This is a genomic window from Lysobacter niastensis (genome assembly GCF_015453285.1).
GTDB lineage: Bacteria > Pseudomonadota > Gammaproteobacteria > Xanthomonadales > Xanthomonadaceae > Lysobacter_J > Lysobacter_J niastensis.
Genome location: NZ_JADLZT010000006.1, coordinates 280452 through 390394, shown reverse-complemented (window position 1 = coordinate 390394; position 109943 = coordinate 280452). Strand labels below are relative to the sequence as shown.

Annotated in this window: 96 protein-coding genes, 1 tRNA gene and 1 pseudogene; 51 read left to right on the top strand and 47 right to left on the bottom strand. The window is 63.1% G+C overall.

What is annotated here, in order from left to right; all coding sequences use genetic code 11:
• From IU514_RS12900 to IU514_RS19280, 6 genes are all read left to right on the top strand, one after another.
• Nucleotides 1-856: alpha/beta fold hydrolase (locus tag IU514_RS12900; RefSeq protein WP_425492008.1), on the top strand; the 856-nt coding region annotated here is incomplete at its 5' end.
• Between the two features lie 16 nt (nucleotides 857-872).
• A complete protein-coding gene (locus IU514_RS12895; RefSeq protein ID WP_194931501.1) occupies nucleotides 873-1826 on the top strand; it encodes an MBL fold metallo-hydrolase in 954 nt (317 codons plus the stop codon).
• Between the two features lie 114 nt (nucleotides 1827-1940).
• Entirely contained in the window at nucleotides 1941-2819 is an 879-nt protein-coding gene (locus IU514_RS12890; protein ID WP_194931500.1) for a patatin-like phospholipase family protein, read from the top strand.
• A gap of 311 nt (nucleotides 2820-3130) precedes the next feature.
• Nucleotides 3131-3871, top strand: coding sequence for a helix-turn-helix transcriptional regulator (locus IU514_RS12885; RefSeq protein ID WP_194931499.1), 741 nt, complete (start codon nucleotides 3131-3133; stop codon nucleotides 3869-3871).
• 131 nt (nucleotides 3872-4002) lie between these two features.
• Entirely contained in the window at nucleotides 4003-4887 is an 885-nt protein-coding gene (locus IU514_RS12880) for a helix-turn-helix domain-containing protein (RefSeq protein ID WP_194931498.1), read from the top strand.
• 14 nt (nucleotides 4888-4901) lie between these two features.
• Nucleotides 4902-5177 carry a DUF3322 domain-containing protein gene (locus IU514_RS19280; RefSeq protein ID WP_386761076.1) on the top strand — a complete coding sequence of 92 codons (276 nt, stop codon included), beginning with the start codon at nucleotides 4902-4904 and terminating at the stop codon, nucleotides 5175-5177.
• On the opposite strand, the gene IU514_RS12870 is transcribed toward IU514_RS19280, so the two are convergent.
• Nucleotides 5174-5956, bottom strand: a complete 783-nt coding sequence (locus IU514_RS12870; RefSeq protein ID WP_194931496.1) for a hypothetical protein — start codon at nucleotides 5954-5956, stop codon at nucleotides 5174-5176. The genes IU514_RS19280 and IU514_RS12870 overlap by 4 nt on opposite strands.
• Nucleotides 5957-7045: 1089 nt before the next feature.
• Between IU514_RS12870 and IU514_RS12865 the strand changes: the two genes are divergently transcribed.
• Nucleotides 7046-9052, top strand: coding sequence for a sensor histidine kinase (locus IU514_RS12865; protein WP_194931495.1), 2007 nt, complete (start codon nucleotides 7046-7048; stop codon nucleotides 9050-9052).
• The gene (locus tag IU514_RS12860) at nucleotides 9030-9716 is read left to right on the top strand and encodes a response regulator transcription factor (protein WP_194931494.1); all 687 of its coding nucleotides are present in this window, start codon (nucleotides 9030-9032) and stop codon (nucleotides 9714-9716) included. The genes IU514_RS12865 and IU514_RS12860 overlap by 23 nt, the downstream gene beginning before the upstream one ends.
• On the opposite strand, the gene IU514_RS12855 is transcribed toward IU514_RS12860, so the two are convergent.
• The 6 genes from IU514_RS12855 to IU514_RS12830 all read right to left on the bottom strand — a co-directional run bounded on the left by IU514_RS12855 (nucleotide 9686) and on the right by IU514_RS12830 (nucleotide 17295).
• Entirely contained in the window at nucleotides 9686-10930 is a 1245-nt protein-coding gene (locus tag IU514_RS12855) for a carboxylate-amine ligase (RefSeq protein ID WP_194931493.1), read from the bottom strand. The two genes, IU514_RS12860 and IU514_RS12855, sit on opposite strands and share 31 nt — an antisense overlap.
• Nucleotides 10931-11060: 130 nt before the next feature.
• Nucleotides 11061-12317, bottom strand: coding sequence for a putative Na+/H+ antiporter (locus IU514_RS12850; RefSeq protein WP_194931492.1), 1257 nt, complete (start codon nucleotides 12315-12317; stop codon nucleotides 11061-11063).
• A gap of 795 nt (nucleotides 12318-13112) precedes the next feature.
• Nucleotides 13113-13595: a GGDEF domain-containing protein gene (locus tag IU514_RS12845; protein WP_194931491.1), complete on the bottom strand. Its 483-nt coding sequence runs from the start codon at nucleotides 13593-13595 to the stop codon at nucleotides 13113-13115.
• Nucleotides 13596-13599: 4 nt separating this feature from the next.
• Nucleotides 13600-13965 (bottom strand): hypothetical protein, encoded by a 366-nt coding sequence (locus IU514_RS12840; RefSeq protein WP_194931490.1) that lies wholly within the window; start codon nucleotides 13963-13965, stop codon nucleotides 13600-13602.
• Between the two features lie 244 nt (nucleotides 13966-14209).
• The gene (otsB, locus tag IU514_RS12835; RefSeq protein WP_194931489.1) at nucleotides 14210-14992 is read right to left on the bottom strand and encodes a trehalose-phosphatase; all 783 of its coding nucleotides are present in this window, start codon (nucleotides 14990-14992) and stop codon (nucleotides 14210-14212) included.
• Between the two features lie 5 nt (nucleotides 14993-14997).
• The gene (locus tag IU514_RS12830) at nucleotides 14998-17295 is read right to left on the bottom strand and encodes an alpha,alpha-trehalose-phosphate synthase (UDP-forming) (protein ID WP_194931488.1); all 2298 of its coding nucleotides are present in this window, start codon (nucleotides 17293-17295) and stop codon (nucleotides 14998-15000) included.
• 510 nt (nucleotides 17296-17805) lie between these two features.
• Between IU514_RS12830 and IU514_RS12825 the strand changes: the two genes are divergently transcribed.
• The 4 genes and pseudogenes from IU514_RS12825 to IU514_RS12810 form a co-directional block, all read left to right on the top strand.
• The gene (locus tag IU514_RS12825; protein ID WP_194931487.1) at nucleotides 17806-19572 is read left to right on the top strand and encodes an SLC13 family permease; all 1767 of its coding nucleotides are present in this window, start codon (nucleotides 17806-17808) and stop codon (nucleotides 19570-19572) included.
• A 155-nt stretch (nucleotides 19573-19727) separates the two neighbouring features.
• A complete protein-coding gene (locus tag IU514_RS12820; protein ID WP_194931486.1) occupies nucleotides 19728-20048 on the top strand; it encodes a DUF190 domain-containing protein in 321 nt (106 codons plus the stop codon).
• Nucleotides 20045-21247, top strand: coding sequence for an MFS transporter (locus IU514_RS12815; protein WP_194931485.1), 1203 nt, complete (start codon nucleotides 20045-20047; stop codon nucleotides 21245-21247). Before IU514_RS12820 ends, IU514_RS12815 begins: the two co-directional genes overlap by 4 nt.
• A gap of 134 nt (nucleotides 21248-21381) precedes the next feature.
• Nucleotides 21382-21808: pseudogene (locus tag IU514_RS12810) on the top strand (transposase); the annotation flags it as partial.
• A 111-nt stretch (nucleotides 21809-21919) separates the two neighbouring features.
• Here the strand turns inward: IU514_RS12810 and IU514_RS12805 are convergent.
• Entirely contained in the window at nucleotides 21920-22111 is a 192-nt protein-coding gene (locus IU514_RS12805) for a rubredoxin (protein ID WP_194931484.1), read from the bottom strand.
• A 1475-nt stretch (nucleotides 22112-23586) separates the two neighbouring features.
• Between IU514_RS12805 and IU514_RS12800 the strand changes: the two genes are divergently transcribed.
• Both IU514_RS12800 and IU514_RS12795 read left to right on the top strand, forming a co-directional pair.
• Entirely contained in the window at nucleotides 23587-24954 is a 1368-nt protein-coding gene (locus IU514_RS12800; RefSeq protein ID WP_324187839.1) for a DUF4236 domain-containing protein, read from the top strand.
• The gene (locus IU514_RS12795; RefSeq protein WP_228760693.1) at nucleotides 24951-25811 is read left to right on the top strand and encodes an ion transporter; all 861 of its coding nucleotides are present in this window, start codon (nucleotides 24951-24953) and stop codon (nucleotides 25809-25811) included. Before IU514_RS12800 ends, IU514_RS12795 begins: the two co-directional genes overlap by 4 nt.
• Nucleotides 25812-25933: 122 nt before the next feature.
• On the opposite strand, the gene IU514_RS12790 is transcribed toward IU514_RS12795, so the two are convergent.
• The 8 genes from IU514_RS12790 to IU514_RS12755 form a co-directional block, all read right to left on the bottom strand.
• The gene (locus tag IU514_RS12790) at nucleotides 25934-26383 is read right to left on the bottom strand and encodes a hypothetical protein (protein WP_194931483.1); all 450 of its coding nucleotides are present in this window, start codon (nucleotides 26381-26383) and stop codon (nucleotides 25934-25936) included.
• Between the two features lie 165 nt (nucleotides 26384-26548).
• Nucleotides 26549-27142 (bottom strand): His-Xaa-Ser repeat protein HxsA, encoded by a 594-nt coding sequence (hxsA, locus tag IU514_RS12785; protein WP_194931482.1) that lies wholly within the window; start codon nucleotides 27140-27142, stop codon nucleotides 26549-26551.
• On the bottom strand, nucleotides 27135-28325 hold the full coding sequence (hxsC, locus tag IU514_RS12780; RefSeq protein WP_194931481.1) for a His-Xaa-Ser system radical SAM maturase HxsC: 1191 nt from the start codon (nucleotides 28323-28325) through the stop codon (nucleotides 27135-27137). Before hxsC ends, hxsA begins: the two co-directional genes overlap by 8 nt.
• Nucleotides 28325-29818, bottom strand: a complete 1494-nt coding sequence (gene hxsB / locus IU514_RS12775) for a His-Xaa-Ser system radical SAM maturase HxsB (protein WP_324187837.1) — start codon at nucleotides 29816-29818, stop codon at nucleotides 28325-28327. The genes hxsC and hxsB overlap by 1 nt, the downstream gene beginning before the upstream one ends.
• Nucleotides 29815-30111: a hypothetical protein gene (locus IU514_RS12770; protein WP_194931480.1), complete on the bottom strand. Its 297-nt coding sequence runs from the start codon at nucleotides 30109-30111 to the stop codon at nucleotides 29815-29817. The genes hxsB and IU514_RS12770 overlap by 4 nt, the downstream gene beginning before the upstream one ends.
• Before the next feature lie 132 nt (nucleotides 30112-30243).
• Nucleotides 30244-30411, bottom strand: coding sequence for a protein NO VEIN domain-containing protein (locus IU514_RS19275; RefSeq protein WP_386761164.1), 168 nt, complete (start codon nucleotides 30409-30411; stop codon nucleotides 30244-30246).
• Between the two features lie 585 nt (nucleotides 30412-30996).
• A complete protein-coding gene (locus IU514_RS12760) occupies nucleotides 30997-31512 on the bottom strand; it encodes a nucleotide pyrophosphohydrolase (RefSeq protein WP_194931478.1) in 516 nt (171 codons plus the stop codon).
• Between the two features lie 179 nt (nucleotides 31513-31691).
• Nucleotides 31692-31766, bottom strand: a tRNA-Glu gene (locus IU514_RS12755).
• A gap of 122 nt (nucleotides 31767-31888) precedes the next feature.
• Between IU514_RS12755 and IU514_RS12750 the strand changes: the two genes are divergently transcribed.
• From IU514_RS12750 to IU514_RS12735, 4 genes are all read left to right on the top strand, one after another.
• Nucleotides 31889-33121 carry a tyrosine-type recombinase/integrase gene (locus IU514_RS12750; RefSeq protein ID WP_194931477.1) on the top strand — a complete coding sequence of 411 codons (1233 nt, stop codon included), beginning with the start codon at nucleotides 31889-31891 and terminating at the stop codon, nucleotides 33119-33121.
• Between the two features lie 84 nt (nucleotides 33122-33205).
• A complete protein-coding gene (locus IU514_RS12745) occupies nucleotides 33206-33868 on the top strand; it encodes a hypothetical protein (RefSeq protein ID WP_194931476.1) in 663 nt (220 codons plus the stop codon).
• 194 nt (nucleotides 33869-34062) lie between these two features.
• The gene (locus IU514_RS12740) at nucleotides 34063-34650 is read left to right on the top strand and encodes a hypothetical protein (protein WP_194931475.1); all 588 of its coding nucleotides are present in this window, start codon (nucleotides 34063-34065) and stop codon (nucleotides 34648-34650) included.
• Between the two features lie 317 nt (nucleotides 34651-34967).
• Nucleotides 34968-35492, top strand: coding sequence for a hypothetical protein (locus tag IU514_RS12735; RefSeq protein WP_194931474.1), 525 nt, complete (start codon nucleotides 34968-34970; stop codon nucleotides 35490-35492).
• Nucleotides 35493-35653: 161 nt separating this feature from the next.
• Here the strand turns inward: IU514_RS12735 and IU514_RS12730 are convergent, their stop codons facing one another.
• The 5 genes from IU514_RS12730 to IU514_RS12710 form a co-directional block, all read right to left on the bottom strand.
• On the bottom strand, nucleotides 35654-35944 hold the full coding sequence (locus IU514_RS12730) for a hypothetical protein (RefSeq protein WP_194931473.1): 291 nt from the start codon (nucleotides 35942-35944) through the stop codon (nucleotides 35654-35656).
• Nucleotides 35945-36459: 515 nt separating this feature from the next.
• Nucleotides 36460-37350: a PhzF family phenazine biosynthesis protein gene (locus IU514_RS12725; protein ID WP_194931537.1), complete on the bottom strand. Its 891-nt coding sequence runs from the start codon at nucleotides 37348-37350 to the stop codon at nucleotides 36460-36462.
• A gap of 5 nt (nucleotides 37351-37355) precedes the next feature.
• Complete coding sequence (locus IU514_RS12720) at nucleotides 37356-38690, bottom strand: pyridoxal phosphate-dependent decarboxylase family protein (RefSeq protein ID WP_194931472.1); 1335 nt, start codon at nucleotides 38688-38690, stop codon at nucleotides 37356-37358.
• A gap of 43 nt (nucleotides 38691-38733) precedes the next feature.
• Nucleotides 38734-39420, bottom strand: a complete 687-nt coding sequence (locus IU514_RS12715) for a glutathione S-transferase family protein (RefSeq protein ID WP_194931471.1) — start codon at nucleotides 39418-39420, stop codon at nucleotides 38734-38736.
• A 10-nt stretch (nucleotides 39421-39430) separates the two neighbouring features.
• Nucleotides 39431-39865 (bottom strand): DoxX family protein, encoded by a 435-nt coding sequence (locus IU514_RS12710; RefSeq protein WP_194931470.1) that lies wholly within the window; start codon nucleotides 39863-39865, stop codon nucleotides 39431-39433.
• Between the two features lie 67 nt (nucleotides 39866-39932).
• On the opposite strand from IU514_RS12710, the gene IU514_RS12705 reads away from it, so the two are divergent.
• From IU514_RS12705 to IU514_RS12690, 4 genes are all read left to right on the top strand, one after another.
• On the top strand, nucleotides 39933-40826 hold the full coding sequence (locus IU514_RS12705; RefSeq protein WP_194931469.1) for a LysR family transcriptional regulator: 894 nt from the start codon (nucleotides 39933-39935) through the stop codon (nucleotides 40824-40826).
• Between the two features lie 702 nt (nucleotides 40827-41528).
• Nucleotides 41529-42836, top strand: a complete 1308-nt coding sequence (locus tag IU514_RS12700) for a TolC family protein (RefSeq protein ID WP_194931468.1) — start codon at nucleotides 41529-41531, stop codon at nucleotides 42834-42836.
• Nucleotides 42833-44326: an efflux RND transporter periplasmic adaptor subunit gene (locus IU514_RS12695; protein ID WP_194931467.1), complete on the top strand. Its 1494-nt coding sequence runs from the start codon at nucleotides 42833-42835 to the stop codon at nucleotides 44324-44326. The genes IU514_RS12700 and IU514_RS12695 overlap by 4 nt, the downstream gene beginning before the upstream one ends.
• Nucleotides 44323-47484, top strand: coding sequence for an efflux RND transporter permease subunit (locus IU514_RS12690; RefSeq protein ID WP_194931466.1), 3162 nt, complete (start codon nucleotides 44323-44325; stop codon nucleotides 47482-47484). The genes IU514_RS12695 and IU514_RS12690 overlap by 4 nt, the downstream gene beginning before the upstream one ends.
• A 136-nt stretch (nucleotides 47485-47620) precedes the next feature.
• On the opposite strand, the gene IU514_RS19270 is transcribed toward IU514_RS12690, so the two are convergent.
• The 4 genes from IU514_RS19270 to IU514_RS19265 form a co-directional block, all read right to left on the bottom strand.
• The gene (locus IU514_RS19270) at nucleotides 47621-47893 is read right to left on the bottom strand and encodes a DUF5676 family membrane protein (protein WP_386761060.1); all 273 of its coding nucleotides are present in this window, start codon (nucleotides 47891-47893) and stop codon (nucleotides 47621-47623) included.
• Nucleotides 47894-48000: 107 nt separating this feature from the next.
• Nucleotides 48001-49245, bottom strand: a complete 1245-nt coding sequence (locus tag IU514_RS12685) for a hypothetical protein (RefSeq protein ID WP_228760692.1) — start codon at nucleotides 49243-49245, stop codon at nucleotides 48001-48003.
• Nucleotides 49246-49371: 126 nt separating this feature from the next.
• Entirely contained in the window at nucleotides 49372-49668 is a 297-nt protein-coding gene (locus tag IU514_RS12680; RefSeq protein WP_194931464.1) for a hypothetical protein, read from the bottom strand.
• Nucleotides 49669-49879: 211 nt separating this feature from the next.
• On the bottom strand, nucleotides 49880-50086 hold the full coding sequence (locus IU514_RS19265) for a hypothetical protein (protein WP_386761170.1): 207 nt from the start codon (nucleotides 50084-50086) through the stop codon (nucleotides 49880-49882).
• Here IU514_RS19265 and IU514_RS19260 point away from each other — a divergent pair.
• The 10 genes from IU514_RS19260 (at nucleotide 50006) to IU514_RS12630 (ending at nucleotide 62599) form a co-directional block, all read left to right on the top strand.
• A complete protein-coding gene (locus IU514_RS19260; protein ID WP_386761162.1) occupies nucleotides 50006-50191 on the top strand; it encodes a DUF2933 domain-containing protein in 186 nt (61 codons plus the stop codon). The two genes, IU514_RS19265 and IU514_RS19260, sit on opposite strands and share 81 nt — an antisense overlap.
• A complete protein-coding gene (locus IU514_RS12670; protein WP_194931462.1) occupies nucleotides 50188-50850 on the top strand; it encodes a methyltransferase family protein in 663 nt (220 codons plus the stop codon). The genes IU514_RS19260 and IU514_RS12670 overlap by 4 nt, the downstream gene beginning before the upstream one ends.
• A complete protein-coding gene (locus IU514_RS12665) occupies nucleotides 50847-53279 on the top strand; it encodes a heavy metal translocating P-type ATPase (RefSeq protein ID WP_228760691.1) in 2433 nt (810 codons plus the stop codon). The genes IU514_RS12670 and IU514_RS12665 overlap by 4 nt, the downstream gene beginning before the upstream one ends.
• A 78-nt stretch (nucleotides 53280-53357) precedes the next feature.
• Nucleotides 53358-54740 carry an MBL fold metallo-hydrolase gene (locus IU514_RS12660; RefSeq protein WP_324187836.1) on the top strand — a complete coding sequence of 461 codons (1383 nt, stop codon included), beginning with the start codon at nucleotides 53358-53360 and terminating at the stop codon, nucleotides 54738-54740.
• Complete coding sequence (locus tag IU514_RS12655) at nucleotides 54737-56248, top strand: thymidine phosphorylase family protein (protein ID WP_194931461.1); 1512 nt, start codon at nucleotides 54737-54739, stop codon at nucleotides 56246-56248. Before IU514_RS12660 ends, IU514_RS12655 begins: the two co-directional genes overlap by 4 nt.
• The gene (locus IU514_RS12650) at nucleotides 56245-57168 is read left to right on the top strand and encodes a ribose-phosphate pyrophosphokinase (protein ID WP_194931460.1); all 924 of its coding nucleotides are present in this window, start codon (nucleotides 56245-56247) and stop codon (nucleotides 57166-57168) included. Before IU514_RS12655 ends, IU514_RS12650 begins: the two co-directional genes overlap by 4 nt.
• The gene (locus IU514_RS12645; RefSeq protein ID WP_324187835.1) at nucleotides 57152-59596 is read left to right on the top strand and encodes a phosphoketolase family protein; all 2445 of its coding nucleotides are present in this window, start codon (nucleotides 57152-57154) and stop codon (nucleotides 59594-59596) included. The genes IU514_RS12650 and IU514_RS12645 overlap by 17 nt, the downstream gene beginning before the upstream one ends.
• 3 nt (nucleotides 59597-59599) lie before the next feature.
• A complete protein-coding gene (locus IU514_RS12640; protein WP_194931459.1) occupies nucleotides 59600-59881 on the top strand; it encodes a hypothetical protein in 282 nt (93 codons plus the stop codon).
• Nucleotides 59882-59900: 19 nt separating this feature from the next.
• Nucleotides 59901-61493: an ABC1 kinase family protein gene (locus IU514_RS12635; protein WP_194931458.1), complete on the top strand. Its 1593-nt coding sequence runs from the start codon at nucleotides 59901-59903 to the stop codon at nucleotides 61491-61493.
• A complete protein-coding gene (locus IU514_RS12630) occupies nucleotides 61490-62599 on the top strand; it encodes an acetate/propionate family kinase (protein ID WP_194931457.1) in 1110 nt (369 codons plus the stop codon). The genes IU514_RS12635 and IU514_RS12630 overlap by 4 nt, the downstream gene beginning before the upstream one ends.
• Nucleotides 62600-62833: 234 nt before the next feature.
• On the opposite strand, the gene IU514_RS12625 is transcribed toward IU514_RS12630, so the two are convergent.
• The 10 genes from IU514_RS12625 to IU514_RS12580 form a co-directional block, all read right to left on the bottom strand.
• A complete protein-coding gene (locus IU514_RS12625; RefSeq protein ID WP_194931456.1) occupies nucleotides 62834-63154 on the bottom strand; it encodes a DUF6122 family protein in 321 nt (106 codons plus the stop codon).
• A 101-nt stretch (nucleotides 63155-63255) separates the two neighbouring features.
• Nucleotides 63256-63549 carry an EF-hand domain-containing protein gene (locus IU514_RS12620; protein ID WP_194931455.1) on the bottom strand — a complete coding sequence of 98 codons (294 nt, stop codon included), beginning with the start codon at nucleotides 63547-63549 and terminating at the stop codon, nucleotides 63256-63258.
• A gap of 115 nt (nucleotides 63550-63664) precedes the next feature.
• Nucleotides 63665-64063, bottom strand: coding sequence for a heavy metal-responsive transcriptional regulator (locus tag IU514_RS12615; protein ID WP_194931454.1), 399 nt, complete (start codon nucleotides 64061-64063; stop codon nucleotides 63665-63667).
• Between the two features lie 80 nt (nucleotides 64064-64143).
• The gene (locus tag IU514_RS12610) at nucleotides 64144-64566 is read right to left on the bottom strand and encodes a DUF411 domain-containing protein (RefSeq protein ID WP_386761161.1); all 423 of its coding nucleotides are present in this window, start codon (nucleotides 64564-64566) and stop codon (nucleotides 64144-64146) included.
• Between the two features lie 133 nt (nucleotides 64567-64699).
• Nucleotides 64700-65227 carry a YybH family protein gene (locus tag IU514_RS12605; RefSeq protein WP_194931452.1) on the bottom strand — a complete coding sequence of 176 codons (528 nt, stop codon included), beginning with the start codon at nucleotides 65225-65227 and terminating at the stop codon, nucleotides 64700-64702.
• Nucleotides 65228-65246: 19 nt separating this feature from the next.
• Nucleotides 65247-66152: a c-type cytochrome gene (locus IU514_RS12600; RefSeq protein WP_194931451.1), complete on the bottom strand. Its 906-nt coding sequence runs from the start codon at nucleotides 66150-66152 to the stop codon at nucleotides 65247-65249.
• 13 nt (nucleotides 66153-66165) lie between these two features.
• Nucleotides 66166-67275: a copper resistance protein B gene (locus IU514_RS12595; protein WP_194931450.1), complete on the bottom strand. Its 1110-nt coding sequence runs from the start codon at nucleotides 67273-67275 to the stop codon at nucleotides 66166-66168.
• A complete protein-coding gene (locus IU514_RS12590; protein ID WP_194931449.1) occupies nucleotides 67272-69164 on the bottom strand; it encodes a copper resistance system multicopper oxidase in 1893 nt (630 codons plus the stop codon). Before IU514_RS12590 ends, IU514_RS12595 begins: the two co-directional genes overlap by 4 nt.
• 113 nt (nucleotides 69165-69277) lie before the next feature.
• Entirely contained in the window at nucleotides 69278-69703 is a 426-nt protein-coding gene (locus IU514_RS19255; RefSeq protein WP_194931448.1) for a CopL family metal-binding regulatory protein, read from the bottom strand.
• Nucleotides 69704-69877: 174 nt separating this feature from the next.
• Nucleotides 69878-70693, bottom strand: coding sequence for a methyltransferase, TIGR04325 family (locus IU514_RS12580; protein ID WP_194931447.1), 816 nt, complete (start codon nucleotides 70691-70693; stop codon nucleotides 69878-69880).
• Between the two features lie 240 nt (nucleotides 70694-70933).
• On the opposite strand from IU514_RS12580, the gene IU514_RS12575 reads away from it, so the two are divergent.
• Nucleotides 70934-71905, top strand: coding sequence for a CheR family methyltransferase (locus IU514_RS12575; protein ID WP_194931446.1), 972 nt, complete (start codon nucleotides 70934-70936; stop codon nucleotides 71903-71905).
• 45 nt (nucleotides 71906-71950) lie between these two features.
• On the opposite strand, the gene IU514_RS12570 is transcribed toward IU514_RS12575, so the two are convergent.
• The 4 genes from IU514_RS12570 to IU514_RS19250 form a co-directional block, all read right to left on the bottom strand.
• Nucleotides 71951-73786 carry a 2Fe-2S iron-sulfur cluster-binding protein gene (locus IU514_RS12570; protein WP_194931445.1) on the bottom strand — a complete coding sequence of 612 codons (1836 nt, stop codon included), beginning with the start codon at nucleotides 73784-73786 and terminating at the stop codon, nucleotides 71951-71953.
• Nucleotides 73783-74475, bottom strand: coding sequence for a PepSY domain-containing protein (locus IU514_RS12565; protein ID WP_194931444.1), 693 nt, complete (start codon nucleotides 74473-74475; stop codon nucleotides 73783-73785). The genes IU514_RS12570 and IU514_RS12565 overlap by 4 nt, the downstream gene beginning before the upstream one ends.
• Before the next feature lie 81 nt (nucleotides 74476-74556).
• Entirely contained in the window at nucleotides 74557-77271 is a 2715-nt protein-coding gene (locus IU514_RS12560; RefSeq protein ID WP_194931443.1) for a TonB-dependent receptor plug domain-containing protein, read from the bottom strand.
• Between the two features lie 124 nt (nucleotides 77272-77395).
• A complete protein-coding gene (locus IU514_RS19250; protein ID WP_194931442.1) occupies nucleotides 77396-77779 on the bottom strand; it encodes a CopL family metal-binding regulatory protein in 384 nt (127 codons plus the stop codon).
• Nucleotides 77780-77945: 166 nt separating this feature from the next.
• Between IU514_RS19250 and hutC the strand changes: the two genes are divergently transcribed.
• The 5 genes from hutC to IU514_RS12530 all read left to right on the top strand — a co-directional run bounded on the left by hutC (nucleotide 77946) and on the right by IU514_RS12530 (nucleotide 85524).
• Nucleotides 77946-78668, top strand: a complete 723-nt coding sequence (hutC, locus tag IU514_RS12550; protein ID WP_194931441.1) for a histidine utilization transcriptional repressor HutC — start codon at nucleotides 77946-77948, stop codon at nucleotides 78666-78668.
• A 9-nt stretch (nucleotides 78669-78677) separates the two neighbouring features.
• On the top strand, nucleotides 78678-80372 hold the full coding sequence (hutU, locus tag IU514_RS12545) for a urocanate hydratase (protein WP_194931440.1): 1695 nt from the start codon (nucleotides 78678-78680) through the stop codon (nucleotides 80370-80372).
• Between the two features lie 6 nt (nucleotides 80373-80378).
• Nucleotides 80379-81908, top strand: a complete 1530-nt coding sequence (gene hutH, locus IU514_RS12540) for a histidine ammonia-lyase (RefSeq protein ID WP_194931439.1) — start codon at nucleotides 80379-80381, stop codon at nucleotides 81906-81908.
• A complete protein-coding gene (hutG, locus tag IU514_RS12535; protein WP_194931438.1) occupies nucleotides 81908-82840 on the top strand; it encodes a formimidoylglutamase in 933 nt (310 codons plus the stop codon). Before hutH ends, hutG begins: the two co-directional genes overlap by 1 nt.
• Before the next feature lie 326 nt (nucleotides 82841-83166).
• The gene (locus tag IU514_RS12530; protein WP_194931437.1) at nucleotides 83167-85524 is read left to right on the top strand and encodes a heavy metal translocating P-type ATPase; all 2358 of its coding nucleotides are present in this window, start codon (nucleotides 83167-83169) and stop codon (nucleotides 85522-85524) included.
• Between the two features lie 16 nt (nucleotides 85525-85540).
• Here IU514_RS12530 and IU514_RS12525 read toward each other — a convergent pair whose 3' ends face one another.
• Nucleotides 85541-85852 (bottom strand): cupin domain-containing protein, encoded by a 312-nt coding sequence (locus IU514_RS12525; protein ID WP_194931436.1) that lies wholly within the window; start codon nucleotides 85850-85852, stop codon nucleotides 85541-85543.
• 116 nt (nucleotides 85853-85968) lie between these two features.
• A complete protein-coding gene (locus tag IU514_RS12520) occupies nucleotides 85969-86982 on the bottom strand; it encodes a zinc-dependent alcohol dehydrogenase family protein (protein ID WP_194931435.1) in 1014 nt (337 codons plus the stop codon).
• Between the two features lie 513 nt (nucleotides 86983-87495).
• Here IU514_RS12520 and IU514_RS12515 point away from each other — a divergent pair.
• The 5 genes from IU514_RS12515 to IU514_RS12495 all read left to right on the top strand — a co-directional run bounded on the left by IU514_RS12515 (nucleotide 87496) and on the right by IU514_RS12495 (nucleotide 92429).
• A complete protein-coding gene (locus tag IU514_RS12515; protein ID WP_194931434.1) occupies nucleotides 87496-87759 on the top strand; it encodes a heavy-metal-associated domain-containing protein in 264 nt (87 codons plus the stop codon).
• Nucleotides 87760-88541: 782 nt separating this feature from the next.
• Nucleotides 88542-89810: a tyrosine-type recombinase/integrase gene (locus tag IU514_RS12510; RefSeq protein WP_194931433.1), complete on the top strand. Its 1269-nt coding sequence runs from the start codon at nucleotides 88542-88544 to the stop codon at nucleotides 89808-89810.
• Between the two features lie 125 nt (nucleotides 89811-89935).
• Nucleotides 89936-90139 carry a helix-turn-helix transcriptional regulator gene (locus IU514_RS12505; RefSeq protein WP_324187834.1) on the top strand — a complete coding sequence of 68 codons (204 nt, stop codon included), beginning with the start codon at nucleotides 89936-89938 and terminating at the stop codon, nucleotides 90137-90139.
• On the top strand, nucleotides 90136-90432 hold the full coding sequence (locus IU514_RS12500; RefSeq protein WP_194931432.1) for a hypothetical protein: 297 nt from the start codon (nucleotides 90136-90138) through the stop codon (nucleotides 90430-90432). Before IU514_RS12505 ends, IU514_RS12500 begins: the two co-directional genes overlap by 4 nt.
• Nucleotides 90432-92429, top strand: coding sequence for an AAA family ATPase (locus IU514_RS12495; RefSeq protein WP_194931431.1), 1998 nt, complete (start codon nucleotides 90432-90434; stop codon nucleotides 92427-92429). The genes IU514_RS12500 and IU514_RS12495 overlap by 1 nt, the downstream gene beginning before the upstream one ends.
• Nucleotides 92430-92692: 263 nt before the next feature.
• Here IU514_RS12495 and IU514_RS12490 read toward each other — a convergent pair whose 3' ends face one another.
• Entirely contained in the window at nucleotides 92693-93322 is a 630-nt protein-coding gene (locus tag IU514_RS12490) for a hypothetical protein (RefSeq protein ID WP_194931430.1), read from the bottom strand.
• Between the two features lie 531 nt (nucleotides 93323-93853).
• Between IU514_RS12490 and IU514_RS12485 the strand changes: the two genes are divergently transcribed.
• Together IU514_RS12485 and fdhF are read left to right on the top strand one after the other, a co-directional pair.
• Nucleotides 93854-95212, top strand: a complete 1359-nt coding sequence (locus tag IU514_RS12485) for an NRAMP family divalent metal transporter (RefSeq protein WP_194931429.1) — start codon at nucleotides 93854-93856, stop codon at nucleotides 95210-95212.
• A 104-nt stretch (nucleotides 95213-95316) separates the two neighbouring features.
• The gene (gene fdhF, locus IU514_RS12480; protein WP_228760690.1) at nucleotides 95317-98019 is read left to right on the top strand and encodes a formate dehydrogenase subunit alpha; all 2703 of its coding nucleotides are present in this window, start codon (nucleotides 95317-95319) and stop codon (nucleotides 98017-98019) included.
• A gap of 49 nt (nucleotides 98020-98068) precedes the next feature.
• Here fdhF and IU514_RS12475 read toward each other — a convergent pair whose 3' ends face one another.
• Nucleotides 98069-98887 (bottom strand): universal stress protein, encoded by an 819-nt coding sequence (locus IU514_RS12475; protein ID WP_194931428.1) that lies wholly within the window; start codon nucleotides 98885-98887, stop codon nucleotides 98069-98071.
• A 138-nt stretch (nucleotides 98888-99025) separates the two neighbouring features.
• Between IU514_RS12475 and IU514_RS12470 the strand changes: the two genes are divergently transcribed.
• Both IU514_RS12470 and IU514_RS12465 read left to right on the top strand, forming a co-directional pair.
• Complete coding sequence (locus IU514_RS12470; protein WP_194931427.1) at nucleotides 99026-99757, top strand: response regulator; 732 nt, start codon at nucleotides 99026-99028, stop codon at nucleotides 99755-99757.
• A 10-nt stretch (nucleotides 99758-99767) separates the two neighbouring features.
• Entirely contained in the window at nucleotides 99768-101765 is a 1998-nt protein-coding gene (locus IU514_RS12465) for a PAS domain S-box protein (protein ID WP_194931426.1), read from the top strand.
• A gap of 18 nt (nucleotides 101766-101783) precedes the next feature.
• Here the strand turns inward: IU514_RS12465 and IU514_RS12460 are convergent, their stop codons facing one another.
• Nucleotides 101784-103139 carry a phosphoribosyltransferase family protein gene (locus tag IU514_RS12460; RefSeq protein ID WP_194931425.1) on the bottom strand — a complete coding sequence of 452 codons (1356 nt, stop codon included), beginning with the start codon at nucleotides 103137-103139 and terminating at the stop codon, nucleotides 101784-101786.
• Between the two features lie 96 nt (nucleotides 103140-103235).
• Between IU514_RS12460 and IU514_RS12455 the strand changes: the two genes are divergently transcribed.
• The 3 genes from IU514_RS12455 (at nucleotide 103236) to IU514_RS12445 (ending at nucleotide 105082) form a co-directional block, all read left to right on the top strand.
• Complete coding sequence (locus tag IU514_RS12455) at nucleotides 103236-104237, top strand: zinc-dependent alcohol dehydrogenase family protein (protein ID WP_324187833.1); 1002 nt, start codon at nucleotides 103236-103238, stop codon at nucleotides 104235-104237.
• A gap of 29 nt (nucleotides 104238-104266) precedes the next feature.
• Nucleotides 104267-104752 carry a CDP-archaeol synthase gene (locus IU514_RS12450; protein ID WP_194931424.1) on the top strand — a complete coding sequence of 162 codons (486 nt, stop codon included), beginning with the start codon at nucleotides 104267-104269 and terminating at the stop codon, nucleotides 104750-104752.
• Nucleotides 104753-104848: 96 nt separating this feature from the next.
• Complete coding sequence (locus IU514_RS12445) at nucleotides 104849-105082, top strand: hypothetical protein (protein WP_194931423.1); 234 nt, start codon at nucleotides 104849-104851, stop codon at nucleotides 105080-105082.
• Between the two features lie 5 nt (nucleotides 105083-105087).
• On the opposite strand, the gene IU514_RS12440 is transcribed toward IU514_RS12445, so the two are convergent.
• The 3 genes from IU514_RS12440 to IU514_RS12430 all read right to left on the bottom strand — a co-directional run bounded on the left by IU514_RS12440 (nucleotide 105088) and on the right by IU514_RS12430 (nucleotide 108342).
• Nucleotides 105088-105810, bottom strand: coding sequence for a helix-turn-helix domain-containing protein (locus IU514_RS12440; RefSeq protein ID WP_194931422.1), 723 nt, complete (start codon nucleotides 105808-105810; stop codon nucleotides 105088-105090).
• 184 nt (nucleotides 105811-105994) lie between these two features.
• On the bottom strand, nucleotides 105995-106441 hold the full coding sequence (locus tag IU514_RS12435; RefSeq protein ID WP_194931421.1) for an Hsp20/alpha crystallin family protein: 447 nt from the start codon (nucleotides 106439-106441) through the stop codon (nucleotides 105995-105997).
• A 221-nt stretch (nucleotides 106442-106662) separates the two neighbouring features.
• Nucleotides 106663-108342: an ABC1 kinase family protein gene (locus tag IU514_RS12430; protein ID WP_194931420.1), complete on the bottom strand. Its 1680-nt coding sequence runs from the start codon at nucleotides 108340-108342 to the stop codon at nucleotides 106663-106665.
• Between the two features lie 99 nt (nucleotides 108343-108441).
• Between IU514_RS12430 and IU514_RS12425 the strand changes: the two genes are divergently transcribed.
• On the top strand, nucleotides 108442-109929 hold the full coding sequence (locus IU514_RS12425) for an MBL fold metallo-hydrolase RNA specificity domain-containing protein (RefSeq protein ID WP_228760688.1): 1488 nt from the start codon (nucleotides 108442-108444) through the stop codon (nucleotides 109927-109929).
• Nucleotides 109930-109943: the final 14 nt, after the last annotated feature.

The following is a 109943-nucleotide window of genomic DNA, read 5'->3' as shown; positions in this document are numbered from 1 at the left end:
CCCCACCCCCCTCCTCCCCCGGAGCACAACTATGGGCACTTTTACCACCAAAGACGGCACCGAGATCTACTACAAGGACTGGGGCACCGGTCCGGTCGTCACCTTCAGTCACGGTTGGCCGTTGTCGTCGGACAGCTGGGAAGCCCAGATGTTCTTCATGGCCTCCAATGGCTATCGCGCGATCGCGCACGATCGTCGTGGGCACGGTCGTTCCGCCCAGCCGTCGGAAGGCAACGACATGGACACCTATGCCGACGACCTCGCACAGCTGCTGGATCATCTTGACGTCAAAGACGCCACGATGATCGGCTTCTCCACCGGCGGAGGCGAAGTCGCTCGCTACATCGGCCGCCACGGCACGAAACGGCTCAAGAAGGCCGCGCTGGTTTCGGCAATTCCGCCGTTGATGCTGAAGACCGAAGGCAATCCGCTCGGAACGCCCATTGAAGTGTTCGACGGTTTGCGCAAAGCCTTCCTGGAAAATCGCTCGCAGTTCTTCATCGACATTCCGAGTGGGCCGTTCTATGGATTCAACCGGCCCGGTGCCAAGCCGGTCCAGGGCCTGATCGATTTCTGGTGGCTGCAGGGCATGATGGGGGGCTACAAGGGCACATACGAATGCATCAAGGTCTTCTCTGAGACCGATCTGACAGAGGACCTGAAGAAGTTTGACATTCCCACCTTGATCGTTCACGGCGACGCCGACCAGGTCGTGCCGATCGCAGCGGCGGCTCTCCAGTCGACGAAGCTGATCAAGGACAACAAGCTGCTGGTGTACGAGGGTGCGCCACACGGGCTGACCGACACCCACCGTGATCGCCTGAACGCGGATCTGCTCGCGTTCATCCGCTCCTGACTACTGGAGAGCAGACATGTATCGCGCGCACTTCAACAATATCGCTGCTCGCATCGGCAGAGCAATCCGCATTGCATTGATCGCGTCGACGCTCGCCTGGCCCACGCTCGGTGCCGCTCAGGACAGCCCGGTGATCAAGATCAACGCCGAGGCGGCACGCTCGGACATCAAGATCACCCCGCTGCGTGGGGGCGTATCCATGCTGGAAGGATCCGGTGGAAATATTGGCGTGTTGGTTGCGCCCGGCGAAAAATTCATGGTCGATGCCGGCATCGCGATCTCCAAGGACAAGCTGACCAAAGCGCTCGCCTCGCTCAGCCCCGACCGGGTTACGAACGTCGTCAATACGCATTGGCACTGGGACCACACGGATGGAAACGCCTGGTTGCACGACGCCGGCGCGGAGATCGTCGCCCACCCGCGCACCGCGCAGTACGTCGCCCAGGTCGAGCGCGTGGACGACTGGAGCTACACCTTCCAGCCGTTAACGACCTCCGGCCAGCCGCGCGTTCTGGTAAAGGATCGAAAGCAGTACGCGGTCGGAGGTGAGCAGGTGGATGTCGTCGCAATTCCACCGGCGCACACCGACGGCGATCTGTACGTCCACTTCAAGAATGCAGATGTGCTCTTCGTTGGTGATACGTACTGGAATGGCATCTATCCGTTCATCGACAACGAGCACGGCGGCAGCATCGACGGCATGATTCGCGCAGCGGATCTGAGCCTGAAGATGGCCGGATCTCGCACGATCGTGATTCCAGGACACGGCCCGCCCGCAACACGCGCCGATCTGGAGGAGTATCGGACGATGTTGCAGACGATCCGGGATAACGTGGCCAAGCTGAAGAAGCAAGGCAAGAATCGCGATGCCGTGATTGCAGCCAAGCCGTCTTCGCAGTTCGATGCGAAGTGGGGCCAGTTCCTCATCGACCCGGCATTCTTCACGCGCCTCGTCTACGACGGACTGTAGGGCGCTCTTCGCTGCCGCTGCGTCATCGCGACGCGGCGGCACGCGTTGATACGAGTGTGGGTGCCGTTCGAGGCTTTCTCACACAGCCAGCAAAAAGAACGCGGGGCCAGAGCCATGGAAGCTCCACAGATTTCCCGGCCATTCCCAACCGCCTTCGTGCTTGCGGGCGGCGGTAGTCTGGGTGCGGTGGAAGTGGGAATGCTCTCCGCGCTACTGGAATGGAATGAAACCCCCGCGTTCCTCGTCGGGACCTCTGCCGGCGCGATCAATGCGGCGTACTTCGCCGGTAACCCGACGTCTGGCGGCGTGCAGGAACTTCGACAACTGTGGTGTTCTGTGCGTCGCAGGGAAGTCATGCCCATTCAATTGCGCAGCGTGGTCACCGGTCTGTTTGGAAGTCGAGGGTACCTGGTGGAGTCGCGAGGGCTGCGTGCGCTGCTTGAACGGCATCTGCGGTACGCGCGCCTCGAAGATGCAGCCATGCCGGTCCATATCGTGGCGTCGAACATAACGAATGGCCGCGAGGTGATTCTGTCAAGCGGTCCGGTCGTCGACGCGGTCCTGGCCAGCACCGCAATTCCCGGTATCTTTCCGCCGGTCAAGATCGGTCCCTACATGCTGGTAGATGGAGGCGTCGCCAACAATGCACCCATCTCTGTCGCAGTAGCCCTTGGCGCAAAACGCGTGATTGTGCTTCCAACGGGATACACCTGCGCCCCAAGGCAGGTACCACGAGGCGCCGTCGGCCGGGCCATGCACTCCGTGGCGAAGCTCGTCGCGGGGCAACTCACCCGTGACGCCGAGCATTGGCTCGGAAGCCACATCGAACTACGTATTGTTCCCAGTCTGTGTCCGCTGGCGACTTCGCCATACGACTACTCAGCCGCCCAAAGCTTAATCGTGCGTGCCTATGAATCCACGCGGATATGGCTGGAGGCCGGCGGTTTGGAGGACCCCCTGATCCCAGGGCAACTCTACGAGCATGCGCATTAGCCGTGCCTTGGCGAGAGCGGCGTCGTACGCAGTTGGCACAATTTTTGACGCGTCCACAGTGTATTGACCCCGGTATGGGCTGCTCGTAACTTAGGTATTCCGGCAAACGGATGCGCTGGCCACGTAGGTTTTTGGCATGCTTAGATCAGGGCCGCATCCCTATGGCTACGCGCGAACTCCGCGAGACGAATGAAGAAGTAACCCGGATCGCGGGAGGGGTTGGACCACCCGTTCTCGACTCCGTCCTGCACGGCCGGACACGCGTCACAGGGGCATGGACGCATCGTGCGTACGAGATGGAAGTTGAGCCGATGCAGGACCACGTCATTGCCGCGGTCCATTCGGGTAAGCGCAACGCGATAGCCCTCTTCGATGGAAAGCGCGTGATTGCCCCCAACCGTTGCGGCGGGGTCCATATCGTGGCGCGCGGCCACGGTGGAGAGTGGACCATCGAGGAGCCCGCCAACGTATCCAACGTGTTCCTAGGGCACGACCGCCTGCAGGGGGCCGCCGACCTATTGGCGGAGGGGCGAGCGTTCGAGCTGGTGGATCGGGTCAGCAGCACGGATCCCAGGCTGTACTCCATCATGAGGATTATTCGCGACGAGGTGGCGGCGCCCGGCCCACACGGGGTGATGTTTCTTGAACATGCACTTGACCTCTTGTGTATCGTGTTGCTCCGCGGACATTCCACTCTCGCGTACCCCTTCGCACAACAGCACCACGGACTCGCGCCCTGGCAGGTCAAGCGCGTCACCGCCTACATGCGAGATCGTTTGGGCGACGAGATCACGCTGCAAGAGCTCGCCAATGTCGTGAGCCAGAGTCGCTTCCATTTCTGCACCGCCTTTCGTACTGCGACGGGCATTGCGCCGTATGAGTATCTGACGCGCCTACGAATGCGCACCGCATGCACGCTGCTTCGAACAACCCCGATATCGATTGGAGATGTTGGTCTAGCCGTTGGCTACAACTCCTTGTCCGCGTTCTCCACGGCATTCCGCCGGTATGCAGGAAGCTCGCCTCGAGCTTATCGCAACGCCACTCAGTAGCTAACGCCATGGGCAAGAGGTCGAAGTGGCACGGAACGCCATCTGCCCGGGCTTCAAAAAGACACAGTACTCGGCAGCAGCAGCACTGGTAGCAAAGCGCTGCCGTCCGCTCGACAACGTGAGCGTTCCCCATGGATCCGAGCCGTCTTAATTGCTCTGTGGAGGAGGTGGCGCGGATCGCGGGGGTACGACCTGCAGTTCTCGATGACGTCTTGAATGGTGAGACCCGCGTTACCGGTCACTGGACTCACGGCGCCTTTAACGCGGTCGTAAAGCCCATGCAAGATCATGTCCTATGGGCGACGTATGCAGGCAGTGGGAAAGCCGCTTCGACGATCGATGGGAAAAAGAAGGAAGCAGAAGCCTGCAGTCATACGATCACCTACCTGCCACGCGGGTACGAGGGCGAGTTCAGTTGCACGCCTAACACAGCCTCCAACATCTACTTGGGCCACAAACGCCTACTCTACTGTGCCGACTCTTTGGCGGAGGGGCGCGCATTTGACCTTCTCGATTGCATCCATGCACCGGACGATCGGCTTTTCATGATTATGGAGGTAATCGCGGATGAGGCTGATTCGCCCGGAACTCACTCCCGGCTCCTTCTGGAGCAAGCGATCGACTTGCTCTGCATACAACTCCTCCGCGCTCATTCGACGCTGGTAAAGCCACTTGCCAGCGGATCGCGCGGACTTGAGCCGTGGCAGGTCAAACGAGTTGCGCAGTACATGCACGATAATCTAGCCCAGGATATCAGCCTGCAGGAGCTTGCAAACATAATCGGGATTAGTCGTTTCCATTTCTGCGCAGCCTTTAAACGCGCGACGGGCGTGAGCCCGCATGAATATCTCACGCGCATGCGCATGGATGTAGCATGCACACTCCTGAAAGGCACTCCTCTCCTAATTGGCGACATCGCCTTGGCAGTTGGGTACAGCTCGGTTGCTTCATTCTCGACGGCGTTCCGGAAGCGCACGGGCATCGCTCCCAGAGAGTACCGAAGCGGCTGCGATTGACGACTCTCCCGGCCGTGGAGCACCGTCGAGACTCTGCTTGCCTCGGAGTGGCCTGGCCTGAACTGGCGGAACCGCTGAGAGGGTATGCTGAGTGGCTCGCGGGGCTACCGGATGAGGACTACTGGCGAGTTGTGAACGTAGTTGATTGGCTGATCGAGCTCCCGGCATCCGGTCTGTACATGAGGCAATTGCCCATCGCGGGGCTGACGGCCGCTGCGGATCCACTGGTGCGCAAGGCCGATGAAGTAGCGCCTCACGCCTGGGCTCCGCGCGGCCCGCCCGTGCCCTAGAAGTTCCACCGCAACGCCAGCGTTACCGGAGCGGAAATGCGCCGGCCCGTGTCGTTGATCCGCGACAGACCCAGCGGCCCGATCGCGCTGTCGTCGCCTTCCAGGTCGTCGACGTAGCGCACGCCGGTTTCGGCGATGAGGCTTGCGCGTTCGGACAGCGGGATGTTCACGCCCACGTCGAGCCCAGCGCTGAGCGCCCACTTCTTCTCGTAGAACGGCGCGTCGGGGATGAGGATGTTGGCGGCGGGAATCTCGAAGGTTGCGTCTATGTCGTCCGTCTCCGTGCCGCCGAGACGCGCTGCCACGTACGGACGAGCAGAGCCGGGCTCCATGAAGAACCAGCGCACACCCAGTTCCGCGCTCCACGCCTGGTAGCTCGAGAACCGTCCATAGACCGGCAGCGCGACATCGAGCGCGGGCACATAGGCCTCGCCGACTTGCAAGCTCCCCACCGACGCATGCGTCTCCCGGAGTTCGCCAAATACTTCCATGCGGTCGCTCAGGCCCCACGCCATGCGCAGCCCGTACGTGGTGGCCGTGTCGTAGACGCGTTCGTGCGTGCGCGAACCGATGCGCAGCTGCGCGTCGACGCCGGCCAGCGCCGGGTTGAGCGGCCCGAGATCGGGGACGTCGACCGTCGCACCGTCGTGCACGTCGCCGCTGACGGGGACGTCACCGCCGCCGAGCAGGGTGAGTGAGAACCGGCCGGGTTCAGGGCCGGCGGCATGCGCCGATGCGCTGGCCAAGAACGCGATTGCCGCGACCATCATCGCTTTCATGAGCATCTCCATCGAGGGAAGGAATGGTCGTGGGCGCAGCGTGCCCGCAAAGCACGCTGCGCCGTGCCACTTCGACGTTAACGCCGCCGCGATGGCATGCCTTCGGTAAAACTACGCAACTTCATGCGAACTGCGCCGGTATTTCCCGAATGGACCGGCGTGTCTACGCAAATCTACGGATGTGGCCGTCGCACCGTGCATGCCATGAAGCGTCCCGGATCCTTCGTGCCGACCCGATGCCCGCCGCCGCCTTCACCGCGGAGGCGCCATCGCCAGGCATTTCTGCCCGCAGTTTGCCTGACCAGCGCCGCGATCCGGGCTTCTTCGGCGGTGCCCAGCGACCTCAACGCGGAAAGCTGTAGGCGACATGGCGCCCTCAGGGTGGACGGCGTCATTCGAACGGCTCCAGCAGCCGATCAGTTCACCGATCTCCTACATCTGATAAGGCCCGGTTATCGCCGCTACGCCCGCCGTGACCGTCACCGATCCGCGCCCATGTGTTTAGGGCAACCCGCCACCGGCGCCACCGCCGACGTCTATGCCCAGGTCAAGAAGACCGCGGGTGGGATTGCCAACCTGTTGCCACTGAAGTCTGTGGGCGGCTGCAACGCCCAACCGCCTGCATCCGAGCGATGACCAACCAGCGGTCGGCCAGATCCTCGTCGACCTCCTGCCCTATGATCGCCCCCTTTTGCTTCTAGATCAGCAAGCGCATTGACCAAGGAACAGAACGAGGGTAAAGAATGCGTTCGTCGTTAGTTCTACTTACCGCAGGCCTCGAGTGCGCCCACCGCCTCGAGGCCTTTTTTTGTCGCCACGTTGATCGCCATTGGATCGGGGCTCAACTGAAAGGTCGCGGAACTCCGCGGTACGGGTTTTTGAGCCTTAGGAGGCCCCACGGGCCTCGCATGGACACCAGGAGTATGGGGATGCGCCGGAGCGCCATAACGGGGACGTAACTGACCGGCATTAGCGGTCTACCTATATTGTGTAGTCGGGTGCTCCGCCGTCACAGACACCCTTTGCTTTGTGCCAAACCGCCGCACTCCTTGAAGGAGAGGCCTGTTCATCGGAGGTCTTCCGCGCTCCATGTCGACCCCGCGTCGTCTTTCGCAGCTGCTCGTAACCAGTCACATCGGGCTGATACTGCTGTTCGCCCTGCTGTTGCTCGCAACCGGCGTCGGCACGATCCGGGCGGCCGTCGTAGGCCAGGCGCGCACCGAGGCCGAGCGCGCCGTGTCGGAAGCCCGCACGCGGTTGCAGGAATGGCGGCGGGAACTGACGGTGGCGGCAGACCTGTTGGCGGAACATCCCACGCTCATCTTCTATCTGGAGCGTGGACAAGTAACCAAGACACGCGAACTGGTGGCTGACTTCCATTCCAACAGCGACGTCGATTACCTCCGCGTTGAATGGGACGGCCGAACGCTTGCCGTTGCCGGGCCGGAACCGCCGGCGGTGCAGACCGGGTTGGCTTTCGACGAAAACGGAACCGCTTGGCAAGTTCTGCGAAGGGGCATTGCGAGCCAGCCGCGCGCTTCTCTCGTGCTCGCCGAACAACTCGGAACCCGGCTCATGGCGCCTTCGGGGGGCGAACTACTCGACGTGCGTCTCCAGCCGCCGATGTCATCGCCCAATCCAGCCGATGATCCCTGGAGCTCAGCGCTCTACCGGGTCTCCGAGTCCGGCGAACCCGCAACAGTCGAGAACATGGGGGGAGCCGCAGCGGCGCGCATCGTGAGCCTGCGCGACAGCTCCGGGACGACGCGCGCGTTGCTCAGTGCGCGCGTCCGGATGGATTGGGTACAGCGCCGCATCCTGGAGTGGCTGGCCGCTTTCGGAGGTTCGGTACTGGCAACCTTTGGATTTGCGCTGGTGCTGGCGACGTTCATTGCAAAACGGATCGCGCGTCCTTTTGCCCAGCTGGCAGGGGAAGCCGAACGCCTGGGTGGCGGAGACCTGCTCACGCCCATTCCGCGTCCAGAGACATTCCTTGCTGAGCCCGCGGCCCTGGCGGCAAGTCTGGAGCAGATGCGGGAACAGCTAGCGGAACTCACAGCCGCCGAGCGCCGCCAGCGCGACGAACTTGACGCGATCCTCGACGGTGTGGACGAGGGCATTGCCGGACTGGGCGCCGACGATCGCATCCACTATGCGAACCGCCAGTTCCTCCAGCTGACCGGGCGTACCCGCGATCAGGTCCTTGGGCATCGATTGGATGAGATCCTCTTCCCGATCAATTCCACGGCAGCTACCGACGGGCTTCCGCCGGCCGAGCGTTATCGGGCCGCGAGTGCGAAATGGCCGCTGATCGTGCGCAGGCTGGGTGGCGGAGCGCACCGTGTGATCGTGGTGCGCGAGGAAAACGCGTACGAAGTGGCGCGAGCTATGCGCGACCGGATCCTGGCGAACTTGTCACACGAATTCCAGACACCGCTGTCTGCACAGATGGCCTCTATCGAACTGCTGCGTGATCATCTCAAACAAGGCAGCGACCGCGTGGCGCTGCGGTTGGCCGATGCGCAGTTCCGCGGCACCATTCGGCTCTCGCAGCTGGTCGAGAACCTGCTGGAAAGCGTTCGCATCGAGAGCGGCGAGATGCGATTGCGGCAACAGCCGGTAGACCTGGCCTCCGTCGTAGAGGAAGCCATCGAACTGATGCAGCCATTGGTCGACCAGCGCGATCAGCGTGTTGTCGCGGACATCCAACCCGGCCCGTCCGTCACCGGCGACGCGCAGCGATTGCTGTCGGTGGTGGTCAACCTGCTATCAAACGCCAACAAGTTCGCCCCGGACCAGACGGTAATCCGCGTCCGCACCCAATGGGGCGCGAAGTGGGTGACGGTCTGGGTGGAAGACGAGGGGCCTGGCCTGCCCCCGTCGCTCACCGCGCACGACCTCTTCGCGCCGTTCCGCCGCGCACCGCATGAGGAACCGAGCCAACGTGGCACCGGCTTGGGCCTCGCCATCGTGCATGCCATCGTCGCCGCGCATGGCGGCAAGGTACGAGTGGAATCGTCCGGGCAGCGCGGCGGCGTGCGGATCGGTATCGTACTGCCTCATGGAGAGACGGATGCGCATTCTGATCGTCGATGACGATGTCGAACTGGTCGGCCTGCTGTGTTTTGCGCTCGATGCCGCCGGCTACGACGTCGTGACCGCCTACGACGGGAACCAGGCGATTCAACGCATGCACGAGCGGCGACCGGAGCTGGTCATCTTGGACGTCAACCTGCCGATGCGCGATGGTTTCGAAGTCCTGGCCGAGATCCGCCGTACGAGTCAGGTGCCGGTGATGATGCTCACGGTCCGGACCACGGAAGAGGACGAAGTCAGGGGCTTGGATCTGGGCGCGGACGACTACCTGCGCAAGCCCTTCAGTCCCCGCGCACTGCTGGCCCGGGTGCGATCCCTGTTGCGACGAGGCACAGATTCGACCGGCGATACGATTCTGACATGGGGCCCTTTGTCTATCGACATGGATAGAAGCCAGGCGACCCTGAAGCAGGGGCAGGTCGTGAGTCTGTCGCCACTCGAGTTGCGCCTGCTGCGCCATCTGCTGGAGCACCGGGGACGCCCAGTGGACGCCGACCGGTTGATCGGACTGGTGTGGGGAGATCGCGACTCAGCGGATCGCGAGTCGCTCAAACAAGTGGTCCACCGGCTGCGCCGCAAGCTCACCCACGCTGGCGGCGAACCGACGTGGATCGAATACATCCCTAATGCGGGCTATGCGTTCACCGCGCCGACCAATTCCTGAGAGCCCTCGCCAGGCGTCGGTGCCCCGCTCGCCTGCGGCATGGCAAGCGTGGTCTCGTGCAACCAGTCCACGACCGCCTGCAACGCCCGTTGCCGAGGCATGAACCGATCGCGCTCGGCGTGGTAGATCGCCAACTGCTGGTGTGCACTCGTCCCGTCGCGCAGGATCGTACGCAGGTGCGCGACTTCGCGTTCGCACTCGAGCGCCTGCGCGTCCGGTCCGATCAGCGCCAGCATCCGCTCCAGGACCTCGGTGAAGCCAACGGCCGCCTGCGCCTCCTCGTCGATGAACGAGGCGGCCGTGCCATAGCGCTTTGCACGCCACCGGTTCTCATCGGCCACGCGCCGCGACATCGAAGTGCGCCGCACGCCTAGCCCTTCCTGGCGTAAGTGTGCGCGAACAAGGCAGCGAAAAGCTGCGGCCAAGGCCAAGGCGTCATCCAGCCGAGTACAGGCGTCGGCGATGCGAAGCTCCAACGTCGGATAACGTGTCGATGGCCGAATGTTCCACCACAGGAAGCTTCCGTCGCCAATCGCCCCGCATCGCGCGAGCAACTCGACGAAAGCCGCATACGCCGCTTCGTCCTCGAAAGCATCGGGGATTCCCGAACGCGGATGTTCGTCGTAGGCAGCTTGGCGATAGCTGTAGAGTCCCGTCCGCCGCCCATTCCAGAACGGCGACGAAGTCGACAGCGACAGAAAAACCGGGAGCCAGGGCACCAGTCGATTCATCAGCGCTACCCGGTCGACACCGTCGGGAATGCCGACATGGACGTGCAGGCCGTTGACGAGATTGCGGCGACCCACGATTTGATAATCGTCGACTAAACGGTCATACCGAGGCTTGTCGGTATGCTGGTGCGCTTCCCAGTTTGCCAAGGGATGAGTGCCGGACGCCACGAGAGCCAGCCCGTGCCGTTGCGCTACCTGCCCCAATTCTTGACGCAAACCGGCCAGCGACTCGAGCGCCTGAGCCGAGGAGTGGAGGATCGGCGTGGTCAGCTCAACCTGCGCCCGCAGCATCTCCTCGCCAACCCTTTCGGCCAGCTTCAGTCGGCATTCGCGCAGGAAACCGGAAGGCGGCGCAGTCACCAGGTCACGCGACGCCGGGTCGACCAAAAAGAACTCTTCCTCGATCCCGTAGGTCAGATCGAGCGGATGCCGCTGGGCGGCTCGGAAGCCCCGAGCAGGCTGGCGGGCAGCTATGGTAATCATGGCCACAGCGTGGCACGCCAGGCCGGTGCAGCGCAGTTGTCGATGGGTTACGACCCGGTGTCGATCGGGCCTGCGTTCACTCGACAGAGCCATGACGCGAACATGCTTGTCGTGACGCGGGTCTCTCCGGTCAAAGCGCGACGAAGGCCAAGGCCGCGATTGCCGTTGGCAACAAAGCTCCGGCCAGTAGTCCCAACGCGCTGATCGTCTCGTCGGAAAAGCCCTTCTTCAAGAGTGAAATGCCCGCTGGGTTGGGAGCATTTGCAATGACCGTGAGCCCGCCGCCGGCCACGGCGCCGGCCACGAGCCAGTACTTCGACTCATCCGAAATGCTCCCGGAAAGCGATCCTAGGTAGGTCAACGCAGCGTTGTCGGTAACCGCGGTCAACCCTAGCGCAGCAAGAAACAGTGTGCCTTCGTCCAGCGCGGCGATGGCCGGCTGTATCCACCAGCGCTGAAAGCCGCCAAGCACGACGAGGCCTGCCAGAAAGAAACCGACAAGCAGCGCCTCGCGTAGAAGGAGGGGATTCTGAAAGCGCTCATACGCCTGGGCAAACCCGAGGAACATCAATAGCAGCCCAATGAATATCACCGGATGGTGCGCACTCAAGACGATTCCCGCGAGCAGCGCCAAATGGACAAGAACGACTGGGACCGGCATGTCATTCTCTTGGTCACCAGTGACCGGAGGGGCTACGGCGAGATGGCTTCGCAGCCACACTGCCGCCATCGTCGCGTTGCATAGGACCGCCAATGCTGCCTTCCATCCAAAGGTCGACAGCATGAAAAACGTGTCCCAGGACCAGGTCTTCGCAACCATCAGAATTGGCGGCGCCGCATACGAACTGAGGGTCCCTCCGATCGAGATATTGACGAACAGCGCGCCCAGCGCGAAGTACTTGGGCATCTCCGGGATCTCTGTGCGAAACGCAACGGGCGCCAGCATGAGCGCGGCTATGGTCATCGCCGCCGGCTCAGTGATCAGGGACCCCAAGAGAGGCACTGCTGCCAGCCCCAGCCACACGGTCGCAAGGGTCGCGCGCATCGGTAGGCGGGTCGCGATCACATGCATCAATCGTTCCGCGGCATGCAAGACCGGTTTTGAGGCGGAGACCACCATGATCGCGAATACGAACAATGGCTCCGCGAAATCCCGGGACTCGACGTAGTCCGTGGCCTCGTCAAAGCCTCTGAACGACGCCATGACCGCCATGAGCACGAAGGCCCAAAAGCCAAAAATTACCTCCACCTCGCCTAGGAGGTGCAGGACACCGGCATGCTTCGTCGATTTGTGCGCATAGCGTTCAAACTGCTTGGCCGCGAACGTATGAAGTATGGCCAAGCCAAAGATCGATGTGGCGAGAAGCTCAAAGGGTGTTGGCTGCATTGGCGTATGGCACGTGCAAGGCCGCGTGGCGGCCCGACCGACGCTGACCCTGTCCACGGCTGCGGACACCCTTCCAAAAAAGGATAGCAGCTACCGGCCAGTCCGGCGCGCTCGACGCGGACTCCGGAAACTTATCGTCCGAGGACTAGGGATAGTGATGCACATCGTTGCTTGACTGGATCGCGCCACACACATAGCGTTCACTTCGCCAACGCTGCCGCACTGTCTATAACCGGGCTGTAACCGATCGCTTATCAAGGAGCTTTTTTCTTATGGGCGGTTCAACCACGTCCATCCTCAGTGCCCTTGTCGGCGGAGGTATCGCAGGCGTCTTTTGCCTTATGTGGTCACGCTGGATTTCATCGGCACGCAACGGAGCAAGTGAAGCGGTACTCTTGCGCCAGAACGGACTCGCCATACTCGCCTCGCACCTTTGTTTCCTTGGCGGGTTTCTCATTGGTCTCTCGCTGTGCGTGTTCGGATGCTTCGAGGGAAATGATTGGGGTGGACTCGCCCTGGGCATCGGCGCTGGGTGCATCGCCCCGGTTTTCATCTTGCCCTTGTGCGCTTTGGCGGGACGCCGGAGCACGAAGGAGGCGTTTGTTGCCTACGCGATATCCATTAGGATGCCCGCTCCCGTCCTCTACGCCGTACTGATCTGCGGTTCCTCGGCGCTTTTCTGGAGTTTGACGAGCACACCATGTCGATAAGAACTGGTACCGCTCGGCTTCTTCCGGGAGCAAAGATTCGAATTGCAACTCCAGACCGCGACGCGGGACGCGGATCTGGTTCGGATCAGCCTCCGACCACCTGATTTCGCCCGCGGTCCTTGGCCAGATAGAGCGCCGCATCGGCGGCCGCAATAACCTGCTCAACCTCACTGTCAGCCGACGCCAAGTGAACACCCCACCCCACGCTCGCGGCAACTACCCCGAAAGAGGAGTCGCTGTGCGGAATCCCCAGCGCCACAGCGGCCAATCGCATGCGCTCGGCAACCACTTGCGTAGCCTTGGCTGGAAGCCGCGGCAGTAGCGCCACGAATTCTTCGCCCCCCGCGCGAGCCAGTACGTCGCCAGCACTGAAGAGCGCCCCTCGCAGCGCGCTCGCCACCCGCTGGAGGCAGACATCACCTGCTGGGTGGCCATAACGATCGTTGAACTGTTTGAACAGATCGATGTCACACGTAATGACGCCCAAAGGCGCATCCTCGTCCTTGCACTGACGACTCACTCGCGCAGTATCCTCGGTTAATCCTCGGTAGTTCCTGCACCCTGTCAATGCATCAGTAAGGCTCGCATAGCGTAGCTCGTCGTTGGCTCGCCGCAGCTCCGCGGTACGCGCAGCAATGGTTTCGTTTCGCTACTTCCTCGACTTCCACTATCGACGCCGGCTGCACGACGGCAACAGTCCAGCCAAATGGCGTTGTGGCCTTCGCCACATAGGCCGACGCACCGTTCGCCAGCAGACCATCTACTACAGGCGCCGGCTCGCCCGCTTCTGGCAGTGGATGCCGCAACTTTTCCAAGGGGGTGGGTGTCAGCGCCTTACTCGCATACGCGACACGCTCATCACTGTCGAGGACCAGGAACAGGATGCCACGTTCCTTCAGTGGGCTCCCGCGGACCCTGGCTAACTCGGTCGTCGCCATCGAGCCCTCCACAACTCCGTCAAGAACGCCCTTCTCGTCGAACAGAGGAGCACTTGGTGCTACTGCTGTGAAGTCCCAGCTGCACTGATGCCGGAACAAATGTCTACCAAACTGACCTCTGTGGCATTCACAGGGTCGTCAGCACCCGACTTCCAGGCCGATAATAGCGAGCGCTTTGGCCATCGACCTGTCCAGATCCTGGGTTGACTGCCTCTCCTATGCGATCAGCGCGCCCAGTAATACATCATGCTGGTCGTCGGCCCCGCACGAGCAACTCGAGCAGCCGTTCAAGGCATACTGCCAAAACGTCTGGATCGACGACGGCGGCGCGCGCGCGCGTACTCATGGTCGGACCAACTCTGATGGTGAGCCAGTCGCTCGGCGCCGAAGCAAACACGGGCTCATCATTCACATCATCTCCCGCGTAGATGACGGTCCCGGCGCCACTGCGATCGAGGAGGGTCCTCACAGCCTTGGCTTTGTCGGGCGCATCCATCGGCACGAAGTTCACTACGCACTTGCCACCCATGACCCCGACGCCGGCATTGCGCCCGAACTCGACACATTCCTTCACGGCCGCCACTGCAAGAACGCGATTGGTCGCGCCCCTGTAGTGCAAGGAGATCGATTGCTGCTTGTCTTCAACAAAGACGCCCACCGACTCCAGACGACCCTTACGGTCCGACAGCGCTGCCCTTAAGCCGTCGAGCGACCGCTTCAATTCCGCGGACTTTTCAGGCTGGAAAGGACATTCTCCGCCATGGTTGCCGATGATCCGCCAGGGCACGAACCCCAAGCGTTCACGGACATCGGCGACAGCGCGTCCCGTCACGATTGCCACCAGGCACTCCCTGGACAACTTGGCCAGCGTGCTGGCGGTGGAGGGCGGGATCCTGGCATCTCCTGGACGACTCACTATCGGCGCCAACGTTCCATCAAAGTCGAGCGCAAGCAGCGGGTTGCGCCCGACGGCATCCTGAAGCATGGCATCGATCAGCGGCAGCGAGGCTGCGGGATCATTCGTCACGGGCATCACTCTTCGCTATAGCGACGAACGCGCGCCTCAACTCTCGTTCGTAAGCGCAGTCGTGCCGCATCCGAAAGCATTCTCCCCGCCCATCGGAACACATTGAACTCGCTGACCGTATGGCGCAGGCTCGACATTCGTTCCCGCTGCTCCTCTGAGGACATGGTCGCTGCCTGATGCAAGGCATCGGCGGTTTCCTCGACATGGTACGGATTCACGATGAGCGCTTCTCTCATCTCGCGGGAGGCCCCGGCGAATCGACTGAGAACCAGCACGCCTTGGTCGTCATCTCTCGCGGCGACGAACTCCTTGCACACCAGGTTCATCCCGTCATGCAGGCTGGTGACAACACATATGTTCGCAGCTCGATACAGCTCGATCAGCTCTCGATGCTCGTGATGTGCAGCAAGTAAGCGGATGGGAATATATTCCAACGTGCCGAATCGGGCATTGATCCGATCCACGAGTCGACCGACGAGCCCCTGAAAGTCTCTGTATTCATCGAGCATGCTGCGCGTGGGGGACGCTACCTGGACAAACACGAAGCGTCCGATCCACTCCGGTCGCTTCTCGAGCAAGCGCTCCACCGCGTGTAGGCGTTCGACGATGCCCTTGGTGTAATCGAAGCGATCGACCCCAACGGCCAGGCAGGTTTCGCCAGCAAGGCCGAGGAGTTCGGCGATCCGGCGGCGACAATCCGAGATCGAAGGCCATCCACTGGATTCGAGAGGATGTGGCCACTCGATCGATATCGGATAGCTCTCGACAAGCGTCTCCTTGTCCCCGTGCGAAATGATTGCGTGCTCGTGCTCGATGCGGGCCTCCAGGAACCGGTCCACTGTCTCGATGAAGTTCTTGCAGTGGAACCGCGTATGGAACCCGAGGATCGTGCTACCCAGGAGTCCCTGCAGGATCTCGCGCCGCCACGGGCATATACCAAAGGACTCCGGGTTCGGCCAAGGGATGTGCCAGAAGGTCAGGATCGTGGCTTGTGGCAGCTTCTCGCGAATCATGGCCGGCAGAAGGGCGAAGTGATAGTCCTGTACGAGCACTACTGGATCATCGCTGCGTGCCTCTGCTATGACCGCGTCTGCGAATCGACGGTTCACCGCTTTGTATGCCTCCCAATCCGACTCCCGGAATATTGGGCGGACGTGGGCGACATGGCATAGCGGCCACATTCCTTCGTTCGCGAAGCCATAGTAGTACCCTCGCTCTTCTTCCTGGGACAACCATATGCGACGCAGCGAATAGTCGTGGTGTCCGGGCGGCACGGCGATGCGATCACCGGAGTCGACAACCTCGCGATCCGCGCTTCCGCTTCCATGGGCAATCCATGTGCCTGAGCACGCACGCATGATCGGCTCGACCGCTGTGACGAGACCGCTCGCCGGACGCCTGATGACGATACGATCCTCATCGCGGTCGTGGATGTACGGCTCTCGATTCGAAACAACGACAACCTGATCGCCCCGAAGCTGCGTGTGCAGCAAAGCGCGCAAACGATCAGACGTCCAGGCTACTTCCGGACCCTGCGAGCGCCGGTACTCGTCCTCTAGGTCGCGCAGCCTCGCGCGCAACTCGTCCGCGAGCGGAGCCAACTCCGGCGACGGCGACAAGGGACTGATCACTTCGCCGCGCAACAAGGCGCGCGCCCCCTGCACCCAACCGCGCCAACTGAGCTGCGCGATGACCATCGTAATCAGCGCAATCACCAGCCCAAGCCCTGAGATGAGCGCGACCAGATAATGGCGAGTGTCCTGGCTTCGACGCGCTATGAAGCTCAGATCGTGGACCAGGACCAGGCGTCCCGAAGCTTGGTCGCCACTAGCAATGATCGTCGATGCCGTCTGCCCGACACTTGTCAGTGATGTTGGCGTTTCACTGCCGGACGCCGCAATCGCGTGCACGCTGACCAACACTGGCCCGCCCGCAAGCTCCAGTCGAGGCTCCGCATTGCGAGCCAGCTCGCTCGCGAGATCACAGCCAAGCGATTCAGGATAGCCGTCAGTGCTCTGCGCAAGGCGGCCGTCAGCGGTGCATAGACCGATCGCCAACAGACGCTCGTCCTGGGAGGTGCGCTTGAACAGGCCACGGAGTCTCTCGTCGTGGCCGGAGAGAAGCGCGGAACTGACGGAATCCGATAGCGCGTTTGCAACCAGAACGCCCCGCGCAGTGATATCCCTGCTGAACCACTTCAGCGTCACCCTATCCATGAGCGGTAACGCCACAAATGCGGCCATCGCCATTGCCGCCGCCAGGGGAAGCAGGAAGCGCAGTTGCAAGCGGATTGTCCTGAACATGGACTAGCCATCCTCCGGAATTGTTGACAGCAGCTCCAGCATCGAGTGCACAAGATGCTGCGCAATTAGGTGATGTCCGCTCCCACCATCAAGTAGCTCACCCTAACGGTGCAACCGCAGGAAACAAACCTCACTCATCAGGTACGCACGAGATATACGCACAAAATATGCCAACTTTGCAAGAATGCTGGACGATTATGCGGGCGTAGTTTCCCGGCATGTCCGTTGTGGGTCAGCAAGTCCGACGGTAGCGGCAAGCAGGAAATCGCTCAATCGCTCGTCAGCCCGGCCCGGCCCGCCACCAAACAGGTGTCGATCGGCCGTGCCCGCTTCTTGCAGTTGCTCGGTGTCCGAGAAGCATTCACACTCCTCTGCAGAACCGCTTGTTGGCGCGACGGTCGTTTTGTTGGGCTGCAGATCCGGCGGTAGCGGCTCGACTGGCAATGTGCGTGCATGGGGGAGTTCCCTGCTTCGTGCCCGCGTGCTCGGCTCGGAACACGGAGTGAGCTGATGGGCATTGAGTTCTGGCTGACGCTGGCCATCCTGGTGGGAGCGACCGTCCTTTTCGTCAGCGAAAAGCTTCAGCCCGACGTCGTCGCCATCCTGGTGCTAATCAGTTTGCTTGGCACTGGAGTCTTGAGTCCGAACGAGGCTTTGTCCGGGTTCAGCAGTCCGGCAACCATCACCGTCGCAGCAATGTTCGTGCTCAGCGCTGGACTGAAACAGAGCGGAGCGCTACGAGGAATTGGCGACGCACTGGCGGGTATCCGCTGGACTTGGCTTCTCGCGTTGACGATGATGCTGCTGGTCGCCACGATCTCGGCCTTCGTCAACAACACGGCGGCGGTTGCCGTGTTTCTGCCTATCGTGGCCACTGCCGCCGTTGCACACCGTCAATCACCGTCAAAGTTCCTGATACCTCTTTCGTTCGCTGCACAGTTTGGCGGCGTCTGCACGCTGGTTGGAACGTCGACGAACCTGGTAGTGGATTCACTGGCGAGGCAATCTGGCGCGCAGGGATTTTCCCTATTTGAGTTCACTCAACTGGGCGTGGTGTTTGCAGTAGTTGGCGTTACTTACTTGATGCTGGCACGCCATTTTCTGCTTCCTGATCTCGGCGTACCCGCGCATGAAGGCGACGAACATCGAGGTCACTTTCTGGTCGAACTCCGAGTGGGCGCTCAGTCGCCAGCGGTAGGTCGTCACGGAGCACAGCTATTACCATCGACCGATTGGGGAGAGCTGCTGGATATCATCCGAGACAGTGAACCTGTGCGCGAACCTCAAATGACACCAGTGCGGTCTGGTGATCACTTGATTCTCCGCGCCACGTGGCCGGAGATCGAACGCCTTCGCAGCCGCCTGAGGCTTGAGCACATCGAGATTCCACCCGACCTCCCAAGCGACGCCAGATCCCCAAGCCTCCTGGTGGAGGTAATGGTCGCTCCCGGCTCCCCGTGGATCGGGCACAGCCTTTCTAGCGGCCGCTTCGGCCATGTTTACCTCAGTCGTGTGCAGGGCATGCAGCGCTCACAGCGCCATGGGCGGATCTCCCGACAACCGTTGGATCGGGTTCCGCTTATGGCGGGCGACATACTGATGCTGGATGCACCACTATCGGCGTTGCAGATCCTGCGCGCCGACCCTGGCTTGGTGGTAATGAGCCAACGCGCGCAGCCCAAGGTCGACCGGCGACGCGCGGCAATTGCACTGGGAATTCTGGCCGCAGTCATCCTCGTTGCTGGATTTGGTTGGCTACCAATCGTGACTTCGGCACTGCTAGGTTGCGTTGCCCTCATTGTTACACGCTGCCTGACCACTGAGGAGGCATATGCCGCCATCGACTGGCGCGTGGTCATTCTGCTGGCGGGCTTGTTGCCGCTCGGGCTGGCGATGCAGGCGTCAGGCGGAGCCGACTGGTTGGCTCAGCATGTCAACGCACTAAGCTACCTAGGTCCTCATGCCGTCCTGGCCGCGCTGTATTTATTCACGGCCATCCTAACGGAACTCATGAGCAACAATGCAGCGGCCGCATTGGTGGTTCCGGTCGCCCTGTCATGCGCTGAAGCGCTGGGCGTTGACGCGAAGCCGATGTTGGTGGCGGTGGCTTTCGCTGCTTCCACCAGTTTCGCCACTCCGGTGGGCTACCAAACTAATACTATGGTCTATACGGCGGGTGGCTATCGCTTCGTCGACTTCCTGAAGATTGGTGTTCCGCTGAATCTGATCTTCTGGTGCTTGGCCACCATTCTGATTCCGCATTATTTTCCATTTTGAGCTCCGGCCATGACAATGGTGGCAACACTACTGCTGCGCGGCGAACTGCGTTGGGCCTGCCTGCACACCGCAACCCATGTCGGCGCCTCGCTGCTTGCCACCTTGGCCGGCATAGCTGCGAAGCGTGGGATCTTCAAACTCGTGGGAGGTTCGGCATGAACGGCCTCCACCTGCGGCTCTACACCTATGAGAACCGCAAGCATCATGGCCTGCCCCTGTATGAGTGGCTGCTCGACCGCGCACAGAAGCTGGGCATCCACGGCGGCTCCGCGTTCAAGGCCATGGCTGGCTACGGTCGGCACGGCAAGCTCCACGAACAGCATTTCTTCGAGCTGGCCGGCGAGGAGCCGGTGCTGGTCGAGTTCATCGCCAGCGAGGAGCAGGCTGCGCTATTGCTCGAGTTGCTCGCTGCCGAGGAACTGAATCTGTTCTATGCCCGCCTGCCGACGGAGTTCGGCGTATCCGGCCGGACATGACAGCACCTTCGACGCTGCAAGCGCGCCCGGCTATCCCGCGCACCATCTGGGCGCTGGGCTTTGTCAGCCTGTTTACCGACATGAGCTCGGAGATGGTGCACGGCCTGCTTCCCGTCCTGCTGGCTGGCAGCCTGGGCGCGAGCGCGCTGGTCATCGGCCTCATCGAAGGTGCGGCCGAGGCGCTCGTGCTCATCGTCAAGGTGTTCTCTGGCTACATCAGCGACGCGATCGGCCGGCGCAAGCCGCTGGTGCTGCTGGGTTACGGCCTGGCCACTGTGGTAAAGCCGCTGTTTCCGCTGGCCGAGTCAGTCGCAACGGTGACGACCGCGCGCCTGCTTGATCGCTTTGGCAAGGGTATTCGTGGCGCCCCACGCGACGCCTTAGTGGGTGACTTGGCGCCACCAGAAGTGCGCGGCGCGGCGTTCGGCCTGCGTCAATCGATGGACACGGTTGGCGCGGTGCTCGGGCCGCTACTCGCGATCGGATTGATGTGGCTGTTAGCCGACGATATCCGCGCAGTGCTGTGGTGGGCGGTAGTGCCGGGCATCGTGGCGGTTTTGCTGTTGATTCGGCTGCCGGAGCCCGACCACGAACGCAAGCCGGCACGTCTGCCGCTCACCCGTGCCGGCCTTGTGAGGCTCGGGCCGGCGTTCGCGCGCTTGACGGCCTTGGGCGCATTTCTCTCGCTGGCGCGCTTCAGCGAAGCGTTCCTGGTATTGCGTGCCGCCGATGTGGGCGTGGCGGTGACCTACGTGCCGTTGGTTCTGGTGGTGATGAGCGCCGTCTATGCGTTGACGGCATATCCGGCGGGCCATCTGTCCGACCACCGGCCGCGGGCGGCGTTGCTGGCTGCGGGCATGGCGATGCTGGTCACGGCCGATGTTGCGCTGGCGCTGGCCCACACGCCAGCCGGGCTGTTCGTTGGCGTCGCCCTGTGGGGGCTGCATATGGGCCTGAACCAGGGCATCGTTGCAAGCATGATCGCGGACGTGGCGCCGGCCGAGCACCGAGGCACAGCGTTCGGCGTATTCAACCTGGTGTCTGGACTGGCACTGCTTGCAGCCAGCGTCCTGGCTGGCTGGCTGTGGGATCGGCATGGTCCGGCCTGGACGTTCTGGACAGGTGCCGGATGCTCGGCGCTGACGCTTATCCTGATTCCTGTGCTGAGTAGCACCTCAGCGAAACGGATCGCGCGTTAGCGATCGTGCCTCGCGCTCCCGTTGATGAAGTCTTGGCTGCCTAGGCGTCCGCTTTGGGTCTATTCCGTTGAAAAACTCGGTTGAATCGGTCATCTGATGCTGATTCACTGACGTCATGGAAGGAACTCGACGTGATGATGGGACGTCAGGAAGTCGGCCAAGCGCCGCTGTTCTACGCCTTCAACCTGGAAGAGCACGTTCCAGCGAACCATCTGCTCCGCGGCATCGACCAGTTCCTGGATCTGAGCGAGCTGCACCGGCATCTCGCGCCGCACTACAGCCACACCGGCCGCCCTTCCGTCGATCCGGCATTGCTGATTCGCATGCTGATCGTCGGCTACTGCTTCGGCATCCGCTCCGAGCATCGGCTTTGTGAAGAGGTGCATCTGAACCTCGCTTGCCGCTGGTTCTGCCGCCTGGGGCTGGAAGACGCGGTGCCGGACCACTCGACGTTCTCGAAGAACCGGCATGGCCGGTTCCGCGACAACGACACCCTGCGGTTCGTGTTCGAGAAGGGTATTGGAGCGCTGCCTAGCCGAAGGGCTGGTCGGTGGCAAAGGGGGCTGGTTCGTCCGCAATGTGGGGCCTCTGCCCCCGGGGTCAGCCTATCCGCTCTCAGCTTTCGCACCGCCATCGCGGCCAGAACTGAAGCAGCGCTTCAGGGCAGCATCATCAGAGCGGCATCATCTCGAAATCGTCTTTGGTGGCTCCGCAATCCGGGCACGTCCAGGTGTCCGGCACGTCCTCCCAGCGCGTGCCCGGGCCGATGCCCTCTTCCGGCAACCCCTGGGCCTCGTCGTAGACGAACCCGCAGACGACGCACATCCAGGTGCGGAAGGTGGTGGTCGCGGCAATCTCGGACATGGGCGGACAGGCCTGCTGCGACGGGGGCGTTGTCCCACCGCCCCGGCCCACGGAAGCTCCGAGCTGCCGCGCCAGAAGCGGAGACATAGACAGCGTCTGTGTGTCAAACAAAACTGAATATTCAGGTGGATTGGCGTTGCATGCACATTCCGGCGGCGTCCGAATAACCCTGCAAGGCCTAGGCTCCTCGCTCGCCCGACTCACTGAAGGAACGTCGATGTACGGACGATTGATACGAGCCGCCATGGTCGCGGCGCTCGCGACCGTCCTATCAGGCGCCGGATGCTCTGCATGCACTCTTCGTGCGCGGCGTAGCCTTCCTTGCGGCTCTGCGCGATCACGCCGCCATCCGCGTAGCGCGTCCTGGCGACCTCGAACGACTGGGGTGCTCGTCCATGGCCGGGCGCTAGCGGAACGTGTTGTCCACGATCTCGCGCCCTCGTGCCAATCCCGCACTCAACGCAAGCCTGGGCGTCTCGTACGAGCTAGCGCTCTCTGCAACGGGCGGTAGCCACTCTCCCGAAGGTTTCTGCACATGGACCGTAACCATCCACCCACGCGCACGCAGTTCGGCAATCGCGCGTATGACGAACTCTTTATAAATCTCTTCGTCGTACATGCATTCCACGATGAGGACCTCTCTGCCTTGACGGCCACGGCCGTGATCATGGTCCTGCGCGGAGGTCGCCGCAATGGATGATCCCCCACCCAGGCCGCGCCGTCTGAGCAGCGCTTCAAGGACCAGCCGCCTGTTCCGACGCTCCTCAGTGGTAACGCCTCAGCGTTTGCGGGAAAGGGACGATACGGTAGCCGGTCAAATAAGCGGCGGATAACCGGACCAACGGCTCGGGGCGAGTCGCCACGAGCGGCCGCTTTGGGTCGATTGTGTTGAAAAACTCGCTCGGCTTGGACGGCGCCCGGGAAATCGTTGACGAGAGTTCGATTCTGATTGCTCAAAACAGGAAATTCCGTCAGAACCGAACCAAATTTTGGGCGTCCGCGAGGTGCCCAGAGTCTTTAGGTCGGAAGCGGACGCTCAGCGTGACCTCCATGCCGGCTTCTGCAGACTCTGATCTGCGCCACCGTACAGGCGATAAGCCGGGTTTATCGGATGTATGACCACGGCGGATGGTCACTTCCCCTCTAACGAACCAAGCTTGTGCGCGCAATGCGACCGCTTGGCCCTCTGCCCGCCTTGCTCGCATGCAGCGTGAGCCACCCAGCCCGCCTGGACCTGCGCGAGGCCGGCGAGACTTGTAGCCGGCACCCCGTACGGCGCCTGATGAAAGCTCGGGGCCTGCGCGCTCAGGTAGGCTACGGGCGCTAGCCGCGCTACCACGGCGGCCCCGGTGGGCGTGGTGGATGTGGTGGGCAACGTGCTCAACCGTGACTTCACGTCTTCGGCGCCGGAACACGGGTCCGGGTCACCGACATCACCTACATCCCACCAAGGCTGGCTGTTCCTGGCGGCGGTGATGGACCTGTACTCGCGGCAGAGTCCCAATTTGCCATCCCACACTGGGCTTGGGAGCACACAATCAATGGGGTACTCTCCGAAGTGGGCCCAAGAAGGTCTGCACGTCTGGGGGGACGTAATGGGGATTCGTTTTCGTAAGTCGTTCAAGCTTGCGCCCGGAATTCGCATGAACCTGAGCGGAGGCGGCACCAGTTTGAGTTTCGGCCCTCGTGGCGCCTCTGTCAGTGTCGGCAAGCGTGGCGTCTATGGAAACGTCGGCATTCCCGGAACAGGACTGTCAATGCGGCAGAAGCTATCGACTGGCGGCGGTACGCCCTACTCCCAATCTGCGGCACAACCAACTCAGATGATCTCGCTTCCGGTTTCAGTCGGAGTCCGCGACGATGGAGAGGTATTTTTCCAGGACCAGACCGGAAAACCGCTTGCCGAGAGCCTGGTCCGCATCGCCAAGCGGCAGCATGGCGACGCGATACGCAAGCTGATTCAGTCTAAATGCGATGAGATCAATGCCCAGATCGAAGCAGTGGGCGAACTCCATCGCGACACCCCATCTCCAGATAATCGACCTACCTTCATTGGGCGCGAGTTTGAATCGCCGCGCCCGGTCCCACCCAAGCCCAAAATTCCGAGCTTCTTAGGGAAGTTCTTCAAGCGGACGCGGGAGCGCATCGATGCAGAGAATCAACAGGCCAATCGGCATTATGAGGACTTAGTTGCCCAATGGGAGTCGGCGGCGACCGACCATAGACAGGAAGAGCATGCACGCCGCGTGTTGATCGAGGAGCAGATCTACATCGACACGAAAGCGATGGAGCTCCATCTTGAGGCTACGCTGCAAGACATCGCTTGGCCACGGGAAACTCTGATTTCGACGGAAGTTGAGGCGGGTGGCCGGGACGTTTTTGTCGATATCGATCTCCCAGAAATCGGCGACATGCCTGACAAGGTGGCGGGCGTGCCGGCCCGGGGAATGAAGCTGTCAGTCAAGGATATGTCGCCGATGCAAGTGCAACGCCTGTACATGCGACATATTCATGCCATCGTGTTTCGAATTGTTGGCGAGATTTTCGCAGCACTCCCCAAGGCTGAGCGGGTGGTCATTTCCGGATACTCGCAGCGCAGCGACAAAGCCACCGGCCGAATTTCCGACGAGTATCTCTTATCGTTGATTGCGACGAGGCAAGATTGGACTGAGATTGAGTTCTCCCCCTCTGCTCTCGAGAACATTGACGTCGTTGATGCAATCGCCCGCTTCGATCTTCGTAGGGCCATGAGCAAGACGGGCATCTTTAAGGCCATTGCGCCGTTCTTGCCCGAGGAAGTAATGAATGTTTCGTTGGCACAATCCAACGCGATCAACCAATGAGTGACATGAATAGTGAGCTCGAGGTCGGCGCGATAACCTATGCGGGCAATGACGAGGATGACATTCGGCGGCGAGTCCACAAGGCGCTGAACGGCGCCGAAGCCCACCAGTTGACCTGGTTTCAAAGGCTCAGCGCCGTGGTTATTGTTCTGTCCATTGTTCTTGCAATCCTCGCGACGGAGCCTGCGATCAGCAGCTCGCTTGGCCCGATCGGGCCAGCTTTCGAGCTTGCTTTCATCACTTTTTTTGCGACGGAATACGGACTTCGCCTTTGGGCGGCGGGAGCCGATCCGCGCTACTCAGGTGTGTTGGGACGTATTCGGTATGCACTGACTCCCATTGCCTTGCTCGACCTTGCTTCGATCCTTCCCTACTTCGCGGGCTGGGGGACTCAGTCCTTCTTAGTCCGTCTACTGCGACTTTTTCGGCTGCTGGCACTTTCGCGCCTAGTCCGTTATTCAGCCGCGATGCAATTGGTTTTACGCTCGGTTTTTGAGCGTCGACATGAACTCTTGTTCTCTGTATCCCTTGCGGGATCCGTGATTTTGTTGTCCGCCGCAGCGCTGTACTCTGTAGAAGCCGACGTACAACCGGAAGCATTTGGCAGCATTCCCAGGGCGCTCTGGTGGTCGGTCAGTACATTGACAACGGTGGGCTACGGCGACGTTGTGCCAGTGACCGTATTGGGTCGCTTGTTCGCCGGCATCACTGCGCTGTCCGGAATTGGCCTAATCGCAATGCCAACTGGAATCTTGTCTGCCGCATTTTCGGAGGCGTTTCGCGCCAAGCGCGACTTCAAGCAACGTGGTGCTCCTGGCTCGCCCAGCCGCGACGAGGGGCTACGTCGGCTCGAATGAATTGGCAGAACCGAGCTGCACGACAGGCTTACTAAGGTAGCGCTAACGGCCGACCTCGGGCCCAGTCGCTCCTGGTGGGCCACCTCAGCAGACCATGCCGTCCAGGGGCCAACATCGCCCGACTATTTATTTTTGTGCTCGCGCGAGTACTGCCAGAGCGCTTTGTCGAGGCTGCGTACGGACAGTCCGTTGTCCCTTGCCATGTTTCGGCAACACTCCACGTACTCGATCCAGAATCTCGCTGAATATGCTGCTGGCTTCTCGATCCCAAGACTCCATAGGGCCCGAAAATCCAGGATTGGGTAGCTCCTGCTCACGCAGAAATGCAGGATGACTGAAGCGGTTGGAAAGCTGACACCATCAAGCAATGTCAACACGCCAATTCTTGATTCCTCGCACTTCGCGCTGAAGGCAAATGCGGTGATCTCCTTAACCAGTTCTTTGGAGTTCCCAAGTGCAAGTTCCGGTCGGCGCTTGGACTTCCATCGGCAGATCTCATATAGCTGTGCTGGAGTCAGGTGCGCCACGCCACGCAGGTGGTCAAACTCTGAATCAGCGTATGCGCTGTACATATCTTGATACTTTCGAATTTGCTTTAACGGAATCCGTGGTTTCCGCTTCACGCGAGGCCCCTAATGCTAGAACTAAGGCGCGCCGAAAGCGGCTTCGCCTTAGATGAAATGACCAGAACTACGCTCTTTAGGCGCCCAGGGTGCAGGTGCCGCCTTGTCGCCCCGCTACGGCGACAGAGCGATGCCAAGAGCATCAAGAGTCTCCGTTGTCATTGTGCCCGTCACCGGCATGCCATGCCGGCTCTGGAACAGTTCGAGCGCCATTCGAGTCTGGGGGCCAAGCGTACCGTCAATGCCACCAGGGTCGTAACCACGTGCAAACAATGCCGCCTGGACGCGCATGATCATCAGCTGCAACTGATCTTGGCTGGCGCGCGGCGGCTGGCTGTTACCTACTGTCGCGGCGGAAAGAGAGAACGGATCTCCGGAGGTCGCTGAAGAACCGCTCGACACCGGGGCATAGGTCGTCGGCCGTGGCGGCGGCGGAGGTGGCGGTGGCGTGTAGACCGGGGCGCTGTAGCCGCCACTGCCCGAATAGTGCGAACGATGGGAGCTGTGGCTGCTGTGCGACCTGTGCGAGCTGTGCCCCGCGTACATGTTGTGGAGGTCCAGGTTCAGCGGCGCCGTCAACGTCACCGCGAAGCGGGCATCGTCTTGGGCAAGCGTGAGCAGGTGCGCCTGCCATGCGTGTCCGGGCTCGTGGTGACCCGGCTGCAGGGTGCCCAGCGCGGCCGTCGCGATCGTCAATACCTTACTCATCGAAAGTCTCCGCGAGTGATGGGATCGGCGCGATCGCCCGACTGCGCCAGTGGTCGTTGATCCACGAGAAGAACCCGCCGCAGCGGGACCGGACTGCGCAGGCGCTGCACGCCGGCAGATAGTCTTGTTTCCAGTCCGAGATACTGCGTTGCGCGTACGGCCATAGCTCGGGCGGCAGCACGCACAGCGGCAGGTTGTACAGCGACACCCTCATGCCGTGACCAGTGAGGAAGGCCACCGCGTCGGTCAGCGCTGGGGCCATGTCGGCCGGATCCAGCCACAGCGCCTCGTGATTGGCTTTTGCGAAACCGATCGGCTCCACGCCCATCAGCGCAACGTGCTCAACAAACGGCAGGTTGCGGTAGAGGAAACGCGCCAGCGCCGAGAGGCGTTCCACGGTCGGCCGCACTAGCACGACCCGAATCTCGATGCGTTGCTCGGCCCGCTCCAGGGCGTACAGCCCGCGCACGGTCTGGGCGAAGGCGCCCTCGCTCTGGACGACATAGTCGTGCAGGGCAAAGCCGTCGCCGTACAAGGGCACGCCCCAGCTCAGCTCCGGATGAAGATCGCGGAACGCCGCGGCGTAGTCGCCTTCACCGAGACGGCGACCGTTCGAGAGCACGTGCAGGTGGGTCTGGGGGAGCGTGGACGCGCAATGCCGAATCAGCTGCGGTAGGCCCGCGCCGAGCAGAGTCGGTTCTCCGCCACTAATCGCCAGTGAGCGTTCGTCCTGGTCGATCAGCTCGGCCAACTCGCACAGCTGGGCTACGCGCCAATCGTCCTCGATCTGCCGCGGCGGCTGCGAACACATCAAGCAGTAGCTGTTGCAGCGCTCCGTGGCGAACAGGACGTTGCCGTTGCTTCCGCGGCGATAGCGTACGCCGACCTTACCCACGCTGGGTTGCACCTCAATCACGTCGCCCGCCTGAACGATGCGCGCTTCGCCGTGGAGCTGGAGCCAGCTGCGCCCTGTCGGCGCTGACTCATTTGCATCGACCAGGAACCCGGCCCATGGCAATTGGGTCAGTGCAGTGCTAACCGGCACACCGCTGTCGTGACGCAAGTCCAGCACCATTCGCTCCAGCGGCAGCCGCGCGGCGGCGAAGTCCTGCAACCCGGCCACCTTGTATTGGCCGCGGTGGTTCCAGCCGTCTATGGTCGCCTTGGTCTCCAACGCTAGCATCAGGCGACCTCCGTTTGCGGCGGGGCATCGCGCCGTTGCGGCAATGCCCAACTCTCCAGCACCGCTCGGTCCTGGGCATTCGCGTGTTCCATTCGCTCCAGCAGCAGATCGAAGAAGCCCAGCTGTTTGCGGCAGAAGTCCGAGGACGGGCGGTGCCCACACGTGTCGCCCTGGCGGGCGTAGTGGTCGATTGGATCGGCGCCACACAGCGGCACGAAGGCGCAGTCTGCACAGCCTGGCAAGGCTTCGGCGACACCGGCATCGAGCACGCGCTGCATCGCTGGCGCGGCCAGCCACTCGCGCACTGATTGCGCGACATGACCTAGCGCAAACGTGCGGTCGCCCATTGCCGCCAGCATCCGGGCCTCGTCTGAGGGGTACGCCTGGCCGTCGTAGTCGTAAACCACCGCGCCCAAGCCGGCTCCGGTCGGCGAGCGCAGATCGACGTAGCCGTGGCTGAACGGCGTGAGCAGCTGCGACAAGATCAGGCTGGCGTAGGCCTCTTCCAGCGCATAGCCGCTGCGATTCACGGCGAGAATCTGCTCAAGCGCTTCCCGGTAGAACTCGAAGAAGTGGGCTAGCGCGTAGCCGATGCGCGGACCGGTCTTGCGCGCGAAACCGTACGGACTGAGCGGGCGCAGGAAGATCGAGTGGAAGCCGAGCCGGCGGTACTCGTCGACGATTTCACGCGGCGCGCCCAGGCTGCGCTGTGTCAATGTGGTCAAGGCCGACACCGAGTCCTCGCCCAAGGCGCTCCGAGCACGCTCGATGCCGGCCACAGTGCGCGCGTAGCTGTCTCGCCCGGGTCGCGGCCGGTTCGCGTTGTGCAGCCACTCGGGGCCGTCCAACGAGGTCGACAGCTGGAAGCTGTGCTCACGGAAGAAGGCGAGCTGGTCGTCATTGAGGTCGTGCAGCGTTGAGGCGAGCACGAAGCGCATGTTCCGCCCTTCATGACGGTTGCGCTGCTGAATCCGCTCAGTGATCGCCCGCACCTGCTCGAAATGCAGAAGCGGTTCGCCGCCCTGGAACTCGACTGTCAGGGTCGGGGACGGCCATTCGAACAGGCGCTCGACCGCCAGCGCGGCATTCGCATCGCTAAGATCGAAGGCGGTCTGGGTCGATTCTGCCCGCGACACTTGGCAGTAGGCGCAAGAATGATGACAGCGCAGTGAGACGACGAAGATATGTAGTGACGGCCCGTGCTGCAGGCACTGCTTACGGCTGCGGACCTGCGAGAGCAGTGGCGCTAACGTCGTACGCGATGGATCGGCGGCGATCAGGTGCCGCGCCTGCAGGTCTGCTCCCAATGGCGTGTTCGGGTCGAGAGTGCCGGCGATGACCTGTTCGAGCTCGTCATGGCGCAGAATCAGCCAGTCGCCGGCAGTGGAACTGACGAACACTCGTTCGGCGTCCCACGGCAGCCGGCGAAAGCGCAGCGGCAGCAGGCGATAGCCGGGCGTGCCTGCAAAAGCGTCGTTGGTGCGGAACTTCACGCCTTGCGATCCTTGAGAGCCTCGCTTAGCGCGGCCCGCACTAGCACCGTATGCAACTCGCCGGTCTGCGCGGCGACCGAGGCGCGCAAGCGGTCATCAAAGGCGTCGTTGCTAAAGCGCTTCGCAAGGTGCGCGGTGTCGACCGAAGCACTTTTGGACGTCAAGCGCACCACGATCCTGTCGTCCGCCGTGCTCACCTCGACAAAGTAGTCCGCGGTGTACCGATGCGCAGTGCGCGCGATAACGTCGGGCGAAAACAGCCCCCGATCCATCACAACTTCGATGGTGTCCATGCCGCACTTTCCCCCAGCCCCCTGGTTCCGGCATCGTGCGCGAATGTGACAACGGTTGCAACTTGCTGGGCCGCGCTCCACGTTGGCCGGGCGCCATCGCCAGCTACAAAGCCTGAATTCGTACCGGGTGACTCACCCCATCACGCGGTAAACCATCGGCGCGAATCGCCCCTCGTATTCCTTCGAAGGATTTCGAACAATCTGCAGCTTCCGAAGCTCTGGCTTCATGCAATTCGATACCAGATAGAGGTGATACTTATCGCCCAGCATCGTGGCAGCGCGAAGTTCGTTATCCGTGATCTCAAAGCAGGGAAGGTTGGTGAAGTGGTCGCCTTCACCTCCACTGAAATTGTCTCCACCGCATCTGACACGTACTCGATGTCCCCCCCCGGCGTCTGCCCATCTGCGCCACCCAGCGGATTGATTCGTGGCGACCTACGGGAAGTGTTGCCTTGAGATGGTCAATGACTGCCTGCTCACCTATGTCGCCCACAATCTTGGCTTGCCGCGAGTGCCGCCTCCTTGATGGGGAGCGCGTTGCTGCACCCGCTTTCGGAGACTTGGGCTGGAAGAGATAATTGACCTCGGGCATCGAGCCGCCTGCCTCAGCGCGGGCAGCCCTCGCGAAGTACTCCACCGCCTCGCCGGGCGATAGCGGCGATGCCGCGTGCATCTGGATGAAGTCGACGGCCCATGCTTCGAAGCTCCCGAACTTGGCCAGAGCGTCGGTCGCTCTCCTTTGTCTCATTGAGACTGACGCCAAGCGACTCCGTGCTAGCCGCGATTTGGATTGGGCGATGCAGAAGGTAAGGCAGAAAGGTCCCGTCATCCCAGAGCGCCGTCGAAATCTTCGCCTGTTCTTGTTCGGGGAATTTCTGTCTAACCCTAGCTGCCCAGCCATAGTGGTGCCATCAGGTTTATGCACGTAGAAGAGGCAAATGTCCCCGGGCTCCATCTTGGCGATGTTTGCGAGGTTGTCCGGGTTCCTCGGGAATCCCCAGGCGAATAGATCTCCGGGTGGCATAGAGCAACCGCTCTGGGCAACTCGCTCTGGGGTAATCGGGCTCGTGAGGGTCTGGAACCATAGACGCGATCGGCCGGATACTTCCTCGCGTTGCCTTCCATTTTTAGCCTGATTGCCGCGTCGAGGTCGACACCCGCCTTGTCAGCGAGCCTCAGCAAATAGAGAGAAATGTCGGCTAGTTCCTCGGCTACCTTGCTTTGCAGGTCTGCATTGCTACTCACCGACGCGGCCTCCTCAGGGGCCACTGGAACAATTTCCAGGAGTTCACCCGCTTCGCCTGCCAACGCCATAGCCAAGTTCTTGGGGTTGTGGAACTGCTCCCAGTTCCGCTCATCGGCAAACGCTTGGAGAGCGCGTTGAATTTTTTCGATGTCCATTCGGCACCCAGGCAGACGGTCAGCTGCCATTTGGGCACATTTGCGCCCTACTTCTGCGGTTCTGGTGTTCGCACAGTCGCTGACCGCCGAAACCGACACCCCTTGCACCGGAAGTTACCGCACCGTTACCGCAAAACACTTAGGGCCGCCTCTCGGCAGCCCTAAGTGCTTGATCTAATTGGCGTCCCCACGGGGATTCGAACCCCGGTCGCTACCGTGAAAGGGTTTCGTTCCGAACTCCTGCGAACGGCGACGAACTCACCTAACAGCGCGTAATCATTGAATTAACTGTCGCCTCTGTACGGTCGGGACCACTGGCGTTCGCGCCGGTCAATTCCGGAAGACTCCGGATAACCAACAGAGACAAGAGGGTGCCATGGCTAGGCAGCCAAGGGATCATCGCCTCGAGACCCGTGAGGCGCGCCGGAAGCTTCCTGCCAGAAAGGAGCCGTACTGGCGGCAGATCGTTCCCGGCACGTTCTTGGGCTATTACCGCGGTGCACGCTCGACAACTTGGCTCGTCCGGCAGCGCGAGAACAGTTTGTATAGGTGCCAGCGCCTCGCCACCCCAGACGATCTTGCGCCGGCCGATGGCGAAGTGGTCCTGTCGTACTCCCAGGCCGTGAAGCTTGCGACTGCCATGCAGGTCGGAGCTCGAGTGGTTCACCCTCGTCACTATGGAGACGGCCTGACCCTCGACAACATCATGGAGACCTACTTCCGAACCCATCTAACCGGCAAGGGCTCAGAGAAAGTAGCTCGCCTGACCTACGGGCGACATGCGGGCAAATTTGGAACACGTCTCTTGTCCGCTCTGACTACAGACGACCTTCAAAGATGGCATCGAGATATTGCCACGAAGCCCCCGACAAAACGGGGCAAGGCGATGCCGTTCGACCCCTCAGACCCGGTCCAAGTCCGCGCGCGCAGAGCGAGCGCCAATCGAATCCTCTCTAGTGTCAAGGCGGCACTCAATCACGCCTGGGTGAATGATCGCCTTCCTCCGGAGCAACCTGTGTTCTGGGCCAAGGTAAAGCCGTTTGCGGTTGGAGACGGCCCTCCCCCTCGGATGCTTGAGCGTGGCGAGGTCAAGCGTCTACTCGACGTGGCCTCAGCGGACCTACGCAATCTGCTGATGGGAGCATTCATGACCGGCGCACGACTCAGTGAGGCAAGGCACATGCAGGTGCGCGACTTTGACCTGCGGCACAAGACGATCCGTATATTTCAGGCGAAGACCGGCAAGACGTTGTTGCAACCGCTTACAACGGAAGGCGAAGAATTCTTCATCCGAATGACGAAGGGGCGCGCGCCGCAAGAAATGATCTTCCTCAAGGATAACGGCCGCCCATGGGGACAATCCGATGCAGACAAGCCGATGCGAGTTGCGGCAAAGGCTGCTGATCTTGAAGGTGTTACGTTTAAGACTACCCGTGCTACCTACGGGAAGATGCTGCTGCTTGCCGCGAGGGATATTGAGCTCGTCGCCAAAGCGCTTGGTCACAGTGACAGTCGCGTCACACGCACGCATTACGCGCAGTACTTGCCAAGCGAGGTTGCGCGTGCGGTCGCCCAGCTGCCGCGGCTAGGAATCACTCCGGTACGCTAAGGATCGACTGTCGAGGAATGCCCGTCGCGCCGAGCGCACGCCCTCTCGGTCGCCACGGCCACGAAGGGCGAGAGGCGCCATGCCATGTCCAGAAGGTACTACAGCGTGTCCGAGGCCATAAAGCTGCTAGGTGACTCAGGGTTGCTGCGGGAGCAGATCGAACATGAGGAACTGCACCTGTACGGCTGGATGCTTGTTCTCCGGGCCTACCACCACGATCTAAAGAACTTAGAGTCTGATTCTCTCCAGTGCGATGGTACGCACGAGCTAGCGACGTGGAGGCGCTTTCGCGAGCAACATACGAAAACCAAACTGATGCGGTCCTACTATCAGCTCAGTGGATGGTTTGAGATGAGTGCGTCCGGTGCGCTCGAAGTCATCGACTACGGGGCTGCTTTTGAGTTCACTGTCAGCTCATTCAAAGATGGAGAAAGGTTTGGGCACTTCACGGCAGATGTTGGCCCATTTGTGACAGCGGCGTGCACACGCTTTCTGGCAAAAGACATTTCTCGTCTAGTTCGCGTTAAAAACAAGCGTAGCCCTCGCAGTGATAGGGAAGAATCACACAGACGAGTGCATGCAGCCATGTGGGCTCAGTGCAAGCATCTGCCAGACCACCCACAAACACTTGCGCGCAAGCTGGCAACCCAGATCGAGCTATGGGGTTTTGAAAAGCCGACCGAAGGAACGATTGCCGACACGATCCTTTCACCAGCCAACGAACTAAAACGCCTCTCAGACAAGTAGAGGCCGATGTCCTATTTTAGGGCACAAGATCAAACGGCAGGCGTAGCGTTTCGATCGAGTAAGGAAGGCCCTTGCTGGTCGGGAGGCACACGTGGCGAACTGCACGTATCGAGAATTTCGCCCTTTCGTTAAGGAGTGCGCCAAAGTCGGGATTGGCAAGACTTTTGCGTACGAACTCGCGAAGGATGGGGCCCTTGAAACGTTCACGATCGGCCGAAAGCGTTTCGTCTATCTGGATAGTTTCTCTGGGCTATCAAGTCGTGGCGCCATATCAAAGGCTAAGACTGCCGGCTTGCCGCTGGAAGAAAATGGCAAATGAAAGCACCCGACGACGGAAATCTACCGGAAGGAGCAAAGGAACGTTCCTGGGGATTCCTCACTATGTCTTTCGTTCGAGCGAGTTTGGGCAGCTCGACGGGTGGTCTCTCAAGCTCTTGGTGGAGATTGCCGGGAAGTTCAACGGGTATAACAACGGCGACCTAAGTTGCGTGTTCTCGCAACTCAAACTCCGAGGTTGGCGAAGCAATGGCACCCTCAGCAAGGCCCGTAAGCGGCTCCTCGACGCGGGCTGGCTGCTTGTTTCGAGACACGGTGGGCGGCACCGCTGCGCTCTATATGCAGTGACCTGGTTGCCGGTAGACCATTGCGAAGGCAAAGGGTTAGAGATCAAGGCGGAGCACTCGGCCAGCAATCTTTGGCAGACGTCAAAAAGACAAGGCGCCATTAGGGCCAATGTGGCCGCAATGCGGACATCTACCGCCACCAATTTGGACAAGGGGTGACCAGGTGTCCGCTATGAGACTCAGTCCTCCAAGGCATTCGAGGTTCAACTGGCCGCGATTCGGACACCTTTATAGATAACCAAGGGAAGGCGCGAACAGGAGTGCAGCTTGCTCGTACGACCATCTGCGCCCAAGACTGACTTGACCTCCCGTCTCGCCGACCTATTCGAGGACGAGACAAACCATTGTGCAGACTCAAGCACAGGTCTGAGCACTAGGTCCGCTACTTGACGCAGCTTGCCAAGGGCTCAGCTCAAACGAGCTCGAAGCCGGGGCGTCTCCGCCATGCAACGAACAATCGAGCAACAGGAACAGTTATGAGCCGTGACTACGAACAAGCGCACTACAAAGCCCCCGTCGAAGTTCTCTTCTCGGCGGCTAGCTCTCGACTAACGACCAAGGGAGAGATCAACCTCGGCATGTTGATCTCGCTCTTCGAGATGGGCCATCATTGCGCCCACGAGGAGTACGCGGCGCTTATCGCCGAGCATAGAGATCTCTTCGCAAGCGGTATCGATGACTTTAGCGACCTGTATGAGCTGGTACTAAACTTGTTGGAACAAGCACATGGACCGCTCTTCTGCGAGGTCGAGCTGGACGAGGACGAATTGGACGAGATCGCTGGCGCCAGGACTTGGGGTTATGCGAGCCCTCTTTCGCAAGTGCCCAGCACGCCATCTGGCTCACGGTACACGACCGAAGAGGTGGCGAACATGTGGGCATTCCGCATTCGCGCCTTGGATTTGGGGCATCCCGATCAAGCTTGGTATGACGGTAACGAACTGCCGTTCAATACGTGGCGGCTCGCCGGCTGGTCACCGAAAACGCTATCAGTCGAGTAGAACCCAGTTCACCCAGGCGGGCACGTCGATAGAGGGACAGTTGTCTGTGGTCGACGTTCTCAACTACCGGACCCCAATTTCGCCTTCAGCTCCACAGCACGGTTGGGTTAAGACTCTATAGCGCTTGTCCCGGTCGTCGTGTCTGCAATGCTGCCCTTCCATCAAGGAGCAGGCGGCCCTGCCCGAAGTCCGTACTCCTCCATTAGCTCGTGCCGCGCCAGGTGCGTCACCTGGCTGCTGCTCAGCACGTCGCGCTCCTGCTTCTCCTGCGCCTTCAGCGCCGGCAAATAGGTCCCCGCTGCCAGCAGCGCCTTCACCGTCTTGGGCCAGCCCAGCATCCAGCGGTTGGCGATCTGCACCGCCAGCGGCGAGGTCGCGCGCACCGCGTCGGCCACCGCGCGCGGGTACGTGCCCGGGCTCAGCAACGGTTCGATCAGTTGGGAAGTCAGCATGGTCATTCAAGTTCATTCGCCAGCAACCTCTTCTACCAACGCAGTTTGAGGCAGCTCTCGGCAAGGGGCCTGCAGACTACTTGGTTGAAGTCTGCCTATCGGGTGCCTACTTCGTTGCCCGGTCCCGGTGCGGTGTCCGGCGCGCATAAGCGACCTTGACCGAGACTTTCTGACGAAGGGTTCTGCCTGGCTCTACTGCCGATAAGGCCCGGTTATCGCCGGTAACGCTGGCGACAACTTGTGGGCGACGAAGGTTGCCCGACATCCGGTCCGCAGCCCGATCGAGTCGATGCAGCGACACGCAAGGCCGGTCCCTACCCTATCGGTCTTCGGCTGATGCCCCGCATGCGCAACCGCCGCGACTCCGCTTCTTCCGCCGCTTGAAGAAACTCGCTGCAGCCCGCGTGTGACCAGATCCCGAGAACTCAACGAAGGCGCGTGGATCCGCCAGCACCTCGTGGCCGGCTGGATGCCGTTCGCCACGTGCAGGCCGACCGCGCCCTCGCTGCGGCGGATCAGGTAGCGCCTGGAGATACCACCGCCTCCTCGAGCAGCATCCGACGCTCGACACGGGCGCAGCCGCCGGCGAACAACCGGGTGATTCGATCGTCGGCGAGTTCCAGGCGCACGCGCAGGGCGCTCGGCGACGGTGGGCTCATGAAGCGGCCCTGCTCGATCGTCCACTCCGTAGCCCTTTCCGTGGACGCCTCTGGCTCACGAAACAGCAGGCAGGCTAGCGGCCCGGCGGCCATGCCGGTCGCGGGCTCCTCTTCAATTCCGTAGCGGGGCGCGAACATGCGCGTGGTCGCCACGCGCCCTTCGCCCGCGTCGCGGCGCGAGAACACGTAATAGCCGATCAGGTCGAGTTCCTCGCTGATCCGCCCGATCTGCCGAAAGTCGGGGCGCAACGCGGACAGAGCCCGGGCGCCATCGACCTCGACGACGGCGAAGCGATTGCCGGTGTCCACGACGTCGGCGCGAAGCTCGCCGCTGATCCCCAGCGACGCGGCGATGCTCCGACCGAGAGCCGACGCGCCATCGATCGGCTCGTATCGCGGGGAACGCTGCTCCATCCAGACGGTGTCGCCCTCGACGATCACTTCGCGCCGGCCGTCGATGGTTTCCTTCGACAGTACGCCCTCGCCGACTCGTCCAAGCTCGCGCAGCAGCGCGAACGTGGCGATGGTGGCATGGCCGCAGTGGGCGATCTGCCGCGTCGGAGTAAAAAATTCCAGGCGCACCGTCTCGTGTTCGGAGCGGGACACGAACGCGGTTTCCGACAGGCCGACACGGCCGGCGACGGCCAGGCGCGCGGCGGCATCGAGGCGGTCGGCGTCCAGCACCACGCCGGCCGGGTTGCCGCCGCGGCCGTCGGCCGTGAATGCATTGACGATATGGACTTCCATCGTGCTCACGACCGTACCTCCCGCAAAGCGGTGACGCCGCGCCCCACGGCGGCGAGGATGCGATCGACGTCGGCGTCGCTCGTCGACCAGTTGGAGAATGCGGCGCGTATGCCGGGACGCCCCTTCAGCACGGTCGGTGTCATGAATACCTCGCCGCTGGCGTTGATCCGCGCCAGCAACGCATCGCGCGCAGCGGCGCCGTCGGCGCGCGGCGCGAAGGCGACGATGTTGAGGTCGACTTCGTGCAGGACGTCCAGGCCCAGGAGCCCGAGTCCCGTGGCGAGCGCGCGGGCCTGCGCGCAGTTGGCAGCGACCCAGCGGCCGATTCCCTCGCGTCCACGCACGGCCAGCACCATCCACGCCGCGAGTGCGCGAAAGCGGCGTGAGTTCTCCGGCGTGTAATGCAGCGGATCGGGGTCATCGCCGAGATAGGCCGACGTCGCTGCGAACACCTCGCGCTGCAGGTCCGGGTGACGGGTGTAGGCTATCGCGCTGTCGTAAGGCACGTTGAGCCATTTGTGCAGGTCCACCGTCACCGAATCGGCGCGTTCCACGCCGGTGACCTTGTGCCGCTGCACATCGTCGAACGCGGCGAACAGGCCGAAGGCTCCATCGACGTGCAACCACGCTCCAGCGTCGGCGCAGATGGCGGCCAGCGCCTGCAGGTCGTCGAAGTCGCCGGTATTGACCTCACCCGCACTGGCCACCACCACAGCCGGACCTTTGTGTGAGGCCAACGCCTCGCGCAGCGCGGCCGGGTCGACCGAAGTGCGCCCGGGCAGCGTCGATACCGGCATATGGCGCTCGCGACCGATGCCGCTGATCGCCATCGCTTTGAGGATGCTTGAATGGGCCGCACCGGCGAACACGTGCGGTAGCGCACCTTGGTTGTGCTGGGCCCAGTGTCGCGCCGTCGCGAGGCCGACGAGGTTGGCCGAGGTCGCGCCGCTGACGAACTGGCCGCGCATGGCTGGATCGAGGCCGAAGATGTCTGCATATGCCGCGACGGTCGTCGCTTCGAGAGCGGCGGCGATCGAACCGACTTCGTTCGACACGTTCTGGTCCCATGCGCTGGCGATCCAGTCGGCGGCCAGCGCTTCCGGCGTGGCGCCGCCGGTGACGAAGCCGAGGTAACGTGGCCCGGGGGAAGCAGAGAGAAACGGCTGCACGCGCTCGACCAGCCAGGCCATCGCGGCCTCGAGGCCGGCTCCCTCCGGCAATGGCGGTGCCGCCGGCACGTGCACCGGCGTAACCGGCCGCTCCGCCAACGTGGCCAGGAACTCGTCGGCGATGCGTCTCGCATGGTCCAGCGCGTCGCGGTAGTGATGAATCGAAGACATGGTGGGGTGGCCTCTGTGGTACGCGGAGCCGCGTGATTGGTTTTCAGGGAATGGCAAGGTCGCGGACGGAGTCCGCCAGGCGCGCGCCCAGCGCGCCACCCCGCTTCAGCACGAATGCCCGCAAGTGCTCGCGGTAATCGGGCGATACGGCGCGCCGCACCGACCGCCGTTCGGCGAGCCGTGCGCGCCAAGAGGCGAGCTTCGGCAGATCGAGAAAGAAGGCGAACCGGTCGCCTTCGTCAATGACCTCGAAGTAGCGCAGTGCCGGAGCGAACGCCGCATCGACGATCGAGAAGCGTTCGCCGGCGAAATACGGGCGGTCGCCGAGCGCGCGTTCGATCTGTTCGAGTTGTCGGCGCACGGCCTGCGCGGCGCGAGCCAACGCCGCTTCGTCGGCGGCCGAGTACAGCGCCGCGATCGCGGACAACAGCGACGACGCGAACTCCATCCAGGCGCGGTGGCGGGCACGCTGCAGCGGATCATCCGGGTGCAGTCGCGGGGCCTGCGTGTCGTCCAGATATTCGCAGATCACCGAGGATTCGAAGATCGGCGTGCCATTGACCAGCAGCAACGGGGTCTTGCCGGTCGGCGATAACGCCAGGAACCAGTCCGGCTTGGCCGACAGGTCGATGTCGCGGCGCTCGAAGTCGATGCACTTTTCGTCCAGCACGATCGCGGCGCGTTGCACGTAGGGGCATAGGACGTGACTGACCAGGATGTGACGAGACATGGCGGCGGCCTCAGCGTGGGTGCCTGGGCGCGGCCACGCGCAGGGCTAGAACCCCGTCGCCTAGCAGCCATAGGACCAACGACGCCACTGCCAGGAACAGCGGGTATTCCCAACCGCCGCCGTCGGCGCTGAAGACCCAGCCATTGGGCCAATGCACCCAGACCGCCCCGAGCAGGACCGGCACCAGAGCCAAGGCCGCTTGACGCGCGTATAGGCCGAGCACCAGGGCGATGCCGCCGGCCAACTCGGCGGCGAATACCGCGTACGCCAGGGGCCCCGGTAGGCCGACGCCCTCAAAGAAGAGCGCGGTGCCAGGCAAGGTGAATACGAGCAGTTTCAACAGAGCGTGCGCTAAGTACATGGCGCCAAGAGCGACGCGCAGGACGGCGGCGGCCCATGGCGAAGCGCCGGACGAGAGCGGATGGGCTGGCGAGGACGGGTTCATGGCGGCGACCTTGTGGGGCTGGTGGGACCAATCTAGGATTGCAACGCCGCAACTGGAATATGCCTCCATGCAAAGTCGCATTGCGCTGTCGCAATACAGCCTCAGCGCCGCCGACCTCGAGGTCGTCCTCGCGCTGGTTCGCACCGGCACGCTTGCCAGCGCCGGCGAACGCCTCGGCCTCAACGCCTCGACGGTGTTCCGCAGCCTGCAGCGGATCGAGCGCGGTCTCGGCGCAGCGTTGTTCATGCGCGGCCGCAACGGCTACGAGCCGAATGAGCTGGCCAGCCTGTTGGCCGAACAGGCCGAACACGTCGAAGCCGCCCTCGAAGCCTCGCGCGCCGCTGTGCGGCAGCAGCCGGGCAGCGTCTCCGGCACGGTCCGTATCACCACCACCGACACCATCTTGCACGGCCTGGTGGCGCCGTCGCTGGCGCGCCTGCGCGAAGCGCACCACTTGCTCGAGTTCGAACTGCACACCGGCAACGAACTGGCCAGCCTGACCCGTCGCGACGCCGATATCGCGGTGCGCGCAACCAAGCACCCGCCCACGCACCTGGTCGGGCGCAGGCTCGGACCGATCCGGGTCGCCCTGTTCGCCGCGGCCTCGTCCGGGCTGCACACGCCGGACGACCTCGAACGCGCCGCACCGGCGTGGGTCGCGCCCGACGACGCGCTGCCCGAGCATCCGTCGGTGCTGTGGCGGCGCAAAGCGTTCCCACGGGTGCAGCCGGCCTATCGCGTCTCCAGCATCCTCACCGTCGCGCACCTGGTGCAGCTTGGGCTCGGCGTCGGCGTGCTGCCACTGTTCCTCGCCCGCGAAATGAGCGGCCTGCTCCAGCTCGGCGAAGCCCTCGACGACGCGCAGACCGACCTGTGGCTGCTCACCCATCCGCAGGCGCGGCATCTGCGGCGGGTGGCGGCGGTCTATGCGCATCTGGGAGCAAGCCTCCATCTCGATTGAGCGAAGCCGGCGCCTGGCCTGCGCCAGCGGGGCGACGACGTGACCGATGACAGCGCGATCTCGCGTCGTCCTTATAGTGGCCGCGTTAGTATCGCCCTACCGCACCGCCCCCGCGCTCTTGATTTGGGTCAAACCTGACGCAGGAAACACCACTAGACTCTTTGGTAATGCGCTCCCCCCCTGCCCACTTCCATTGCTTACGCCAGAGGCGACTCTGCGATGAGGTGGTATCTCGGTGAAGGCATTCGCGACGCTCAGAGGGCAGCGGTGGCGCTTGCGGTTAGCCGCGCTTGCGTTGTTGGCTTTGTTGTTCCAGCAGGCAGCCTTGGCCGGTTACACATGTCCCGACTTGGTTAGGTTAGAAACGACACCAATAGTGATGACCGGCTGTGAGGGGATGCAGATGCCCGACCCTGACGCGCCGGCACTATGCCAACAGCATTGCCTTCGCGATGACGTTGCCAATCTCGACCTCAAGGTCCCCCAGGTATCGCCACAGGCCTTGCCACCGCTGCACTTAGCCGTAGCGGAAGCGTTGCTGCTGCCGGTGCAAGCCCAGCACTACAAGAACGTTCCGACCTGCCGGTCCGACCCGCCCCCCGCGCAGCGATTCTGTAGCCTGCAGATCTAGACCCCGCCGTGACCCAAACTTCGCGCCGCCGATCCCGGCGGCGCGCTCGTCGTTGCGTGCTTGGAGGTCTCATGTTTCACGATTACCTACTGCGCCCTTGGCGCACGCTGGGCCGTTTGGCGACACTAGTGCTTGCCCTCGGCCTCGCCCCCGTCTGCGCCTGGTCCGCGCCAGTCGGACAGTCCTTTGATGACGCTGTTCGCCTCGCCGTCGAGCGCGCTCCGGCCCTTGAGGCACGTCGATCGCAAACCCTCGCGGCGCGCGAGGAAGCGGTACGTGCCGCCGCCCTGCCCGACCCACGACTGACGGCTGGCATCGCCAACTGGCCGGTCACCGGCGCCGATGCATTCGACTTCCGCGTCGACGACATGACCATGAAGCAGATCGGCGTGATGCAGGAATTCCCGGCTCGCGCCAAGCGTCGAGCGCGCCAGGCCGTAGCCGATCGCGGCATCGAGCAAGTCGAAGCCCTGTCGACGGCCGAACAGTTGGCGGTTCGGCAAGGCGCCGCCGCCGCATGGATCGCCCTGTGGGCCGCGCAGCGCGAGGTCGCTGCACTGCAGGCCCTGCGGGAGCCAGCCAGCGTTGCCGTCCGCACCGCCAAGGCGCGGCTGGCAGGGGGTAGCGGCACAGTGACCGACACCTTGGCTACGCAGGCGGCGACCCTCGAACTGGAGAACCGGATCGATGCCGCCGAAGCCGCACTGGAGGCGGCTCGTGCCGGTCTAGCGCGATGGCTGGGGACTGAGCCCACGGACCTGCTTGCCGAGGGCGCGCCGCGGACATTGACAGAACTACCCTATGCGCCGGCCGCGTTGATGACTTCCATCGACCGCCAGGGACCGCTGTTGCCGTGGCTCTCGCGCGAGGCTTTGGCCGAGGCGGAAGTCGACGCGGCCATTGCCGAGAAGCGGCCGGACTGGAGCCTGGATGTGACCTACGGGCAGCGCGACCGGGCGCCGGATGGCATGTCGCGCAGCGACATGCTGATGGTCGAGGTCGCCATCGACCTGCCGCTGTTTCCGCGCAATCGGCAGGACCGGGGCGTGGCGGCACGCCGCGCCGAGCGCGATGCCGTGGCCGCCGAGCACGAAGACGCCCGGCGCGCCCAGATCGAAGTCGTGCGCCGGGCGTTGGCCGAATGGCAGGGATTGCAGCGCCAGGTCACCCGTCAGGAAAGCGAAACGCTCCCGCTGGCCAGGGATCGAGCGAAGGCAGCGCTCGCCGCCTACTCCGGGGGCGGCGACCTGCAGCCGTGGCTGGAAGCACGCCGCGACGAAATCGAACTGCACATCGAACACGCCCGCCGTCTGGGCGAACTCGGCCGCGCCTGGGCGGCCCTGGCCTATCTGCTGCCCGAGAAGGAGACCGCGCCATGACTCCTACGATGACCCGTTTGACGATGGTGGGTGCCGCCCTAGTGTTGCTGGCTATCGGCCTCGGCGGCGGTTACTGGTGGGCACAGCGCCATGCCGGCCATGACATGGAGAGAGCGGCTTCGTCAGCGCCGGGCACCGAACGCCCAGTCCTGTACTGGTACGACCCGATGGCGCCGGAACAGCACTTCGACAAGCCCGGCAAGTCGCCTTTCATGGACATGCAACTGCTGCCGAAGTACGCCGATGAGGTCGCCAGCGGCGGCATGCGAATCTCGTCGGAGCTGCAGCAGAACGTGGGCATACGCACTGCACAAGTCGAAGTCGGACATCTAACGTCCACGGTGCGCGTGCCGGGCACGCTGACCTGGGATCTACGCCAGGAATCCCTGGTCAGCTCCCGCGTTGAAGGGGTCGTGAGCCGGGTGCAGGTGAAGGCTCCTTACACGACAGTACACCGCGGTCAGCCGCTGGCTTCACTGCTGGCGCCGAGCTGGAGCAGCGCGTTGGCCGAGGCGCAGGTGTTACGGCAGGCCCAGTCGACCTCTGCGCGTGAACTGCAGTCGGCCGCCCAACAGCGTCTGCGCGTGCTGGGCGTTCCCGATGGCATGGCACGGGACGGAAGCGTGACGCTGAGCGCGCCCAGCCACGGCATCGTCACCGAAGTACTCGCGCGCGAAGGCCAAGCGGTGGTGCCGGGCACGCCATTGTTCCGCATCAATGGCACCGAAACGCTATGGCTGGAAGCGGCGATTCCGCAAGCCAGTGCCATGTCCCTGCGCACCGGTACACCGGTGGAAGCCGTCGTCAGCGCCGTGCCGGACCAGACGTTCGCCGGCGAAGTTGAAGCGCTGTTGCCGCAGATCGATGTGGCCAGCCGCACGCAGCGGGCGCGCATCGTGCTGCGTAATCCCGACGGCGTGCTGGCGCCCGGTATGTTCGCCGAAGTGACGCTCCAACCTCAGGCAGGTACGGCGGTGACGCTGGTACCTACCGAGGCACTGATCGCGACCGGTGCAGACAGTCGCGTGATCGTGCAGGACGCCGACGGTGGCTTCCGTCCGGTGCGCGTACGTATGGGCCGCAGCAGCGACGGCCGCACTGAGGTCCTTGCAGGACTCAAGGGTGGCGAACGCGTGGTGGTGTCCGGCCAATTCCTGATCGACTCCGAGGCCAGCCTGTCGGGCGCTCTGGAGCGTCTAGGTCCGCCCGAAGGCGTGCTGCCGGCACCACCCAAGCAAGCTTCGTCGCCGGACGGCGCGTCGAAACCCAGCCAGGCATCGACGCCGGCGAAGCCTACTGCAGGTTCCAAACCGCGCTTGTGCCCCGTGCAGTACTGGTACGACCCTATGAAGCCGGACCAGCACTTCGACAAGCCCGGCAAGTCGCCCTTCATGGACATGCAACTGGTGCCCAAATTCGCACCTGGCGCGGATCCTGATTGCAACGTTAGTGACGTGAAGCTGGGTGGCGGCCAGGAGGTCCGGCCATGATCGCCCGCCTGATTCACGCCTGCATCGCCAACCGCATGCTGGTGCTGATGGCGGCGGCGCTACTCGCCGTTGCCGGTTTGTGGTCGGTGCGCCATACGCCGCTGGACGCGCTGCCGGACCTGTCAGACACACAGGTGATCATCCGCACACAGTGGCCAGGGCAGACGCCGCGCATCGTCGAGGACCAGGTCACCTATCCACTGGCCACGACGATGCTTTCGGTGCCAGGCGTCAAGGCGGTGAGAGGCTTCTCGTTCTTCGGCGACTCCTTCGTTTACATCCTCTTTGACGACGCCACTGACCTCTACTGGGCACGTTCACGTGTGCTGGAGTACCTGAGCCAGGTGCGTGATCGTCTGCCTCAGGGCGTGAGTCCCGCGCTGGGCCCGGATGCGACCGGCTTGGGCTGGATTTACCAGTACGCACTGGTCGACCGCACCGGCCAGCACGATCTCGGCCAGTTGCGGGCGCTGCAGGACTGGTTCCTGCGTTACGAGCTCAAGACCATCCCCGATGTGGCCGAAGTCGCTAGCGTCGGCGGTGCGGTGCGCGCCTGGCAAATCGTTCCTGATCCACACGCACTCGCAGCCCGTGGCCTCACCGTTGCGCAGCTGATCGAGGCTGTCGATGCGGCCAATGGCGCTACCAGCGGATCGGTCATCGAACAGGGCGAAGCCGAGCTGATGGTGCGCAGCGAGGGCTACCTGCGTAGCCAGGCCGCGTTCGAGCAGATACCGATCGGTAGCACCGTGGACGGTGTCCCAGTGCTGCTCGGCGAGGTCGCCATGGTCACCCGTGGTCCCACCTTCCGCCGCGGTATCGCAGAGCTGGATGGCGAAGGTGAAGTTGCCGGTGGCGTGATCGTGCTGCGCACGGGTAAGGACGCGCTGACCGCGATAGAGAACGTGAAGGCAAGGCTGAAGCAGTTGCAATCCAGCCTGCCGAAAGGCGTCGAGATCGTGCCTGTCTACGATCGTTCCGAGTTGATCCATGAGGCCGTGCGCAACCTCACCCACAAGCTCGGCGAGGAGTTTCTGGTCGTGGCGTTGGTTTGCGCGCTGTTCCTGTGGCACCTGCGCTCGGCCCTGGTGGCGGTGATCACGCTGCCACTGGGTGTGCTGGCGGCGTTCATCGTCATGCGCTACCAGGGCATCACCGCCAACCTGCTGTCGCTGGGCGGAATCGCCATCGCGATCGGCGCGATGGTCGATGCGGCCGTCGTAATGATCGAGAACGCACACAAGCACCTGGAGCACTGGCGCGAGGAGCACGGCCATGAACCAGAAGGTGAGGCACGCTGGCAGTTGATGGCGGAGTCCGCGGCCGAAGTCGGGCCGGCGCTGTTCGCAAGCCTGCTGGTCATCACGCTGTCGTTTATTCCGGTGTTCGCGCTGCAGGCGCAGGAAGGCCGGTTGTTCGCGCCACTGGCATACACCAAGACCTATGCGATGGCTGCCGCCGCTGGCCTGTCGGTGACGCTGATCCCGGTACTGATGGGATACCTGATCCGCGGTCGCATTCGTCCGGAGCAGGAGAACCCGATCAATCGCGTGCTGATCGCCGGTTATCGCCCCGTGCTGGACTGGGTGCTGCGACACCCGCGGCTGACCTTGGGCTTGAGCGGCGTGCTACTGGTGCTGACGCTGATCCCGTACAACCGCATCGGCAGCGAGTTCATGCCTCCGCTGGATGAAGGCACGCTGCTGTACATGCCCACAGCCCTGCCCGGCCTGTCGGCAGACAAGGCGCGCCAGTTGCTGCAGCTGTCCGACCGGATGATCAAGACCGTGCCAGAAGTCGAGCACGTATTCGGCAAGGCCGGTCGCGCCGACACGGCAACAGATCCGGCACCGATCGAGATGTTCGAAACCACGGTGACGTTCAAGCCGCGCGACCAATGGCGGCCTGGCATGACGCCGGACAAGCTGCGCGCCGAACTCGACGCCGCGGTTAAGGTGCCAGGCCTGACGAATCTGTGGGTCCCGCCGATCCGCAACCGCATCGACATGCTCGCCACCGGAATCAAGAGCCCCGTCGGCATCAAGGTATCAGGGCCGGACATCGGCGTCATCGACAGACTCAGCAGTGAAGTCGAGCGCGTGGCCAAGGGCGTGCCCGGCGTGAGTTCGGCCTTGGCCGAACGCGTGACTGGTGGCCGCTATGTTGATGTGCGCATTCGCCAGGATGCCGCCGCACGCTATGGCCTGAGCCAAGCAGAACTGCAACGATTGATTGCCACCGTCATCGGCGGCGATCCGATCGGTGAAACGATCGAGGGCCGCGAGCGGTATCCAATCGTGTTGCGCTACCCGCGTGGGCAACGTGACTCATTGGCGGCGCTGGAGCAATTACCCTTGATTGCGCCTGGTGGTGTGCAGCTGTCCCTGGGGCAAGTGGCCGACGTGTCGCTCAGCCCTGGACCGCCGATGCTCAAGTCCGACAATGGCCGCCTGGTGGGCTACGTCTACGTTGACGTCGCCGGCCGTGACTTGGGCTCGGTCGTCGCCGACCTGAGAAGTGCCGTCGCCGCGCAGGTGCGCTTGCCGTCGGGTTACGGCATCGCCTGGTCGGGTCAGTACGAGTACCTGCAACGTGCGGTGGCGCGCTTGCAGTGGGTGGTGCCGGCTGCCCTTGTGATCATCTTCGTGCTGATCTGGCTCGTGTTCCGCCGCTTCGGTGAGGTCGCCATCATCCTGCTGAGCCTGCCGCTGGCGCTGGTCGGCGGGCTGTGGCTGATCTGGATGCTGGGGCATGCGGTGTCGATCGCGACGATGATCGGCCTCATCGCGCTCGGCGGCGTCGCCGCCGAGTTTGGCGTGATCATGCTGCTGTACTTGCGCCAGGCGTGGGAGCGGCGTCTAGCCATGGGCGAGCCCGCGACCATCGCCACGCTTGAAGCGGCGATCCGCGAGGGTGCCGTGCTGCGTGTGCGGCCGAAAGCCATGACAGTGGCTGTTATCCTCGGCGGACTGTTCCCGCTGTTCATCGGTGCAGGCGCCGGGTCTGAGATCATGCAGCGCATTGCCGCACCGATGCTTGGCGGCATGGTGACCGCGCCGTTGCTGTCCATGCTCGTCATCCCGGCCGCGTACCGTCTTTTGCTCGGTCGCATGTTGCCCCGAACTTCGTCTACTGCCTCGCCAGACCGCGCGACGTGAGCGGCGCGTCTGGTTCGCTCACTTCAACCACTAGGCCGGAGCTGGCAGCGCCATCCGCTGCCAGCGACAACGCCGCAAGCCGGGCAGAATCTACATGCGGTGGAGCGACGCTATCGAGGCGTGCTGGAGAATCCTATCAGGCGGGTGTCAACCACCGCCGCACTACGCCATATACCGTGCCGGCTATGAATGCGTAGCCAGAGATCAACACAAGCCCGAGCGCTGCGCGTGCGGGATTCAGCGGTGGTGGATTGATCGTAAGGGGCTCGAGGTTGAGGCCGTGCACCCAAGTCGAGAAGATTCCCAACACCACGCCAGGCGCCACCATGACCAGCAGGACGCAAGCAAGGTAAAGGACAGCGATCGTCAATGCGAAAGCCGCACCGGTGCGAAAAGGCGAAAGTGGCATGACCGAACCCTCCGCAGAATGCCAGCCATATTTTGCCGCGTTGGTGTTGACACGCCTTGATCTGGATCAAAACATGGCCAGCCCGGACGCCCCCCCTCCAAGCCGAGTCAGCTGTCAGGGGCCGATGAAGTCAGCACCGGAGCGAATCCGCCGCCGGGTGTGCGGAAGTTGGTTGTTTGCCCCTGATAGAGGCGCGCCGCATAGAGGATCGGCTGCCCCCGGTAGGCATAGCAGCGAATATCGGACTTCAGCGGTTCGTTGATGCCGACATGACGAATGCTTGGCGGGATAACCCGCTGTGCAATGCAGGTTCCGGTGGCAAGGTCGTTCCAGATCCGGCGTGTCAGCTTGTCGCCGCGATAGCTCGCCTTTCCGCCGAATCCCGCCGCAGGCTTGAAGAACAACTCTCGCCGGCGTTCCCACAGGGTGTCGCGGTTGCTTGGTGTCACCACTACCGTTTCTGGAATGGCGCCAGACAGGACATCGATCTCCGCGTCGCCTGCACCCGCCTGGGCGAGGAACGCCCGGTCGCCGAGCAAGGTGAAATTCCGTTTGTCGGCATAGATGGCGTGTGCCCTCGGGTGTGGAGTCAGCACCAGGTCGCCCGCCAGATACGCGGCCCGTACGACGCCATGGCGCGGTTCTGACAACGAGAAGTCGGTCAACCGGTTGTAGATCATGTCCACCGGCCGGCCACCGAGCGACACACGCCCTGGCTCCCGGACCAAGTCCTGCGAATCGCAAATGACGGCATCAATTCCGTGCGCCCGGAAAAGCTGGCGGAACAACAAGAACTCCGGATACAGGTACTGCTGCTCCGGCTCCTCATCGACGATCGCGACCAGGTTGAGCGGCGCGGAACCGCGCTGGCACCGCCATTCCTCCAGCATCACCTGCAGGACCCGCTCCTCCGCCGTTGCCACGTTGGTGGGCGACTGGACTACATCCGGCATGCATACGCGTTGCGCTTGCCCGAGCAGGGCATTCAGCAAAATACCACCCGGGTTGGTGTTGATTTCGATCAGACGTGGGCCGTCGTTGGTCAGATGGAAATCGAACCCCAACAGGCCGCCAGGCGAGCCGGGGTCGAATTGCGCGATGTCCGGGGCCCACTGCAATGCGGCCCGCTGATAGCCGGGCAGCGCAACGACCTGCTCGATGGCGGAAATCACGTGTTCCACCTGCCTAAGATGGCGCCGGCGCAGGTATACCGGAAGGGCGGAGAACAGGTGCGCGTGCGACTCGGCCAACGCCGAAGGCAGGCCATGTTCGCCAATGGCCGCGGCGACAACATTCCGCATCACGCCAGGCTCGATGGCGATGCAGAAACACTCCCTGTTCAGGGCGTCCATCGACGACGTCGCCGCGCAAAGGGATTCGCATGGCACTGGCCGGAAAGCCGACGTATCCGCGTTCATGGCTGGCGGGATTGGAGGGAAATATCACTCTACCCCGAAACTCCGCCCTCCCCACGCCGCTCATTTGATCCAAATCAAGAACGCGACGGGGTCAGCGGAGTACTTTTCCAGTGCCATGAAGCGCTTCCGACGCCATTCATTGCGTGATCGCTTCGCGATCCTCGCGATCGTCGGGCTGCTGCTGCAGAGGCGGACTGCCATCACCGCGGAGGGACGCATGCTGGAGGAGACCCAATGTGCGCGGCGCATTGCGCCTTCGGGGACCAGAGCAATGATGTCGCGCGTGTCCCCTCGATCCCGGCTCTCCCGCCTGACCGGACGCTCGCTGGCACCATCGTTCTGCTGCCAGGCCAGCACGCCCCCCCGCCCGAGTTCCCTCGCCTCGCCGCTTGGCACCGACCCACCGCTCATCCGGCTGCTCTGTTGCTGATCTGAGTCGCCTGGTTGACCGTGACACCGTGTGGTTCGCGACGCAGCGCTTAGCGCGGCTTCTTGGTCGCCACAGGTGCAAACGCTTTGCCGCTACTTGGTCATCCGTAAAGGAGACACCGTCATGCGAGGCAAAACTTCAGAGGGGCGGATCTACGTCGATGGTCCCCGGCCCGAACGTCCGTGGCAGGTGCGCCTTGGTTTCTGGCTCCTGCTCGCGATCGGCGCGTACTACCTGCTGACCGAACACCGTGCCCACGTCGCATTGGGCATTCCCTATCTGCCTTGGCTGCTGCTGGCCGCGTGCCCGTTGATCCATCTCTTTGGGCATGGCCATGGCGGTCATGGCTCTCATCAAAGTCCGCCCAAGCCAAAAGGAACCGACGCTCTCGGATCAGGACGCGTCGAAAACACTGCAGAAAGCCCCCATCGACATGGAGGGGAACCATGAGCCCGACCATTCCCGGCTACGGCCTTTGGGGCCTGGCCATCATCAACGCGGCCTTCTTCATCTTCTTCGCATGGAGCTTCTACAAGCCGCTCAATGGGCGTGACTGGCGCAACCTCGGTCTGTTTTCGGCGTTCATTGTCGCCCTCTTCGCCGAGATGTACGGCTTCCCGTTGACACTTTTCCTCTTGTCCGGATGGCTCTCATCCAAGTTCCCCGAAGTCAACTGGCTCAGCCATGACGCCGGCCACCTGTTCGAGATGATGTTCGGCTGGAAAGTGAATCCGCACTTCGGCCCGTTCCATATCGCCAGTTTTGTGCTCATTGCCTGGGGCTTCTGGGTGCTGGCAGAAGCGTGGCCGGTCCTGTACCAAGCCCAGCGCGAAGACCGGGTCGCCCGCGAAGGGATTTATGCACGGATCCGTCACCCTCAGTACGTCGGTTTTTTCCTGATCATGACGGGCTTCCTGCTGCAATGGCCAACCCTGCCGACTCTGGCCATGTACCCGATCCTGGTGTGGGTTTATGCGCGCCTTTCCATTACGGAGGAGCGTGAAAGCCTCAGGAGGTTCGGCGATGCTTACGCCCGGTACATGACCGAGGTGCCGCGCTTCGTCCCGCACCGCCGTCGGCCAGCCGATAATGCCGGAGCCGCACTTTGAACGGGATCAATGCAGGGCTGCGGACGCGCGTCTGGCCGGTTGGCAAGATGTGCACCGTCGGGTGTGCCGCCACGATCGAGCGCAGCGTGGCGGCACTCCCAGGCGTTCTTGCGGCGAGCGCCAATTTCTCGGCCGGCACCCTGAAAGTGGACTACGACCCGGCGAGGCTGACGCCGGGGCAGATAGCCCATGCGATACGCGCAGAAGGGTTTTCCTGCGGCGATTCCGCAATCGATGGGCCCGCCAAGCACGAGCCCATGGCGCATGCGCCCCACTTCGGCCATCTGCCAGACGCAAGGGCTCCTGCCGCACACATCGATCGCGCACCGGAGCCTGCAGTGCCTGGCATGGCCGCCGCGACAGCGCCTGCCCACAAAGCCCATATGGCCCACGATGCACACGAAGGCATGCATCACGGCGGCGACCTCCATGCCGCCGCTCGCGACATGCAACGCCGCTTCGTCGTCGCACTGATCTTTGCCATCCCGGTGTTTCTCTGGTCGCCGATGGGGCTGATGGCGCCGCCTCCTGTCCCATTCGGGCTGGATACCAACATCTGGCTGTTCCTGCTCGGATCCGGCGCAGTTCTCTATCCCGGCTGGCCGTTCTTCACCGCCGCAATCCGTTCGCTGCGCCACGGCGTGTTCGACATGGCGGTGCTTGTTCTGCTGAGTGTAGGCACCGGGTACAGCTTCAGCATCGGCACCACGTTCTTGTTCGAGGGCCCCAACTTCTACGAAGCCTCCGCCGTGTTGCTGACCTTCATCCTGCTGGGGCACTGGCTGGAGATGCGGGCGCGAGCCGGGGCGTCCGATGCTTTACGAGCATTGCTGAGGCTCTCTCCACCACGCGCCGTCGTGCGACGCGACAATGTCGAAGTCGAGGTATCCACGGCCGATGTCGTCGTCGATGACATCGTCGTGGTTCGCCCTGGCTCCAAGATTCCGGTGGACGGACAGGTCATGGAGGGCAGCTCGCAAGTCGACGAGTCGATGTTGACCGGCGAGTCGATGCCCATACGCAAGGATCCTGGCAGCCTGGTCGTGGGTGGAGCCATCAACAAAAGCGGCGCCTTTGCTTATCGAGCCACCAAGGTGGGGTCCGAGACCGCCTTGGCTCAGATCATCAAGCTGGTCCAGGAGGCGCAGAACTCCAAAGCCCCGGCACAGCTACTGGCCGACCGCGCATCGCAGTGGCTGGTACTGGCAGCCATCGCCATCGGCCTGCTGACGTTTGCCGCCTGGTTCTGGTGGATCGGTCAGTCGCTGCTGTTCGCGCTTACGCTCACGATCACTGTCTTCGTGATTGCCTGCCCCGATGCTCTGGGTCTGGCGACGCCCATGGCCATCATGATTGGCACGGGCATGGGCGCGAAGCACGGGATTCTGTTCAAGCACGCGGAAGCCATCGAACAAAGTGCAAGGCTCGATGTCGTGATCTTCGATAAAACCGGAACTCTCACGGTGGGGCGGCCTGAGGTAGTCGATCTCGTCGTTGCGCCCGGCCGCACGAAAGAGGAACTGTTCGCACTGGCCGCTGCCGTGGAAGCGCATTCCGAGCACCCACTGGCAGTCGCGATTCTTGCGCGGACCGGTCCCGCGCCTGTGCGTGCTGAAGGGTTCACCAACATCGACGGACAGGGGGCCACCGGAACGGTTGGCGGACAACGGGTCGTGTTGGGGAATCGAATTCTGATGACCCAGTCCGGTGTGGACTTGACACAGATGGCGGATGCGGCCGAACGGCTGCAGGGTGCAGGACGCACCGTAGTCTATGTTGGTCAGGAACGCGGATTGGTCGGCCTTTTCGCGATCGCTGACGCGATCCGTCCCTCGTCGTTGGCGACCATCAAGGCCCTGCACCAACGCTCCGTCAAGGTCGCGATGATCACCGGAGACAACCGACCGACCGCTGAGCGCGTGGCGATGGAACTGGGTATCGACATCGTGTTGGCCGACGTCCTGCCTGGTGGCAAAGCCGATGAAGTGAGAAAGCTCCAGGCCCAAGGCCGACGTGTCGGCATGGTCGGTGACGGCGTCAATGACGCTCCTGCGCTGACCCAGGCGGACGTGGGTTTTGCAATTGGGGCGGGAACCGATGTAGCGATCGACAGCGCCGACATCGTGCTGATGCGCAGCGATCCTTACGACGTGGTTCAAGCCATCACGATCGCTCGCGGAACACTGCGAAAAATGCACCAGAACTTGTGGTGGGCGGTGGGCTACAACGTGGTCGCCTTCCCGCTGGCCGCTGGCGTGTTGTATCCATTCGTTCTGTCGCCCGAGATCGCTGCACTTTCCATGTCGGGAAGCTCGGTGATCGTCGCGGTCAATGCCCTGTTGCTGCGACGTTTGCGGATGGACGAGGCAGCCTCTGTCGCTCCCGGCGAGCCAGGCTCCACTCGGTCGGCGGAGGGAGTTGCACCATAAGTGCCGCTCCCCTGTCCGGAACCGGGGGCACCTCGCATTCTGCTACGACAACCTGAACTGAAATCTGGGAGAGCATCCGTGGCAACGTCACCGTCTACCCTGCAGTTCCTCGGCGCCGCCGCGACCGTCACGGGGTCGCGCTATCTGGTCGAAGCCGACGGGAAGCGACTCCTGATCGATTGCGGCTTGTTTCAGGGCTACAAGCAGTTGCGCGAGCGCAATCGCGCGGAGTTTCCGGTGCCGCCCCACACGATCGATACGGTGCTGTTGACCCATGCTCACCTCGATCACTCGGGTTACCTGCCGGCCTTGGTACGCAACGGATTTCGCGGCCGGGTTCTGTGCACGCCAGCGACCGCCGAGCTGTGCGCCCTGCTCCTCCCGGACAGTGGGCACCTACTGGAAGAGGAAGCCAAGTACGCCCGCAAGACGGGCTACTCCAAGCATGAAAACCCGACCGCGTTGTACACGGGTGAAGATGCCGAGGCCGCGTTGGGTCACTTCGATCCCAGGCCGTTCAATCAGGACTTCGAGGTAGCCCCAGGCGTGGCGGCGCGCTTCGTTCCGGCGGGCCACCTGCTGGGCGCTGCCCAGATCAGCCTGGAGCTGGAAGACACGCTGGTGCATTTCAGCGGAGACCTCGGGCGCGTTCACGACCCGCTACTGAATCCGCCGGTTCCGCTCCAGCAGGCGGATGTCCTGGTCTGCGAGTCGACCTATGGAAACCGGACGCACGCGCGCGTCGATGCAGAGGCGGAACTCGCGCCTGTCATCCGCCGGGTGGCAGCGCGAGGCGGTGTCATCGTCATTCCTGCGTTCGCCGTCGGTCGCGCCCAAGGCCTGATGCTGCACATCGCGCGTCTACGTCAACGCGGGGAGATACCGCCGCTACCCGTCTATCTCAACAGTCCGATGGCGATCGACGCCACCGACATCTACCACCGGTTCCATGATGAGCACCACGTGACCCTGGAGGAATGTCGCGCGATGTACGAACTGGCTTCGATGGTGCGTACCGTTGATGAATCGAAGGCGCTCAATCAGCGTCGCGGCCCCATGATCATCCTCTCGGCGAGCGGCATGCTGACCGGCGGCCGTGTCCTCCATCATCTGGAGGCTTTCGGGCCGGATCCACGCAACGCCATCTTGTTGTCCGGCTACCAAGCGGGCGGAACCCGCGGTGCCGCGCTGGTCGGCGGCGCCGAGCGGCTGCGGATGTTTGGCCGCGAAGTGCCAATCAGAGCCGAGGTCGTGCAGTTGGGAAGCTTCTCCGGCCATGCCGACGCCAACGAATTGCTGGATTGGATGCGGGGCGCCAAGCGACACCCGCGCATGACCTATATCACGCACGGCGAGCCGGATGCCGCCGATGCATTGCGGGGCCGGGTGGAGCGCGAACTGGGGTGGCATGCACGCGCACCGGAACATCTCGAGCGCATTGCGCTGGACGCTCCGCAATGAACGATGACCACAACCGCCTGCGTTTGCTTCGTGCGGGCATCGACACCTATCAGCAACCCGTGGTGTACATGCACCGCGATTGCCCCGTGTGCCGCTCGGAGGGATTCTCGGCGCTGACGCGGGTACTGATGCGCTGCGGCAGTCGCGAGCTCGTTGCCACCCTCAACGTCGTGACCGACGATTGGCTGGCGCTGGACGCGGCGGCGCTCTCCGAAGCGGCCTGGTCGGCGTTGGCGCCTGGATCAGAGGCATGGGCGACGTTCGAGCACCCAGAACCGGCAGCCTCCGCGCCCGCGCTGCGCGCCAAAGTGTTCGGCCAGCGGCTCCAGGAGCCAGACTTCCTCGCCCTCATGCAGGACACGCTGAACAACCGGCTGGCGGACATCGAACTCGCCGCATTCGTGACAGCGTGCGCAGGCGAGCGGTTGGACCGCGCCGAAACCATCGCTCTGACGCGTGCCATGGTCGCGGTGGGGCAGCGCCTGGACTGGGGTGCGGGTCCGGTGCTCGACAAGCACTGCGTCGGAGGGCTTCCTGGCAACCGGACCACGCCGATTGTGGTTGCGATTATCGCGGCCGCCGGCTATCGCATCCCAAAGACGTCGTCGCGCGCGATCACCTCCCCCGCCGGTACTGCCGACACCATGGAAGTCATGGCCCCGGTCGCCTTGGACACGGCCTCGATGCGCCGCGTCGTTGAGCGCGAGGGTGGCTGCATCGTGTGGGGCGGAGCCGTGCGTCTCAGCCCAGCCGATGACGTTTTGATTCGCGTGGAGCGTCCGCTGGATTTCGACAGCGATGGGCAGCTTGTGGCTAGCGTCCTGTCAAAGAAGATCGCCGCCGGCTCCTCCCATGTCCTCATCGACCTGCCAGTCGGGCCAACTGCCAAGGTGCGCTCGACCGCGGCGGCCGAACGCCTGGAGACGCTGTTGCGCGCCACGGCTGAAGCGGCCGGACTGTCGCTAGGCCTGATGCGGACCGACGGCCGTCAGCCCGTCGGGTATGGCATCGGACCCGCGCTGGAAGCCCGGGACGTGCTGGCGGTACTACGCGGTACAGGAGATGCTCCGGCGGACCTGCGTGAGCGCGCGGTCGTTCTGGCCGCCGCTCTACTCGATCTGGTGCCAGGGACGCCTTCGTACCCGGGACGGCAACGGGCTGAAGATCTCCTGCGAAGCGGAGCCGCATTAAGCAAGTTCCTATCCATCTGCGAGGCCCAGGGCGGGTTCCGGGAACCGCAAGCGGCGCCACACGTGCGATCGATCGCGGCAACGCGAGGCGGCTCTATCCTCGATATCGACAACCGCCGCTTGGCAAAGATCGCCAAACTTGCAGGAGCGCCGGCCAGCCCGAGCGCCGGCATCGACTGCCGCCTGCGCCTCGGGGACCGCGTTCGTGTCGGCGAGCCCTTGTTCGAGGTGCACGCACAAACGCCGGGCGAACTGGAGTACGCGCTCAGCTATGCAAGCACGCAGACGGAGGTCTTCCGAGTCGGGGAGGAACCATGAGCCGCGTTCTGTTGCCCTTTCCCCAGCAGCGCCCGATGGCCGAGGCGATGGCGTCCACGCTCGAGGCCAGGCTCGGCCGGCTGGACTGGCGTCGATTTCCGGACGGCGAATCGCTCGTGGCCGTCGACGAGTCACTCTCTGGCGCAGACGTGGCGGTGATCGCGACATTGCGCAATCCCGATGAAGTCTCGATCGCACTGCGCTTCGCGTCCGCGACGGCGCGCGAGTTCGGCGCGCGGTCGGTGGGCCTGGTCGCACCGTACCTTGCCTACATGCGTCAGGACACACGCTTCCATCCAGGAGAGGCTGTCAGCGCGCCCCTGTATGCGCGATTCCTGGAGGAAAGCTTCGACTGGCTGGTCACGCTTGACCCGCATCTACACCGCACCCCGGAGCTGTCGACCCTGTTCCGTATTCCAGCCGCCCGTGCTGCTGCGGCGTCGGCGGTGGCACGGTGGATAGTCGAGCATGTTCCGAACCCCGTCCTGATCGGCCCGGATAGCGAAAGCGAGCAGTGGGTGTCCGACATCGCCGGTAAGGGGGGCTTGCCTTGGCAGGTTCTGCAGAAGCAGCGTCACGGCGACCGCGAGGTCAGCGTCAGTCTGCCCGATGCCGCTGCTCTCAAAGGCTGTAACCCCGTGCTGGTCGATGACATCGTGTCTTCTGGGCATACCCTGCTGGAAACACTGGGGCATCTGAAAGCTCTGGGCCTGCCTCCCAGCGTTTGCATCGCTATCCACGCCGTGTTTTCCGGCGATGCCTATGAGCAGCTGCGCAACGCCGGAGCATCGCAGGTGGTCAGCACCAATTCCATTCCCCACCCATCCAATGCCATCGAGATCGCCGGATTACTGACTGAGGCATGCGCCGACCTGTTCGGTGCCAGCGCCCCGAGGAGGGACAGTGGACGAAGCCCTTGACTGCTGCACGCTGCACGAACTGGCACCGGCCGACTACGAGCGTATCGATCGCGAAGCCTCGCGCTTGCGTTCGGGAAATTCCGGGTTTGCGCAGTGGGCTGCCGGGTACGGCGTCATTGCTCATGACGCCCTGACACAAGTCCGGGTAAGTCAGATGGTGTCCTCGCTGATCCGTAACGGGAGGCTGCCGGATGCGGCCACGGGCTACCAGCGACTGAAAGCCGCCGACCGGATAGCGAGCGCAGGCATGTGGCTGGTCCCCCATATGACCTACGCCCGGCGTGTGAGGCTCGATGGTGCCCCACTTGAAGCCGCGGACTTCAAACAGCAGCCCGAAGGACACACCGGGGGCTCCCTCAATATGGTGCCAGCGTACGTCGCTTATCTGGCCTTGAATGCGCTGGACGGACATACCCGCAGCTGGATGATGGGCCAAGGGCATTGCGTCGCCGCGATCGACGCCGTCAATGTGATCGTGGACAACATGACGCCGGCCCACGCCCAGCGCTATGGGCTGCACGACGAGGGGTTGTCCCGCCTGGCAGCGGATTTCTACGGTTTTGCGATAGGACCCGACGGGTTACCCGCTACGCCACTGGGCTCGCATGTCAACGCGCACACCGCTGGCGGCATGCTCGAAGGAGGCTATCTGGGATTTGCGGAGCTCCAGTATGTTCACGCGCCACTATCCGGCGAGCGGCTAGTGGCATTCCTCAGCGATGGTGCCTTCGAGGAGCAACGCGGCAGCGACTGGGCGCCGCGATGGTGGCGACCGCAGGATTCCGGACTGGTGTCGCCGATCATGATTCTCAACGGCCGGCGCATCGAGCAACGCACTCAGGTCGAACAGGAAGGCGGCGAATCCTGGCTGTACCGGCATTTGCGTCTCAACGGATTCAGGCCGATCGGCCTGGACGGACGCGATCCGGCGAGCATTGCCTGGGGCATCTGGCTCATGGAGTCGCACCACGCCGACGCCACTACTGCGTCGACCACCGCCCACAACCCGCTCCATTACGGCATCGCACGCACCATCAAGGGATACGGCTTTCCCGGCGCCGGCACCAACCGCGCGCACAATCTCCCGCTGGCTGGAAATCCGTCGCTGGACGCGGCGGCGCGCGCAGAATTCAACAACGCCGCAACGCGTCTATTCGTGGTCGAGAACGCCTTGCGCGACGCAGTGGAGGTTCTGTCGACCCATTCGGCGCAACTGCGGCCCCGAGAGCGCGATCATCCTCTGGCCAATCGCCGGGTTGCAGCGCCTGTCATCCCTGCATTCGCCCCCGAGACCGTAGGTGGGCCGGTCTCGCCGATGGATGCCATCGATCGCCACTTCAGCGGCATCGTGGCGGCCAACCCGGCGCTTCGACCGCGGGTGGGTAACCCCGACGAGCTTCGCAGTAATCGCCTCGATCGCACGCTGGATCTACTGAAACACCGGGTGTATGAAGCCGAGCCGGGAGTAGCCGAGTCCCCCACGGGGAGCGTGATCACCGCACTCAACGAGGAGGCGGTGGTGTGCGCGGCGCTCGCCAACAAGGGCGGCATCAACCTGGTTGTGACCTACGAGGCATTCGCGCCGAAGATGCTGGGCGCGCTGCGCCAGGAGATCACTTTCTCGCGACAACTGGTGCGCGCCGGGCGCCCGCCCGACTGGCTCGGCGTGCCGGTGGTGTTGACCTCGCATGTTTGGGAGAACTCGAAGAACGAGATCTCCCATCAGGATCCGACTCTGGCCGAAGCTCTCTTGGGTGAAATGGCGGACGCGGTCTCGCTGGCCTTCCCTCCCGACGCGAATGCGGCGGCGGCGGCACTCGAATGCGCCTACGCCCGCCGCGGCCGCATCACGGCGCTGGTGGTCCCGAAACGCGAGGTCACCAGCGTTCTCACCTGGTCGCAAGCGACCCGACTGGCCGAGCATGGAGTCCTGTTGCTAGAGGGCAGTTCCGCGACCGCGCAGGTCATTTTGGCGGCCACGGGCGCCTATCAGCTCGAATTGTGCAAGCGAGCGCGCCAGCGCCTGGCGGAGCGAGATATCGAAAGTACGCTGATCTATCTGTCTGAACCCGCCCGACTGCGTGCGCCACGCGACGATCTCGAAGCCACCCGCGTGCTGACGGACGCAGCGATCGCCGCATTCTTCCCCTCGGAGGTGCCTCGTGTCCTCGTCACCCATACCCGCCCCGAGCCCTTCCTCGGCGCCTTGCGTAGGATCGACACAGGTCCGCGCACCACCGAGGCACTGGGGTTCATCAACCGCGGCGGCACCTTTGACATCCACGGAATGCTCTTCGCGAACCGGACGACATGGGCGCATGCTGTTGCTGCCGTTGCCCGCGTGCTCGCCGTGTCGGCTGTAGGCCTGCTTTCACCCGAGGAACTGGCAGCGGTCGAAGGCCGCGGGAACCCTGCCTGTCTTCGATAAGCCATGAAGACCACAAACTCCACCGACCTGAAGCGTGCGGAATTGCTGGGAAGCGTCGGCATATTTCTATTGGGCGCCGGTCTGGGATCGCTGACCAGCGACGCACTTGCGCAGTATGCGGCGATCCTGGTTCTCGGAGGCGGCCTCATGCATGGGCTGGCGATGTACGGAAAACATCGCACCGAGATCGCCCAAGGCATCGCCGCCCCCTCCTGGTATCGCGCCCTGTATTGGTCCTGCTGGGCATTGCTGACCCTTCTGGCGATCTGGCTGGCCATCTCCTAGCAAGGCAATAAGGAGGCCCATGACACGCACTGGTTCAAGAAGCCTCCAAATCATAGGGGCAACCACCGCATTTGCCTGGAGCTGGCTTCTTCATCACAGAAAGTCGCCCCAGCAATTGCCCGATCGCCTGCGGGCCACGCTTGAGGGACTGGGCACCACCTTCGTCAAACTCGGCCAAGGCCTGAGTCTGCGCCGTGATGTCCTGCCGGCCGGCTACCGCGACGCCCTGGAACGGCTGCACAATCGAGTGCCACCCTTCCCCTCAGAGCTGGCGGTCGCCACGATCGAGCACGGTTTGGGGCACCCAGTGTTGGCGCTGTTTTCCCGCTTTGAACCTGAGCCGTTCGCGGCGGCGTCGGTCGCCCAGGTGCATCGGGCATGGCTTCGCGACGGAACTGCCGTCGTTGTCAAAGTACGTCGGCCTGGCGTGGAGGAGCAGGTCAAGGCCGACCTTCGGCTGCTGCGCCTACTGGCCGGGGCCCTGCAGGCCGTTTGGCCCGGTCTGCGTCGACAGCGACCGTTGGACCTGATCGCCGAGCTGGGCGCCCAACTAATGGCAGAGATCGACCTTGAGCACGAAGCTCGCAACATGCGACGGCTGCTGCCGGCGATCATGGGTGTCGGCGGCGCAACGATGCCCCGGGTCGTCGAGCCGTACGCCTGCGCCTCGACTCTTGTGCAGGAACTGAGTCAGGGCACCCCCATCGCCAGTGCTTTCGGAACGGAGCGCGGCCCAGCGCTTGCGCGCCTTCTGCTTGATTCCTATCTGCACCAGCTGTTCAACGCTGGCGTATTCCACGGCGATCCGCATCCCGGCAACCTGTTCTCGATGGACGACGGGCGCCTGTGCTTCCATGACTTCGGGACGATCGGATATCTCGATCCCGACGCAAGACTGGCCCTGGCGCGATTGGTTGAGGCGATCTCCTATGGCGATGCACGTGACGCGCTCGAGTCCGCTTTGGCGCTCGGCTACCTGGAGCCCCCCATCGACCGCCGGGAATACACCCGCGCTATCAGCGAGATCCTCGACGAACTTAGGTCCCTGCCGCTTTCGCAGTGGTCCTTGGCAGAGACCGTCTGGCGCATCGCTCGCCTTGGTCGCGGCGAGCGCTTCCGACTGCCGCCCCACCTGCTGGTACTGATGCGGACGTTGTTCCTTGCGGAGAACACCATCCGAGCTTTGGACCCCGGCTTTGATCTGCTCGCCGAGATCGGGCAGCGACGTGACGCCCTGTCCAGCGCCGTTGCGCAGTCGGCCGGAGCCGGAAGACGCCCGTTGACCTGGCGCATCGCGCGCGCGGCAAGCAGCCTCCCCGCCCTCGCGGAGGAACTGCTTCGCCAGGCGCAACAGGAGGATGGCCGTCCGGGCCTGTCGATGCACCATCGCGGCCTGGAGGAGCTTGAGCTGCACCTTGGCCGCACGGGAAATAGGCTGTCGCTTGCGCTGGTGACGCTCGGGCTCTACATCGCCGGATCGATCCTGATGCTGCATAGCGCCGGACCGCGCGTATGGGGCGACGTTCCGGTTCTGGCCCTCGTCGCCTACGCCATGGCGCTGCTGCTGTCGCTTCGGCTGATATTCGCGGTTGCGCGATCGGGGCACCTATGACGCAATCGCTCCTCGCCTTGAATGTCGGATCGGCGACGCTGAAGGCGGCAAGCTATCGCATAGGCCTGGATGGCCCGGTAGAGACCGGACGCCTTACAGCCGACTCCATCCACGGCACTTCCGATCACGAACCGAGCGGAGTTCTGGACCACGCCGTAGCGGGCTTGCCGTTACTTGCCCAGCCGAATGTGGTCGCGCACCGTATCGTCCACGGTAACGACCACGCAATGCCGGTTGAGCTGACCCCGTCGGTGTTCGATGAGCTCGAGTCGTTGGTGCCCTTGGCCCCATTGCACCAACCGCCCGCGCTGGCATTGGCGCGCGCGGCGCTGAAGCGCTGGCCCCAAGCCAGGCATTACGCGGTCTTCGACACCTCGTGGCACTTGGCGATGGCCGAAGCGAACAGGATCCTTCCGTTGCCACGCGAACTGTACGCACGGGGCGTCCGACGTTACGGCTTTCACGGATTGGCGTTCGACTCGGCCATGCAGCGGCTGCGCAGCCTGGCTCCCCAAAGCGCCCAAGGCCGCGTGGTCCTGGCCCACCTTGGGGGCGGAAGCAGCCTGTGCGCGGTCCGTGATGGGCTCTGCGTGACCACGACGATGGGAATGACGCCGCTCGGCGGAATCCCCATGTCCACACGACCTGGCTCGCTTGACCCAGGCGTCATTCTGCATCTCCAACGCGCCCTGGGCGTGACACCTGACGCCCTCGACCGCCTGTTGTGGCGAGAGAGTGGCCTGCGCGGAATCTCCGGGGAGTCCGGCGATATGCGCGCCCTGCTTTCGTCGAAATCCCCCCACGCACGGCAAGCCGTCGACGTCTACGTCACTGCGGTTGCCCAAGGCGTTGCGGCAATGGCCGCGGCCCTCGGCGGAATCGAAGCCCTGGCGTTCTCAGGTGGGATCGGAAAGCATGCCCCGAGGATCAGGGCGCAGGTCGCGGGACTGTTGAGCTGGATGGGCTTGACCCTCGATCTCGATCGCAACGAGAGTTCGCTTGAGGAGGTATCGGTCGCCACATCGCCCGTGCGCATCTTCACACTCGCGGTAGATGAGGAGTTGGCCATGGCGCAGTCAGTTGTGGCTCTGATCACTGCTCAATAGGACACGGCGGTCAGTCGCCCGATCGGCTACCGCTTCAACTGCATCACGTCACCGGCCAGGACGGGCCCGATCGTGCTGCGTATCGAAGCCGGAGAGCCAGCCGCAGTCGCCAGTTTGGAGGTGGCGATCCGCGAAGGCATGGTGCAGCGCGTTTGACAAGTCGGTGGCCTGATCACCGCGCCGTCGCGATCGACGTCAGCTGCCTTCAGGTGAACACCAGGGATGCTTTGTTCCTCACCGCATCATCAGGCAGTCGATGGCGTCCAGGCCGATGTGGATCAGCAGACCCAATCCCAGGAGTCGGGTGCGCCGGGGTAGGCACAGCAGCCCATAGGCGAGGATCGCGGGCGCCGTGTGCAGTGGATGGAATCCGATGCTGCAGCGCCCTGGCGCGTAGACGGGATCAGCCAGCACGTGGTCTATATCTATCAACCAGCCTGCCAGCATCCACAGCCAGGCACGGAACCAGCGTTCGCGATACCAGATCCGCGCGACCGTCAGCGGTACCGCGACGTGCAGGAGAAGATGAAGGACAGGTCGAACTTCAAGTTCCATTGTTACAGGTAGTCTTGTTTCAGGGGACCACCGAATGCGGGCAGCTTCCGGCGCCCGGAACGGAAGTGGCGGCGTGACTTCGCCGCCATCCGGATCTTCGCTTACATACCTTCAAGAGCCGCAAACTCGCTCTTGCTCAGACTGCCATCCTTGTTGGCGTCCACCATACTGGCGTGTGCAGCCATCGGATGCTTGGCCAGTTCCTGCTTTGAGAGCGCCCCATCTTTGTTCGTATCGAGCTTGGCAAACGCGTCCGGCGTCGCGTGGTGCCCGGTGTGTGTGCTGTGGTCCATTGTGGCTCCGGTCGGCTCTGTTGCCTTCTCCGGATTGGCTGCAAAGGCGGTTCCGGCGGCGAAAGTCAGCGAGAGCAGAAGGAGCGAAGCAGCTTGTTTCATGGAAGACTCCGTTGGTCAGTTCGAGCGTAGAGCTTAGCGACAGAAAATAGTCCTGTGCCGGCTATGGGTGACGAGCAGCGGTGATTAGTTCAGGAGGCGAGGATTGATGCAGACGCTATTGGTCGTCCTCAGCGAGTGCATTGAGAATCGGGCACTGCTCCAGCGCACCATGCCCTGGACAAGAATCCACCAGGGTCTTAAGACCATCGCGGATCCGGGTGAGTTCGGCGAGCTTGGTTTCGACGTCAGTGAGCTTCAGAATCGCAGCGGCCTTCATTCCTGCCATGTCGTCCTCTCGGTGGCTCGATAGCGCCAGCAATTCACCGATTTCGAGCAGAGTGAAGCCGAGCGCTTTTGCACGGCGCACGAAGTGCAGGCGTGCCAGGTCATCCTGACCATAGAGGCGATAACCCGATGCCAGGCGTTGCGGCGCAGGCAGCAACCCCTGGCGTTCGTAATAACGCACCGTATCAATATTGACTTGGGCCCGCTGGGCCAGTTCCCCGATTTTCATGACTCGTATCCATGGCGCTACAGCGCTTCGAGATCAGTCTGCAGTCTGGACTCTGGTCCAGAGTCAAGCCCCTGCCGTGATTATCGGTCGTGCTCCGCATACGCGACTGTGGTGCCATCGCGTTGCACCAGTTCCACCGTGTAGGGTTGCACTTCGCCTGACGGAACCTCCATGCCCGGCGACCCCAGCGGCATGCCGGGCAGTACCAGCCCCTTTGCATCGGGCTTCTCGGCTAACAGTCGCTTGATGTCTTCAACGGGCACATGACCTTCGACGAAGTAACCGCCGATCTCCGCGGTATGGCAGGACCCCTTGCCGTAAGGCACACCTGCGCGCTCTTTCACCGGATTGAGGTCATCTGCGTTGCGCACCTCCACGCGGAAACCGGCTTTCTGCAGGTGCTCCACCCACAAACCACAGCAGCCGCAGGTTGGGCTCTTGTGGACCACTGCGAGAGGAAGCTCCGCAGCCGCGATAACGGCTGCGGGCGCTTCGGCCCGCATTGCGGGGACCGTCTTGGACGCTTGCGATACGTCAGCGCGTGGCTGTTCGGATGGCTCCGGTGCCCGCGCGCAGGCGGACAAGGCGATGGCCGGCGCAAGCGTCAGGGCGAATAGGATCCGGTTCTTCATGGCATCAGTTGTCCGCGTTAGCTGTCTCAGGCTTGGCTGCATTCGCGGTACGCGAGGACCAATGAATGTGTACGATTCGCCACTCGGTGCCGATCTGCTTCAGGACCATGGTTTCAGTACTGAGCACGGTCAGTGCCTTTCCGTCCTTCGTGGCGTGCAACTCGCTCTCGGTTCCAACCCAGGCGAGCGCCCCCTCGACACGCGCGACGCGCTGCTTGACCTGGACGTGCGCGCCTTTCAGGAACATGGCATCGGAGATGGCGTGATGGCCGAGGTACTCCTCGCGCGAACGCTCGGCACCGCCGCTTTCGAGAATCAGCACGTCCTCGGCGAGCAGTTCGCCGACGCGCTTGAAGTCCGCCGCCTGCAAGGCCTTGGAGAACTGCTCGACCACTGCGACGGCAGGCTGTGCCGCGGCTTCAATCACGGCGGGCGTGGTCGTTGCGTGGAGCTTTGGGTCATGCGCTGCCGCGAGCGAGGGCAACGCAATCAACCCAGCAAGCAGAACGGCTGAACAATGGATGGGCTTCATGTTCTGGAGTCCTTGGGAGTCAATGCTGATGGTCGTGGTGGTCGTGCGCGTCCTGCTCCGCAGGAACTGGTTCGGGAGACGTCTTTTCCGAGGTCGCTGATTTGACTGGTGTGGCGTCATTGTGCGGCGGGGTGCCGGGAGCGTGTGTGTGCGGCTTGCTTTCCGTTGCGGCGACAGCCGGCTTACGCGCATCGTCGTGCGGCGGCGTGCCAGGTGGATGCGCATGCGGCTTGCTTTCTTTGGCTTGCGACTCGGCTTGGGGCGTGTCGTCATGCGACGGCGTACCCGGCGCGTGGCTATGCGGCTTGGCTTCGTTATTCATCGGCATACCCTCCATGGCGCCGTGATAATCCGCTTCACCTTCAGCATGGTCGTGCGGCTTGGTCTCGCCGCCACCGTGTGAGTGCCCGCCGCTACTCGCCACCAGTGTCTGGTACTGCTCTGCATTGAGCTTGGGCAACTGCTGGAGGAACGCGGCCATGTTCCAGATGTACGCGTCGTCCATGCTCTTGCCCCAAGCCGGCATGGCCGAGGCCTTGATGCCGTGCTTGATCACCCAGAATGCATGGGCGGCATCGACCCTCTCCTTCGTCAGATCAGGTGGCGCGGGATACAGGCCCTTGCTCATTTCAGTTTCGCCCATGCCCGGAGTGAGGTGACAGCCCGTACACATGGCGTCGTAGTTGCCAGCCCCCTGACGGATGCGCGCAGGATCGTCCAGGTCCGCTGGCACCTGGAGCCTGCTGGCACGGACGTCGATCGAACGATGCCGCACGGTCTCCAGCAGTGCGTGGGTCGGACGCCAATGCGGATCGTCAGCACCGATGTTGTATGCGCCGGACCAGACGATGCCGGCGATCAGTACCAGTGTGGTGACGATTGGGGTGGAGAGAATCAACAGCGTCTTGCGGGTTACGAATGGCATGGAACTCCCCTTGTCAGAACCAGATGCGCACGCCCGCCACGAAGCGGGTGTCGTTGATGTCTTCGCCGTCGTCGCGACGGAAGTCGGCGGTACGGCCGAACGACCACTCTCGAACAACGCCCACATAGGGCGCGAACTGCCGAGTGATCTCGTAGCGCAGGCGCAGACCGGCTTCGGCGGTGCTCAAGCCCGAGCCGATGCCCCGCTGCTCGTCGTTCTGCCCATAGAAGTTGAGTTCGACCAACGGCTGCAAGGTCAGGCGGTTAGTCAGCAACGTCTCGTACTCGGCTTCGAGCCGCGCCGCGGTCTGCCCGGACTGGCCGATGTATGCCGTGGCTTCCACCTCGAACTTGTACGGCGCGACACCCATGATGCCGATCGCTGCAAAGTCCTGCGAAGCACCGGGCTTGAAGTCATGACGCACACCGGCGACGACATCCCACCAGCGGGCGATAGCGCGTCCGTACAGTACTTCCAGGTCGGCCGCTTCGGTATGCCCGCCTGCACGCTCCCCTTCAGTGCGCAGCCAAAGCCTGTTGAGGTCGGTACCGATCCACACCTGCCCTTCCCATTCGAAGCCAGTGCCTTCATCGGCATCGAATCCCTCGAGGCGGTTGAAGAGCACGAAACTCTGGAGTGAGTTGTCGTGGGGCGGATGACCATGGGGCGGTGGCACCGCAGCCGCACGGTCAGCGTCGGTCAAGACGGGTATCGGCGTAACAGGCTGATCGGCCGGATGCGGCATGTCATGGCCCATGGCGGCGTGGTCCATGGGCTGCGGCGTCTCTTTGGAGACGCCATGCCCCATGGCCGCGTGATCGACGGCTTCCGCGGGTCTCTGCTCCGGTGTGCCGTGCCCCATCGCGGCGTGGTCCACCGCCTCTCCCGCAGCCGGCTGTGTTTTCTTCGCCGCAGGTTTCGCCTTAGTTTGTGGAGTCGTCTTGGGCTGGGGTTGTTGATGCTGCGAATGATCCTGCGCCGCGGGTGCAGGCATCTGATGTTGGGAGTGATCCTGAGTCGCCGGTGCCGGCACTTGATGCTGCGAGTGATCCTGTGCGGGCACATTGAAGGCCAGCATCAGTCCTGCGGCAAGCGGCACCAGCGCGGGTATACGCGTCTTCATTCTTCGACCCTCACTTCGCGCATCATCCCGGCTTCCATGTGGTACAGCAGGTGGCAGTGGTAGGCCCAGCTTCCAAGCGCGTCGGCTCGCACGCGGTAAGCGCGCTTGCTTCCGGGTGGCATATCGATGGTGTGCTTGCGCACGAGGAAGTTGCCTTGCTCGTCCTCCAGGTCGCTCCACATGCCGTGCAGGTGGATCGGGTGCGTCATCATCGTGTCGTTGACCAACACGATGCGCAGGCGCTCGCCGTAGTTGAGTCGCAGCGGCTCCACTTCGGAGAACTTCTGGCCGTTAAAGCCCCAGGCGAAGCGCTCCATGTGGCCCGTAAGATGCAACTCGATGTCGCGGCCCGGGTCGCGACCGTCCGGATCGTTGAAGGTGCTCTTGAGCATCGCGTAGGTCAGCACCTTGCGCCCGTTGTCGCGTAGGCCAATGCCGGGGTCGTCCAACTTGGGCAGCGGCGCCATGGTCTGCATGTCGACCAGGGCATTGCCGGTCTCGCTCACCGGGTGCTGCTGCATGCCGCCAGCACCGTGGTCCATGCCGGGCATCGCCGCCATGTTGTGACCGGCGTGTGGGTCGGCAGGCGCCTGTTGTTTCGAGGGAGACTGGCCTGCATGTGTGCTGTGGTCCATGCCGGCCATGCCCATGCTTGCGCCACAGCCGCCTTCCATGCCCTTCATGCCGGACATGTCGTGCCCGCCGCCGTGCCCCATTCCACCATGGCCCATGTCAGCCATGGTAAGGATCGGACGCGGATCCACCGACGGCACCGGTGCTCGCAGGCCTTCGCGGACTGCCAGAGTGCCGCTGACATAGCCGGTGCGGCCCATGTCCTGGGCAAAGATGGTGAATGCGTCCTGCCCAGACGGTTCGACGATCACGTCGAACGTCTCGGCCGTGGCGATGCGGAACTCGTCGACGGTGACCGGATGCACGTATTGGCCATCGGCCGCGACTACGGTCATCTTCAACCCAGGGATGCGCACATCGAAATGCGTCATCGCCGACCCGTTGATGAAGCGCAGGCGAATCTTCTCGCCCGAACGGAACAACCCTGTCCAATTGCCGAGCGAGGTCGTACCGTTCATCAAGTACGTATAGGTGTTCGCATTGACATCCGACAGATCGGTCGGCGTCATCCGCATCTCGCCCCACATCTTGCGGTCGTCGACGGTGGCAGCCAAGCCCTTCCGCTGCACATCGTTGAAGAAGTCTCCAACGGTTCGCTTGGAGTAGTTGTCGTACCCAGACATCTTCTTCAGACGCTGGAACAGCGCGGTCGGATCGAGGTCGGTCCAATCCGTCAGCATCACCACATAGTCGCGATCAAACGAGAACGGTTCGGGATCGATCGGATCGATCACCAGTGGTCCGTAGAGGCCCGCCTGCTCCTGGAACGCCGAATGGCTGTGGTACCAGTAAGTGCCGCCCTGCTGCACCGTGAATCGATAGTGGTAGGTCTCGCCGGGCTGGATGCCGTTGAAGCTCAGACCCGGCACGCCATCCATGTTGGCCGGCAGCAGGATGCCGTGCCAATGGATGGACGTTTCGCGGCCGTGGATCGAGCCTTTGGGCAGCGCATTCGACACGCGCAAGTTCACGGTGGTGCCCTCGCGCCAGCGCAGCAAGGGTGCTGGAATCGAACCATTGACTGTGATCGCCGTGCGGGTGCGCCCGGTGAAGTTCATCGGCGTCTCGCCGATTACTAGATCGAACTCGGTACCCGACAGCACGTTGCCGTTGCCGGGGCCACTCAATGCCCAGATGGACTTAGGCCACAGACCTAGGCCGGCTACCGCGCCGCCCACAGCGAGACCCTGCACAAAGCGGCGCCGCGACGGCTTGAGCAGCCCGTCGGCGTTGCGGCCGAAAGAATCGGAAGACATAACAACAACTCCGTGAAAGCGTCAAAGAAGTTCAGCGATGCACTAGCTGAACCAAGCCAGCAATGCGCGTGACCTGAGCACGCGGATGCACGGCGACGGACGACGAGGCGCCCTTAGGACACTTGGCCGATCGGAGGTCGAATCAGATGGGGTAGCGCTGGTGCCGGATGGGCCAGCGTCAATCGACGAACACTCCCGCAGTGATTGAGCACTGGGGCAGCCAGGTTCGCGCCGGGCAGCATTACCTGCGCCAGGTGCATGCAGGCACAGGCGCAAGTTTTGGATTTGCAGCAATCGGGGGACGACTTACCGGACTCGACAGGAGCCGGCGGGTGGTCATTTGCCGCTGCCGACTCGGCCTGGTGCTGATGGCACGGCATCTGACCGTCTGCCTGGGACGCTTTCGCCGGAGCGACGGCAATCGATGCCATATCCGCTGGGCCCGCATGGATGTGTGTAGCAGCAGTCGCCGTCGCCACCCCGTTCAGGATGAGCGACAGGCTGAGTAGCACACGCAGCAGAATGGGCCAGAGCGACATATCGTTACTTTACCGCGCCCCTGCCGGAACGGGTATAGGAAATATGAACTCTGCACGACCTCCAGAGTTTTGGAGCTATTAAGCGCCCGCGCCCGGGCTTGGGCCTGGGCCTGGGCCTCCAACGGGGCAGTCAGGCCGTACGCGTCACCCCCTACCGTTGCGCTACGTTCCTGCTTAGTGAACCGCTTCCCGATACCTCAAGTAAAAGCCGTGAAAATGACGAACTTCGCACTCTGGGTGCTGAGGAACGAGCAGCGAATTCTCGAAGCATTTCCAAGAATCGATCAGTTCGTATCCACATTGCTCCATCTGAGCGATGAACTCCGAATAGTTGTCTATCCGCATAGGCGTTACCGAATGTCCGGTGTTCTGCAGCGTCACGAACGCCGGAATGCGGCTGCAAAGCGGAAGGCGATTTATCAGGATGTGACGCGGCCGATGCGTCAAGCCGTCTAGCAAGCTGGCCAAACGTGGCTCAAGGAACGGCAGCACACCCGCCGCGAGCAGTATCTGGCAGCCATCCATTGCGGTCCGATCTGTCGTAAAGCTCAACCCGCACGCCTGCCGCTGGATCGCAAGCTGAGCCCCCAGCTCCGCGGGCTCGGGCAACTCGCAGACTACCCAGGACAGCCCGTCAGGAAACTGTAGGCGCTCTTGGTACGCGTAGTAGCAGACACCCACACTGCCCCCGAAATCGCACACGACAGAGTTCCTGTCGAGCAGCTGTCCCAGCCAATACAGGATCGGATAATCGTGCGCCTTGATGGTGGTCTGGATCTTCGCCCACTCGACGTGGTCCAAGCGATACTCACTTTGGACCCCCCGCTTGCGCGCGAACTCGTTCGCCTCAGCGAAGGAGGAGAACTTTCCAAGGTGGAGGTTTTGCCAGCCGTGTGCGTTGAAGAAGTGACGGTCCGCACGCCACCACTGCCACACGCTGGCCGGAACCATCGGCTTCACCACCAAAGCCGCCATCTTCGCCAGCTCCATAGGAAGCGCCTCTCCTAGCTTTTCTGGATGGAACGCGCCGGTGGTCGACGACCGGCCGTCTCCTGCGGTCACCTAGTAGGGTGATAGCGCCGTTGCGTGTTCGACCGTACGAACAGACCTGCATCTGCTCGCCTCGCAGGAGTGACTATGGAGTTGGGTCAAGACTCCATTCAAACCCTCAACAAGACCTTCTCGAAAACTTAGATACGTTGTCGGCGGGTAACACATCGGAGCGCGAGCGTGGGAAGTCATTCGTTGCCAATCTCAACCGTCCGCTTCCTGCTGCGCGGAGTAGCTCACTTCGCACGCCCCGTGTGGGAGACCTCCCCTCCCGAGCGGCTTGCGTCGACCGCCTATCGATGGTTTGGAACGTTCATCTATAGACACTACGTCCGTTACCAGGACCGGGTGCAGAGTCACTACACCCGGTTTCTCCGCAATCAGCCCCAACTCAATCAATTGGTCTCGCTGGTCAAGGAGGCATCCCCCCTAACCCCAATCAGCGTCGCGTCCATCGGGTGCAGCTCTGGCGCGGAGTTGTACTCTCTGCTTTGGGCCCTGCGCTCTTCCATACCCAGCTTGATCGTTACCGGGGTCGGCGTGGACATTTCCCCCGAGGCGATAGCCAGCGCGCAGGCCGCCCTATACCGAGCCAGCGCACCCGCTGTAAAAATGCCCCATGACGAATCTGAGCTGGCGGACCTTTCCGAAGACGTCATTCCCCGCCTCTTTGCTCCGCGTGGAGACGAATTCATCGTGCATGACTGGATTAGGGCTGGATGCAAGTGGGTGGTTGGCGACATTTGCGACAGCTCAGCAGTCGCCAATCTTGGCACTCATGATGTCGTGCTCGCCAACAATTTTCTCGGCCCCATGGACGACGCGCAGGCAGCCGCTTGCCTAACTGGGATTGTGGGCCTGGTGAAGCCGGGCGGTTATCTGGTGGTGGACGGAGTCGACTTGAACGTCAAGTGCAAGGTCATCAGGCGGCTTAATCTCAAGCCAATCACACATGACCTGGATGCGATCTATTCTGCCGGCCCCCACAAGGGCGGCTGGCCATGGATTCGTTGGGGGCTGGAACCGATCAACCGTAGCCGGCGCGATTGGCAGATTCGCTACTCGACGATCTTCAAAGTCGTGCCCCCTGGCGCAGGGAAGCAGGCAATACATTCAGTTGACAACAAGGGCAGGAGCTTGCGCGACGGATGATCCGAGGAGGCGCCGTTACCGACACCTCCTCGACGACCGGCCTGCTCAGACCTTGAAGTCGTCAAACGCGACCATTCCTTCCGCTATGCCCAATTTGCGCAGCAACTGTCGGGACGCGGACAGCATCGCCGGAGGACCGCACAGGTAGAACTCACAGGCCTGCAGGTCCGGATGGTCCTGCAGCAGATGTGCGTGTGCGGCTTCGTGCACCAGTCCCTTGACCAGTCCGGCAGCGTGCTCGGCCTCTTCGGAGAGGACCAGGTGCCAAGTGAAGTTGGGGTAGCGCCGCGCGAGTTCGGCCATTTCCTCCACATACGGCGCATCGCGGAGGTTGCGTGCGCCGTACCAGAAATGGATGCGCTCCGACGCACCGCCATCGAGTCGCGCGTGAATCATCGCGCGCAACGGTGCCATACCCGCACCACCACCAATGAATACCTTCTCTCGCGCGCCTGGCTTGAGCGCAAAGTCTCCAAACGGCCCACTGAACCGAAGCGTATCGCCGGGCTTGAGCGAGTACAGGTAGGTCGAGCCCTTGCCCACCGGTTGCCGTTTCTTGTCCTGACGCCCCGGACTGAATCGCGTGAGCAAGGTCACCCTGCCCGCGGCCTTCTCCACGGGCAGGGCCAGTGAATAGGAACGTCGCACCGGCTCCTTGTTCGCCAGGGTGTCGGGCAGATTCAAACCGGCCCAATCTGCGCGATGGTGATCCGGGTGCTGGAGGTCGTGGCGTTGGAACGTGTAGTCGGGCACATGCACCTGGAGGTACGCGCCCGGTTGGAAGTCCGCGCCCACAGGGGTATCAGGAGCCAGCACTATCTCGCGTAGAAATGGCGTCACCGCGGTCACCCGCTCCACTTTCGCGACGCGCTCGGTCCACAAGTTGGAGCCGGCAGCCACTTCCACCTCCGCTGCGTGCTCCACCGGCAGATTGCAAGCCAGCCGGTAGCCCATTCGCAAACGACTGTCCGCGATGTGCTCGCGATCGGCCGTCGTCGGCGCAGGCGCCACGCCGCGCACCCGCACTTCGCACAAGCCGCAGCTTTGGCCGCCGCCGCAGTTGGAAGGCAGTTGCAGGCCTTGCCTTGCCATGGCGAGATACACCGTATCCCCGCTATGCGATTCGACTGACCGCAATTTGGCACCGCTCGCATCGAGCACGGTCACCTCGCGAACTCGTCGCCAGCGCGCCGGAACGAACTCGCTCAGGCGGAAGCTCGTGACCAGCAACCAGAAACCAGAAAGCGCGATCCACAGCCCACCAGCGGCTGACATGATCACGAGCGGATTGTTGAAGTCCTGCCGCCCGGTGTAATCCATGATGTGCAACATCCAGAAGATGTCGAACAAACGCCAGGTGTCGTTGCGACGTTCCAGGATGCGTCCGTCCCAAGCGGACACGTAGAGTGTGGTGCCGTCCTCGTCGTTGAACGGTACGCGCCACATCGGGCCCTCGTGCCCACGGGCCTCGAGCGTGGCGGTCTCCAGCCACTCCGCGGTGCCCGTACGCCCTTCTCCAACGTAGTCGGCGGCGGCGATGGCCCCCGCGGTGGCAGCATCGACCTTTACCGGCCTGCCATCCTTCGCATCGACAAGCCAAATCGTGGACTTGTGTGTCAGTCGATAGACCGGGCGGTCCTGCAGCCACGAGGCCTCTATCATCTGAACCGGTCGGTCGGCGATGGCCAGAACGCGCGACGTCGCCAGCATGCCGCCGGGCCACGACGCAGCTTCGTGATCATGACTGGCTCGATGGTGATGACCTTCAACGGTGCCCTGATCGAGCAGGCTCATCACCAGGCCACTGCTCATCCACAGTACGAACTGTAGGGCGATGATCAGCCCTACCCACTTGTGCAGTTTCCGAAACCAGGGGGTCATGCGGCGCGCCTCCTGCTGAAGCTGTAGAACAAGAGCCAAAGACCACTCAGCGCAAACACCAACCCGATCGAGGATGCGGTCCGTAGCAGTGTATTGTTGACGTCCTCGCGTTCCTCGTAATCCATGATGTGGAACATCCAGAGGAAATCGAACCAACGCCACAGGTCATGCCTCTTGGCAAGGAGCTCGCCGGTCTGCGGCGAGAGGTAGAGTGTGGTTTCGTTGTTGTCGGCAAAGGTCACGCCCCACATCGGCACCGGGCGCGAAGCGACCTCCCGAGGCGCCTCCTGCAACAGTTTCACCGAAGCTATGGGCGCCTCACCCTGATAAAGCGACGTCGCAAGTTGGCGCGCGGCCGCTTCGTCCAGCGGGCTCAGCCGTGCACCAGAGCGCGCATCCACCAGCGTGATCTGCTCCGGTTGATGCACTTCGTATACCTCGCGATCGAGGAATCGCTTCAGACGAAACGTAGTGATGCCGGGGTATTGCGCTGACAAGGCGTCAGGGCCGATCACGGACGCGGTAGGCACCAGTGGCTTTGAACTGGCATGCGCCAGGTGATCACCGTGAATGATCTCGATCGAGATCGAGGTCATGTACAAGCCACTGAGCATCCACAGCAGGGCTTGGACTCCCACCACGAGGGCGATCCACTTGTGGGCGCGGCGGGCCCAGAATGCAGGTTTCATGAAGGCACCAATCGAACTACTTCGGCGAGTGTGTAGCAAACCCTGGTTCCGCCGGCGTCAGCCGGCGGAACCAGGAAGGGATTACCAGCGGTAGCCGGCTCTGACGTACCAGCGACGGCCTAGCAGGTCGTAGGTCATCGTGTCGGTGTTGGCGTCCGTCCAACTCTGGATGAAGGGCGGATCCTTGTCGAACAGGTTGTCGACGCCGAACGCGACGTCGAACGACTTGCTGACTGCGTACTCGATCTGGAAGTTGTGGTAAGTGACGCTGGGGGCATGATCACCGATGTCGCCTGGGGAGGCGTTGATGTCGTCGGCAGAGCCGATGTACTGAATGCTGTACACCCCAGACCACGGGCCCCGCTCCATCGACAACGTGCTGAAGGCGCGCCACTGCGTGTAGCTGCCCCGCCCACCGGTGATGTTCCCGGCGTACTGGATCTCCTCACCACCCTGGAATGGCCTGACGTTGTAGTGCTTCAGGTACGAAGCATCGAACGTGAAGGTATTGCTAAAGCCCCACAGGTCGAACTGGTACAACGCGCCGATATCGACGCCAGAGGCCTCCTCGCTCGCGGTATTGACCGGCTGCGCCGACAGGAAGTCGATCTCTCCGGTCAGCGGGTTGCGAGTGAAATTGGAACTACCGCAGAACGGATGCGCCAGGCCTGGCGTGTCATAGCAGACCGCAAGCTTGGTCGAACCATCGATACGCTGGATAGCGTTGTCGATGGTGATGTCGAAGTAGTCCAAGGTAAGGGTCAGGCCCTGAGCAAAATCTGGCGTCCAGACCGCGCCCACGGTGAAGGTTTCAGCATCCTCCGGTTGGAGATCGGCGTTTCCACCAACCGTGGTCAGTACGGTATTGCCAAGCTGCGTGTAGCCGACCGGTACGCCAGACGCCTGGCAGTTCTGGAAGACGACAGAGGACGGCGGAAGGCTGCTCCAACCGCTGCACGGATCCGTGGTGGTCAGGTTGCCTTCGGATACGCCACCGAACAACTCCGGCACGTTGGGAATCCGGAATGCGGTGGCATAGTTGGCGCGGAGCTTGAGCGACGGAACGATCTGCCAATCCAGACCCACCTTGTAGTTGGAGTCATCGCCAAACAGGTCGTAGTCCGAATAGCGGAACGCAGTATTGAGTGTCAACGATTGCGCCAGGAACTTGTCCTGCAACAGCGGCACCGCGAACTCGACAAACGCTTCCTTGGCCGTGTATTCGCCTGCGATCGGGTCCTGCTGGTTAGTGTTGGCAATGCCCAGCACGGTCAGCGGATCCGGATCGCGCCAGCCCTCTTCCTTGCGGATCTCGACGCCGGTGGCCATGCCCACCCAGCCGGCAGGCAGCTCGAACAACTGGCCACTGAGATTGGCGGTGAAGCTCTTCTGTTCGTTGCCGCCGTTATCGCCGGTGGTGAACATGATGTAGTCGAGCACCTCCTGGGTGACATCGCCGTAGCCCAGGTAATCGGCACAGGGAATTGCCGCGCCGGGCGCATTGCTGCAGATCGCGGTATTCAGCGTCTGGTCCACGCGATCGAGGTTGGCGACGTTGGTGGAACCGTCGACACCGGTGTTGCGTCCCCAGTTCACCGCCGTCGACCAATCCCAGCCCACGCCGAACCGGCCTTCCAGACCGACGACCGCGCGGAAGGTGTCGACGTCCTGATAGAACTCGCGAACGCCGCCCTCCAACAACCTGCGTCGCTGCAACAGTAGATCCTGCCCGGTTGGGTTGGTCGGGTGCGTGGCGGCGATGCGGACCGGCCGGTACTGGCCAATGGAACCCGGTGTCGCGATCTGATCGGACTGACGATTCGTGTACATCAACTCGGTGAACAAGCGTACGTCGTCGGTGAGCGACAGATCACCGAAGGTGGCGAAACTCAAACGCTTGATCGGATTGACCGCGTTGAGGTACGGGTTGGAGTTGAAGTTGTGCTTCGCCGGCGAGTAAGTCTCGAAGAAATCGCCGTTGCCGTTGGGATCCTGATTGAAGTTGACGCGTTGACCGTCGGCAAGCACCGCGCGACCGCCGATCGTCGAAGAACTGCCAACGCATACCAATTGCCCGTCGGACTCGCCCAAGCCGCAAGGAGCACGGTCGGCCATGTTGACCGTGCCCCCCTCCGCGTAGTTGATCGCGGCCATCAGCGAACCCTGGTCGCCGGTGATGCCCCATGCCAGATCCACCGCGGTTTCTTCGCCGTCACCCTGCGACGTCTGACCATAGCGAACCGCGGCTTCCGCGCCGGCCAGCCCCTTCTTGGTGATGACATTCACGACGCCGGCCACGGCGTCTGCGCCGTAGATGGCCGATGCGCCGTCCTTGAGCACTTCAATGCGCTCGATGACCGAGACCGGGATGGTGTTGAGATCGACAGAGCTGTTGGCGCCGGTGCCGCCGTTAACGACGCGACGACCGTTGAGCAGCACCAGCGTCCGGTTCACGCCCAGGCCGCGCAGATTCACTTGCGACGTGCCGTAGCCGTTGTCGGCCCAATAGGCGTTGGTCTGGTTGCCGGCGAAGCCGGCCGAAGCCGGCAGGCGCTGCAACAGGGTGTCGACCGAGATGGCGCCGGACTCTTTGATCGCTTCTGCGTCGATCACGGTGACCGGACCGACGCCGGAGATGGCGGCGCGCTTGATATGGCTACCGGTGACCGTGACGGTGTCGAGATCGGTCGCCTCCGGCGAGTTGACTTCGTTGGACTGTGCGACTGCGGTGTTGGCGACGGCTGCTGACAACAACGCGCCGATCGCCAGCGCGAGGTGGTTGCGCTTACAGGACATGAAAAGGGTTCCCCAGACGGTGTTCAGATCTTGTTTTTGGATGCCCGCGGCAAAAGCCGGCGCGCCGTGCGCGGCCTGATTCGCTCAGGGCATGAGGGCCACGACGTGGTGGCCAAGGACAAGATCAACCGATCGGAGGTCGGAAGACACGTGCACTGTCGCGCAGCGGCGACGGGAGTACGGATCGCGGCGCAGGTTGGTCGGACAGCTCGTGCCGTGCAGCGAATGCTATCGCGTGCGTGATGGTCGCGGCGGGGAATGCGCAGGCGCAGCACGTCGATCCCGCGTCACAAGTACAGTCGTGATGGGCTGCGCTCCCCTCAACCTGCAAATCGGGACTCTCGCAATCCTCATCGTCCTGCACCGAGGCGGTGGCACTCCGCAGCGGGTTGGCCGCCTGCTGGATCTCCGTCATCGCCATCGCGCTGGCGGTCCATTGCGACACGCCCGTATCGAAGCACAGGGCCACGATAAGCAGGCAACGCAGGAGGAGCGGAAGCGACGGCATGACGGGCTGAAAGTAGGTTCTAGTTGTCTATACCACCAAATACCATGTGCCCAAATAGGGTGTCAACGCCCGGTCGACATGCCGGCCATCAAAACCGAAGGTGCCAGCTCAACTATGTGACATTGATGTCTTTTCATCGGTTGTATAGACATGCCATGATCACCACATGGAAGGACCCAAGCCGCAGTACCTGAAGCTCAAGCACTACATTCTGCGCCACGTTACCAATGGCGATTGGCCGCCCTTGAGCCGCATTCCCAGCGAGAACGACCTCGTCACCAAGTTCGGGGTTTCTCGCATGACCGTCAATCGCGCCTTGCGCGAGTTGACGGACGCTGGCGTGGTCACGCGAGTGCAAGGCGTCGGTACGTTCGTGGCGGGGCCCAAAGCCGAATCGGCCATGTTCGAGGTGCGCAGCATCCGCGACGAGATTGTCGCCCGCGGCCAATCCCACACGGTCGACGTGTTGATCTGCGAACGCGTGGCGGCACGTGCCACGACGGCGAGTCAATTCGGGCTGCCGGCCGCGACCGAGCTGTTCCACTCGCGATTGCTGCATAGAGCCGATGGCCAGCCGCTGCAGCTGGAGGATCGCTTCGTCAATCCGGCATGCGCGCCAGACTACCTCGACATCGATTTTCATGTGGAGATTCCACACCAGTACTTGATGCGTACGGCCCCGCTTCAGCGCACCGAGCATGTCATCGAGGCCGAAGCAGCCGACAAGCGCCTGGCCCGTGTGCTCGAGGTCGAACTGGGTGCCGCGCTGCTGACCCTCAGCCGGCGCACCTGGTCGCGCGGCCACGTAGCCAGTTATGTCCGCCTCACCCATCCGGCCGGGAAGTACCGCTTCGTCGGTTCATTCCAGGTCGGCGACACCACCTCCTGACGAGTCATCATGGACACCCACGTTACGCCATCAAGTTCGAGCGAGCGCATCGTACGCGCTCCACGCGGAACCGCCCTGCACTGCAAGAACTGGCTGGCCGAAGCCGCTTACCGCATGCTGCAGAACAACCTGGACCCGGACGTCGCCGAGCGTCCTGGAGATCTGGTCGTGTACGGCGGTATTGGCCGTGCGGCGCGCGATTGGCCTAGCTTCGACCGCATTCTCGACACGCTGCGCGACCTCGCCGAAGACGATACGCTGCTCATCCAATCTGGTAAGCCGGTAGGCGTATTTCGCACCCACGCGGACGCGCCCCGCGTGCTGCTCGCCAATTCCAACCTGGTCCCGCACTGGGCAACCTGGGATCACTTCAACGAACTCGATCGCAAGGGATTGATGATGTACGGCCAGATGACGGCCGGCTCGTGGATCTACATCGGTTCGCAAGGGATCGTGCAGGGCACCTACGAGACCTTCGTTGAACTCGGGCGCCAGCATTACAGCGGCGACTGGTCGGGCAAGTGGGTTCTTACGGCCGGCCTCGGCGGCATGGGCGGCGCACAGCCGCTGGCCGCCGTCCTGGCCGGTGCGAGCTGCATCGTGATCGAGTGCCAGGAGTCGCGAATCGACTTCCGCCTTCGCACGCGTTACATCGACTACAAGGCGCGCACCATCGAAGAAGCTCTGACAATAGTGCAGAACTCGTCCACACCGGTGTCCGTGGGGCTGCTCGGAAATGCCGCCGAACTGATGCCGCGTTTCGTCGAACTTGCTCAAGCGGGAGCGGCCGTGCCCGCGGCCGTCACTGATCAGACCTCGGCGCATGACCTGATCAACGGCTATCTCCCGGCCGGATGGACCTTCGAGGAATGGGAGCAGGCGCGTCAGGGCGATGACGAACAGCGCAAGCGGCTCAGAACCGAAGCGGCGAATTCGTGCGCGACACACGTGCGGGCCATGCTCGCCTTCCATCGCATGGGGGTTCCGACCATCGACTATGGAAACAACATCCGCCAGGTTGCACTCGACACGGGCGTCGCCGACGCCTTTTCCTTTCCTGGATTCGTGCCTGCCTGCATCCGGCCGTTGTTCTGCGAGGGCAAAGGACCGTTTCGGTGGGTTGCCCTTTCCGGCGATCCTGAAGACATCTACCGCACCGACGCCAAGGTCAAGGAACTGTTTCCAGACGATGCGCATTTGCACCGCTGGCTGGATCAGGCACGCGAGCGCATTGCCTTCCAAGGGCTTCCGGCACGAATCTGCTGGTTGGGCCTCGGGCAGCGGCATCGAGCTGCGCTGGCCTTCAACGAGATGGTCCGCACCGGCGAACTGAAGGCGCCGGTCGTCATCGGTCGAGACCACTTGGATTGCGGTTCGGTCGCCAGCCCCAACCGCGAAACCGAAGCCATGCGCGACGGCTCCGACGCCGTGTCTGATTGGCCGCTGCTCAACGCCATGCTGGCCACGTCCGGTGGCGCGACCTGGGTCAGCCTGCACCACGGCGGCGGTGTCGGCATGGGCTTCTCCCAGCATTCCGGCGTGGTGATCGTTTGCGACGGAACTGAAGCCGCAGCGAAGCGACTCGAGCGCGTGCTGTGGAACGACCCCGCGACCGGTGTTATGCGCCATGCCGATGCGGGTTACGACCTCGCATTGCAGTGCGCGAAAGATCACGGCTTGAAGCTGCCCGCCATTACCGGATAACCACCCATGTTGACCCTCAATCCGGGGCAGATGTCACTGCCCCAACTGCGCGCCATTGCGGCGCGCTTCGAACCCATCGCTCTGCCGCACGAGTGCGAGGGCCAGGTGCGCGCCTCCGCGGCCACGGTCCAGAACATCGTCGCGGCGGGCAAGCCCGCCTACGGAATCAATACCGGTTTCGGAAAGCTGGCCAAGATCCAGATTCCGGACGAACAGCTAGCCCACTTGCAAACGAATCTGGTGCGCTCACACGCCGTCGGCGTCGGCGCTCTCCTTGACGATGCGACGGTGAGGCTGATCTTCGCGTTGAAGATCGCTTCACTGGCCCGTGGTTACTCCGGCGTGCGCTGGGAGATGCTCCAGGCATTGATCGCGATGTACAACGCCCAAGTCTGGCCGTGCATCCCGTCGCAGGGTTCGGTGGGAGCCTCCGGCGATCTGGCCCCCCTCGCCCATCTGACCTTGGCCGCGATGGGTGAAGGTTCTGTTCGCGTAAACGGGACAGTTCTGCCGGCAGCCGAGGGTCTGAAGCGAGCCGGCATTGAACCGATCCGCCTGGCGGCCAAGGAGGGACTCGCGCTGTTGAACGGCACGCAGGTTTCGACCGGTATCGCGCTGGTGGCCTTGTTCGCGGCCGAGCAGGCCTTCTCCGCCGCGGTGGTCGCCGGTGCCCTGAGCGTCGATGCCGCTTGTGGTTCCGACACGCCTTTTGATCCACGGATCCACGCCATCCGCGGCCAACCGGGGCAGATCCACGTCGCCGGACTCTATCGCGAGTTGCTGGCCGGCAGCGCCATCCGGGAATCGCATCGCCACGAAGACACCCGCGTCCAGGATCCTTACAGCCTGCGATGCCAGCCTCAGGTCATGGGCGCGTGCTACGACGTGCTCGGTCAGTCCGCCGCCACCCTCCTCATCGAAGCCAACGCAGTTTCCGACAACCCGTTGGTCTTCCCCGATACCGGCGAGGTCCTCTCCGGCGGCAACTTCCATGCAGAACCGGTCGCCTTCGCTGCAGACCAGATCGCCATCGCGATTGCCGAGGTGGGTGCATTGTCGGAACGCCGCATTGCCTTGCTGATCGACTCCAGCATCTCGGGGCTGCCGGCTTTCCTCGTCTCCGATGCAGGCATCAACTCCGGTTTCATGATCGCGCATGTCACCGCTGCGTCTTTGGCCAGTGAGAACAAGACCCTGGCGCATCCGGCTAGCATCGACTCGCTGCCCACATCGGCCAACCAGGAAGACCATGTCAGCATGGCGACGTTCGCTGCGCGCAAGGCCGTGGACGTGTCAGTCAACGTGCGCCGCATCATTGCCATCGAACTGCTGGCCGCCTGCCAAGGCATCGAGTACCGCCGGCCGCTGCGATCGTCGGAACGGCTTGAGGCAGTCCATGCCCTCTTCCGCGGCGTCGTGACCCGCTACGACGAGGACCGCTATTTTGCGCCGGATATCGCCGCCGCCGATGAGCTGATTGCCACCGACGTCTTCACGACGTTTCTTGGCGATGCCTTCGCGAAGGCGGTCGTCTGATGGAGGTATGGGAGGGCCGCGTCGATTCGACGCGAGACGCCGATGCGATGCGCTGGCATCAGGTGGTGCGACGGCCGGAGGCAAGCTCCTTGCCAGGTATTGCACTACTCGGCTTCGCCTGCGACGAAGGCGTGCGTCGCAACGGCGGTCGGATCGGTGCGGCGCTCGGCCCACCGGCGCTGCGCCGGGCGCTCTCCAACCTCCCTGCGCTGGGGAGGGTTCCGCTCTATGACGCCGGCGACGTCGCGTGCGAGTCCGGAAACTTGGAAGTCGCGCAACAGCATTTCGCAGACTGCTTGGCCGCACTACTAGACGCCGGCCATTTTCCGATTGGCTTGGGGGGCGGTCACGAGATCGGGTTCGCGAGCTATTTGGGTCTGGCACAGCATCGAGCTAGCCGCGCAGGACGCCTAGCCATCGTCAATCTCGATGCACATTTCGATCTACGCGAGAGCGCCACGCCCAACTCGGGAACGCCGTTCCTCCAGGCAATCGAGCACGCGCAGCGCCACGGTATAGAGCTGGACTATATCTGCCTAGGTGTCAGTGAGTCGGCGAACACGGCGCGGCTGTTTCGCACTGCGGAAGCGACCGGGACCCAATACTTGCTGGACCGCGAACTGAGTGTCGCCAATGTCGATGCACGGACAACTCAGTTGGCGCAATGGCTCGAGCCGGCCGAGGCGATCTATCTCAGTGTTTGTCTGGACGTGCTGCCCCCTTCGATAGCGGGAGGCGTCAGCGCCCCCAGTGCGCGCGGTGTTGATTTAGAGGTCATCGAATCGTTGATTGCTGCAGTTATAGGGACGGGGCGCGTCCGTCTGCTTGATTTCGCGGAACTGTCGCCCCCTTTTGATCGCGACGGAACCACGGCGCGAGTCGCGGCACGTCTTATCCATCAGACAGCGCTTGCCTACAGCAGATCGCGTTAACGTTGCCGACCCTCGCGACGCAGGGCCTTCGTCGCGAGTTTGGTCAAACGGTCTCTTAGATCACGCCGCATTCACTTGTCTGGCGGCCGTAAGCTCAGAATCCGTCAGATCGCGAATGGCACTATCGGCACGATGATGGCGACGACGCCGGCGCTCAATGGCGCACGCCCGCGCTAGCGACGAGTGCCGGCTCGGATCGCGATTGAGGCCAGCATTGGTCGACCACTCGAGTTGCGGACTGGTCGGGCAGCGCCGTCTGGATGAGCCGCCATGAACACATGCCACCCGAGCGATGACTTATCCTCGTTGCACGCTATGGAGGATGCATGAACACATCTGGACACGGCCACCGCGGCCACGATGCGCATCAGCACCATGCAGCGGCTATCGGCGGCGTACCATCTCCCGCGGCGACCGATCCGGTCTGCGGCATGCCAGTCGATCCCGGAACCACGCCGCACAGGGCGGAGCACGACGGGTCTATTTATTACTTCTGTTCGACCGCATGTCGCGGTCGATTCATCGCCGAACCACGGAAGTATCGCGCACCACCGCCCCCGCAGGCGGCAGCACCGGGCACGATCTACACCTGCCCGATGCATCCGCAGATCCGCCAGGCTCATCCGGGCACCTGTCCAATCTGCGGCATGGCTCTTGAGCCGGAAATGCCTGGACCCGAGGACGAGGACAACCCTGAACTGGCCGACTTCACGCGACGGTTCTGGTGGACGTTGCCGCTGACGCTGGTGGTGCTAGCGCTGGCGATGCTGGGGCACCGCCTGCATGCCTTATCCACCGAAGCGCGAACCTGGATCGAGCTTGCATTGAGCGCGCCAGTCGTGTTGTGGGCGGGGTGGCCGTTCTTCGAGCGCTGCGCGCAGTCCATTCGGAATCGAAGCCCGAACATGTGGACGCTGATAGGCACCGGTGTCCTCGCCGCGTTCAGCTATAGCGTCGTTGCCACCGTGGCGCCGGGTCTGTTCCCTGAGTCATTCCGCGAGCATGGCCGGATCGGCGTCTATTTCGAGGCGGCCGCAGTCATCGTGTCGCTGACCCTGCTCGGCCAGATACTGGAACTACGCGCGCGTTCGAAGACCTCCGCCGCGATCAAGGCACTGCTCGGCCTCGCACCAAAGACCGCGCGACGGTTGCGCGATGACGGCAGCGAGGAAGATATCGAACTCAGCCACGTGCACGTTGGCGATCGTCTCCGGGTCCGCCCCGGCGAAAAGGTGCCGGTCGACGGTGTCGTCGTCGAAGGCCGTTCCAGCGTGGACGAATCGATGCTGACCGGGGAACCGATTCCCGTCGAAAAGGACCGCGGCGCGAAAGTCTTCGGCGCGACGCTCAACGGTACCGGCAGCCTGGTGATCCAGGCCGAAAAAGTGGGTTCAGAGACCGCCCTCGCGCAGATCGTCCAGCTGGTCGCACAGGCGCAGCGATCCCGTGCGCCGATGCAGCGCATGGCCGACAGGGTGGCGTTCTGGTTCGTGCTGGCGGTGCTGGCCGTGGCGGTGGCGACGTTTTTCGCGTGGGGTGCCTTCGGCCCCGAGCCATCATGGACCTACGCCGTGCTCAACGCCGTGTCCGTACTGATCATCGCCTGCCCGTGCGCACTGGGGCTCGCGACGCCGATGTCGATCATGGTGGCCACCGGCCGCGCGGCGCAGTCCGGCGTGCTGTTCCGTGATGCGGAAGCAATAGAGAACTTCCGCAGGATAGACACCCTGATCGTCGACAAGACCGGCACGCTGACCGAAGGCAAACCGGCGTTCCGCTCAGCCCTTCCCGCCGCCGGTTTCGACGAGGACGCTCTGCTCTCGCTGGCTGCGAGCCTGGATGCGGGCAGCGAACACCCTCTCGCCGACGCGATCGTCGCCGAGGCGCGCCGTCGTGCCCTGTCGCTCCAGCCAGCAGACGGCTTTGAGTCCGCGACCGGTATCGGCGTGCGCGGGCGCGTCGGCGGCCGGCGCATCGCGGTCGGCAACACCGAGTTGATGCGGGAGGAGCGCACTGACACTGCGCCGCTGTCCAATGAGGCCGAGCGCCTGCGTCAGGACGGCGCGAGCGTGATGTTCGTGTCCGTCGACGGTGCACTGGCCGGCCTGATCGCCGTCGCGGATCCGATCAAGGCTTCTACGCCGGAGGCCATTCGCGCCCTGCACCAGGCCGGCCTGCGGATCGTCATGGCCACCGGGGATGGCGCCACCACCGCCCATGCCGTCGCGCGCGCCTTGGGGATCGACGAGATCTACGGCGAAGTACGGCCGAAGGACAAGGTGGAACTGGTCCAGCGACTAAAGGCCGAAGGCCGCAAGGTAGCCATGGCCGGCGACGGCATCAACGACGCCCCTGCGCTCGCCGGCGCCGACATCGGCATCGCGATGGGTACGGGAACGGACGTGGCGATGTCCAGCGCGCAGGTCACGCTGGTCAAAGGCGACCTGCGTGGCATTGCCCGGGCACAGTCCATGTCGCGGGCGACCGTGGCGAACATGAAGCAGAACCTCGCCTTCGCATTCCTCTACAACGCGCTGGGCGTGCCGATCGCCGCCGGCGTGCTCTTTCCGCTGACCGGCCTGCTGCTCAGCCCGATGATCGCCGCTCTTGCGATGAGCCTGAGTTCAGTCTCGGTGGTCGGCAATGCGCTGCGGTTGGGCAGGAAGGACATCGCAGCAAACTGAGCCGCGTCGACGACGATCAGTCGGTTCCTTTTTTCTCGACAACGAGAATCCGCGCTTCGCCCCGCGGCCGTGCCACATGGTGCTCTCCATTGCCGATCAGCGCCATCTGGCCTGCTGCGATGATGCGCATGCGCTCCTCGCCTTCCTCGAGGTAGGTCATCTCAACTTCGCCGTCGAGCACCACGAACAGCTCTTCGCCGGTGTTCTGATGCCAGCGATAGGGCTGGTCGGTCCAGTGGATCTTCACGGTATGGTCTGGCATTTCCAGCAGGAGCCGGCTGCCCCATGCGCGATCGCTGACGAACGTGCTGCTTTCGATGATCTCCATCGTGATGATTCCTATTGTTCTCTGGACAGCAATCGGGCACCCAGGCCGCAGCCTGGGCAACTCTTTCAGTCCGGATGCCCCGGGAAGCGAGTTCCCGCGCCCCGTTTGAGTTGTCTTTATCGGCTGCCGCCACTGATATCGATAACTACTTTTCCGAGCGGACGTTCGCACTCTAGCCTGGCATAGGCATCAGCTGCCCCATCAAACGGGAAAACGGAGTCGATCACCGGAACGACCCCGTTCGTATCGACGAATCTGATCAGGGATTCGGCCATCGTGCGCGAACCCACCAGAATTCCGGTCAGTGATCGTCCTATGAGCGCAAAGGGCTCGACGCTCAATGCAAAGCCGCCACTGACACCACCAATGGTAGCCACCGTGCCTCCGTATCTCGTACTGCGAATGGCGCGACTGATCGTGTCGGCCCCTCCGATGTCGAGGACTCGGTCTACTCCTCCATCCGTGAGGTCTCGCACGCGCGCGTCCCACTCAGGCTCGGTCGCGTAGTTGATGGTTTGCTCGGCCCCCAGGGCACGGGCGCGTGACAGTTTGTCGTCCGAGCCCGAAAGGACGATCACGCGCAGGCGTGCAGCAACCGCGAGTTGCAGGGCCCAGGTCGATACGCCGCCGGTGCCCTGGATCAGCACCCGATCTCCGGCCCGCATCGGATTTTCACCGAACAGTGCGTGCCATGCGGTTACGCCGGCGCAAGCAATCGTCGAGGCATCTGCCCAGGACAGGGATTCGGGCGCGCGCACCAGGGCATCCTCATTCGCGATGACGTACTCGGACAACACGCCGTCGACGTTTCCTCCGAGCGACTCGCTGACCGCCTCACCGGAGGGCGGCCCCGCCAGCCAATGCGGATAGAATGTCGGGATGACGCGATCGCCGCAGGCGAAACGCGTGACGGCCCGACCAACTGTCACGACCTCACCGACGCCATCGGACAGGGGTACTCGCAGCTCACCCGTGCCCATCCGTCCCTGTGCGACCAGAAGGTCCCTATAGTTCAGCGAGGCGGCGTGCATGCGAACCCGCACTTCATGGGCGTCAGGGGCGCGATCCTGTGCATGGTCGATATGGAGGCCGGAGGTGCCTTCGCCCCGGCGCAGTCGATAGAGTTTCATGGCGGCTGATTCCAGTCAGTGTTTCACGTGGGAAGTGGGAGTGGCCGTCATCCTGCCGATGCCATCGGCGCTTCGGACGCTATCCCACCTGGAACGGCGAGACAGTCGCGAATGCAAGGAAGGCCAGCGCCGCGACATTGCGTAAAGCATCCTTGAATCGGGCACGCGTGGATTGCGATTGGTTCATGTCCGGATCCTCACCGAACGTGATACTTGACGTGAGGCCTCTTCTCTACTCGTCCGATGAGGCGCGTTGGACGCGCAGGTCGCATGCGCGAATGCCAAGACGGAACGCCTCCAGGAGGGCGGCAGCAGTTGAGCAAGGGACAGGTTCATGGCACACGGCTTCCTGAGGCTGGATGCAGGGTGGGCGTTACTACTATGGGAAGGTCAACACCCAACCGGTTCGACCTGGGACGTGGTGGCCATCGCCTCTCCGGGGCTTGACCTTGCCACGGAGGCAAGGCGGACGCTCCCTCCCGCCGGCAGTCCGCCGGCGACAAGGAGCAAACTATGAAACTGATCGTCGAAGGCATGACATGCGGCCGCTGCGTCCGCGCCATCACCACCGCCATCCAGAGGCTCGATCCCTCGGCGTTGGTCCATGTCGACCTCACCACCGAAGAGGTTTGCATCGACAGCCCTCTTGACGTGAACTCCGCCGTCAAAGCCATCCATGACGAGGGCTACAGCGTAGTATCCATCTTGGGAGATGACGCGCCATCGGACACTGCCCCCGCCAACCAGGGAAGTTGCTGCGGCACCTGCCACGCCTGAGGGTGTTCGCGCGTCAACGTACTTCCAGACGCAAGTTCGGAGCGCAACGTAATCGCTCGGTTCAACGGCATCGCCACGGTGGCCAACGCGTGCGCTGCTGGTCGCGTTTTTGCTGCGTCCACTGGCTGCGCCCCGAGATGTGATAGATCACGGCAATAGCTCCCGTGAGCTGCAGATTTCGCGGAGCGTAGAGGCCCCCAGTTGTGGCCTCAAAGCCGACCGCGTAGCGGGCGAGCAGCCGGCGATTAACTGCTAGCGAATGCGAATAGTAGAGCGGACCGTAATGGGATGAACCGCGCCCGCGCGGAAGATGACTGACGTGCGTTCCTGTGTCGCCGTGCCAATCGTCCAATAGCACGTGTGCATCCGAAGAACGACAGGGTTATGCCGAGGTCGTTCATTCGGCAAGCCGATCCTCGCGACCGCCTCGGGGCGAGAAACTTGCCTACCGGTTGCCTATCGGTTGCCTATCGGGCGATTAATTACGGATGAACTCCGGAAAACACTAAGGGCCGCCTCTCGGCAGCCCTAAGTGCTTGTTCTAGTTGGCGTCCCCACGGGGATTCGAACCCCGGTCGCTACCGTGAAAGGGTGTCATTGGCGCCGTCATCTGCGTTAAAACATTCACATCTGTGAATACCTAACCATTTGATAGTGTTGCTTTTTTCCATGCTTACTGTACGGTAGCATCCAATGGCATCTAGGTCGGTAAGTTACCGCACTTTACCGCAGTGTTGGGAACGACCGCGCCGGTGGCGACTGCAAGACAGAGGATTTCACCCATGGCTAGAAAGCCCGTAAATAGCCGCCAGAGCGGAGTGCGGATATCGAGCGCGGAGGCTCGCAATCGACTTCATGTGCGCCGCGAGCCGTACTGGGTCGAGTTGGTTCCGGGCACGGCCATCGGCTACGCCAAAGGCGTTCGGGATGTTTCATGGTTCGTGCGCCAACGGGCTGCAGGTGCCTATCGAAAGCAGCGAATAGGAACCCCCGACGACGGAATCAAGGCCGACGGCACCATCGTGCTGTCCTACTCCCAGGCCGTGAAGCTGGCGACGACCATGCAATTGGAGGATCGCAAGCCCCTCCCCCGTCATTACTCCGACGGTCTAACACTAAATCAAGTCTTTGACGACTACCTGGAGCAGCGCCAGGTTACGCCTGGCGGACGCTTCAATCGGGTGATGCCGAAATCCACCGCGCAAATGTCAAATCAAGTTTGGGAGCGTCACGCGCGTAAGGACATTGGATCCAAACTGGTAACTGCCCTGGATGCCAAGGCAATGCGGAAGTGGCACGCCAGCATGGCGACTGTGGCTCCGACCGTACGCGGCAAGACCCAAGACTTCGACGCGACCGACCCTGAGCGGGTCCGTAGTCGGCGTGCGACCGCAAACCGTATTCTCACGATAGCGAAGGCCGCCCTCACATGGGCACGCCAGCACGACGCGTTGCCAGACGACATGGCGGATTGGTGGCGGAACGTGTCGCCCTTCGCCCTGGGCGATGACCCAGTGCCGCGCATGCTAGACAAGGACGAAATAGCGCGACTGCTGGGCGCTGCCCCGACTGACTTGCGAACTCTGCTGCAGGGAGCGCTCATGACTGGTGCCCGTTACGGCGAACTTTGCACAATGCGCGTGCGGGATTTCGACGCCGCCCATGGAACCGTAACCATTCGCCAGTCCAAAACCTATAAGACGCTGACTCAGCCTCTCACGCCTGAGGGCGTCGCCCTGTTTCAAGCTTTGACGGCCGATCGCAAAAAAGATGATCCGATATTTGTCAGGGAGGGTGGTGCTCCATGGGCGCGGTCCGATGCGGCTAAGCCGATGGCCACGGCAGTACTTGCCGCCCAACTTGAAGAAGTGACTTTTAAGACCACGCGCGCGACCTACGGAAAGCTTCTGCTAGTGGCTACGAAGGACATCGAGCTCGTAGCGAAGGCTCTTGGACACAGCGACAGTCGCATTACGCGCAAGCATTACGCCGCCCTCCTCCCTTCTGAAGTTAAGGCCGGAATCGCTAGGCTACCTGCACTCGGCTTCTAAAAATCAATGGCTTACAGGAACCATTAGCCCCACCGCCTTCCAAGTTGGCGATGGAAATCCCGCGAGAGGTTTCCAGTTAGACGCCCTTCCACACTGACCCCGTCCACTAGAAACAGGGTGTCAGCGTGTCAGAACAGATCAAGATTATCCGCTTGCCGGCCGTATCAGAAATGACCGGCCTTCCCCGCGCCACGATCTACGATCACATGGCGAAGGGGACATTCCCCAAACAACTCAAAATCGGCCCGAGGGCTGCCGGCTGGGTTTTTACTGAGGTCCAAGCGTGGGTCAATGAACGAATCGCCCGCCGCCAGGAGTGCGCGTCATGAGCGATATGGATAAGCCTGTCGACGGCCGCCTGCATTCCGCTCTCTTTGCGTTCTATACAAAGCTCATCACTGCGACGAGCATTGAGGAGCAAACTCAGGCTGCCAGGAACTATGCAATCTACGCGGCCGAGACGGCCGGGCGCAGCTCGACCATGTATTTGCACTACCTGCCCCGCATCCTTGCGCGTCAGGTCCGTTACGCGAAGCTGCCTGTTCGCCTGAAGTTCGCTGACATGAGGAAGATCGTCGAGGCTGTGCACGACGAGGTTGAAGCAGCACGGGGATGGGAGTGATGCTCGACGACTCCATTTGCGAGAGTTCTCGCGCATTGTCCGCGCTCCACGCACTCGATCCTGGCTGCGACCATGACACATGGATGAAGATCGCCGCAGCAGCACAAGCTGCCGGCGTGTCTTTGACCGATTTCGATGCTTGGTCGCAGCGGGACCCGACGAAGTACGACGCCGTTGCGGTCCGTAGCACATGGCGTAGCTTGAAGCCAGGTAGGGGCATCGGCGCAGCTACACTCTTCTACCTGGCGAGGTGCTCCAACTGGGCTGGGCAAAACCCTCAGGTAAGGTCGTCGCGCGCGCCGCCAGCGCCAGTTCGCAACACGCGCGCACACGATCCTGGCAAATTGTGGGAGGCAGCTGAGCCCGCATCAGCCAATCACGCCTACATCGCAGGCAAAGGTGGCAAGCCGGATGGGCTTCGCGTATATCGCGGCTCACTGAAGATCGCCAATACCTGCGTCGATGGCTGGCTGATGCTGCCTGCATGCGATGCTGCAGGCGACCTGCAAAGTCTGCAATTCATCGCCCCTCGCCGTGGCAAGGTCAACAAGCTGAATCTGCCCGGCGCGCCCCTCTCGGGCTCGTTTCATGTCGTTGGCGACCTCCGCAATGACACACCCGCCTACATTGTCGAGGGTATCGGTGCCGCATGGACAGTTCACGAAGCGACAGGCGCGGCTGCCGTGGTGACCTTTGGATCAGGCAACACGTCCCGCGTTGCGGCCGCCGTGCGATCCCATGCGTCACACCTCGTGCTGGTGGCTGACCGCGGAAAGGAGTCGGCCCGCGAAGCGGATGCCGAACGCTTGGGCTGCACGTGGATTGAGCTGCCCAGTGACCTGCCCGACGGCGCAGACGTGAACGACCTGCACATCCGTGATGGGATCGAAGTTGTACGGGAGTTGCTCCGGAACGAACAACAGGTCACTGCCGCTCACGACGCTGCTGGGGCGCGGTCCTTCGCCTTTTGTCGCGTCGGCGACTTGATCGGAGAGAACATCAAGCCCATTGCCTGGCTGGTGCGCGACTACGTTGAAACCGATTCTCTGGCGCTGATGTTCGGTGACCCTGGCTGCGGTAAGTCATTCACAGCCATCGATCTGGCCTGCTGCGTCGCCACGGGTACGTCTTGGCATGGCCGCCGCACGACCCCGGGCCCCGTGTTCTATATCGCCGGTGAGGGTCAAAACGGATTGGCGCGGCGCTTCGCCGGTTGGGAGGTACACAACGGGGTTTCTTTGAAGGGCGCTCCGCTGTTCGTGAGCCTGCGACCTGCTCGCCTGTTCGATATGGCTGCAGCCAAAGCGGTTTCCGAAGCTGTCGAGGAACTGGCTAAGACGAGTGGGCAAGCCCCGGCCCTCATTGTAATCGACACCTTGGCCCGCAATTTCGGCGGCGCCGATGAAAATAGCGCGCAGGACATGGGCGCATTCGTTGCCAACCTCGACGAATACCTCCGCACGCGGTTTCGCGCGTGCGTCATGATCGTTCACCACTCGGGCCATGCCGACAAGACCCGCGCGCGTGGTTCAACCGCACTGAAGGGCGCGCTGGACGCCGAGTATTCGGTCACCAAGGACGAAAACGGCCTTGTCCGCATCGAGGCCACGAAGATGAAGGACGCTGAGCAACCCGAGCCAATCGCGTTTCGCATGGATCGCGTAGAGCTTCCGATCCGGGATGACGACGGGCAGCCGTTGCATAGCGTTGCCCTTAGTGGCGTTTCCTATGTTCCTGCAGCGAAGGCTGGTAAGGCTGGCCGCGGTCGCCATCAGACAGTCGCCTTGCAAATCTTGGCGGAACTGGAAGCCGAGCGCCGCCAGCGACTGGAGCGCAGCGGGCACGATCCGAACGGCGCTCGCGTGAAGCTTGACGAATGGCGCGCCAGGCTTGCAGGCGAGGACATCGACCGGAAGCGGTTCTACGACCTGCGCAATACGCTTCAAACCGCTGGAAAGATTGCCATCGAATATGGAGATTACGTCCGCGCGCTGTGAAACCCAGCGTCCGGTTTGCGTCCGGTTTGCGTCCTGTTTGCCCGATTTGCCGCGTCCGGTTTGTCCGGTTTGCCTATAGGCAACCGGACGACGGACGAAACGGACAGGCAACGAGCAGCTAGTCCCGATACTCGGATTGTGGTGGAGCCTGCATATCAATCTTGGTTTTCTTGAAACCAAAGAACAGCAAGAACGATTCAGGAACCACTGCCATGGGGTGACGACCTCTCAGGTCGATATCAGATGCTCTGGAGGTAATGACCTCACCGATCGCATATGCGAAGTGGCGCATCCTTCGAACCGTGATCGCGTTTACGTCGTATTCCTTTGGTTGGTCCTCCCGCTTGAGCAGGCAAAAACGAGTCGTCGAGGGCAACTTCGCTTAGCTCAGTCGATGCTCTAAACATCCAACTCAAAAGTCCGAGCGCGCAGAGACAGAAGATAAATACGGACGAATCCTTCCAGAGGCCTGTTTGGCAGTGAAGCCAGACGATGCCAATCGCGAAGAAGAACAGCGCAGGCATTAGAGAGTTTAGGAACTTCAAGCGCGTGACAGCTGCGCCTAGGAATCGCCGTCCGTTGTTGTCCGTGGTCCCGTCAGACAGGTACGCAAGCCACACCTTGTCATGCCCGTACAGGTACTCCAGGTCCATGCATCGGTCGATACCCCGTTCGATGCTCGACCCGATGTCTTCCAGAAGCATTCCTGCCACTGTTCCGCAGGCCAGAACGACGATCAAGAACCAAGTCGCCTGCGACTGATAGAACTTGAAGACGTCGGGAATTAAGTTGCAGGTGACGATCACATACGGAGCCAACGCCAACACGCCTGGTAATACGACCGACGCCAGTGGCCGAAAGACTTCATTCTTAAGCGCGGATAGAAGTTCCATTCCCCAAGACTCCCCAATGCCCTCCTTCGATGATATGGGAGTTGTTGGGTCCTTCCTAAGGGGGCGCGCATGCGGGGGCGTCGACACCGCCCGTTCTTCGGCGTGCGTAGTCCCTAGAAACTCATTTTTTGATTACTGTACCCATAGGTATATCAATTACCTCTTAGCCCGGGTGGGCTATCTGCGCAGGCCCGAGAACCTGCGGCCACTCACGAAAGCGTCAAATCAGGACGACTGGACTATTGGGACCGAACAGCTGGCCTAGCGGGATAGCTACTGACGATAAGGCCCGGTTATCGCCGCTGTGCCCCCTCCATAGAACCGCACGACGGTAGGCTCGGTCGGCGTCTGCTGTGCCCGCTAGATATCAAACACGGCGTCTCAGTCGCCGGGATCGCGGGCAACCGGCGAAGCGGCTTCGGCTCTGCGCCGGCGGTTCGATGGCCCGCGCGACTGCCCGGCACGAGGGCAGTGTCCGAGGCATGGCGGTGGGGATTACCCTAACACCAGACGTGCATCCAACCAGTCGACATGAGTGCCCACAAAAGGAAGCGCGGCCTGGTTCGTCGTCTCCATGAGCGCACAGGCGCCCCCGCGCATGCCGTCGCGCACCATCGGCGCGGCGTCGCGCTCCGGTTCGCTCGACTTCGCGCAAGCGGGCTGGGAGCGTTAGCCGCATTCCTGGCCGTGCTCGGCCCCGGGTTACTGGCCGGCCTCTCGGACGACGACCCGGCCGGAATCACCACGTATTCGATCCTGGGGACCGATCACGGCTATCGGCTGTTGTGGATCATCCCGGCATCGACGGTGTTGCTCGTCCAGTTCCACCTGATGGCGATGCGCATTGGTGCGGCGACGAGCAAGGGATTTGTCGGCGTCATTCGCGAACGCTGGGGGCACCGATGGGGATATGCAGCGGTGGTCGGTCTGGTGTTTGCGAATTTCGGGACGATCTGCGCGGAATACGCGGGCATTTCCGCCGCATGTTCGCTCGTCGGCATCCCGCCATGGATCAGTGCTCCGATCTCTGCGACGCTGATCTCGCTCGTCGTCGTACTCGGTTCGTTCCACCGTGTGGAACGCGTCCTTCTGATCGTGTCGGCTACTCTGGGCCTCTACTTGCTCGATGGCATTCTGGCCACACCAGACTGGTCGTTAGTCTGGCACAACTCGATCGTCCCGCATGCGCCCCACGATGCCGCAGGTTGGATTGCCGTCGCCGCGACCCTGGGCACGACGCTCGCGCCCTGGGGCCTGGCGTTCATTCAGTCTTACGCTGTCGACAAGAAGATCACGCTTGCCAACCTGCGTTGGGAGCGAATCGACGTGGTCATCGGTTCACTACTGACTGGCCTCATCGGACTGGCCATAGCCGTCGCATGTGCGGCCACGCTCTATCGCGCCGGTGCGCACATTGACGAAGCGAGTGATGCCGCCGCCGCGCTTCGCCCGCTTGCCGGACCATTCGCGACTGCATTGTTTGGCACCGGATTGCTGGGCGCGGCACTACTGGCGGCGGCGATCGTTCCGCTCGCAACCGCATATTCGATTGCCGAAGGTGTCGGCTCGCCGGCCTCCCTCGACCTGGATTCACACCATTTCCGGATCTTCTACGTAGCGTTCGTGATCCTGACGGTGGCGGCCGCAAGCGTCGTCTCGCTGCCCGGCTTGCCCCTCATTCCCATCATTTACAGCAGCCAGGTGGTGAATGCGGTCATGTTGCCGTTGCATGTGATCGCACTCCAACTGCTCGCGCGCGATCCAAAGGTCATGGGCGATTCCAGGTCAGGAAGGGTCTCGACCATCACAGGCTGGATGAGCATTCTGCTGATCCTTTCATGTATTTCGGCACTCGTATGGAGTTGGATCGGCGCAAGCGCGAGTTCCTAACGTAGTGGCGGCCGCGGGAAGCCCTATGGAAACCAGATGTGTTGATTTAGATCAATACCTGTGCTGGTGCGCGCACCAAGATCATTAGTTGTTGGACATGCACGATGGCGATGGCATCGGAACATCCCCCTCTGCAGACGGTCGAAGTCGATGGCGTTGAACGCCAGTTTCCGCATGGCCTGACGATGCTTCAGGCGCTACGCACGCTGAACATCAGCGTGCCAACGCTCTGCCACGACGATCGCCTGACGCCCGTCGGCGAATGCTGGGTATGTGCGGTAGAAGTCAGCCTGCCCCGCGGGCTTCCCTTCTCCAACCGTCCGGCCTGCCGCGAACCGCTGCGCGACGGCTGCTCGATCCGGAGCGGCAGTGCGTCGCTGGATGCCTTTCGCCGAAATCTCCTGGAGCAACTGGCCGCACGCGTTGCACCCGAGGAGATGGAGCGATTCCCCGACAAGGCGTTGCACCGCTTGTTGCGCGAGTTCGGTGTTCCTGCGCGAGCAGGGTTGGATCATCCGATCGCAATCGACGTCTCGCACCCCCATATCCGGGTTGACATGAATCGCTGTATCGCCTGCCGGCGCTGCGTGCGGATTTGCGACGATCTGCAGGGCGAGTCGGTGTGGCACGTGTTCGGACGCGGCGATGACCTTCGCATCGATACCGAGGGAGGTCTGCCACTCGCCAAAAGTCCTTGCGTCGGCTGCGGTGCGTGTGTCGACACCTGCCCGACGGCTGCCCTGACCGATGCCTCGGCCTGGCACGAACCAGTCCCGACTGAATGGACGCGAACAACCTGCCCCTACTGCGGCGTCGGCTGTAAGCTCGAGGTCGGCGTCGCCGGAGACCGCATCGTCGCTACCCGACCGGTGATCGACGCTCCCTCCAACAAGGGGCACTTGTGCGTGAAGGGGCGGTACGCGCATGGATATGTCGATGCGGCCGACCGCATCACGGTGCCGAAGGTGCGTCACGATGGTCGTTGGCGCAGTACCGACTGGGCTGAAGCGATCACGCTTGCGGCAGACGGCCTGCGGCGCGTCGCGGCGGAGCACGGGCCCGATGCAATCGGCGTGCTTGGCTCCTCGCGTGCAACCAACGAGGAAAACTACCTCACCCAGAAATTCGCGCGTGTCGTGATCGGAACCAACAACGTCGACTGTTGCGCACGCGTCTGCCACACACCCAGTGCCGCGGCGCTCAAGCACATGCTCGGCACGGGAGTGGCGACCAACAGCTTCGACGATATCGAACAGGCGAAGACGCTGCTGGTCGTCGGCGCCAACCCGCTGGAGAACCACCCCGTGGTGGGTGCCCGGATCCGCCAGCAGGCGCAGCGAGGCGCACATCTGATCGTGATCGACCCTCGACGCACGGGACTGGCGAGGATCGCCGATGTACACCTGGCGCCTCGTCCCGGCACCAACGTGCCGTTGTTGAATTCACTCGCCCATGTGCTGTTTGCCGAAGACCTGGTGGATCGCGACTTCCTCGCGGCACGCGTGGAAGGCGTCGAGGGTCTGGCCGCCTTCATGGCACCGTGGACGCCCGAGCGTGCAACACAACTGAGCGGTGTACCGGCCGACGCTATCCGTCGCGCAGCCCGGCTGTACGCACTCGAACGTCCGGCGATGGCCCTGCATGGCTTGGGATTGACTGAGCACCTGCAAGGTACGCAGGGAGTCATGGCACTGATTGACCTGGCGCTGCTCACCGGCAACCTTGGCCGCGCGGGAAGCGGCATCAATCCGCTCCGTGGCCAGAACAACGTGCAGGGCGCCGCCGTCATGGGATGCGATCCGGGCACGCTCACCGGTTCGGTGCGCCTGGTCGACGCCTGCCAACGTTTCGAAGCGGCCTGGGGCGTCGCCCTCCCCCACAAGCCGGGCCTCAATGCAGTGACGATGATTGACGCGGCGCATGCCGGCAAGCTCAAGGCCCTGTACGTGATCGGCTACGACATCTTCGCCAGCCTTGCGAACGCGGACGTCACAGCGATGGCGCTGTCCAAATTGGATCTGGTGATAGTCCAGGATATGTTCCTCAACGAAACCGCGAACTCGTTCGGCCACGTGTTCCTGCCGGTCGTGTCCAGTTTCGAGAAGGACGGCACGTTCATGAATTCCGAACGCCGCATCCAGCGGGTGCGGCGCGCCGTCGCACCGCGTGGGGACTCTTTGAGCGACGCGGAGGTTCTCTGTCGGCTCGCCGGCGAGCTCGGCTTCGGTGACCAGTTCCGGCACACCTGCGCTGAAGCGGTGTGGGACGAGATCCGAGCCGTGTGGCCGGCCGTTGCGGGCATCAGTTACGGGCGCAGCTCCCGGCATGGCTTGCAGTGGCCCTGCGTCGACGAGTATGACCCGGGGACGGCGGTCCTTCACGCAAGGCGATTCGCCAACGCGGACAAGGCGAAGCTGGAGCAGGTTGATTATCGGCCGACGACGGAATGCACGAGTGAGCAATATCCGTTCCTGCTGACCACCGGGCGCACCCTGCACCACTTCAACGTCGGCACCATGACCGGTCGAACCCGACAGCAGCTGCTGCGTCCGACTGACACGCTCGACATGCATCCCTACGATGCCGGGCAACTCGACTTGCGCGATGACATGCCGGTTCGTGTGGAGAGCCGGCATGGCGAAGTGGTGTTGCCGCTGCGGGTCAGCGATGCAGTTGCGCCCGGGCAGTTGTTTGCCACCTTCCACGATCCGGCCAGGATGCTGAACAGGCTCACCGGTCCGGTCCGAGATACCGTTACTTCGGCCCCAGAATATAAGGTGGTCGCGGTCCGCGTGCGGCTGGCATGAGTTCTGACCCGGGCTCCGTCCTGCCCCTCTTTGCTTTGGGCTTCTCGCATCAATGAGCCATCAGCAGCGGAATCGGACTGTGCTCCAGCATGTGCCGCGAAACGCCGCCCAGCGCCCACTCGCGCAGGCGCGTGTGCCCGAACGCCCCCATGACGAGCAGGTCGGCGTTGGCCGCAACGGCCTCGCTCAACAGCGCTCCCCCGATCGGGCCAACCGCGTTGGTAAGGCGTACGCGCTCCACCGCCATGTCGTGCCGCTCCCAGTACCGATCCAGGTCAAACGTTGGAAGCGAGAGGCGGAAGTCCCGCCCTTTTTCTCCATCGAGCACGATGACTCGACCAGCCCGCTGCAGCAGCGGCATTGCTGCGTGCAAGGCGCGCAAGGCGGTGGTCGAGCCATCCCAGGCCACCGCGATGCGGTCCAGGCGCGGCGGGCGCGATTGGAACTCCGGCACCACGAGGCACGGGCGTCGCGTGATCACGAGGATCTCTGCTAACGCCGACTCGCCCCCCCATGGCGCGTTCTGGTCGCTTCCCAACACCAACAGGTCGTGCCACTGGCCGACGTGGCGGACGGCTGCGGCGGTGTCGGCCTCGCAGGCCAGCCAGTCGCTGTGTGGCACTCCGAGGGACGCGGCCCAGCGTTGGAATTGCCCGGCTGCGGCGACTGCGACCTCCAGTTCCGGATCAGGGAGGTCGACCGAGACGGCCACCATGGCACCGACGTCGCCGGCGATCACGGCATTCGGCGGCGGCGCGCACCACAGTCCGGTCAGGCTCCCCCCCAGCATCGCCGCCAGACGCGCCGCATACTCAGTGGCATGGGTCCAGGGGCCCGACGTCTGGGCCAGCACAAGAATGTCTCGCATCGCGGTCGACCTGAGGCGTGGGGCTACGATCCTGGCGCTCGGTTGGATCGGGCCCATTGATGTAGGTCAAATTCCCCACCCTGCGGCCATGGAACATTCGTTCTATGCTTGGTCGGTATCGAAAACCGGGGCCCAGGCATGCTCGCCCGCGAAGCATTTTCGACCGAAGCGCAACCCCATGTGCTGGTGGTGGACGACGACGAAGAGATCGGTCGCCTGCTGACCCGGTACCTGGGCGGGCACGGCTACCGGGTCAGCCATGTCGGCGACGCCGACGGGCTGCGGCGGATCCTGCAGCATGAGCGTATCGACCTGATCCTGTTGGACCTCGGGCTGCCCGATGCCGATGGGCTCAGCCTGCTGCGCGGGTTCCAGCAACACTGGCACGGCCCCGTCATCGTGGTGAGTGGCCGTGGCGAGCCGGTCGAGCGCGTGGTCGGCCTGGAGCTGGGCGCGGACGATTACATCAGCAAACCATTCGATCTGCGGGAGTTGCTCGCCCGGGTTCGATCGGTGCTGCGTCGATCCCATCCGAACGGTGTCGCCGAGGCGCCGAGGCTGGAGTTCGACGGCTTGCGCCTGGATGTGGCGGCACGCCACCTGACCGGTCGCGACGGGCAGGATGTCGCCCTGACCACGGGCGAGTTCGAGCTGCTCCGTTTCCTGCTGGAGCACCCGAACCAGGTGCTCAGCCGCGACCAGATCATGAATCATCTGCACGGCCGCGATGTCGGCCCTCTGGATCGGGCGATCGATGCCCAGATCGGTCGCTTAAGGCGCAAGATCGAACGCGACCCAGGGCAACCGCGGCTCATCCAATCGGTGCGCGGTGCCGGTTACCTGTTCGCGGCCCCCATCCACGCCGGCTGAGGCAAGCTTCGTGCTGAGGGAACTGTTTAAACTCCTGCCCGACGCACTGATCGTGGTGGACGAAGGCGGCCGCGTCGTCCGGGCCAACGGCCCGGCCGAACGCCTGTTCGGATACCCGCCGCAAGGTCTGGACGGCATTCAGATCGAGGCTCTGATGCCTGAAGGCACGCGTGCCCGTCACGCCCAGCACCGCGTCGAATACATGTCCGCCCCCCGTGTGCGGCCCATGGGGACGACGGGATTGTCCCTGACCGGACAGCGTCTGGACGGAGGCCAGTTTCCTGTAGAAATCTCGTTGGGGCCGCTGGAATCCCAAGGGCGCACGCTGTACCTGGCGGTGATTCGCGACGTATCGGAAAGCCAGCGTGTGCGCCAAGCCCTCGTACGGGGGCGATACGACGCGCTGGTAGCGCGCGTTGGCCAGCTTGCACTCGCCTCGTCCGACGAAACCGTGATCGAAGGCTTGCCTGAGCAACTGAAGGAAGCGCTGCAGGCTGAAGCGGTGATGGTCGTGATGCTCGCACCGGATGGCCAATCGATACGCGTAGCCGGTGCGCACGGCATCGCCCCGGAACGAATGGAGCGGTTCGTCCGGAGGCCACACGCCGAGACCGGGCTTTGGCGCGCGCTCGTCAATGGCCAACCGCTCGTCGCCGAGATGCTAGCCGACGGTTCCCAGGACGATTGGCCGCAACCGGACGATGGTCGGTTCCGCCGCGGCGCTGTCATGCCGATCGGCGATCGCGAGCACCCGATCGGCGCGCTGATCGTCTTGGCGCCGGAAGTCCAGCGCTTCGACCACGACGCCATGCACTTGCTGCAGCTGGTGGCCAACCTGCTTGCCGCGATGATCCAGCGGAGACGTACCGAGGAGCAGCTGGCGCACGCGCAGCGACTGGAAGCGATCGGGCAGCTGACAGGTGGCGTCGCCCATGACTTCAACAACCTGCTGACCGTAATGTCCGGCAATCTGCAGTTGCTTGAGGAGCAGACGGACTTGCCGCCGCAGTCTTCGGAACTGATCGAAAGCGCGCTGCGGGCGGTGTCACGCGGCGCCGAACTCACCGCCAAGCTGCTGGCATTCGCGCGGCGCCAGCGCCTGTTGCCTCGCGCGGTCGATCCGGAAGCATTGCTGCGCGAGATTGCCGGCATGCTGCAGCGCGCACTCGGTGAATCGATTCGGGTGCGAATCGAGAACCAGGGTCCCGTCGCCCCGGCCTACGTCGACGCGGCCCAGCTCGACACCGCCCTGCTGAACCTGGCGTTGAACGCACGCGATGCCATGCCGCAGGGTGGCGAGATCACTTTCTCGGCCCGTGATTGCCGAATCACGCCGGGCGAGCGCCACAGCGAAGTCGAGCCGGGTCATTACGTGGTGTTTACCGTCGGCGATACCGGTAGCGGCATGACGCCGGAGACGCTGGCGCATGCGGTCGAGCCGTTCTTTACGACCCGCGAGATGGGGAATGGGCTCGGGCTGAGCATGGTCTATGGGTTCGTCAAGCAGAGCAACGGATTTCTGCGCATCGACAGCCGACTTGGCTACGGCACACAGGTCGAGCTTTTTCTGCCCACCGCGCCTCCCCTTGCGGTTGTCGCTTCGGCACCGCTGCCTGTCCTGGCACCCGGCAGCGGTGAAACCATTCTGGTCGTCGAGGACGAGGACGAGGTTCGCAAGATCGCCGAGGCATTCCTGGGTTCGATAGGTTATCGCGTGCGCGGGGTCGGGAGCGCCATGGAAGCCCTGCATCAATTGCAGGAGGATCCTACGATCTCGCTGCTTTTCAGCGATGTCCGGCTCGGAAGCGGGATGGACGGGCACGAACTCGCACTTGCCGCGAGAGCGCTCAGACCGGCCTTGCCGGTACTGCTCACGTCCGGCTACGCCGATGAAAACGTGGTGCCGGTGGCACGCGATCCATCCGACGGGTTTGAACTGCTGCGAAAGCCCTATCGCCATGAGGAACTGGCGATGGCGCTGCGCCGCAGCCTCGGAAGGCCTACATAGACAGCGGTGCGCCACCTCCTACAGCGTGACCGCAGAGCCGGTCGTGGCCGCATTGCGGAAGTGGCGCGCGAACCAGTTCGCCGCGTGGGTGGCAACTTCCTCGAGCGCCCCGGGTTCTTCGAACAGATGCGTCGCACCAGGTACGACGACCAGTTCCGCCCAATGCCCCATGAGGGCTTGGGCGGTGCGGTTGATCTTGAGAACTTCCTCATCGGCGCCACCGACGATCAGCAGCGTCGGCGTATGCGCGTGCGCAAGGACCCATCCTCCCGCTAGGTCCGGACAGCCCCCGCGCGATACCACGGCCACGACCCGGTCCGGGCGCATGGCCGCCACGGCCAAGGCCGCCGCGGAGCCCGAACTGGCACCGAACAGGCCGATCCCCAAGTCTTTCAGCCCCGCCTCGTTGCGCGTCCATTGCAGGGCTGCTGATAAGCGCTGTGCAAGCAGCGCGATGTCGAAACGGGCATGCCCTTCCGCGTCCTCCACTGGCGTCAGCAGGTCAAAGAGCAGCGTGGCGAGCCCGCGGTGGTTCAGCACTTGGGCAACGAAGCGGTTGCGAGGGCTGTGACGACTGCTGCCGGACCCATGCGCAAACAAGATCAGGCCGCGTGGCGACGGCGGCACCATCAGGTCGCCATCGAGTACCGCTTCCTCGGTTGCGATCCGAACCGCGCGCGCGCCCGCCATGTGCGACAGAGGGGGGGGCGCGCCGGTCGTCGCGCTCAGCAGTGCGGCCACTTGCCCGTCGCTGACTTCGGAGAAATCCCGGTAGTACAGGCCCACGGCATGGAATGGCGACGGTGTCGCCAGGCACACCGTGAAATCGGCGAGACGAGCGACCTCCGCGAGGCTCTCGCGGGCCGCCACCGGAACAGCGCACACGAGCCTGGCCGGACGCTGCGCGCGTACCGCACCCAACGCCGCGACCATCGTCGCGCCGGTCGCCAGGCCATCGTCCAGCACGATGACCGTGCGGCCTTCGACGACGGGTGCAGGCCGGCCGGCGCGGTAACGGAGTCGGCGTTCGTCGATCAGCTCCAGTTGTTGCTGTGCCGTGCGCCGGATGTAGGCGTCGTCGGCACCGGTCCATGCCGCATTCTCGTTCAGCAGAACGGTGCCACGCTCATCGACGGCGCCGATCGCCAACTCGGGATTGGTCGGCGCACCAAGCTTGTGAACCAGCACGACATCGAACTCGCCGCCCAGCATGTCGGCAACGATCCTCCCGATCGGCACGGCGCCCCGCGGTATCGCCAGGACCAATGGGTGCTGGCCGCGATACTGGACAAGCGCGTCCCCGAGCCGGCGCGCGGCCTCGCTCCGATCTTCAAATGGGAGGTGGGCTACGGCGTGGGTGTGGAAGGGGCTCATGGCTACACTGTGAGGCGACCTTCGCTAGCGAGTTTGACCTGCGTCAAAGTGTCGACATGTGGGCAGGCCACGCTCGCATCGGACAGGTTGGTCCGCATGAAACTCTCCGAATCCCGCGTGATGTTGCTGCGCAAACCTCACACGCGCCTGGTCGAAACCTTGCGCCCCCTTGTCGCGCCCGACGCGGGACAGGTGCGGATCCGGGTGCAGGCCTGCGGCGTATGTCGCACCGACCTGCACGTCATCGACGGTGAATTGCCGCAGGCGGTGTATCCGATCGTGCCGGGGCACGAAGTGATCGGCGAGGTCGACGGGATCGGCGTCGGCGTTCGCACGCTGGCACTAGGCGATCGCGTCGGCGTGCCCTGGTTGGCGTGGACGTGCGGTGACTGCCGCTACTGCCGCGGGGGCCATGAGAACCTGTGCGATAGCGCCCAATTCACCGGCTGTAGTCGCGACGGAGGGTATGCCACGCACCTGCTCGCCGACGCTGCCTATTGCCTGCCTTTGGACGCCCGGCTCGATCCGGTGGCGGCAGCGCCCTTGCTGTGCGCGGGGCTCATAGGATGGCGTGCGCTCCGCGCCGCCAGCCCCTGCCCGCGTCTGGGCCTCTACGGATTCGGTGCGGCCGCGCACATCCTCACGCAGATCGCGATGGCACAGGGCATCCTCGTCCATGCGTTCACCCGCCCGGGTGATCTGGCGATGCAGGAATTCGCGCGCACGCTGGGAGCCTGCTGGGCGGGCGGCTCGGATGAGCCGGCACCACATCCGCTCGATGCCGCCATCCTGTTCGCCCCGGACGGAGCGCTGGTGCCTACTGCACTGGGCAATGTGCGCAAGGGCGGGCGTGTCGTCTGCGCCGGCATTCACATGAGCGACATTCCCGCCTTTCCCTACCGCCTACTGTGGGGGGAGCGCCATCTGACCTCGGTGGCCAACCTGACGCGCGACGACGGCCGAACCTTCTTTGAGGTGGCGAAGCTGGCGAGCGTACAGACGCACGTGCAGCGCTATCCACTCGCCGATGCCAATGCGGCACTGGAGGCCCTGCGCGATGGCCGGTTGCGCGGCGCGGCCGTGCTGGTACCGGATTGAGACCGAGCGCGGTTATCGCAATGCGCCCCTTGTCCCTGCTCTACTTCATGGCGCCGGCCTACTTGGCCAACATGGCGCCGCCGTTCGTCCGCTACTGGAGGGGTTGGAATCGGCCGATCAGCACCCGCCTGTTCGGTGGTCACAAGACTGTGGTCGGCTTTGCGCTGGCCCTTGCCACGGGTGTACTGACCACCGCCGCGCAGGCCGGGCTCGGCCGGCCTGCCGTCTGGGCGGTACACGCTCCTTGGCTCTGGATCGGACTCGGCATGGGGATCGGCGTCGCCGCTGGCGACGCCATCAAGAGCCTGTTCAAGCGTCGCATCGGCATCGCGCCGGGCGCGCGATGGCTTCCGTTCGACCAGCTCGATTTCGCGGTCGGCGCGTTGTTGCTGGTGGGGCCGTGGATCACGCTGTCCGCGGGCGACGTAGCCCTGATCCTCGCTGCCACCTTTGTGGGCGACTTGCTGGTGAACCGTATCTCCTGTGCGCTGGGTATCAAGGCCTCCCCATGGTGAGGCCGCAACGTGCGGCATCGTTGACCCCGGTCAACACCGACGCAGTGTCGGGCCTCCATGATTCCTCTGTCAGAATCGCGCGCACGGAGCCCCCTCATGCCAAGACTTTATGACCGACGAAGTGGCCGCCATCTGGGCACACTGACCAACGACGAATGCGCGCAGCTCCTCGCGCTGCTTGACGAACTCCAAGGTGACGATGAGCTGGCTCCCGAGCCGGACCAGATTGAAGGTTGGACCGCGACCTTTGCTTCCGATCGGGTGATGGCCGTGGCGCAGCAGGTCCTGCAGGGACGCGAGGACTTCGATCTGGACTGGGAGCCGGACTAACCGGCTCAATGCACCGCATGCGCCCGCGTCACCAGCCTTTGCAGACCGCACCGGTCTTCGATGCGGATCTCGCGGCGGTCGACCCGGATCAGGCCCATCCCCTGCAGGCGCGCAAGCGAACGCACGACGGTTTCCAGTTTCAGCGCCAGGTAATTGGCAAGATCGCCTCGGGTCATGCGCAGCAGCAGATGCCGGCTGCTGAACCCCAGCGACTCCAGTCGCGTCGACAGATCGAGCAGGAACGCGGCGACCCGCTGATCGGCGGCGAGCGTGCCCACCATCAGCATCCAGTGCCAGTCGCGCCGGATCTCGCCCGCCAGTGCTGCCGTGATCGCTTCCGTGACGTCGGAGGGGCCCGCTCGCAGCAGGCTGCAGGGGATCTCCCAGACTTCACCGACATCGAGCGAGATGGCGTCACAGGTGTAATTGGGCAGGTCCAGCGCCTCGAGTCCGAGCAGGTCACCGCGCATTCGGAACCCGGTGATCTTCTCCCGGCCGTCCTCACTGAGCAGGCAAGTTTTGAAGAAGCCTGCGTGCACTAGATAGAGGGCGTGCCGGGGCTGCCCGGCCCGAAACAGATAGCGACGCGCGTTCAGTCGGCGCCGCTGCACCGGCAGGCTGCCGAACCTCGCCTCCATTGGAAGGAGTCCTGCTGGCACGGGCGGAGCAAGCTCCTCCAGCAGGGCAGGCTCGAGTGCACTGAAGGAAGAATCCAGGGCATCCAACATCGCGGCGGCTCCAGGGCGGGTCCTGGAGCAAGCCTAGCGACGCTTCGCAACACGATGACGATCGATGTGTAACGGAAGGTAACAACGGGTGCCGGTCACAGGAGCCCCACCGCTTTGGGCGGTCGGGGCTCTTGTCGACGGGCGCCTCGGAATCGCGCTCGAACTCGGCCCGCGTCCCCTGGGGTCAGTTGACGGACAGCTTGCGCGACGGGCTGCCGGCCTTCTTGGGCAGGACCAGCCTCAGCACGCCGCCATCGTAATTGGCTTCCGCGCTGCCGCTGTCGATGTCGGATGGCACGGTGAAGGATCGGAAGGCCTTGCCGCTGTAGCGTTCGCTGTACAGCTCCTTCTCGGCCTCGCCACCCTGCTCACGCTTCACTTCGGCAGTGACCGTGACCTGGTTGCCCTCGATCGAGACGTCAATGTCCTCCTTCTTGACGCCGGGCATGTCGATCGTGACGCGGTAACCCTTGTCATCCTCGTGCACGTCCATGCGCATTTCCAGGGTGTGCTCGTACTGACGCGCGAGCGGGCTGTGCAGGCCGAAACTGCGCACCAGATCCTCCAGTTCGGGGAACGGGTCGAAACGGGCGATCTGGCGGATCGGATGCCAGCGGGTGGGAATGGCCATGACGGCGCTCCAGTTTGGATGACTTTGGCGCCCACCGCTTGGGCGCGTAAGGCCACCATGCGCCTATACCGTCGACGTGATTTGACCGAAGTCAACGAATGCGTCGGAGGCTCGCGCCGGCATGGCCTGTTACGCTCCTCCTGCTGGCGCGCCGGTAGCCGTGATGCCGAGGGCCGTGCCAGTTGCAGGTACTCCATGCCGGGGCGACGCCTTGGAACTGCTCAGCGCCCGCCGCCGCTTCGGAATATCGACCAAAGCAGCCAGATTCCCGCCAATGACGCTCCCACGAAACCCAGCAATCCAAAGAACGGCAGCCCCAGCAGCGTCGGGCCGCCGCCTACGGTCATCGTGATCGACGAACCCACGATCAACGCGGCGATCACAAGCGCGCCGGAGAGGCGGTTGGCCGAATGACTGAACTGCCGGTTCAGATCCCGCAACTCGTCCACTTGCAGATGAAAGCGCCCTCCCCCGCTCCGCATCGCCCGCAACATCCGCCGCATATCCCGTGGCAAGGTCGCCAGCAGGCTGAGGGTATCGGTCATCGTCCGTGCGCTGCGCCGCGCGATCGCACGCGGGCCGTACTGGGCCGCCATCGCGCGGCGAAGGAATGGCCGTGCCTGCTGCGCCATGTCGAAAGCAGGATCCAGGCTGCGTCCCAACCCGTCCAGCGTCAGGCAGACCTTGATCAGCAAGGCCAGATCGGCCGGCAGGGCAAGACGGTGGGAGCGGAGCAGCGCCGTTACTTCCAACAGCATGCGGGCCAGATCGAGCTCGGCGAGCGGCAGGCCATGGTAGCGATCGACGAAAGCATCGATGTCGATCGCCAGCTGCGCTTCGTCGACATCGGGGCGACCGGTCCAGTCCAGCAGTACTTCGGTGACACGTTCCGGGTCGCGTTCGACCAGCCCGGACAGCAGCATGACCACTTCGCCGCGCCGCACCTGTGAGAGATGGCCGACCATGCCGAAGTCGATCACCGCAATGCGTCCGTCTCCAAGCACGAACACATTGCCGGGATGTGGGTCTGCGTGGAAGAAACCGTCCTCGAGCATCATTTTGAGCACCAGTTGCGCACCCGTCCGCGCCACGTGGCGGCGATCGACCCCGGCCGCTTCGAGGGCCGCCAGATCGGTCACGGGAACGCCGTCGACGAAGTCCTGCACGTTCATCCGCTCGTTCGTGTACGGCCAGTACACCGCCGGGACGAACAGGCGCCGGTCCCGGGCGAAGCTCGCGGCAATGCGCTCGGCGTGGCGGCACTCGGCCGCCAGGTCGAGTTCGCGGGTTAGCGACGCCTTGAACTGGCGCACCATGCCCGCCGGGTGGAAGCGACGCAGGTCGGGGTACTTCGCTTCGAGCCTGTCGGCCGCGTATTGCAACAGGCGAAGATCGGCTTCGACCAGGCGCCGAATTCCCGGACGACGCACTTTGATCACCACCTGACGACCGTCATGGAGACGCGCTCTATGAACCTGTGCGATCGAGGCCGCCGCCAGCGGAACCGGCTCAATGGAAAGGAATGCGTCCTCCAGGTTTGTGCCGAGCGCCTCGCGCATTTCCACGCACAGCGCCTCGAAAGGCACGGCAGGCACGGCGTTCTGCAGGCGACTGAACTCCGCGATCCATTCCGGCGCGAATAGGTCCACACGCGTGGCCAACACCTGCCCCAGTTTGACGAAACACGGCCCCATGTCCTCCAGCGCCCGGCGCACGCGCACAGGCGTCGGAAGCTCAGCCAACTCCTGGAGGTGCGCCAGCGGTAGCACCCTGCCCGCGCGGGCCAGAGCGCGTCCCAGCCCGATCCGGCGCACCACGTCGCCGAAGCCGTATCGGATCAGGATGGCCGCGAGTGCGTGGAGGCGGCCCGTATCGTGGGTGACGATAAGCGTGTCCCACATGGCTGGGGATCCCTCGTGCAAGGGGGCATTCGCTTCGATGCAACGCGAACGGCGACCGCGGCAGGTCTTTGGAGACTGCCCGCGGCGCGACGCTCCCTGTTGACCCAGATCAACGTGTCGTTCCGCAGTGGATTCATGCTTCGGGCGCCCGGTTGCCATTGGATATCCCAAGCGATGACTGCAGTGCCGGATTCGACCCGTTTCCATCTCCAGTTCCTGGGGGCCTGCGGAACCGTGACCGGGTCGCGATACCTGGTCGAAGCCGCTGGGCATCGGCTGCTGGTCGATTGCGGTCTCTTCCAGGGATACAAAACGCTGCGGCTGCGGAACTGGGCGTCATTTCCAGTGGATCCCGCGAGTCTCGATGCCGTGGTCCTCACCCATGCCCATCTGGACCACAGCGGATATCTTCCCCGCCTGGAGTTGCAGGGGTTCCACAAACGCGTCTGGTGCACGCATGCCACCGCCAGCCTCTGCCGAATCCTGCTGCCCGATTCCGGCCATCTGCTGGAGGAAGAAGCGACATACGCCCACCGCGTTGGCTCGTCCAGGCACAGCCCGGCGCGACCGCTGTATACCGAGGACGACGCCCGAAGGTCGCTCGAGTTGATGCGGATGGTGGAGTTCGAACAGGACTTCGAACCCGTCCCGGGCATGACGGCCCGCTTTCGCATGCAGGGCCACATCCTCGGCGCCGCCGCGGTGACGCTGGAATTCGCCGGGACGCGGATCACCTTCAGCGGCGACCTCGGTCGGCCCAACGACCCGGTGATGCCACCCCCGCGGCCGCTCGGGCAAACCGACTGGATAGTGACCGAGGCGACCTATGGCAACCGCCTGCATCCCGCGATCTCGCTGGAGCAGGAACTGCACCATGTACTCGCGCCCGTTCTGGCACGTGGCGGGATTGCGATCATCCCCTCGTTCGCGGTAGGACGCGCGCAGATGCTGCTGCACGTGATTGCAAAACTGCAGGCAGATCATCGCCTGCCCGACGTGCCGGTCTATCTGAACAGCCCTATGGCGACCGACGTGAGCGATCTGTATGCCCGTCATTCCGGTCTTCATCGACTTGAATCGCAGGACCTGGACGCAATGCGGCGCATGACGATCGTCATCAACAGCGCAGAAGAATCCAAGGCGCTCAATCGTCACCGCGGCCCGATGATCATTGTTTCCGCCAGCGGGATGCTGACAGGGGGGCGGGTCCTGCATCACCTGATCGCTTTTTCCGCCGATCCCCGCAACGCCATCGTGCTGTGCGGATACCAGGCAGGCGGAACACGCGGCGCCGCGCTCGTCGGTGGCGCGCGGTCCCTGCGCATCTACGGACAGGACGTTGCCATCAATGCCCAGGTGATCCAGCTAACCACGGCCTCGGCACATGCGGACGCCAACGAGATTCTGGCCTGGCTGCACACGGCGGAGCATCTACCGCGAGGCGTCTTCATCACCCACGGCGAACCCGATGCGGCCGATGCTTTGCGTGTGCGCATCAAGCGCGAGCTGGGATGGCCCGCGCATGTGCCGGAGTATCTGGAGAAGGTCACGCTCCAGGCGCAACGCACCCACGACGTCGTCGCGTAGGCGTCCTTTTATGC

Excerpts from the sequence above, each read along its gene's own strand:
- IU514_RS12895 (WP_194931501.1), top strand. The coding sequence starts at position 873 with ATGTATCGCGCGCACTTCAACAATATCGCTGCTCGCATCGGCAGAGCA.
- IU514_RS12890 (WP_194931500.1), top strand. The coding sequence starts at position 1,941 with ATGGAAGCTCCACAGATTTCCCGGCCATTCCCAACCGCCTTCGTGCTT.
- IU514_RS12885 (WP_194931499.1), top strand. The coding sequence starts at position 3,131 with ATGCAGGACCACGTCATTGCCGCGGTCCATTCGGGTAAGCGCAACGCG.
- IU514_RS12880 (WP_194931498.1), top strand. The coding sequence starts at position 4,003 with ATGGATCCGAGCCGTCTTAATTGCTCTGTGGAGGAGGTGGCGCGGATC.
- IU514_RS12870 (WP_194931496.1), bottom strand. The coding sequence starts at position 5,956 with ATGAAAGCGATGATGGTCGCGGCAATCGCGTTCTTGGCCAGCGCATCG.
- IU514_RS12865 (WP_194931495.1), top strand. The coding sequence starts at position 7,046 with ATGTCGACCCCGCGTCGTCTTTCGCAGCTGCTCGTAACCAGTCACATC.
- IU514_RS12860 (WP_194931494.1), top strand. The coding sequence starts at position 9,030 with ATGCGCATTCTGATCGTCGATGACGATGTCGAACTGGTCGGCCTGCTG.
- IU514_RS12855 (WP_194931493.1), bottom strand. The coding sequence starts at position 10,930 with ATGATTACCATAGCTGCCCGCCAGCCTGCTCGGGGCTTCCGAGCCGCC.
- IU514_RS12850 (WP_194931492.1), bottom strand. The coding sequence starts at position 12,317 with ATGCAGCCAACACCCTTTGAGCTTCTCGCCACATCGATCTTTGGCTTG.
- IU514_RS12840 (WP_194931490.1), bottom strand. The coding sequence starts at position 13,965 with ATGGCGACGACCGAGTTAGCCAGGGTCCGCGGGAGCCCACTGAAGGAA.
- IU514_RS12830 (WP_194931488.1), bottom strand. The coding sequence starts at position 17,295 with ATGTTCAGGACAATCCGCTTGCAACTGCGCTTCCTGCTTCCCCTGGCG.
- IU514_RS12825 (WP_194931487.1), top strand. The coding sequence starts at position 17,806 with ATGGGCATTGAGTTCTGGCTGACGCTGGCCATCCTGGTGGGAGCGACC.
- IU514_RS12820 (WP_194931486.1), top strand. The coding sequence starts at position 19,728 with ATGAACGGCCTCCACCTGCGGCTCTACACCTATGAGAACCGCAAGCAT.
- IU514_RS12815 (WP_194931485.1), top strand. The coding sequence starts at position 20,045 with ATGACAGCACCTTCGACGCTGCAAGCGCGCCCGGCTATCCCGCGCACC.
- IU514_RS12805 (WP_194931484.1), bottom strand. The coding sequence starts at position 22,111 with ATGTCCGAGATTGCCGCGACCACCACCTTCCGCACCTGGATGTGCGTC.
- IU514_RS12800 (WP_324187839.1), top strand. The coding sequence starts at position 23,587 with ATGGACCTGTACTCGCGGCAGAGTCCCAATTTGCCATCCCACACTGGG.
- IU514_RS12795 (WP_228760693.1), top strand. The coding sequence starts at position 24,951 with ATGAGTGACATGAATAGTGAGCTCGAGGTCGGCGCGATAACCTATGCG.
- IU514_RS12790 (WP_194931483.1), bottom strand. The coding sequence starts at position 26,383 with ATGTACAGCGCATACGCTGATTCAGAGTTTGACCACCTGCGTGGCGTG.
- hxsA (WP_194931482.1), bottom strand. The coding sequence starts at position 27,142 with ATGAGTAAGGTATTGACGATCGCGACGGCCGCGCTGGGCACCCTGCAG.
- hxsC (WP_194931481.1), bottom strand. The coding sequence starts at position 28,325 with ATGCTAGCGTTGGAGACCAAGGCGACCATAGACGGCTGGAACCACCGC.
- IU514_RS12770 (WP_194931480.1), bottom strand. The coding sequence starts at position 30,111 with ATGGACACCATCGAAGTTGTGATGGATCGGGGGCTGTTTTCGCCCGAC.
- IU514_RS12760 (WP_194931478.1), bottom strand. The coding sequence starts at position 31,512 with ATGGACATCGAAAAAATTCAACGCGCTCTCCAAGCGTTTGCCGATGAG.
- IU514_RS12750 (WP_194931477.1), top strand. The coding sequence starts at position 31,889 with ATGGCTAGGCAGCCAAGGGATCATCGCCTCGAGACCCGTGAGGCGCGC.
- IU514_RS12745 (WP_194931476.1), top strand. The coding sequence starts at position 33,206 with ATGTCCAGAAGGTACTACAGCGTGTCCGAGGCCATAAAGCTGCTAGGT.
- IU514_RS12735 (WP_194931474.1), top strand. The coding sequence starts at position 34,968 with ATGAGCCGTGACTACGAACAAGCGCACTACAAAGCCCCCGTCGAAGTT.
- IU514_RS12730 (WP_194931473.1), bottom strand. The coding sequence starts at position 35,944 with ATGCTGACTTCCCAACTGATCGAACCGTTGCTGAGCCCGGGCACGTAC.
- IU514_RS12725 (WP_194931537.1), bottom strand. The coding sequence starts at position 37,350 with ATGGAAGTCCATATCGTCAATGCATTCACGGCCGACGGCCGCGGCGGC.
- IU514_RS12720 (WP_194931472.1), bottom strand. The coding sequence starts at position 38,690 with ATGTCTTCGATTCATCACTACCGCGACGCGCTGGACCATGCGAGACGC.
- IU514_RS12715 (WP_194931471.1), bottom strand. The coding sequence starts at position 39,420 with ATGTCTCGTCACATCCTGGTCAGTCACGTCCTATGCCCCTACGTGCAA.
- IU514_RS12710 (WP_194931470.1), bottom strand. The coding sequence starts at position 39,865 with ATGAACCCGTCCTCGCCAGCCCATCCGCTCTCGTCCGGCGCTTCGCCA.
- IU514_RS12705 (WP_194931469.1), top strand. The coding sequence starts at position 39,933 with ATGCAAAGTCGCATTGCGCTGTCGCAATACAGCCTCAGCGCCGCCGAC.
- IU514_RS12700 (WP_194931468.1), top strand. The coding sequence starts at position 41,529 with ATGTTTCACGATTACCTACTGCGCCCTTGGCGCACGCTGGGCCGTTTG.
- IU514_RS12695 (WP_194931467.1), top strand. The coding sequence starts at position 42,833 with ATGACTCCTACGATGACCCGTTTGACGATGGTGGGTGCCGCCCTAGTG.
- IU514_RS12690 (WP_194931466.1), top strand. The coding sequence starts at position 44,323 with ATGATCGCCCGCCTGATTCACGCCTGCATCGCCAACCGCATGCTGGTG.
- IU514_RS19270 (WP_386761060.1), bottom strand. The coding sequence starts at position 47,893 with ATGCCACTTTCGCCTTTTCGCACCGGTGCGGCTTTCGCATTGACGATC.
- IU514_RS12685 (WP_228760692.1), bottom strand. The coding sequence starts at position 49,245 with ATGGACGCCCTGAACAGGGAGTGTTTCTGCATCGCCATCGAGCCTGGC.
- IU514_RS19265 (WP_386761170.1), bottom strand. The coding sequence starts at position 50,086 with ATGACCGCCATGGCCATGCCCAAAGAGATGGATCAACGGGCACGCGGC.
- IU514_RS12670 (WP_194931462.1), top strand. The coding sequence starts at position 50,188 with ATGAGCCCGACCATTCCCGGCTACGGCCTTTGGGGCCTGGCCATCATC.
- IU514_RS12655 (WP_194931461.1), top strand. The coding sequence starts at position 54,737 with ATGAACGATGACCACAACCGCCTGCGTTTGCTTCGTGCGGGCATCGAC.
- IU514_RS12650 (WP_194931460.1), top strand. The coding sequence starts at position 56,245 with ATGAGCCGCGTTCTGTTGCCCTTTCCCCAGCAGCGCCCGATGGCCGAG.
- IU514_RS12640 (WP_194931459.1), top strand. The coding sequence starts at position 59,600 with ATGAAGACCACAAACTCCACCGACCTGAAGCGTGCGGAATTGCTGGGA.
- IU514_RS12635 (WP_194931458.1), top strand. The coding sequence starts at position 59,901 with ATGACACGCACTGGTTCAAGAAGCCTCCAAATCATAGGGGCAACCACC.
- IU514_RS12630 (WP_194931457.1), top strand. The coding sequence starts at position 61,490 with ATGACGCAATCGCTCCTCGCCTTGAATGTCGGATCGGCGACGCTGAAG.
- IU514_RS12625 (WP_194931456.1), bottom strand. The coding sequence starts at position 63,154 with ATGGAACTTGAAGTTCGACCTGTCCTTCATCTTCTCCTGCACGTCGCG.
- IU514_RS12620 (WP_194931455.1), bottom strand. The coding sequence starts at position 63,549 with ATGAAACAAGCTGCTTCGCTCCTTCTGCTCTCGCTGACTTTCGCCGCC.
- IU514_RS12615 (WP_194931454.1), bottom strand. The coding sequence starts at position 64,063 with ATGAAAATCGGGGAACTGGCCCAGCGGGCCCAAGTCAATATTGATACG.
- IU514_RS12610 (WP_386761161.1), bottom strand. The coding sequence starts at position 64,566 with ATGCGGGCCGAAGCGCCCGCAGCCGTTATCGCGGCTGCGGAGCTTCCT.
- IU514_RS12605 (WP_194931452.1), bottom strand. The coding sequence starts at position 65,227 with ATGAAGCCCATCCATTGTTCAGCCGTTCTGCTTGCTGGGTTGATTGCG.
- IU514_RS12600 (WP_194931451.1), bottom strand. The coding sequence starts at position 66,152 with ATGCCATTCGTAACCCGCAAGACGCTGTTGATTCTCTCCACCCCAATC.
- IU514_RS12595 (WP_194931450.1), bottom strand. The coding sequence starts at position 67,275 with ATGAAGACGCGTATACCCGCGCTGGTGCCGCTTGCCGCAGGACTGATG.
- IU514_RS12590 (WP_194931449.1), bottom strand. The coding sequence starts at position 69,164 with ATGTCTTCCGATTCTTTCGGCCGCAACGCCGACGGGCTGCTCAAGCCG.
- IU514_RS19255 (WP_194931448.1), bottom strand. The coding sequence starts at position 69,703 with ATGTCGCTCTGGCCCATTCTGCTGCGTGTGCTACTCAGCCTGTCGCTC.
- IU514_RS12580 (WP_194931447.1), bottom strand. The coding sequence starts at position 70,693 with ATGGAGCTGGCGAAGATGGCGGCTTTGGTGGTGAAGCCGATGGTTCCG.
- IU514_RS12570 (WP_194931445.1), bottom strand. The coding sequence starts at position 73,786 with ATGACCCCCTGGTTTCGGAAACTGCACAAGTGGGTAGGGCTGATCATC.
- IU514_RS12565 (WP_194931444.1), bottom strand. The coding sequence starts at position 74,475 with ATGAAACCTGCATTCTGGGCCCGCCGCGCCCACAAGTGGATCGCCCTC.
- IU514_RS12560 (WP_194931443.1), bottom strand. The coding sequence starts at position 77,271 with ATGTCCTGTAAGCGCAACCACCTCGCGCTGGCGATCGGCGCGTTGTTG.
- IU514_RS19250 (WP_194931442.1), bottom strand. The coding sequence starts at position 77,779 with ATGCCGTCGCTTCCGCTCCTCCTGCGTTGCCTGCTTATCGTGGCCCTG.
- hutC (WP_194931441.1), top strand. The coding sequence starts at position 77,946 with ATGGAAGGACCCAAGCCGCAGTACCTGAAGCTCAAGCACTACATTCTG.
- hutU (WP_194931440.1), top strand. The coding sequence starts at position 78,678 with ATGGACACCCACGTTACGCCATCAAGTTCGAGCGAGCGCATCGTACGC.
- hutH (WP_194931439.1), top strand. The coding sequence starts at position 80,379 with ATGTTGACCCTCAATCCGGGGCAGATGTCACTGCCCCAACTGCGCGCC.
- hutG (WP_194931438.1), top strand. The coding sequence starts at position 81,908 with ATGGAGGTATGGGAGGGCCGCGTCGATTCGACGCGAGACGCCGATGCG.
- IU514_RS12530 (WP_194931437.1), top strand. The coding sequence starts at position 83,167 with ATGAACACATCTGGACACGGCCACCGCGGCCACGATGCGCATCAGCAC.
- IU514_RS12525 (WP_194931436.1), bottom strand. The coding sequence starts at position 85,852 with ATGGAGATCATCGAAAGCAGCACGTTCGTCAGCGATCGCGCATGGGGC.
- IU514_RS12520 (WP_194931435.1), bottom strand. The coding sequence starts at position 86,982 with ATGAAACTCTATCGACTGCGCCGGGGCGAAGGCACCTCCGGCCTCCAT.
- IU514_RS12515 (WP_194931434.1), top strand. The coding sequence starts at position 87,496 with ATGAAACTGATCGTCGAAGGCATGACATGCGGCCGCTGCGTCCGCGCC.
- IU514_RS12510 (WP_194931433.1), top strand. The coding sequence starts at position 88,542 with ATGGCTAGAAAGCCCGTAAATAGCCGCCAGAGCGGAGTGCGGATATCG.
- IU514_RS12500 (WP_194931432.1), top strand. The coding sequence starts at position 90,136 with ATGAGCGATATGGATAAGCCTGTCGACGGCCGCCTGCATTCCGCTCTC.
- IU514_RS12495 (WP_194931431.1), top strand. The coding sequence starts at position 90,432 with ATGCTCGACGACTCCATTTGCGAGAGTTCTCGCGCATTGTCCGCGCTC.
- IU514_RS12490 (WP_194931430.1), bottom strand. The coding sequence starts at position 93,322 with ATGGAACTTCTATCCGCGCTTAAGAATGAAGTCTTTCGGCCACTGGCG.
- IU514_RS12485 (WP_194931429.1), top strand. The coding sequence starts at position 93,854 with ATGAGTGCCCACAAAAGGAAGCGCGGCCTGGTTCGTCGTCTCCATGAG.
- fdhF (WP_228760690.1), top strand. The coding sequence starts at position 95,317 with ATGGCGATGGCATCGGAACATCCCCCTCTGCAGACGGTCGAAGTCGAT.
- IU514_RS12475 (WP_194931428.1), bottom strand. The coding sequence starts at position 98,887 with ATGCGAGACATTCTTGTGCTGGCCCAGACGTCGGGCCCCTGGACCCAT.
- IU514_RS12470 (WP_194931427.1), top strand. The coding sequence starts at position 99,026 with ATGCTCGCCCGCGAAGCATTTTCGACCGAAGCGCAACCCCATGTGCTG.
- IU514_RS12460 (WP_194931425.1), bottom strand. The coding sequence starts at position 103,139 with ATGAGCCCCTTCCACACCCACGCCGTAGCCCACCTCCCATTTGAAGAT.
- IU514_RS12455 (WP_324187833.1), top strand. The coding sequence starts at position 103,236 with ATGAAACTCTCCGAATCCCGCGTGATGTTGCTGCGCAAACCTCACACG.
- IU514_RS12445 (WP_194931423.1), top strand. The coding sequence starts at position 104,849 with ATGCCAAGACTTTATGACCGACGAAGTGGCCGCCATCTGGGCACACTG.
- IU514_RS12440 (WP_194931422.1), bottom strand. The coding sequence starts at position 105,810 with ATGTTGGATGCCCTGGATTCTTCCTTCAGTGCACTCGAGCCTGCCCTG.
- IU514_RS12435 (WP_194931421.1), bottom strand. The coding sequence starts at position 106,441 with ATGGCCATTCCCACCCGCTGGCATCCGATCCGCCAGATCGCCCGTTTC.
- IU514_RS12430 (WP_194931420.1), bottom strand. The coding sequence starts at position 108,342 with ATGTGGGACACGCTTATCGTCACCCACGATACGGGCCGCCTCCACGCA.